General features: G+C 63.4%; 106 protein-coding genes (2 of these 106 cut by a window edge). 38 read left to right on the plus strand and 68 right to left on the minus strand.

The genetic code is table 11. The annotated features are described in order from the left end of the window. Positions 1 to 689, minus strand: the 5' end (the start) of a protein-coding gene (smc, locus tag VC352_RS03415; protein ID WP_322978183.1) for a chromosome segregation protein SMC. The gene continues 2800 nt to the left of window position 1, outside the view; 689 of the gene's 3489 nt are visible here — the first part of the coding sequence; it begins with the start codon at positions 687 to 689; the stop codon falls past the left edge of the window. 6 nt (positions 690 to 695) lie between these two features. Then, positions 696 to 1355, minus strand: a complete 660-nt coding sequence (locus tag VC352_RS03420) for a GntR family transcriptional regulator (RefSeq protein ID WP_322978184.1) — start codon at positions 1353 to 1355, stop codon at positions 696 to 698. Between the two features lie 228 nt (positions 1356 to 1583). Between VC352_RS03420 and VC352_RS03425 the strand changes: the two genes are divergently transcribed. From VC352_RS03425 to guaD, 5 genes are all read left to right on the plus strand, one after another. Beyond that, positions 1584 to 2723, plus strand: coding sequence for an alkane 1-monooxygenase (locus VC352_RS03425; RefSeq protein ID WP_322978185.1), 1140 nt, complete (start codon positions 1584 to 1586; stop codon positions 2721 to 2723). Between the two features lie 299 nt (positions 2724 to 3022). Further along, the gene (gene xdhA / locus VC352_RS03430) at positions 3023 to 4462 is read left to right on the plus strand and encodes a xanthine dehydrogenase small subunit (protein ID WP_322978186.1); all 1440 of its coding nucleotides are present in this window, start codon (positions 3023 to 3025) and stop codon (positions 4460 to 4462) included. A 17-nt stretch (positions 4463 to 4479) separates the two neighbouring features. Next, positions 4480 to 6843, plus strand: coding sequence for a xanthine dehydrogenase molybdopterin binding subunit (gene xdhB, locus VC352_RS03435; protein ID WP_322978187.1), 2364 nt, complete (start codon positions 4480 to 4482; stop codon positions 6841 to 6843). Between the two features lie 327 nt (positions 6844 to 7170). Further along, positions 7171 to 8016: a xanthine dehydrogenase accessory protein XdhC gene (xdhC, locus tag VC352_RS03440; RefSeq protein ID WP_322978188.1), complete on the plus strand. Its 846-nt coding sequence runs from the start codon at positions 7171 to 7173 to the stop codon at positions 8014 to 8016. 48 nt (positions 8017 to 8064) lie between these two features. Further along, on the plus strand, positions 8065 to 9369 hold the full coding sequence (gene guaD, locus VC352_RS03445; protein ID WP_322978189.1) for a guanine deaminase: 1305 nt from the start codon (positions 8065 to 8067) through the stop codon (positions 9367 to 9369). A 181-nt stretch (positions 9370 to 9550) separates the two neighbouring features. On the opposite strand, the gene VC352_RS03450 is transcribed toward guaD, so the two are convergent. After that, positions 9551 to 10318, minus strand: a complete 768-nt coding sequence (locus VC352_RS03450) for a GntR family transcriptional regulator (RefSeq protein ID WP_322978190.1) — start codon at positions 10316 to 10318, stop codon at positions 9551 to 9553. 561 nt (positions 10319 to 10879) lie between these two features. On the opposite strand from VC352_RS03450, the gene VC352_RS03455 reads away from it, so the two are divergent. After that, positions 10880 to 12229 carry an NCS2 family permease gene (locus VC352_RS03455; protein WP_322978191.1) on the plus strand — a complete coding sequence of 450 codons (1350 nt, stop codon included), beginning with the start codon at positions 10880 to 10882 and terminating at the stop codon, positions 12227 to 12229. Positions 12230 to 12382: 153 nt separating this feature from the next. On the opposite strand, the gene uraH is transcribed toward VC352_RS03455, so the two are convergent. Continuing rightward, entirely contained in the window at positions 12383 to 12736 is a 354-nt protein-coding gene (gene uraH / locus VC352_RS03460) for a hydroxyisourate hydrolase (RefSeq protein WP_322978192.1), read from the minus strand. Positions 12737 to 13118: 382 nt separating this feature from the next. Between uraH and puuE the strand changes: the two genes are divergently transcribed. The 6 genes from puuE (at position 13119) to VC352_RS03490 (ending at position 19091) form a co-directional block, all read left to right on the plus strand. Continuing rightward, positions 13119 to 14045 (plus strand): allantoinase PuuE, encoded by a 927-nt coding sequence (gene puuE, locus VC352_RS03465; protein WP_322978193.1) that lies wholly within the window; start codon positions 13119 to 13121, stop codon positions 14043 to 14045. 11 nt (positions 14046 to 14056) lie between these two features. Continuing rightward, a complete protein-coding gene (gene uraD, locus VC352_RS03470; RefSeq protein ID WP_322978194.1) occupies positions 14057 to 14572 on the plus strand; it encodes a 2-oxo-4-hydroxy-4-carboxy-5-ureidoimidazoline decarboxylase in 516 nt (171 codons plus the stop codon). Positions 14573 to 14613: 41 nt separating this feature from the next. Then, entirely contained in the window at positions 14614 to 15117 is a 504-nt protein-coding gene (locus tag VC352_RS03475; protein ID WP_322978195.1) for an ureidoglycolate lyase, read from the plus strand. 45 nt (positions 15118 to 15162) lie between these two features. Further along, positions 15163 to 16452 carry a urate hydroxylase PuuD gene (locus tag VC352_RS03480; protein WP_322978196.1) on the plus strand — a complete coding sequence of 430 codons (1290 nt, stop codon included), beginning with the start codon at positions 15163 to 15165 and terminating at the stop codon, positions 16450 to 16452. Positions 16453 to 16690: 238 nt separating this feature from the next. After that, on the plus strand, positions 16691 to 18157 hold the full coding sequence (locus VC352_RS03485) for a nucleobase:cation symporter-2 family protein (RefSeq protein WP_322978197.1): 1467 nt from the start codon (positions 16691 to 16693) through the stop codon (positions 18155 to 18157). Positions 18158 to 18230: 73 nt separating this feature from the next. Then, positions 18231 to 19091 (plus strand): outer membrane protein OmpK, encoded by an 861-nt coding sequence (locus tag VC352_RS03490; RefSeq protein ID WP_322978198.1) that lies wholly within the window; start codon positions 18231 to 18233, stop codon positions 19089 to 19091. Positions 19092 to 19147: 56 nt separating this feature from the next. On the opposite strand, the gene VC352_RS03495 is transcribed toward VC352_RS03490, so the two are convergent. From VC352_RS03495 to VC352_RS03515, 5 genes are all read right to left on the minus strand, one after another. Next, positions 19148 to 23989, minus strand: coding sequence for an NAD-glutamate dehydrogenase (locus VC352_RS03495; RefSeq protein WP_322978199.1), 4842 nt, complete (start codon positions 23987 to 23989; stop codon positions 19148 to 19150). A 320-nt stretch (positions 23990 to 24309) separates the two neighbouring features. Further along, positions 24310 to 25614 (minus strand): TRAP transporter large permease subunit, encoded by a 1305-nt coding sequence (locus tag VC352_RS03500; protein WP_322978685.1) that lies wholly within the window; start codon positions 25612 to 25614, stop codon positions 24310 to 24312. 58 nt (positions 25615 to 25672) lie between these two features. Beyond that, complete coding sequence (locus tag VC352_RS03505; RefSeq protein WP_322978200.1) at positions 25673 to 26179, minus strand: TRAP transporter small permease; 507 nt, start codon at positions 26177 to 26179, stop codon at positions 25673 to 25675. Positions 26180 to 26249: 70 nt separating this feature from the next. Continuing rightward, complete coding sequence (locus tag VC352_RS03510) at positions 26250 to 27227, minus strand: TRAP transporter substrate-binding protein (RefSeq protein ID WP_322978201.1); 978 nt, start codon at positions 27225 to 27227, stop codon at positions 26250 to 26252. 207 nt (positions 27228 to 27434) lie between these two features. After that, on the minus strand, positions 27435 to 28379 hold the full coding sequence (locus VC352_RS03515; RefSeq protein ID WP_322978202.1) for a LysR family transcriptional regulator: 945 nt from the start codon (positions 28377 to 28379) through the stop codon (positions 27435 to 27437). Between the two features lie 271 nt (positions 28380 to 28650). On the opposite strand from VC352_RS03515, the gene VC352_RS03520 reads away from it, so the two are divergent. From VC352_RS03520 to VC352_RS03575, 12 genes are all read left to right on the plus strand, one after another. Then, a complete protein-coding gene (locus VC352_RS03520) occupies positions 28651 to 29874 on the plus strand; it encodes an OprD family porin (protein ID WP_322978203.1) in 1224 nt (407 codons plus the stop codon). Positions 29875 to 30012: 138 nt separating this feature from the next. Beyond that, positions 30013 to 31896, plus strand: a complete 1884-nt coding sequence (locus VC352_RS03525; RefSeq protein ID WP_322978204.1) for a methyl-accepting chemotaxis protein — start codon at positions 30013 to 30015, stop codon at positions 31894 to 31896. A gap of 213 nt (positions 31897 to 32109) precedes the next feature. Further along, positions 32110 to 32862, plus strand: a complete 753-nt coding sequence (locus VC352_RS03530) for a 5-oxoprolinase subunit PxpA (protein WP_322978205.1) — start codon at positions 32110 to 32112, stop codon at positions 32860 to 32862. Continuing rightward, positions 32859 to 33572, plus strand: a complete 714-nt coding sequence (locus VC352_RS03535) for an allophanate hydrolase subunit 1 (protein WP_322978206.1) — start codon at positions 32859 to 32861, stop codon at positions 33570 to 33572. The genes VC352_RS03530 and VC352_RS03535 overlap by 4 nt, the downstream gene beginning before the upstream one ends. Beyond that, positions 33569 to 34501, plus strand: coding sequence for a biotin-dependent carboxyltransferase family protein (locus VC352_RS03540; RefSeq protein ID WP_322978207.1), 933 nt, complete (start codon positions 33569 to 33571; stop codon positions 34499 to 34501). The genes VC352_RS03535 and VC352_RS03540 overlap by 4 nt, the downstream gene beginning before the upstream one ends. 189 nt (positions 34502 to 34690) lie before the next feature. Then, positions 34691 to 35650: a MoxR family ATPase gene (locus VC352_RS03545; protein ID WP_322978208.1), complete on the plus strand. Its 960-nt coding sequence runs from the start codon at positions 34691 to 34693 to the stop codon at positions 35648 to 35650. After that, on the plus strand, positions 35651 to 36610 hold the full coding sequence (locus VC352_RS03550; RefSeq protein WP_322978209.1) for a DUF58 domain-containing protein: 960 nt from the start codon (positions 35651 to 35653) through the stop codon (positions 36608 to 36610). It abuts the gene before it with no gap. Continuing rightward, on the plus strand, positions 36607 to 37101 hold the full coding sequence (locus VC352_RS03555) for a DUF4381 domain-containing protein (RefSeq protein ID WP_322978210.1): 495 nt from the start codon (positions 36607 to 36609) through the stop codon (positions 37099 to 37101). The genes VC352_RS03550 and VC352_RS03555 overlap by 4 nt, the downstream gene beginning before the upstream one ends. Beyond that, on the plus strand, positions 37094 to 38101 hold the full coding sequence (locus VC352_RS03560) for a VWA domain-containing protein (RefSeq protein ID WP_322978211.1): 1008 nt from the start codon (positions 37094 to 37096) through the stop codon (positions 38099 to 38101). The genes VC352_RS03555 and VC352_RS03560 overlap by 8 nt, the downstream gene beginning before the upstream one ends. Then, entirely contained in the window at positions 38098 to 39852 is a 1755-nt protein-coding gene (locus tag VC352_RS03565; protein WP_322978212.1) for a VWA domain-containing protein, read from the plus strand. The genes VC352_RS03560 and VC352_RS03565 overlap by 4 nt, the downstream gene beginning before the upstream one ends. Positions 39853 to 39926: 74 nt before the next feature. After that, entirely contained in the window at positions 39927 to 41540 is a 1614-nt protein-coding gene (locus tag VC352_RS03570; protein WP_322978686.1) for a BatD family protein, read from the plus strand. A gap of 387 nt (positions 41541 to 41927) precedes the next feature. Beyond that, positions 41928 to 43394: an NCS1 family nucleobase:cation symporter-1 gene (locus VC352_RS03575; protein ID WP_322978213.1), complete on the plus strand. Its 1467-nt coding sequence runs from the start codon at positions 41928 to 41930 to the stop codon at positions 43392 to 43394. A gap of 35 nt (positions 43395 to 43429) precedes the next feature. On the opposite strand, the gene moaA is transcribed toward VC352_RS03575, so the two are convergent. Then, positions 43430 to 44425, minus strand: coding sequence for a GTP 3',8-cyclase MoaA (moaA, locus tag VC352_RS03580; protein WP_322978214.1), 996 nt, complete (start codon positions 44423 to 44425; stop codon positions 43430 to 43432). A gap of 210 nt (positions 44426 to 44635) precedes the next feature. On the opposite strand from moaA, the gene VC352_RS03585 reads away from it, so the two are divergent. Further along, positions 44636 to 45280 carry a TetR/AcrR family transcriptional regulator gene (locus tag VC352_RS03585; RefSeq protein WP_322978215.1) on the plus strand — a complete coding sequence of 215 codons (645 nt, stop codon included), beginning with the start codon at positions 44636 to 44638 and terminating at the stop codon, positions 45278 to 45280. Here VC352_RS03585 and VC352_RS03590 read toward each other — a convergent pair. Continuing rightward, complete coding sequence (locus VC352_RS03590; RefSeq protein ID WP_322978216.1) at positions 45277 to 45711, minus strand: heme-binding protein; 435 nt, start codon at positions 45709 to 45711, stop codon at positions 45277 to 45279. The two genes, VC352_RS03585 and VC352_RS03590, sit on opposite strands and share 4 nt — an antisense overlap. A 161-nt stretch (positions 45712 to 45872) precedes the next feature. Beyond that, positions 45873 to 46808 (minus strand): LysR family transcriptional regulator, encoded by a 936-nt coding sequence (locus tag VC352_RS03595; protein WP_322978217.1) that lies wholly within the window; start codon positions 46806 to 46808, stop codon positions 45873 to 45875. A 109-nt stretch (positions 46809 to 46917) separates the two neighbouring features. Between VC352_RS03595 and gcl the strand changes: the two genes are divergently transcribed. The 7 genes from gcl to VC352_RS03630 all read left to right on the plus strand — a co-directional run bounded on the left by gcl (position 46918) and on the right by VC352_RS03630 (position 55369). Then, positions 46918 to 48693, plus strand: coding sequence for a glyoxylate carboligase (gene gcl / locus VC352_RS03600; protein WP_322978218.1), 1776 nt, complete (start codon positions 46918 to 46920; stop codon positions 48691 to 48693). Positions 48694 to 48791: 98 nt separating this feature from the next. Continuing rightward, positions 48792 to 49574: a hydroxypyruvate isomerase gene (gene hyi, locus VC352_RS03605; RefSeq protein ID WP_322978219.1), complete on the plus strand. Its 783-nt coding sequence runs from the start codon at positions 48792 to 48794 to the stop codon at positions 49572 to 49574. A 141-nt stretch (positions 49575 to 49715) separates the two neighbouring features. Beyond that, on the plus strand, positions 49716 to 50606 hold the full coding sequence (locus VC352_RS03610; protein ID WP_322978220.1) for a 2-hydroxy-3-oxopropionate reductase: 891 nt from the start codon (positions 49716 to 49718) through the stop codon (positions 50604 to 50606). Between the two features lie 215 nt (positions 50607 to 50821). Continuing rightward, positions 50822 to 52126, plus strand: coding sequence for a glycerate kinase (locus VC352_RS03615; RefSeq protein ID WP_322978221.1), 1305 nt, complete (start codon positions 50822 to 50824; stop codon positions 52124 to 52126). A gap of 194 nt (positions 52127 to 52320) precedes the next feature. Then, a complete protein-coding gene (gene pyk / locus VC352_RS03620; RefSeq protein ID WP_322978222.1) occupies positions 52321 to 53736 on the plus strand; it encodes a pyruvate kinase in 1416 nt (471 codons plus the stop codon). 252 nt (positions 53737 to 53988) lie between these two features. Beyond that, positions 53989 to 54966, plus strand: coding sequence for an urea transporter (locus VC352_RS03625; protein ID WP_322978223.1), 978 nt, complete (start codon positions 53989 to 53991; stop codon positions 54964 to 54966). A gap of 40 nt (positions 54967 to 55006) precedes the next feature. Next, complete coding sequence (locus tag VC352_RS03630; RefSeq protein ID WP_322978224.1) at positions 55007 to 55369, plus strand: cupin domain-containing protein; 363 nt, start codon at positions 55007 to 55009, stop codon at positions 55367 to 55369. Between the two features lie 275 nt (positions 55370 to 55644). Here the strand turns inward: VC352_RS03630 and rbsD are convergent, their stop codons facing one another. The 6 genes from rbsD to VC352_RS03660 are packed head-to-tail and all read right to left on the minus strand — an operon-like array spanning position 55645 to position 61507. Continuing rightward, the gene (rbsD, locus tag VC352_RS03635; RefSeq protein WP_322978225.1) at positions 55645 to 56049 is read right to left on the minus strand and encodes a D-ribose pyranase; all 405 of its coding nucleotides are present in this window, start codon (positions 56047 to 56049) and stop codon (positions 55645 to 55647) included. After that, a complete protein-coding gene (gene rbsK, locus VC352_RS03640; RefSeq protein WP_322978226.1) occupies positions 56046 to 56954 on the minus strand; it encodes a ribokinase in 909 nt (302 codons plus the stop codon). The genes rbsD and rbsK overlap by 4 nt, the downstream gene beginning before the upstream one ends. 49 nt (positions 56955 to 57003) lie before the next feature. Beyond that, on the minus strand, positions 57004 to 58002 hold the full coding sequence (locus VC352_RS03645) for a LacI family DNA-binding transcriptional regulator (RefSeq protein WP_322978227.1): 999 nt from the start codon (positions 58000 to 58002) through the stop codon (positions 57004 to 57006). Positions 58003 to 58008: 6 nt separating this feature from the next. Then, positions 58009 to 58989 carry an ABC transporter permease gene (locus VC352_RS03650; RefSeq protein WP_322978228.1) on the minus strand — a complete coding sequence of 327 codons (981 nt, stop codon included), beginning with the start codon at positions 58987 to 58989 and terminating at the stop codon, positions 58009 to 58011. Continuing rightward, complete coding sequence (locus VC352_RS03655) at positions 58986 to 60554, minus strand: sugar ABC transporter ATP-binding protein (RefSeq protein WP_322978229.1); 1569 nt, start codon at positions 60552 to 60554, stop codon at positions 58986 to 58988. Before VC352_RS03655 ends, VC352_RS03650 begins: the two co-directional genes overlap by 4 nt. Continuing rightward, positions 60551 to 61507, minus strand: a complete 957-nt coding sequence (locus VC352_RS03660) for a sugar ABC transporter substrate-binding protein (RefSeq protein WP_322978230.1) — start codon at positions 61505 to 61507, stop codon at positions 60551 to 60553. Before VC352_RS03660 ends, VC352_RS03655 begins: the two co-directional genes overlap by 4 nt. Positions 61508 to 61753: 246 nt before the next feature. Here VC352_RS03660 and VC352_RS03665 point away from each other — a divergent pair, with 246 nt between their 5' ends. Both VC352_RS03665 and VC352_RS03670 read left to right on the plus strand, forming a co-directional pair. Continuing rightward, positions 61754 to 62593: an ion transporter gene (locus VC352_RS03665; protein ID WP_322978231.1), complete on the plus strand. Its 840-nt coding sequence runs from the start codon at positions 61754 to 61756 to the stop codon at positions 62591 to 62593. A 109-nt stretch (positions 62594 to 62702) separates the two neighbouring features. Next, positions 62703 to 64151, plus strand: coding sequence for a DASS family sodium-coupled anion symporter (locus tag VC352_RS03670; RefSeq protein WP_322978232.1), 1449 nt, complete (start codon positions 62703 to 62705; stop codon positions 64149 to 64151). A gap of 97 nt (positions 64152 to 64248) precedes the next feature. Here VC352_RS03670 and VC352_RS03675 read toward each other — a convergent pair whose 3' ends face one another. The 10 genes from VC352_RS03675 to ccmA all read right to left on the minus strand — a co-directional run bounded on the left by VC352_RS03675 (position 64249) and on the right by ccmA (position 71584). Next, complete coding sequence (locus VC352_RS03675; protein WP_322978233.1) at positions 64249 to 64575, minus strand: hypothetical protein; 327 nt, start codon at positions 64573 to 64575, stop codon at positions 64249 to 64251. Beyond that, a complete protein-coding gene (gene ccmI, locus VC352_RS03680) occupies positions 64572 to 65783 on the minus strand; it encodes a c-type cytochrome biogenesis protein CcmI (protein WP_322978234.1) in 1212 nt (403 codons plus the stop codon). The genes VC352_RS03675 and ccmI overlap by 4 nt, the downstream gene beginning before the upstream one ends. Further along, entirely contained in the window at positions 65780 to 66265 is a 486-nt protein-coding gene (locus VC352_RS03685) for a cytochrome c-type biogenesis protein (protein WP_322978235.1), read from the minus strand. Before VC352_RS03685 ends, ccmI begins: the two co-directional genes overlap by 4 nt. Further along, entirely contained in the window at positions 66262 to 66801 is a 540-nt protein-coding gene (locus VC352_RS03690; RefSeq protein ID WP_322978236.1) for a DsbE family thiol:disulfide interchange protein, read from the minus strand. Before VC352_RS03690 ends, VC352_RS03685 begins: the two co-directional genes overlap by 4 nt. Then, positions 66798 to 68768 (minus strand): heme lyase CcmF/NrfE family subunit, encoded by a 1971-nt coding sequence (locus tag VC352_RS03695; RefSeq protein WP_322978237.1) that lies wholly within the window; start codon positions 68766 to 68768, stop codon positions 66798 to 66800. Before VC352_RS03695 ends, VC352_RS03690 begins: the two co-directional genes overlap by 4 nt. Next, positions 68765 to 69253 (minus strand): cytochrome c maturation protein CcmE, encoded by a 489-nt coding sequence (ccmE, locus tag VC352_RS03700; protein WP_322978238.1) that lies wholly within the window; start codon positions 69251 to 69253, stop codon positions 68765 to 68767. Before ccmE ends, VC352_RS03695 begins: the two co-directional genes overlap by 4 nt. Next, positions 69250 to 69426 (minus strand): heme exporter protein CcmD, encoded by a 177-nt coding sequence (gene ccmD, locus VC352_RS03705; RefSeq protein WP_322978239.1) that lies wholly within the window; start codon positions 69424 to 69426, stop codon positions 69250 to 69252. Before ccmD ends, ccmE begins: the two co-directional genes overlap by 4 nt. Beyond that, entirely contained in the window at positions 69423 to 70178 is a 756-nt protein-coding gene (locus tag VC352_RS03710; RefSeq protein WP_322978240.1) for a heme ABC transporter permease, read from the minus strand. The genes ccmD and VC352_RS03710 overlap by 4 nt, the downstream gene beginning before the upstream one ends. Positions 70179 to 70271: 93 nt before the next feature. Beyond that, positions 70272 to 70943 carry a heme exporter protein CcmB gene (ccmB, locus tag VC352_RS03715; protein ID WP_268178220.1) on the minus strand — a complete coding sequence of 224 codons (672 nt, stop codon included), beginning with the start codon at positions 70941 to 70943 and terminating at the stop codon, positions 70272 to 70274. Further along, entirely contained in the window at positions 70940 to 71584 is a 645-nt protein-coding gene (gene ccmA, locus VC352_RS03720) for a cytochrome c biogenesis heme-transporting ATPase CcmA (RefSeq protein WP_322978241.1), read from the minus strand. Before ccmA ends, ccmB begins: the two co-directional genes overlap by 4 nt. Before the next feature lie 189 nt (positions 71585 to 71773). Here ccmA and VC352_RS03725 point away from each other — a divergent pair, with 189 nt between their 5' ends. Together VC352_RS03725 and VC352_RS03730 are read left to right on the plus strand one after the other, a co-directional pair. Beyond that, positions 71774 to 73312, plus strand: a complete 1539-nt coding sequence (locus tag VC352_RS03725) for a flagellar hook-length control protein FliK (RefSeq protein WP_322978242.1) — start codon at positions 71774 to 71776, stop codon at positions 73310 to 73312. Beyond that, a complete protein-coding gene (locus tag VC352_RS03730; protein ID WP_322978243.1) occupies positions 73309 to 73650 on the plus strand; it encodes an EscU/YscU/HrcU family type III secretion system export apparatus switch protein in 342 nt (113 codons plus the stop codon). Before VC352_RS03725 ends, VC352_RS03730 begins: the two co-directional genes overlap by 4 nt. Before the next feature lie 72 nt (positions 73651 to 73722). On the opposite strand, the gene VC352_RS03735 is transcribed toward VC352_RS03730, so the two are convergent. The 40 genes from VC352_RS03735 to VC352_RS03930 form a co-directional block, all read right to left on the minus strand. Next, positions 73723 to 74145 carry a DUF2802 domain-containing protein gene (locus VC352_RS03735; protein WP_322978244.1) on the minus strand — a complete coding sequence of 141 codons (423 nt, stop codon included), beginning with the start codon at positions 74143 to 74145 and terminating at the stop codon, positions 73723 to 73725. 3 nt (positions 74146 to 74148) lie between these two features. Further along, positions 74149 to 74628, minus strand: a complete 480-nt coding sequence (locus VC352_RS03740) for a chemotaxis protein CheW (protein ID WP_322978245.1) — start codon at positions 74626 to 74628, stop codon at positions 74149 to 74151. Between the two features lie 96 nt (positions 74629 to 74724). Beyond that, positions 74725 to 75516 (minus strand): CheW domain-containing protein, encoded by a 792-nt coding sequence (locus VC352_RS03745; protein ID WP_322978246.1) that lies wholly within the window; start codon positions 75514 to 75516, stop codon positions 74725 to 74727. An 84-nt stretch (positions 75517 to 75600) separates the two neighbouring features. Beyond that, the gene (locus VC352_RS03750) at positions 75601 to 76389 is read right to left on the minus strand and encodes a ParA family protein (protein ID WP_322978247.1); all 789 of its coding nucleotides are present in this window, start codon (positions 76387 to 76389) and stop codon (positions 75601 to 75603) included. Positions 76390 to 76471: 82 nt separating this feature from the next. Beyond that, positions 76472 to 77290, minus strand: a complete 819-nt coding sequence (gene motD / locus VC352_RS03755) for a flagellar motor protein MotD (RefSeq protein WP_322978248.1) — start codon at positions 77288 to 77290, stop codon at positions 76472 to 76474. Positions 77291 to 77300: 10 nt separating this feature from the next. After that, the gene (locus VC352_RS03760; RefSeq protein WP_322978249.1) at positions 77301 to 78041 is read right to left on the minus strand and encodes a flagellar motor protein; all 741 of its coding nucleotides are present in this window, start codon (positions 78039 to 78041) and stop codon (positions 77301 to 77303) included. A 25-nt stretch (positions 78042 to 78066) separates the two neighbouring features. Then, complete coding sequence (locus VC352_RS03765) at positions 78067 to 79203, minus strand: chemotaxis response regulator protein-glutamate methylesterase (protein ID WP_322978250.1); 1137 nt, start codon at positions 79201 to 79203, stop codon at positions 78067 to 78069. A 45-nt stretch (positions 79204 to 79248) separates the two neighbouring features. Then, positions 79249 to 81498 carry a chemotaxis protein CheA gene (locus VC352_RS03770; RefSeq protein WP_322978251.1) on the minus strand — a complete coding sequence of 750 codons (2250 nt, stop codon included), beginning with the start codon at positions 81496 to 81498 and terminating at the stop codon, positions 79249 to 79251. A gap of 12 nt (positions 81499 to 81510) precedes the next feature. Further along, entirely contained in the window at positions 81511 to 82299 is a 789-nt protein-coding gene (locus VC352_RS03775; protein ID WP_322978252.1) for a protein phosphatase CheZ, read from the minus strand. A gap of 19 nt (positions 82300 to 82318) precedes the next feature. Next, positions 82319 to 82693, minus strand: a complete 375-nt coding sequence (locus VC352_RS03780) for a chemotaxis response regulator CheY (protein ID WP_169968482.1) — start codon at positions 82691 to 82693, stop codon at positions 82319 to 82321. Positions 82694 to 82793: 100 nt separating this feature from the next. Further along, on the minus strand, positions 82794 to 83540 hold the full coding sequence (gene fliA / locus VC352_RS03785; RefSeq protein ID WP_322978253.1) for an RNA polymerase sigma factor FliA: 747 nt from the start codon (positions 83538 to 83540) through the stop codon (positions 82794 to 82796). Beyond that, positions 83537 to 84367, minus strand: a complete 831-nt coding sequence (fleN, locus tag VC352_RS03790; RefSeq protein ID WP_322978254.1) for a flagellar synthesis regulator FleN — start codon at positions 84365 to 84367, stop codon at positions 83537 to 83539. The genes fliA and fleN overlap by 4 nt, the downstream gene beginning before the upstream one ends. Before the next feature lie 87 nt (positions 84368 to 84454). Beyond that, positions 84455 to 85768 (minus strand): flagellar biosynthesis protein FlhF, encoded by a 1314-nt coding sequence (gene flhF, locus VC352_RS03795; protein WP_322978255.1) that lies wholly within the window; start codon positions 85766 to 85768, stop codon positions 84455 to 84457. 11 nt (positions 85769 to 85779) lie between these two features. Further along, the gene (gene flhA / locus VC352_RS03800) at positions 85780 to 87927 is read right to left on the minus strand and encodes a flagellar biosynthesis protein FlhA (RefSeq protein WP_322978256.1); all 2148 of its coding nucleotides are present in this window, start codon (positions 87925 to 87927) and stop codon (positions 85780 to 85782) included. A gap of 109 nt (positions 87928 to 88036) precedes the next feature. Beyond that, positions 88037 to 89173: a flagellar biosynthesis protein FlhB gene (gene flhB, locus VC352_RS03805; protein ID WP_322978257.1), complete on the minus strand. Its 1137-nt coding sequence runs from the start codon at positions 89171 to 89173 to the stop codon at positions 88037 to 88039. An 8-nt stretch (positions 89174 to 89181) separates the two neighbouring features. Continuing rightward, positions 89182 to 89958, minus strand: a complete 777-nt coding sequence (gene fliR / locus VC352_RS03810) for a flagellar biosynthetic protein FliR (RefSeq protein WP_322978258.1) — start codon at positions 89956 to 89958, stop codon at positions 89182 to 89184. 154 nt (positions 89959 to 90112) lie between these two features. Next, entirely contained in the window at positions 90113 to 90382 is a 270-nt protein-coding gene (gene fliQ / locus VC352_RS03815; RefSeq protein ID WP_322978259.1) for a flagellar biosynthesis protein FliQ, read from the minus strand. Between the two features lie 10 nt (positions 90383 to 90392). After that, positions 90393 to 91178, minus strand: coding sequence for a flagellar type III secretion system pore protein FliP (fliP, locus tag VC352_RS03820; protein ID WP_322978260.1), 786 nt, complete (start codon positions 91176 to 91178; stop codon positions 90393 to 90395). Beyond that, positions 91178 to 91606, minus strand: a complete 429-nt coding sequence (fliO, locus tag VC352_RS03825) for a flagellar biosynthetic protein FliO (protein WP_322978261.1) — start codon at positions 91604 to 91606, stop codon at positions 91178 to 91180. Before fliO ends, fliP begins: the two co-directional genes overlap by 1 nt. Before the next feature lie 2 nt (positions 91607 to 91608). Continuing rightward, entirely contained in the window at positions 91609 to 92079 is a 471-nt protein-coding gene (gene fliN / locus VC352_RS03830; protein WP_322978262.1) for a flagellar motor switch protein FliN, read from the minus strand. Between the two features lie 93 nt (positions 92080 to 92172). Further along, positions 92173 to 93144, minus strand: a complete 972-nt coding sequence (gene fliM / locus VC352_RS03835; protein WP_322978263.1) for a flagellar motor switch protein FliM — start codon at positions 93142 to 93144, stop codon at positions 92173 to 92175. A gap of 12 nt (positions 93145 to 93156) precedes the next feature. Beyond that, positions 93157 to 93675: a flagellar basal body-associated protein FliL gene (gene fliL / locus VC352_RS03840; RefSeq protein WP_322978264.1), complete on the minus strand. Its 519-nt coding sequence runs from the start codon at positions 93673 to 93675 to the stop codon at positions 93157 to 93159. A 208-nt stretch (positions 93676 to 93883) separates the two neighbouring features. Next, entirely contained in the window at positions 93884 to 94612 is a 729-nt protein-coding gene (locus VC352_RS03845; protein WP_322978687.1) for a flagellar hook-length control protein FliK, read from the minus strand. A gap of 652 nt (positions 94613 to 95264) precedes the next feature. Continuing rightward, positions 95265 to 95618, minus strand: a complete 354-nt coding sequence (locus VC352_RS03850) for an Hpt domain-containing protein (RefSeq protein ID WP_322978265.1) — start codon at positions 95616 to 95618, stop codon at positions 95265 to 95267. Between the two features lie 33 nt (positions 95619 to 95651). After that, positions 95652 to 97337, minus strand: coding sequence for a fused response regulator/phosphatase (locus tag VC352_RS03855; RefSeq protein WP_322978266.1), 1686 nt, complete (start codon positions 97335 to 97337; stop codon positions 95652 to 95654). 2 nt (positions 97338 to 97339) lie between these two features. Further along, positions 97340 to 97645, minus strand: coding sequence for an STAS domain-containing protein (locus VC352_RS03860; protein WP_322978267.1), 306 nt, complete (start codon positions 97643 to 97645; stop codon positions 97340 to 97342). A 186-nt stretch (positions 97646 to 97831) separates the two neighbouring features. Then, entirely contained in the window at positions 97832 to 98281 is a 450-nt protein-coding gene (fliJ, locus tag VC352_RS03865) for a flagellar export protein FliJ (protein WP_322978268.1), read from the minus strand. A 46-nt stretch (positions 98282 to 98327) separates the two neighbouring features. Next, positions 98328 to 99674 carry a flagellar protein export ATPase FliI gene (fliI, locus tag VC352_RS03870; RefSeq protein WP_322978269.1) on the minus strand — a complete coding sequence of 449 codons (1347 nt, stop codon included), beginning with the start codon at positions 99672 to 99674 and terminating at the stop codon, positions 98328 to 98330. Further along, positions 99664 to 100461, minus strand: coding sequence for a flagellar assembly protein FliH (gene fliH / locus VC352_RS03875; protein WP_322978270.1), 798 nt, complete (start codon positions 100459 to 100461; stop codon positions 99664 to 99666). The genes fliI and fliH overlap by 11 nt, the downstream gene beginning before the upstream one ends. 3 nt (positions 100462 to 100464) lie before the next feature. Further along, positions 100465 to 101481: a flagellar motor switch protein FliG gene (gene fliG / locus VC352_RS03880; protein WP_322978271.1), complete on the minus strand. Its 1017-nt coding sequence runs from the start codon at positions 101479 to 101481 to the stop codon at positions 100465 to 100467. Then, positions 101474 to 103261 (minus strand): flagellar basal-body MS-ring/collar protein FliF, encoded by a 1788-nt coding sequence (gene fliF, locus VC352_RS03885; protein ID WP_322978272.1) that lies wholly within the window; start codon positions 103259 to 103261, stop codon positions 101474 to 101476. Before fliF ends, fliG begins: the two co-directional genes overlap by 8 nt. A gap of 10 nt (positions 103262 to 103271) precedes the next feature. After that, positions 103272 to 103601, minus strand: coding sequence for a flagellar hook-basal body complex protein FliE (gene fliE / locus VC352_RS03890; protein ID WP_322978273.1), 330 nt, complete (start codon positions 103599 to 103601; stop codon positions 103272 to 103274). A gap of 280 nt (positions 103602 to 103881) precedes the next feature. Beyond that, entirely contained in the window at positions 103882 to 105300 is a 1419-nt protein-coding gene (gene fleR / locus VC352_RS03895; RefSeq protein WP_322978274.1) for a sigma-54-dependent response regulator transcription factor FleR, read from the minus strand. A 4-nt stretch (positions 105301 to 105304) separates the two neighbouring features. Next, positions 105305 to 106519, minus strand: coding sequence for a sensor histidine kinase (locus VC352_RS03900; protein ID WP_322978275.1), 1215 nt, complete (start codon positions 106517 to 106519; stop codon positions 105305 to 105307). A gap of 177 nt (positions 106520 to 106696) precedes the next feature. Then, positions 106697 to 108172 carry a sigma-54 dependent transcriptional regulator gene (locus VC352_RS03905; RefSeq protein WP_322978276.1) on the minus strand — a complete coding sequence of 492 codons (1476 nt, stop codon included), beginning with the start codon at positions 108170 to 108172 and terminating at the stop codon, positions 106697 to 106699. Positions 108173 to 108408: 236 nt separating this feature from the next. Next, on the minus strand, positions 108409 to 108735 hold the full coding sequence (fliT, locus tag VC352_RS03910; RefSeq protein WP_322978277.1) for a flagellar protein FliT: 327 nt from the start codon (positions 108733 to 108735) through the stop codon (positions 108409 to 108411). After that, positions 108719 to 109099, minus strand: a complete 381-nt coding sequence (gene fliS, locus VC352_RS03915; protein WP_322978278.1) for a flagellar export chaperone FliS — start codon at positions 109097 to 109099, stop codon at positions 108719 to 108721. Before fliS ends, fliT begins: the two co-directional genes overlap by 17 nt. A gap of 138 nt (positions 109100 to 109237) precedes the next feature. Then, positions 109238 to 110653, minus strand: a complete 1416-nt coding sequence (gene fliD, locus VC352_RS03920; protein WP_322978279.1) for a flagellar filament capping protein FliD — start codon at positions 110651 to 110653, stop codon at positions 109238 to 109240. Positions 110654 to 110712: 59 nt separating this feature from the next. Next, complete coding sequence (locus tag VC352_RS03925; RefSeq protein ID WP_322978280.1) at positions 110713 to 111099, minus strand: flagellar protein FlaG; 387 nt, start codon at positions 111097 to 111099, stop codon at positions 110713 to 110715. Between the two features lie 72 nt (positions 111100 to 111171). Continuing rightward, positions 111172 to 112611, minus strand: a complete 1440-nt coding sequence (locus VC352_RS03930) for a flagellin (RefSeq protein ID WP_322978281.1) — start codon at positions 112609 to 112611, stop codon at positions 111172 to 111174. A 262-nt stretch (positions 112612 to 112873) separates the two neighbouring features. Here VC352_RS03930 and VC352_RS03935 point away from each other — a divergent pair, with 262 nt between their 5' ends. Together VC352_RS03935 and VC352_RS03940 are read left to right on the plus strand one after the other, a co-directional pair. Beyond that, a complete protein-coding gene (locus tag VC352_RS03935; RefSeq protein WP_322978282.1) occupies positions 112874 to 114499 on the plus strand; it encodes a tetratricopeptide repeat protein in 1626 nt (541 codons plus the stop codon). Between the two features lie 76 nt (positions 114500 to 114575). Further along, positions 114576 to 115343 carry the 5' portion of a methyltransferase domain-containing protein gene (locus VC352_RS03940; protein ID WP_322978283.1) on the plus strand. The gene runs 825 nt beyond the window's last position, so the window shows 768 of its 1593 coding nt (coding positions 1-768); the start codon lies at positions 114576 to 114578; its stop codon lies beyond the right edge, outside the window.

Here is a 115343-nt window from a genome sequence, read left to right on the forward strand (position 1 = left end):
GCCTTGAGCTGGCGCTCCTCGGCCTTGTATTCCTGGTACTTCTCCGCGGCCTGGGCCTGGCGGTGCAGACGCTCGAGCTGACGCTCCAACTCCTCACGCAGGTCGGTCAGGCGTGCCAGATTTTCCTGGGTGCGGCGGATGCGGTTTTCGGTCTCGCGGCGGCGCTCCTTGTACTTGGAGATGCCGGCGGCCTCTTCGATGAAGTTGCGCAGCTCCTCGGGCTTGGCCTCGATCAGCTTGCTGATCATGCCCTGCTCGATGATCGAGTAGCTGCGCGGCCCCAGGCCGGTGCCGAGGAAGATGTCGGTGATATCGCGACGGCGGCACTTGGTGCCGTTGAGGAAATAGGTGTTCTGCCCGTCGCGGGTCACCCGGCGGCGGATGGAAATTTCGGCGAAGGCCGCGTATTCGCCCACCAGCGAGTTGTCACTGTTGTCGAAGATCAGTTCGATGGAGGCTTGGGTCACCGGCTTGCGCGTGTTGGAGCCGTTGAAGATGACGTCGGTCATCGACTCGCCACGGAGGTTCTTCGCCGAGCTTTCGCCCATCACCCAGCGCACGGCATCGATGATGTTGGACTTGCCGCAACCGTTGGGCCCGACCACCGCCGCCATGTTGCTGGGGAAGCTCACCGTCGTCGGGTCGACGAAGGACTTGAAACCGGCCAGTTTGATGCTCTTCAGGCGCATCTGGGCTTACCGCTCGGCCAAAGTCGCCAGCACCAGCTGGCAGTTGTGCTGGCCGTAGGCCTCCAGCACCTGGCGGGCGCGCGCATGATCGCGGGCGATGATCGCCTGCAGCAGGCTGGCGAAGGTGCCGATGAACTGACCCATCTCGCCTTTGCGCCGCTCCAGCGCCAGGTGGTAGGTGCGGCTGATGGCCGGCAACAGGTTCTCCAGGGTTTCCTGCAGATAGGGGTTGTCGGCGAACGGAAAAGCGGCACGCATCACGTCGAAGCTGCTCTCGACGAAGGCGCCGATATCGCCGCGCTGCAGGTTTTCCAGCAGGCGCTGCTGAATGTCGATGAAGGGCGCCAGATCCGCATCCACCTGCCAGCGCTCGATCACCGCGCGCGCCAGCATGATGTACAGCTCGATGCTCAGCGCGTAGAGGCTGGTGACGTGATGCGGGGTCAGTTCGCTGACCTGGGCACCGCGACGCGGCAGGATCACGATCAGGTGACGGCGCTGGAGAATCAGCAGCGCTTCGCGCACCGAACCACGGCTGACATTGAGCGCCTGGGTAACTTTTTGCTCCTGGATGCGCTCACGTTCCTTGAGCTCACCGCGAATGATGCGTTCGGCCAGGTAATGGGCAATTTGCTCGGCGAGGCTGTCCGGGGCCTTGAACGTCATGACATTCCTTATTTGCGTCGATCCAGGGGCAGGCGGTCGAGTCTGGGAGCCCCGCCACGGCTGGGCAGGAGCGGAAAAAACTGGCGGCGAGTGTAACACAGGGTGTTACCGGGCCAAGCGCCGTCACGGGGGGCTTTCCGTCCTAAAGGTCGGGCGGCACGCGCCCCGATCGGCGCCATTCTTGTCTGACAATCTGACATAGATCAGCTCGACGCCACGGAGCCCACCATGTTCGAACGCCTGCCCTCGCATTGGATGATCGCCCTGAAAAAGGTCGGTTACTGGATCTGGTTGATTCCCGTACTCGGCATCCCGCTCAGCCACTACTGGTCGCAGGGCAGTGCCCATGCCGATGCCTGGGCCTGGCTGGTGATCAGCGTGGTCTTCGGCGTCATCCCCCTGCTGGATTTCGTCGTCGGTCGCGACCCGGCCAACCCGGACGAACGCGAGGAGGTTCCCGCCCTCGAGGCCCAGGGTTACTACCGCCTGCTGAGCCTGGCAACCGTGCCACTACTGCTGGCGATGCTGGCCTGGAGCGGCTGGGTATTCGTCAGTTATGAAGGCTGGAGCTGGGTCGGCCAACTCGGCTGGGTGCTATCGGTGGGTACGGTGATGGGCGCCATCGGTATTACCGTCTCGCACGAACTGGTGCACAAGGACTCACGGCTGGAGCAGAACGCCGGCGGCCTGCTGCTGGCGTCGGTGTGCTATGCCGGCTTCAAGGTCGAGCATGTGCGCGGCCACCATGTGCATGTCTCGACGCCGGAGGACGCCTCCTCGTCGCGCTTCGGTCAGAGCCTGTATGCCTTCCTGCCGCATGCCTACAAACACAATTTTCTCAATGCCTGGAAGCTGGAAGCAGAGCGCCTCAAGCGGCGCGGCCTGCCGGCCCTGCATTGGCGCAATGAGCTGATCTGGTGGTACGCCATCAGTGCGCTCATGCTGCTGGGTTTCACCCTCGCCTTCGGCGCGCTCGGTGCGCTGTTCTTCCTGGCTCAGGCGCTGATGGCCTTCACCCTGCTGGAGATCGTCAACTACGTCGAGCATTACGGCCTGCATCGGCGCAAACTGGACAACGGCCGCTACGAACGCACCAATCCGCATCATTCGTGGAACAGCAATTTCCTGCTGACCAACCTGTTTCTCTTCCACCTGCAACGCCACTCCGATCACCACGCCTACGCCAAGCGCCGCTACCAGGTGCTGCGCCATTTCGACGACAGCCCGCAGTTGCCCAATGGCTATGCCGGGATGATCGTGCTCGCCCTCTTCCCGCCGCTGTGGCGCGCCGTGATGGATCCCCGGGTGCGCGCCTACTACGCCGGTGAAGAACATCAACTGAGCGATTCACAGCTGACTCACTCCTGAGCGTCTCCAACCCGCCACCCCGGCAGCGCAAGCTCCCGGGGTTTTGTCATGTGCGGGCGGAACACCCCGGCCAGAGCGCCTGGTGGCACGAAAGCCGCTAGGCTGAGCGGGTGAATCCGAGCGATCTGGCCCGCACCTTCCCCCATCGAGAAGAACTGACCATCAGGTCAAATATTTGTTGACCCAAAAGTCAGAAAATTCTAGATTGCGGCCATGGCAGCCCGCGCCAGGGCCCGACGATGCGTGCAATTCCTGGCCAGCCAACCGATTCATAACAATAAAGTGCCTGGAGGTCGTCCTTGATCCAGTTTTTACTCAACCGGGAGCTGCGCACCGAGCATGTCCTGGATCCCAACGTCACCGTGCTCAACTACTTGCGTGAACACGTCGGCAAAACCGGAACCAAGGAAGGCTGCGCCTCCGGTGACTGCGGTGCCTGCACCGTGGTGGTGGGCGAGCTGATTGGCGAGCGCGTGCGCTATCGCACCCTCAACTCCTGCCTGACCTTCGTCTCCAGCCTGCACGGCAAGCAACTGATCACCGTCGAAGACCTCAAGCACCAGGGCAAGCTGCACAGCGTGCAGCAGGCGATGGTCGACTGCCATGGCTCGCAGTGCGGCTTCTGCACCCCAGGTTTCATCATGTCGCTGTTCGCGCTGCAGAAGAATTGCAACGGCTACGACAAGGGCCAAACCATGGAGGCGCTGGCCGGTAACCTGTGCCGCTGCACCGGCTACCGCCCGATCATCGATGCCGCTGAGCAGGCCTGCTGCCAGAAGCAGCCGGATCAGTTCGATGCCTTCGAAAGTGACACCATCGCCCGACTCAAGGCCATCGCCCCACGTGAAACCGCCGAACTCAACAGCGGCGACAAGCGCTGCCTGGTGCCGCTGACCGTGGCCGATCTGGCCGAACTCTACGCAGCCAACCCGGACGCGCGCCTGCTCGCCGGCGGCACCGACCTGGCCCTGGAAGTCACCCAGTTCCACCGTGAACTGCCGGTGATGATCTACGTCGGCCACATCGAAGACATGAAGCGCATCGAAGTGACCGACAGTGCTATCGAGATCGGCGCAGCGGCCGCGCTATCCGACTGCTACGAAGCGCTGGCCAGTGAATACCCGGACTTCGGCGAACTGCTGCACCGCTTCGCCTCCCTGCAGATCCGCAACCAGGGCACCCTGGGCGGCAATATCGGCAATGCCTCGCCCATAGGCGACGCCCCGCCGCTGCTGATCGCCCTCGGTGCGCAGATCGCCCTGCGTCAGGGCAACACCCTGCGCGTGCTGCCGCTGCAGGACTACTTCCTCGATTACAAGGTAACCGCGCGCCAGGACGCCGAATTCATCGAGAAGATCATCGTGCCGCGCGCCAAGGCCAATCAGACATTCCGCGCCTACAAGGTGTCCAAGCGCCTGGACGACGACATCTCCGCCGTCTGCGCGGCGTTCAACCTGAGCATCGAAGGCGGTGTGGTGCGAGATGCGCGCATCGCCTTCGGCGGCATGGCCGCCATCCCCAAACGCGCCAGTGCGTGCGAAGCGGCGCTGGTCGGCTCGACCTGGAACCTGGATGCGATCGAACGCGCCTGCGCAGCCCTGGCTGAAGACTTCACCCCGCTATCGGATTTCCGCGCCAGCAAGGAGTACCGCCTGCTCACTGCCCAGAACCTGCTGCGCAAGTTCTTCCTGGAACAGCAATCGCCCGAGGTCGAAACCCGGGTCACTGCCTACGCATAAGAGTTGGGGATAGAACCATGTCCAATCACATTCAGCACAAATCCCAGGAAGAGCTGGCCGACCTGTTCCGCGCCGGCATGACCAGTGGCGTCGGTCGCAGCATCAAGCACGAGAGCGCAGACAAGCACGTGTCCGGCGAGGCGATCTATGTCGACGACCGCCTGGAATTTCCCAACCAGCTGCACGTCTATGCGCGCCAGTCCGACCGCGCCCATGCGCGCATCCTGCGCATCGACACCGGCCCCTGCTACGCATTTCCGGGCGTGGCCATTGCCATCACCAAGGATGACGTCCCCGGCCAACTGGATATCGGCGCGGTGTTCGCCGGCGATCCGCTATTGGCCGATGGCAAGGTCGAATACGTGGGCCAGGTGGTGCTGGCGGTGGCCGCCGACAGCCTGGAAACCGCACGCAAGGCAGCCATGGCGGCGATCATCGAGTACGAGGATCTGGAGCCGGTGCTCGACGTGGTCGAGGCCTTGCGCAAGCAACATTTCGTGCTCGCCAGCCACACCCACCGCATCGGCGACTCGGCCCGCCAACTGGCCGGAGCAAAGCATCGCCTGCAGGGCACCCTGCATATCGGTGGCCAGGAACACTTCTACCTGGAAACCCAGATTTCCTCGGTGATGCCCAGCGAAGACGGCGGCATGCTGGTCTACACCTCGACGCAGAACCCTACCGAAGTGCAGAAGCTGGTCGCCGAGGTGCTCGGCGTGCCGATGAACAAGATCGTCATCGACATGCGCCGCATGGGCGGCGGCTTCGGCGGCAAAGAAACCCAGGCCGCCGGCCCGGCCTGCCTGTGCGCGGTGATAGCCCACCTCACCGGTCGCCCGACCAAGATGCGCCTGCCGCGCATGGAAGACATGAGCATGACCGGCAAGCGCCACCCCTTCTACGTCGAGTACGACGTCGGCTTCGATGACGACGGCCTGCTGCAGGGCATCGAGATGGATCTGGCCGGCAACTGCGGCTACTCACCGGATCTGTCCGGCGCCATCGTCGACCGCGCCATGTTCCACTCGGACAACGCCTACTTCCTCGGCAACGCCACCATCAACGGTCATCGCTGCAAGACCAACACCGCCTCGAACACCGCCTACCGCGGCTTCGGCGGCCCGCAAGGCATGGTCGCCATCGAGGAAGTGATGGATGCCATCGCCCGTCACCTGGGCAAGGACCCGCTGGAGGTGCGCAAGCTCAACTACTACGGCAAAACCGAGCGCAACGTTACCCACTATCACCAGACCGTCGAGCACAACGTCATCCACGAGATGACGGCCGAGCTGGAGCAAAGCAGCGATTACGCCAAGCGCCGTGAAGACATCCGCGCCTTCAACGCCAAGAGCCCGGTGCTGAAGAAAGGCCTGGCCATGACCCCGGTAAAATTCGGCATCAGCTTCACCTCCAGCTTCCTCAACCAGGCCGGCGCGCTGATCCACATCTACACCGACGGCTCGATCCACCTGAACCACGGTGGCACCGAGATGGGCCAGGGCCTCAACACCAAGGTCGCGCAGATCGTCGCCGAGGTGTTCCAGGTCGACATCGCGCGCATCCAGATCACCGCCACCAACACCGACAAGGTGCCCAACACCTCGCCGACCGCTGCCAGCAGCGGCACCGACCTCAACGGCATGGCGGCGAAGAACGCGGCCGAAACCATCAAGCAGCGCCTGGTGGATTTCCTCGTGTGCGAATACAAGGTCACCCCGGAAGACGTGGAGTTCAAAGGCAGCCAGGTGCGCGTACGCGACCACTTCCTGTCGTTCGAGGAGATGATCCAGAAGGCTTATGTCGGCCAGGTCTCGCTGTCGTCGACCGGTTTCTACCGCACTCCGAAGATTTATTACGACCGCGACAAGGCGGCTGGCCGCCCCTTCTACTACTACGCCTACGGCGTGGCCTGCGTGGAAGTGCTGGTCGACACCCTGACCGGCGAATACCGCATGCTGCGGGGCGACATCCTGCATGACGTCGGTGACTCGCTGAACCCGGCCATCGACATCGGCCAGGTCGAAGGTGCCTTCGTCCAGGGCATGGGCTGGCTGACCACCGAGGAACTGGTGTGGAACGCCAAGGGCAAACTAGAGACCTGCGGCCCGGCCAGCTACAAGATTCCCGCCATCGCCGACATGCCCATCGACCTGCGCGTGAAGCTGGTAGAGAACCGCAAGAACCCGGAAGACACCGTGTTCCACTCCAAGGCCGTCGGCGAGCCACCGTTCATGCTCGGTATCGCCGCCTGGTGCGCGATCAAGGATGCCGTGGCCAGCCTGGCCGACTACAAGGTGCAACCGCAGATCGATGCCCCGGCCACGCCCGAACGTGTGCTCTGGGGTGTGGAGCAGATGCGCAAGTTGCGACAACGAACGTAGGGTGGGCTTCAGAGCGTAGGGTGGGCTTTAGCCCACCAACTTCAATGGCGTGTATTGGTGGGCTAAAGCTCCGCCCGGCCCACCCTACGTCCTGTGCCAGATCCACCTTCTGGGCTCCGTGGGAGGGGCTTCAGCCGCGACTGTCGCCGCTGAAGCGCCTCCCACAGACAGCGAACCAATGATGAATGGGTGTAGAACAATGACAAAACACACCGAACCGAATAGTCCACCCGCTCGCCCGGCAACGGAACCGATTCTGGCCCCGTCGCCGAGCAACTGGCGCCTGCCGCGCCCGGGACAGACCACACCTTCCTGGAGACTGAGCAAATGAGCTGGATCAGCGCCCTCGCCGACCTGCAGCAACAAGGCGAAGCCTGCGTGCTGGTGACCATCATCGAGGAACGTGGCTCGACGCCGCGCAATGCCGGCTCGAAGATGGTGGTTACCGCCGAGCGCATCTTCGAGACCATCGGCGGCGGTCATCTGGAATACAAGGCCATGGAGCTGGCCCGCGAGATGCTCGCCAGCCGCAGCCAGGACACGCGCCTGGAGCGTTTCTCCCTGGGCGCCAGCCTGGGCCAATGTTGCGGCGGCGCCACCGTGCTGCTGTTTGAGCCTATGGGTCAGCCACAGGCGCAGATCGCCGTGTTCGGCGCCGGCCACGTCGGCCGCGCGCTGGTGCCGCTGCTCGCCAGCCTGCCGTGCAAGGTGCGCTGGATCGACTCGCGGGAAAACGAATTCCCCGAACACATCCACGCTGGCGTGGTGAAGATCGTCAATGACGAAGTGGTCGATGAAGTGGATAACATGCCGCCCGGCAGTTACTACATCGTCATGACTCATAATCACCAGCTCGACCTGGAGCTGACCGCAGCGATCCTCAAACGCGGCGACTTCGCCTACTACGGCCTGATCGGTTCGAAGACCAAACGCGTCAAGTTCGAGCACCGCCTGCGCGAGCGCGGCTTCGCGGATACGCTGATGGCCCGCATGCGCTGCCCGATGGGCCTGGCCGAGGTCAAAGGCAAGCTACCGGTGGAAATCGCCGTGTCCATCGCTGGCGAAGTGATCGCCACCTACAACGCCCTGCTTGGTGAAAAAAGAGCCGGCCAGGACGTGAAGAAAGGCGAGTCCAGCATCGCCAGGCTGCTGCCGGCTTCACGCCGCTCCTGATCCCCCTTTTCGCTGCGCAAAGCGCATTACACGCATGAGATTCGAACCATGAGCAACACCCGCCAAGCCTACCGCGCCGCCATCCTGCACAGCCTCGCCGACCCGGCCGTGGTTGGCGTCGAGCAGTCCTATCAGTATTTCGAGGACGGCATCCTGCTGATCGAGAACGGCAAGGTCGCCCAGGTTGGCGCTGCCAGCGATCTGCTGCCGAAGCTCACTGGCATCGACGTCCAGCACTACCCTGACGCGCTGATCACGCCCGGTTTCATCGATACCCACATCCACTACCCGCAGACCGGCATGATCGCCTCCTACGGCGAGCAACTGCTGGACTGGCTCAACACCTACACCTTCCCCACCGAAAAACAGTTCGAAGACAAGGCGCACGCCAGCGACGTGGCAGCGATCTTCCTCAAGGAGCTGCTGCGCAACGGCACCACCACCGCCCTGGTGTTTGGCAGCGTGCATCCGCAGTCGGTGGACGCCTTCTTCGAGCAGGCCGACAAGCTCAACCTGCGCATGATCGCCGGCAAGGTGCTGATGGATCGCAACGCTCCGGATTACCTCACCGACACCGCCGAATCCGGCTATGCGCAGAGCAAGGCGCTGATCGAGCGCTGGCATGGCAAGGGTCGTCTGCACTATGCCGTCACCCCGCGCTTCGCCCCGACCAGCACACCGGAGCAACTGGATCTGGCCGGCAAGCTGTTCGGCGAATATCCGGATCTGTACATGCACACCCACATCTCGGAGAACAAGGCCGAGGTCGCCTGGGTTCAGGAACTGTTCCCGGCACGCAAGGGCTATCTGGACGTCTACGACCACCACAAGCTGATCGGCCCGCGCGCGATCTTCGCCCATGGTGTGCACCTGTGCGACGAGGAATGCGCGCGCCTGGCCGAGACCGGCTCGGCGGTCGCCTTCTGCCCCACCTCCAACCTGTTCCTGGGCAGCGGCCTGTTCGACCTGAACAAGCTGGAACAGCACGGCGTGCGCGTCGGCCTGGGCACCGATGTCGGCGCCGGCACCAGCTTCAGCCAACTGCAATCGCTGAACGAGGCGTACAAGGTGATGCAGTTGCAGGGCAAGAAGCTCGATCCGTTCAAGTCGCTGTACCTGGCCACCCTTGGCGGTGCCCACGCCCTGTACCTGGACGACAAGCTGGGCAACTTCCTGCCCGGCAAGGACGCCGACTTCCTGGTGCTCGATTACAACGCCACGCCATTGATGAGCTACCGCATGCAGCAGGCACGCAGCCTGGATGAAAAGCTGTTCGCCCTGACCATGCTCGGCGATGACCGCGCCGTGAAAGAGACCTTCGCCGCCGGGGTATCGGTGCACCGGCGCGAATGAAGCCGATGATCGGCGCGCCCACGTAAGAGCGGATTTATCCGCGATCAGGCTGTAGGCGCGCCTGACAGCTTCGCGGCTAAAGCCGCTCCTACACAAACGCGCCCTGCCTCACCCACATCGTCTCCACAACGAAAAAACCCCGCTGCGCGAGCAGCGGGGCTTTCCTGTGCCACGCAGACTGTCAGCGATTGGCGCCGTTGCGGCCGGGCTTCTTCCTGGTCTGCAGCAGGTGCGAGAACACCGCGTGCAGATCGTCCGAGGCGCTGTCCTCATCGAGGTTGAGCTTGCTGTCGATGTGATCCATGTGGTGCATCATCAGCTCCACCGCTTTGGCCGCATCGCGCGCCTCGATGGCGTCGATCAACTGATTGTGTTCGTCATAGGAGCAGTGCGAGCGGCTGCCGCTTTCGTACTGGGCGATGATCAGCGAGGTCTGTGATACCAGGCTGCGCTGGAAGCTTACCAGCGGCGCATTGCGCGCGGCCTCGGCCAGCTTCAGGTGGAACTCGCCGGACAGGCGGATGCCCGCACCACGATCACCCCGGGAGAAGCTGTCCTGCTCGTCCTTGACCATCTGCCGCAGCTCAGCCAGTTGCTCGGCGGTGGCGTGCTCGACGGCCAACTCGGTGATGGCGCGCTCGACCAGGCGGCGTGCGTAGAAGATCTGCCGGGCTTCCTCGACGCTCGGGCTGGCTACCACCGCGCCGCGATTGGGCCGCAGCAGCACCACACCCTCATGGGCCAGGCGCGACAGGGCGCGACGGATGATGGTGCGGCTGACGCCGAAGATCTCACCCAGCGCCTCTTCGCTCAGCTTGGTGCCTGGCGCCAGACGCTGCTCGAGAATGGCATCGAAGATATGGGCATATACGACGTCGTCCTGAGTCCCACTGCGGCTGGTCTTGCCCGCGCGTGGCTGCTTCTTGAGGGGCTGCAATTGATCGTTCATTCTGGCTCGCATGAATGAGAGGCGGCGATACGGCGACTCTACTGTGTTCTATCGGGTGAGTGACACGCCTGGCATGCACATTTCCGAAAAAAGATGGGGTTGATTGTACACAAGTCATACAACCCCAACATCCACAGGCTCATGCCTGGCCCGCAGGCGCCCGAAGCAACCAGCCGCACAAGGCGACCAACTCTTTGAGCATATGCCGGGCATTTCTCAGTGCCGTTTGCCGGATTCGGCAGGTGTGCTTGCGCCTTCTTCATACACGCCCAGCCAAGCGAGAGACTCTACAATCTACTCAACTAATTGATTAATAAAGAATTAATTAATAGTCCAGATAAAAACGACGGCTCGAATACTTCTCTGGATGGCGATTGTTGCAGCAGCGACAACGACCAAAACATTAATTGCATTTTTTGTATACAACCTCATAATCGCAGCGGGCAATTTATTGACCTTTAGGTCAACAAATTGCCTGAACAGCCCTCGCACACCGCCAGCCTCGTCGAGATCGGGGCCATGTCCGGCGGTACACAACAAGAGAGATGAGGAGTACCTGCTGTGGAAAGCGTCAAACAACAACGACACGCGACACCCATCCCGGATAAGGCCCCCACCGGCCTGCTCGACCGTTTCTTCAAGCTCACCGAGCACGGCACCAGCATCAGAACCGAACTGCTGGCCGGCCTGACCACCTTCGTCACCATGGCTTACATCATCTTCGTCAATCCCAACATCATGGCCACGGCGGGCGTCGACCACGGCGCGGCCTTCGTCGCGACCTGCATCGGCGCCGCGCTGGGCTGCTTTCTCATGGGGCTGTACGCCAACTGGCCGGTGGGCCTGGCCCCTGGCATGGGCCTGAACGCCTTCTTCACCTACACGGTGGTCGGCGAAATGGGTTACAGCTGGCAAGTGGCGCTGGGCGCAGTGTTCATCTCCGGCGTGCTGTTCATGATCATGAGCCTGTCGAAGATCCGCGAATGGCTGCTCAACAGTATCCCCATGAGCCTGCGTTTCGCCATGGGTGCCGGCGTCGGCCTGTTCCTCGGCCTGATCGGCCTGAAAACCGCCGGCATCGTCGTCGACAGCCCGGCGACCCTGCTGACCCTGGGCTCGTTCGGCGATCCCTCGGCGCTGCTGGCGGCGGTGTGCTTTCTGCTGATCGCCGTACTCAGCCACCGCAACGTGTTCGGCGCCATCCTGCTCAGCATGCTCGGCGTCACCGCGCTGGGCTGGGCATTCGGCCTGGTGCAGTACCAGGGCCTGGTGTCGATGCCGCCCAGCCTGGCACCGACCTTCATGGCCATGGACATCGCCGGGGCGCTGAACCTGGCGATGGTCAGCGTGATCCTCGCCTTCCTCTTCGTGAACATGTTCGATACCGCCGGCACGCTGATGGGCGTGGCTCACCGCGCCCGCCTGGTGGACGAGGATGGCAAGATCCAGAACCTGTCGCGCGCCCTTAAGGCCGACAGCACCTCCAGCGTGGTTGGCGCCGTGGTCGGCTGCCCGCCGGTGACCAGCTACGTGGAAAGTGCATCGGGCGTCGCCGCTGGTGGGCGCACCGGCCTCACGGCCATCACCGTCGGCATCCTGTTTCTCGCAGCGATGTTCTTCGCCCCGTTGGCCGGCATGATCCCCGCCTACGCCACCGCGGGTGCGCTGATCTACGTGGCCATGCTGATGATGAGCGGCATGGCGCATATCGACTGGGAGGATCACACCGACACCATCCCCGCCATCGTCACCGTGGTGATGATGCCGCTGACCTTCTCCATCGCCAACGGCATTGCCCTGGGCTTTCTCACCTACGCCACGCTCAAGCTGCTGACCGGCCAGCGCGAGAAGGTATCCCTGAGCCTCTACGTGCTCTGCGCGATATTCATCGCCAAGTTCGCCTTCCTCTGAGGTTCGCCAGCCCCAGCCAGGTGCCGGGGCATTCGCCTGCCCCAATCCGGGGCGATTCGGGCACAACGGAACACGCATAAAAAAGCCCGCAGCGTGTGCGGGCAGAGGACGTGGGACAACAAGCATTCGTCTGAAGGACAGCGCCGCCGTCGCTCAGCTACCGCGGTAGGTGGAGTAGCTGTATGGGGAGATCAGCAGCGGTACGTGATAGTGCTCCTGCGCGGCATCAATGCCAAAGCGCAGTACCACCACGTCGAGAAAGGCCGGTTCGGCCAGCGCGAAACCCCGTGCGCGGTAATAATCGCCAGCATGGAAGTGCAACTGATAGGTGCCGGAACGGTAGTCATCACCTTGCAGCACCGGCGCGTCGCAGCGGCCGTCATGATTGGTTCTGACCCGAGTGATCAGCTCCAGGTGCGTGCCATCGACGCGATACAGCTCGACCTCGATATTGCTTCCGGGACAACCGTGAGCGGCGTCCAGTACGTGGGTGGTCAAACGTCCCATGAATACCTCGTCTGTTGAGTTCGCGTGGCCCTCGTGGCTGCCGTGCCTGGCAAGCCAGATCAGCACTCGGGGGCGTGCCGGCAGGATAGCACGACACGCAATAAATAAAACAATATCAACTAAAATTGTACACAATAATCCTTGCAGACTTTCCAGCAGCGCACATCCCTTCACGTTCCGTTTTTAGCATAAAGCCCGCCAGCAGGCTTTTATCAGCGGATCACCTGACCGAATGGGCAGGTTTCTTGCTTGAGATTGGCAGAGGATTTTCAGTGAAAAGTCGATTTACAAAGAGATCACTACTTTGTATACAATCACTCATCCGGTCGCGCCTAAAGCAACGAGGCGCCATGACCGCCACGATCCAGACAGGAAGACTGCAGTGAACGCTGATTACCCACGCGACCTGATCGGCTACGGCGCCAACCCTCCTCATCCGCACTGGCCGGGTGACGCGCGCATCGCGCTGTCCTTCGTGCTCAACTACGAGGAAGGCGGCGAGCGCAACATCCTGCACGGCGACAAGGAATCCGAGGCCTTTCTCTCCGAGATGGTCGCTGCGCAACCGCTGCAGGGCCAACGCAACCTGTGCATGGAGTCGCTCTACGAGTACGGCAGCCGCGCCGGCGTCTGGCGCTTGCTCAAGCTGTTCAGCAAGCACGATATCCCGCTGACCATCTTCGCCGTGGCCATGGCCGCCCAGCGTCACCCGCAGGTGATCCGTGAGATGGTCGCTGCGGGTCACGAAATCTGCAGCCATGGCCTGCGCTGGATCGACTACCAGAACGTCGACGAGGCCACCGAGCGCGAGCACCTGCTCGAGGCCATCCGCATCTTCACCGAGCTGACCGGCGAACGCCCGCTGGGCTGGTACACCGGCCGCCTCGGCCCGAACACCCGGCGCATCGTGCGAGAGGAAGGCGGCTTCCTCTACGACTCCGACACCTACGACGATGACCTGCCCTACTGGGACCCAGCCAGCACACCGGAAAAACCGCACCTGGTGATTCCCTATACCCTGGACACCAACGACATGCGCTTCACCCAGGTGCAGGGTTTCAACAAGGGCGACGACTTCTTCGAGTACCTCAAGGACGCCTTCGACGTGCTCTACGCCGAAGGTGCAGCCGGCGCACCGAAGATGCTGTCGATCGGCATGCATTGCCGCCTGCTCGGGCGCCCTGCCCGCCTGGCCTCGCTGGCACGCTTCCTCGAGTACGTGCAGGGTCACGAAAAGGTCTGGTGCGCCCGCCGTGTCGACATCGCCCGGCACTGGCATGCGACCCATCCCTTCCGTGCGACCGAATGAGAGAACCGTGCATGAGCCGTTTCCAGACCCTGACGCCTTCCCAGCTCAGCCGCGAGGCCTTCATCGAGGCCTTCGCCGACATCTACGAACACTCGCCCTGGGTGGCCGAGAAAGCCTACGACCTCGGCCTGGACGAAAACGTCGACGCTATCGACGGCCTGCAGCAGCGCATGGCCGGCATTCTTCTGTCCGCCAGCCATGAGGCGCAGCTGGCGCTGATCAACGCCCACCCGGATCTGGCCGGCAAGGCGGCGGTGCGCGGCGAGCTGACCGCCTCCAGCACCGCCGAACAATCCGGTGCCGGCATCCACGAATGCAGCGCCGAGGAGTTCGCCCGCTTCACCGAACTCAACGACGCCTACAAGGCCAAGTTCGGCTTCCCCTTCATCAAGGCGGTCAAGGGCAGCAATCGCCATCAGATTCTGGCCGCCTTCGAAGAACGTATTCACAACACGCCGGAGCAGGAGTTCCAGACCGCCCTGGCCGAGATCAACAAGATCGCCCTCTTTCGCCTGCAGCAGCTGTAAGGTTGCCGCTCCATTCCCCGAACAGAACAAGTAGAACAGCCATGCGTAGCCTGACCATCGAGCCCCTGAGCAAAGAAGCCTTCGCCCCTTTCGGTGACGTGATCGAAACCGAGGGCAGTGACTTCTTCATGATCAACAACGGCTCCACCCGCCGCTATCACAAGCTGGCCACCGTGGAGACCGCGCAGCCGGAGGATCAGGCCATCATCAGCATCTTCAGCGCCGAGGCGCTGCAGATGCCGCTGACCATCCGCATGCTGGAACGCCATCCGCTGGGCAGCCAGGCTTTCATTCCGCTGCTCGGCAACCCCTTTCTGATCGTGGTCGCGCCACTTGGCGATGTACCTGTATCAGGGTCCGTCCGTGCCTTCCTCAGCAATGGCAGGCAGGGCGTCAATTACCATCGCGGCGTCTGGCACCACCCGGTGCTGACGATCGAAAAGCGGGATGACTTCCTGGTGGTTGATCGCAGTGGTTCCGGTAACAACTGCGATGAGCATTTCTTCGCAGAGGACGAATTCCTTCTCCTCGCCCCCCACCAATAAGAGAAGCCCGGAGCCGGGTGCCGACTCCGGGGAGAGGTACGAATCGTGGAAGCACACTTCACCGAATGGCTAAACCTGGGCATCCGCTGGATCCACATGATCGTCGGCATCGCCTGGATCGGCGCATCCTTCTATTTCGTCTGGCTGGAGAACAACCTCAACCGCAGCAACCCACGCGAGGGCCTGTCGGGCGACCTCTGGGCGATTCACGGCGGCGGCATCTACCACCTGGAAAAGTACAAGCTGGCGCCGCCGAAAATGCCGGAGAACCTGCACTGGTTCAAATGGGAGGCCTACTTCACCTGGCTGTCGGGTGTCGCCCTTCTGCTGGTGGTGTATTACCTCAACCCCAGCCTGTACCTGGTCAAACCGGGTGTCGATCTGGCGCCAGCCGCTGCCATCGCCATCGGCCTCGGCTCCATGGCCGTCAGCTACCTGATCTATCACGTTCTCTGCGACTCGCCACTGGGCAAGCACCCGGCCCTGCTCGGCGCCGTGCTGTTCGTGCTGATCATCGCCGCCGCCTACGGCTTCAGCCATATTTTCAGCGGTCGCGCCGCCTACATTCACGTTGGCGCCATCATCGGCACAATCATGGTCGGCAACGTGTTCTTCACCATCATGCCGGCGCAGCGTGCCCTGGTTAAGGCCATCGAAACCAACACCACGCCCGACCCGCTGCTGCCAGCCAAAGGCCTGCTGCGTTCGCGGCACAACAACTACTTCACCCTGCCGGTGCTGTTCATCATGATCAGCAACCACTTCCCGAGCACCTACGGCAGCCAGTACAACTGGCTGATCCTCGCCGGCATCGCCGTATTGGCAGTTCTGGTGCGCCACTACTTCAACACCCGCCACGCCAGCCAGCGCTTCGCCTGGACGCTGCCGGCCGCCGCCCTGGGTATGCTCTGCCTGGCCTACGTCACGGCCCCGGTACAGCGTGCTCCGGCCACCGCAGCGCAGGCTCAGGCCGAGCAGCCGACTGCGGCAAACGCAGCCAAGATCGAGCAAGCCCCCAGCGCAGCATCGAGTGAACAGCCCTCCGCCCCGGCAGCCACTGCGTCAGCCGCTGACGCCGGCTTCGCCCGGGTCGAGCAGGTCATCCATGAGCGCTGCACCGTGTGCCACTCGGCCAACCCGACCAGCCCGATGTTCAGCGCCGCGCCGGCCGGCTTCATGCTCGACACGCCGGAGCAGATGAAGGCGCAGGCGGCGAAGATCCAGGCTCAAGCGGTGGCTGCGCAGATCATGCCTCTTGGCAATATCACGCAGATGACCCAGGACGAGCGTGACCTGATCGGCCGCTGGATCGCCGCAGGCGCCCAGCTCAACTGATCATCCGCACCGTCATCGACGGTGCAGTGGAATCGTCAAAAGCCGCCGGCAGTGTGAACTGACCGGCGGCTTACTTTTTGTACACAATCCAAACAAAAACTGTATTTACCTTCGCGCACATCTTGTTATAGTCGGCACATCCTGACCGATTGGACAACTTTACTCTCGATCAGGCCAGAGGTGCCGTGAACCCTCGTGCAAGCCCATGACCGTATAAAAACAACTGGCAGGCTACGACATGACTCCTGATCGCAACGCTCCCGCTGCGCCCACCGGCAACAGCGACCTGATCTATCAGCTCGACGACACTCCCGCCTTCGCGCCCGCGCTGTTCGCCGCACTGCAGCATGTGCTGGCCAGCTTCGTCGGCATCATCACCCCGACTCTGATCGTCGGCAGCGCGCTGGGCCTGGGCGCCCACGTGCCTTACCTGGTGAGCATGGCGCTGTTCGTCTCCGGCCTGGGCACCTTCGTCCAGGCCAAACGCATAGGCCCGATCGGCTCCGGCCTGTTGTGCCTGCAAGGCACCAGCTTCGGCTTTCTCAGCGTGGTGCTGAGCGCCGGTTTCATCGTCAAGGGACGCGGCGCCAGCGAGGAGGAAATCCTCGCCACGCTGTTCGGCATCTGCTTCTGCGCCGCCTTCGTCGAGATCGCCTTCAGCCAGTTCATCAACCGCCTGCGCACGGTCATCACCCCGGTGGTCACCGGCACCATCATCTGCCTGATGGGCCTGTCGTTGATCAAGGTCGGCATGACCGACCTCGCTGGCGGCTACGGCGCGGCGGATCTTGGCGCACTGCACCACCTGGCCCTGGGCGGCCTGGTGCTGGGCACCATCGTCGTGCTCAACCGCGCCTCATCGCAGGTGCTGCGTCTGTCGGCGGTGATCATCGGTCTGACCCTCGGCTTCGCCGTCGCCTGGTTCACCGGCCAGGTGGACTTCGCCAACATGGCCGACGTGCCGCTGCTCAGCGTGCCGCAGCCGTTCAAGTACGGCTTCGGTTTCGACTGGATCGCCTTCGTGCCCATCGCCGTGATCTTTCTGATCACACCGCTGGAAACCGCCGGTGACCTGACCGCCAACTCGATCATTTCCAAACAGCCGGTGAAAGGCCCGCTGTACATGCGCCGGATCAAGTCCGGGGTGCTGGCCGACGGTTGCAACTCGGCAGTCGCCGCGCTGTTCAACAGCCTGCCAATGACCACCTTCAGCCAGAACAACGGGGTGATCCAGCTCACCGGCGTGGCCAGCCGCCACGTGGCCTTCTACATCGCCGCGATTCTGGTGCTGCTCGGCCTGTTCCCGGTGGTCGGCGCCGTGCTGCAACTGATGCCCAAGCCCGTACTCGGCGGCGCCACCCTGATCATGTTCGGCACCGTCGCCGTGGCCGGCATCAAGATTCTCAGCGAAGCCGGCCTGCACCGCCGCAACGTGCTGATCGTCGCCATCTCCCTGGGCCTCGGGCTGGGCGTCGCCGGTGTGCCGGAGGTGCTGTCGCAGATGCCCGACGTGCTGAAGAACATCTTTGGCTCGCCCATCACCATCGGCGCCTTCAGTGCCATCGCCCTCAACCTGTTCCTGCCGGACGATCCGCAACCCTGCGAGCAGGAGAGCGCCTACGAGCCCGAAGCGCACCTGCACACCGTCCTGCAACGCCACGACGATGCCGCCGCTGAGCTGAAGCCGCTGACTCGCAGCCTCTGACCCCGCACCTTTGCCCCTCCCGGCAGCACCTGCCGGGAGGTGCCTGCCTGCACCTCGAAAACAAGGAAACCCCATGAAGCTCAAGCCTCTGCCCCGTGCGATCGGCCTCGCTGCCGCTCTGTGCCTGGCCCATACCGCACACGCCGCCGACCTGCTGCTCTGGCAGGACAACAGCCTTTCCTACCTCTATGGCGAAAACTTCCAGCGGATGAATTTCAACGCCGAGGAGCAACGAACCCAGACCACCTTCACCTTCGAGCACGCCAGCGGCTGGGCCTGGGGCGACCTCTTCTACTTCCTCGACTATGTACGAGCCGACAACCTGCAATCGCGCGGCAATTTCGACAACGGCAACTTCCGCCAGCACGAGAAGGAGGCCTTCTACTACATGGAGTTCTCCCCCCGCCTGAGCCTCAGCTGGCTCAGCGGACGCCAACTCGCTGCCGGGCCGATCAAGGATGTCTTCGCCGCCTTCACCTACGAAAAAGGCACCGGCGGGCCTGGCCCGGAGAACTACCTCTACGGCCTCGGTCTGGACTGGGACATCCCCGGTTTCACCTACTTCAAGAGCAACCTCTATCGGGTGAAGATCAACAACCATGTGTTCTTCAATGAGCGTGATCGCAACGGCTACGCCACCCAACTCACCCTCACCGCTGCCTACCCGCTGAGCATCGGTCGCCAGGACTTCGTCATCGACGGCTTCGTCGATTGGCGCTCCCCCTCCCGCGAGGCCGGCACCCAGACTTCGCTGGGCTCGTCCATCCAGATCAAGTGGGACGCCGGCAAGGCGCTGTTCGGCGAAGGGCGGCGACTGTACGTCGGTACCGAGCTGAACCTGTGGCACAACAAGTACGGAGTCATTCCGGTGGACGGCTCCACCGACGGCTTCGACCAGACGGCCGTACAGGCGCTGGTCAAATACCACTTCTGAAGGCTGAAACGACCGGGCCCCGCATGTGCGGGGCCCGGGGATTGCTTCAGATCAGGTCAGGCGCTTTGCGCCAGATCCATCAGCTCGCGGTTGGCCACGGCGTACATGGCGTAGTCGCTGCCGGTAGCGGCACGCAGCTCGGTGAGCATCGCCTTCCAGCGATCCACCAGGCGTTGATGCTGCTCCAGCCACAACGCCAGGCGCGCCTCGATCTCCTGCGGGCCGTCGGCCATCTGCAACACCGACACGGTGATCGCGCGCTGCTGCCAGTCCAGGTCATCGCGGAAAGCTTCACGGGCCAGCGCCTGCCAGTTGCTTTCCACCGCCAGGCCGGTGATCTGCTGCAGGTACCAGGACAGATCCAGCGCGCCACCGACGGCGAAGTAGGCCGTGGCCACTTCGCTGGCATCCTTGCCGGTAACGTCCGCCGCCTCGATGATCGGCAGCAGCGTATACAGGTGGCTGGTGCCGGCGACCACACGCGCCAGTTCTTCCGGCGCGCCCGCTTCGACATAGCTCTGGTAGCGCGCCAGCCATTGCTCGCGGGCCGGACCTTCGAGCAGTTCGTCCAAGCGACCGACCAGGGCCTCGATACGCGGCGCGAAGTGCGCCACGTCACGCGCGGCGTCCAGCTCGTTGCGGCGGCTGCGCAGGAACCAGCGGGTGGCACGGCGGCCCAGGCGCATCAGCTCGTCCATCAGCTGCAGTTGCAGCTCAGCCGGCACCTTGTAGTCCAGCGCCTCGATCTGCGCCCACCAATGCGGCAGGCGGAACAGGTCACGCACGATCACGTAGGCACCGGCGACGTTGGCCGCGCTCATGCCGGTGGACTCCTTCAGGCGCTGCACGAAGGTGATGCCCATGTGGTTGACCAGATCGTTGGCGATCTGCGTGCTGACGATCTCGCGCTTGAGACGATGGCGGCGCATGGCGTCGCCGAACTTCTCGGTAAGGATCGCCGGGAAGGCGGTTTCCATCTCGCGTGCCAGGTAGTCGTCATCCGGCACCTGGGATTTGAGCAAGGATTCCTTGAGGTCGATCTTGCTGTAGGAGATCAGCACCGACAGCTCCGGCCGGGTCAGGCCCTGGCCGCTGGAGACACGTTCGTTGAGCGCTTCGTCGGTCGGCAGGAACTCCAGGGCGCGGTCGAGCTTGCCAGCGCTTTCCAGGGCGTTCATCAGGCGCTTGTACTCGCCGATGCGCTCACGCGCGCGGCGTTCGGCCAGCGACAGCGCCTGGGTCTGCTTGTAGTTGTTGCCGAGCACCAGCTCGGACACGTCATCGGTCATCTCGGCCAAGAGCTTGTTGCGCTGCTTCTCGGTCATATCGCCAGCCGCAACGATTTCACCGAGCAGGATCTTGATGTTCACCTCGTGGTCGGAGCAGTCCACGCCGCCAGCGTTGTCGATGAAGTCGGTGTTGCTGGCGCCGCCACCCAGGCCGAATTCAACACGGCCGAGCTGGGTCATGCCCAGGTTGCCGCCCTCGCCCACCACCTTGGCGCGCAGTTCGCAACCATCCACGCGCAGGGCGTCATTGGCCTTATCACCGACGTCGGCGTGGCTTTCCTTGCTCGACTTCACGTAGGTGCCGATGCCGCCGTTCCACAGCAGGTCGACCGGTGCCTTGAGCAGCGCATTGAGCAGCTCGGTGGGCGCCAGCTTGTCGGCGGCGATGTCGAAGCGCGCCTTCATCTGAGGGCTGATGGCGATGCTCTTGGCGCTGCGCAGGAAGATGCCGCCACCTTCGGAGATCAGCTTGCTGTCGTAATCGGCCCAGCTCGAACGCGGTAGCTCGAACAGGCGCTTGCGCTCGATGAAGCTCTTGGCCGCATCCGGGTTCGGGTCGATGAAGATATGCATATGGTTGAAGGCTGCGACCAGTTGCAGGCTCTCCGACAGCAGCAGGCCGTTGCCGAATACGTCGCCAGCCATGTCGCCGATGCCGATCACGGTGACGTTGTCCTTCTGCACATCGATGCCGCGCTCGCGGAAGTGGCGCTGCACGCTGACCCAGCCGCCCTTGGCGGTGATGCCCATGCCCTTGTGGTCGTAACCGGCCGAACCACCGGAGGCGAAGGCGTCACCGAGCCAGAAACCGTACTCGGCAGCGATGCCGTTGGCGATGTCGGAGAAAGTCGCGGTGCCCTTGTCCGCCGCCACCACCAGGTAGGGGTCGTCGGCATCGTGACGCACCACGCCCACCGGCGGCACCACCTCGCCTTCCTTGAGGTTGTCGGTGATGTCGAGCAGGCCGCTGATGAAGATGCGGTAGCAGGCGATGCCCTCGGCCATCACCTCGTCACGCGAGCCGCCCAGCGGCATCTTGCGCGGCACGAAGCCGCCCTTGGCGCCCATCGGCACGATCACCGCGTTCTTCACCTGCTGCGCCTTGACCAGGCCGAGCACTTCGGTACGGAAGTCCTCTTCGCGATCCGACCAGCGCAGGCCGCCACGGGCGACGTCGCCGAAGCGCAGGTGCACGCCTTCGACACGCGGGCTGTAGACAAATATTTCGAACTTCGGCACCGGACGCGGAATGTCCGGGATCAGCCGTGGGCTGAGCTTGAAGCTGAAGTAGCTCTTGCTCTGGCCGTTCTCGCCCGGCTGGAAGAAGTTGGTGCGCAGGGTCGCCTTGATCAGGTCGAGGTAGCGCCGCAGGATGCGGTCTTCGTTGAGCACCGCCACGTCGTCGAGAGCGGCGAGAATCGCCTGCTCGAGCTTCTGCTGCTTGTCTTCCAGATCCTCGGCGGTGAGTTTGCGCGCCAGGTAGAAACGGGTGCGGAACAGACGCACCAGTTCCTTGGCGATATCGGCGTGGTTGACCAGGGTGGCGGCGATGTAGCTCAGCGAGAAGCCCAGGCGAATCTGCTTGAGGTAGCGCGCATAGGCACGCAGCAGCGCCACATCGCGCCAGGGCATGGCAGCGGTCAGCACCAGGCGGTTGAAGGCGTCGTTCTCGGCATCACCACCGACGATATGGATGAAGGCATCCTGCAGGGTGTCATTGAGCTGCTGGATGTCGACATCCAGGCCTTCGGCATAGGTGAAGGCGAAGTCGTGAATCCAGAACTCGCGGCCGTCGTTGCGGCGCAGCTTGTAGGGGAACTCGCCGAGCACGCGCAGGCCGAGGTTCTCCAGAATCGGCAGCACATCGGACAGCGGCAGCGGCGTGTCGGCGTGGTACAGCTTGCAGTGCAACTGCTGCTCGTTCTGCGCCAACGGCTGATAGAAGCTCATTACCAGCGGCTTGTCCGCGCTCAGGCTGAGCAGGTGCTGCATGTCGACCACCGCCGAATGGGCGGCGAAACGCTCGCGATAGCCGGCCGGGAAACCTTCCGGGAACTCGGCCAGCACGTTGGTGCCCTGGGCTTCACCGAGGCTCTCGACCATCAGCCCGACGTAGTCGTCCTTCCACGAGCGGCAGGCCTGGATGACTTCCTTCTCCAGACGCAGCGGATCGATCTGCACCTTGTTCTTCGGGTCGACGCGCAGGATGAACTGCACCCGCGCCAGCACCGACTCGGAGAAGAAGGTCCAGAACTCGCAATCGGTGGCCTGCAGGCGCTCCATCAGCACCTGCTGGATCTTCACCCGGGTTTCCGTGGAATACACGTCGCGGGGCACATAGGCCAGGCAGTAGCAGAAGCGGCCATAGGGATCGCGGCGCAGGAACACGCGGATCTTGTTGCGCTCCTGGATCTGCACGATGGAGATGGCGGTGCTGAGCAGGTCGTCGACCGGCGTCTGGAACAGGTCATCGCGCGGCAGCACCTCCAGCACCTGCGCCAACTCCTTGCCCAGGTGCGCGCTGCTCTCGAAGCCGGAGCGCTGCTTGATCACCTCGACCTTGCGGCGGATGTAGGGGATGTTCCACACGCTCTCGGCGTACACCGCCGAGGTGTACAGGCCCATGAAGCGGCATTCCTTGATTACCTTGCCCTTGGCGTCCAGCTCGCGGATCGAAACGAAATCCGGGTAGGCCGGGCGGTGCACGCGGCTCGGCACGGCGGCCTTGGCGAACGACAGCAGTTGCGGTTCACGCAGGTAGGCTACGGCCTCCGGCTCGATCTGCAGCTCTTCAGCGCTGAGGCCTGCGCGCAGACGCTTGGACAGGCCCAGCAGCGACTTTTCGTCGTACAGCAGATGACCACCGTCGGCGTTGTCGGCCACGGTGAACTCCTCGTAGCCGAGGAAGGTAAAGTGGTTGTCCAAGAGCCAGCCGAGGAACACCTTGATCTCGTCCAGCTCGGCCTTGTCCACCTTGAGCTTGGCCCGGTCCAGCCAGGCCAGCAGTTCACGGGCCTTGGCCTTCATCGGCTGGAAGTCGGTGACCGCCAGGCGCACATCGCTGAACACCTCCTCGATGGCCTTCTCCAGCGTCTTCAGCTCGCTGGCGCTGGAGCAGCGGTCGATTTCCAGGAACATCAGCGCTTCCTGCAGCACGCCCTCGCCCTGGGTACCCTTGGCCAGGATTTCCTGGAGGTCGCCGTTCTTGTCACGGCGCACGCTGAATACGCTGTTCTGCAGGGTGTGAATGCTGAAGCCACGGCGGTTCAGCTCCATGCGTACCGAGTCGACCAGAAACGGAATGTCACCGTGGAGGATTTCCACTGCGGTGTGGGTCGATTGCCAGCCGTGCTTCTCGTAATCCGGGTTGAATGCACGCACCTGCGGCTTGGCCTGGTCGAAGCGCTCGAGCATGCGCCAGGCCGACAGGGTGCAGCCGACCAGGTCGGAGAGGCGTCGTTGGGTGAGTTCTTCGAGGGCGACGATGCCGAAGAATTGTTCGGCGAACGAGGTCACTTGTGGCAACGCCTGTTCGCTCACGTGCTGCGCCAGGGCCGCTTGCAGTTGGTGCTGGAAGTCGGCTTTGCTGGCCGCCGTAAAGAACGCCATGGTTATAGCTCCATTGGGCTGGTGGTTCGTCAGAAGGCGCCTGCAAGAAGACTGGTTTTTTACAGGCGGCTTGGGCAATCGCTGGTCTTGATCACGTCATCAACGCGTTAGTTCAACGTTAGCCCATTAAGCGACAATGACACCGGCTGGCTGCGGGAGAACCGTGGCGAAGACTGGCGACCGATCGGTCACGTATGGCGGGCCAGCTTAACGAGGGTTGCCATGCCGCCGCTTGCGGTGCTGCGACATTTTCTTTCACGGCTGCACCGATAAGGTGCAGCCGTCCGGTTGAAAGGCGAGATTCCCTCTGTCACGCCACCTCAGGCACCACGCATGGCCTGCGGCAGCGCCAGGACGATCTGCGGGAAAACGGTGATGAGGATCGCCGCCAGCACCAGCAGGAGAAAGAACGGGAAGCTGGCGCGCGCCACTGCGCCGAGGTTACGCCCGGTGAGGTTCTGGATGACGAACAGGTTGAAGCCCACCGGCGGAGTGATCTGCGCCATCTCCACCACCAGGATGACGAAGATGCCGAACCACAGCAGGTCGATCCCGGCGGCCTGCACCGCTGGCAGGATCACCGCCGTGGTCAGCAGGATGATCGAGATGCCGTCGAGGAAGCAGCCCAGGGCGATGAAGAACAGCGTCAGCGCCAGCAACAGCACGTAGGGCGACAACTGCTGGGCGATGATCCAGTCGGCCAGCGCCGCCGGTAGGCCGGTGAAGCTCATGGCCGAGGTCAGGTACGCCGCACCGAGCAGGATGAAGAAGATCATGCACGAGGTGCACACCGCGCCCATCAGGCTGGCCATGAAGGTTTCCCGGGTCAGCGCTCCCGAACACAGCGCGATCAGCAGCGCGCCGACCACGCCGACGGCAGCCGCTTCGGTGGCTGTGGCGATGCCGCCATAGATCGAACCGATCACCGCGACGATCAGGCCCAGCACTGGAATCAGCAGCTTGGCGCGGCGCAGCTTGTCCATGAACGGCAGACGCTCGCCCTCCTCCGGCAGCTTGCTGCGATTGCAGGCGGCCCAGAGCATCAGGTAGCCGCTGAAGATCGCCAGCAGCAACAGGCCCGGCAGGATGCCGGCGATGAACAGACGCGAGATGGACACCTGCGCCGCCACGCCATAGACAATCATCATGATCGACGGCGGAATCAGCAGGCCGAGCGTGCCGGCACCGGCCAGCGAGCCCATGGCGATGGATTCGGGGTAGCCACGCGATTTCAGCTCTGGCAGGGAGATGCGGCCGATGGTGGCTGCAGTGGCGGCAGAAGAGCCGCTGACGGCAGCGAACAGGCCGCAACCGAATACGTTGACGTGCAGCAGGCGCCCCGGCAGGCCACGCATCCAAGGCGCCAGACCGTTGAACATGTCTTCGGACAGGCGCGTGCGATAGAGGATCTCGCCCATCCAGATGAACAGCGGCAGCGCCGTCAACGTCCAACTGGCGCTGGAAGCCCAACTGGTGGACGCGAGAATCGAGCCGGCCGGCGCACCGCCAAACAGCTCCATGCCAATGATGCCGACGCCGAGCAGCGACAAGGCGACCCAGACGCCGCCGCCAAGCAGCATGAATAGCGCCAGCAGCAGGGTTACGGTAATGAGGGTGTAGTCCACGGGTTCACTCACGAATGCAGTGCGGCGCTGGCCGCATTTAAGGGTCGAGCCCGCAGGCTCACTCGCTCATCGCCGTGCCGGCTTCGGCGGCTTCGAAGGGTTTGCCCAGACAGGTCAACACCAGGCGCTCAGCCATCGCCACCACCAAAATCAGGGTGCCGAGCAGCATCGGCAGTTGCGGCAACCACATGGGAATCGGCAACAGGCCAGACGACACTTCCTTGAATTCGTAGGATTCCAGCACGAACGACGCGCAATACCAGGCCATGTATGCCGCGATACCCAGGCCAACCAGCGTGGCCAGCACATCGGCCACGCGCCGACCACCAGCGGGCAGCAGTCGCAGCAGCAGTTCCACACGAATATGCGCACCGCGCTGCAGCGCATAGGGCAGGGCGAGAAAACCCGACGCCGCCATCGCATAAGCGGCGAACTCATCGGCAGCAGGCACCATGGTGCCCAACTGACGAGCGACGATCTGCGCCACGACGAGCAGACAGATCAGGATGAGAAACAGGCCGGACAGCCATCCGGACAAGGTGTAGAGCTTGTGCAGTGGGGTCATGAACTACGGGCTCTCTGGGCAAGCCTTGAAGAATAGCCCGCGGTCGCTGGGGCGACGGCGGGCGACCGGATTAGCGCTGGTAGGCGTCGAGGATCGCCTGGCCATCGGCGCCGGCGCGCTTGAGCCACTCCTCGGTCATGGTCTGACCGATCTGCTCGAAGCCGGTTTCTACCGCCGCCGGTGCCTGCTCGGACACCTGCATGCCGTTGTCGGCCAGGGTCTTGACCAGCTCACCGGTCTTCTCCTGGGCAATCGCCCAGCCACGCTCCTCGGCACGCTTGGCCGCCTCCAGCACGGCGGTCTGGGTCGCCTGTGGCAGGCGGGCGAAGGCGCGGGCGTTGACGATGACGAAGTTCTTCGGAATGAAGGCCTTGACGTCGTAGTAATAGGAAGAGAAGTCCCAGGCCTGGGAATCCACGCCCGTAGTCGGCGAGGTGAGCATGCCGTTGATCATGCCGGTGCTGAAGGCCTGGGCGATCTCGCCGGTCTGGATCACCGTCGGCACCGCGCCCATCAGTTCGGTCATGCGCGAGGTGGCCGGGTTGTAGGCACGGAATTTCATGCCCTTGAAGTCGTCCATGCTGGTCACCGGCGTCTTGGTGAAGATGCTCTGCGGCGACCAGGGCATGGCGTACAGCAACTTGATGCCCTGCTTGGCCAGACGCTCCTCCACGGCTGGACGGCTGGCGGCCCACAGGGCCTGAGCCTGCTCGTAGTTGCGCACCAGGAACGGCACGCTGTCGATCTCGAAGATCGGGTCCTCGTTGCCCAGTACCGACATCAGCACGTCACCCACCTGCACCTGGCCAGTCTGCACCGCACGCTTGACCTCAGGACGTTTGAACAGCACCGAGTTGGCGTGCACGCGGATCTGCAACTCGCCGTTGCTGGACTTTTCCACGTCCTGGGCGAACTCCTTGGCCACGGTGGTGATGAAGTTGCCGTCGGGGTTCTCGGCGGTCATGTTCCAGCGTTCGCCGGCCTGGACGCCGAAGCCCAGGGCACAAGCCAAAGCGGTCATGGCGAAACGCGTTGCGATGCTGTTCATGGTGCTCTCCTGTTCATTGTTCTGAGTGCGCCGCAGAGCGCGGCTGGAAGACGATTTCGAGTCTCAGCGCATCGCCCTACCCTGTCCAACTAGAAAAACCGGCAGCGCATGATCGGAATTCGTTATGAGAGCAAAGGGGGCATTCGCCCGGGCCACGCACCAACAGCGAGCATCCGTCGCCGGGCCCGCCCTGGCTGAGCGTCAGGTTCAGGCGCTCTTTTGTTCCGAGGCGGGGGCGACCCGCACCATGCAGGTTTCACCCATTTCCTCGGCGTAGGCATCCAGTGCCTCACTGGCCAGGGCGATGATGTCTTCGCTCAGCTCCAGGCCGACGCCGGTACGCCAGGTCGCCACCACGGGCAGCGGCGGCGGCTCGGGCACCTCATCGAGGATGGTCAGCAGCCCCTGCTTGAGTTCGTCCCGCACCAGCGCCGGCGGCAACGCGCCGATGCCGAAGCCGTCACGGATCAGCCGCGTCATCGCGGCGATGGAGTTGACGCAGTTGATGCGCGGCGCGCTGACGCTACCGGCATGCAGCAGGTTGAGGATGTCCTGATGCGGCCGTGAATTCTTCGAGAAGGTGATGATGCGCTCCTTCGCCAGTTCGTCCATCGAGGCATAGCCACGGTGGTAGAGCGAACCGGTCGGCACGATCCAGCGCACCGGGAAGGCCGCCAGTTCCAGGTTGCGCACGCTGTCGCCGTTGACCATGTCGGTCTGGAAGACGATGTCCAGGTACCCCTTGAGCAACTGCTCGTTGAGGTTGCGCGCGGTGTCGGCGGTCAGCTCGATCTCCACCGCCGGGTAGCGCTCCATCACCCGTGTTACGAACGGACTCAGCCAGGTGTGAATGACGGTATCCATCGCGCCGACACGGATACGTCCCTGGATGTTGCCGGTGTCGCTGATCGACTGTTTCAGCGCCTGCATGGTATCGATCATGCGTTCGGCGTACTCGAGCACCTTCTGCCCCTCCGGCGTCAGGGAAACCCCCTTCGAATCGCGCAGGAACAGACGCGTGCCCAACTCGTCCTCGAGCGCCGCGATACGGCTGGAGATGGAGGCCTGGGTGCTGAACAGCTTTTCCGCCGTGAGGCGAAAACTCTTCAGCCGCGCCACCCAAACGAAAGTCTCGAGAAATCTCAGGTTCATGCCACAACGCCTCTCTACCGTGTCGTCATCAAGACCCGTCCACCGGGCCTCATGCAGCCCCGGGCGTAGCAGGTTGCATGCCAGGCATTTTTTCTTCTGCCGATGAATTTTCTTATCGCCAGCCCCCGGTTTTTCTCGTTGGACGCCAGCGAACTCGGCTTTGAAGAATGGCGCCGCGCTCTGCGCAGACCACAACAACATCATTCCAAAAACGCGCTCTGCCAAGCAGCCATCCTCGCCGCTGCGCGCTCCCGACAGGAGACATTGCATCATGAAACCTCATTTCCCCCTAGCATCCGCCCTGCTGCTCGGCAGCGGCCTGCCGGCCCTGGCCCAGGCCGATTTCATCGCAGACAGCAAGGCCAACCTGGAAATGCGCAACTTCTATTTCAACCGCGATTTCCGCCAGAGCGGCGCGCGCGACAAAGCCGAAGAGTGGGCGCAGGGCTTCCTGCTGCGCATGGAATCCGGTTACACCGAGGGCACCGTCGGTTTCGGTGTCGATGCGCTGGGCATGCTCGGCCTCAAGCTCGACTCAGGCGACGGCACCGCCGGCAGCGGTCTGCTGCCAGCCGATCGTTCCGGCGGCTCGCAGGACGAATATTCCAAGCTGGCACTGACCGGCAAGGTGAAGGTCTCCAACAGCACGCTGAAGGTCGGCGCCCTGAGTTTTCGCAGCCCGATCGTTTCAGCCAATGACTCGCGCCTGCTGCCGCAGACCTTCCAGGGCGCGCTGCTCAACGTGCAGGAGGTCGACAACCTGACCCTGCAGGGCGGCAAGATCAATCGCATCAAGGCCAACAACTCCAGCGACTACACCGAGATGAGCGGCAACCGCATCGGCGGCGGCAGCGACTCGTTCACCTTCGGCGGCGGCGAATACAAACTCACCCCGCAGCTCACCGCCGGCCTGCATTACGGTGAGCTGGAGAACATCTACCAGCAGTACTACGGCACGCTGCTGCATGTGCTGCCGCTGGGTGATGGCCAGTCGTTCAAGAGCGACCTGCGCTACTCGCAAAGCCGCGAGGACGGCAATTTCCGCGACCTCGACAACAAGGCCTTCGGCGCCATGTTCACCTACAGCCTGGGCGGCCATGCCTTGGGCGCCGGCTACCAGCGCATGAGCGGCGACGATCCCTTCCCATACATCGCCAGCAGCGACCCGTTCCTGGTCAACTTCGTGCAGATCAACGACTTCGCCAACACCCAGGAACGTTCCTGGCAAGTACGCTACGACTATAACTTTGCCAGCCTTGGCATTCCCGGTCTGACCTTCATGACCCGCTACATTTCCGGCGACAACGTCGAGGTGGCCGGGCGCAGCGATGAAGGCAAGGAATGGGAGCGCAACATGGACATCGCTTACGTGATCCAGGAAGGCCCGCTGAAAAACCTCGGGCTGAAATGGCGCAACGCCACCGTTCGCTCCAACTTCGGTAATGATCTCGACGAAAACCGCCTGATTCTCAGCTATAGCCTGCCGCTCTGGTAAGCGGCTACACGACAACGGGGCCTTCACGGCCCCGTTTGCGTTTCTCGAACGACAAGATGGCCATAGACTTTTAATCAAGTTGTATGACAACTTGCCGATTCCTGAGAATCATCCTTCAGAAGATGGCGAGGCGTTAACGTGAACCTTCAACTGTCCTGGCAACACAAATTCCGCGCCCTCATCGCGCTCACCCTGATCAGCCTGGCGCTGATGGCTGCGGCCTCGCTGTGGGCCAGTCATAGCGTCAGCACTGCGCTGCAGGCGCGAGAAAGCGCCGCTGGCTATGCCAGTACGAGTACCCAGCTGATGAATCACTGGTGGCGACAGAACACCCTGCGCCAGGGCCTGAGCCCGGATCGACTCGACAGCTACAAGGCCGGCCTGGACGAACTGGAAAATCTTGTCGGACAACTGCTAACACAGGCACGCACCCTGGATGATGCCAGCACCGTGCAACATGCCGAGCGCATCCAGAGCGTGCTGCTCGAGGAAATCGCCCAGCAGCGCCAATGGCTGGTGCTGAATCAGGCCCTCGGCCTCACGCCCTTCGAAGGCCAGCGCAAGAACCTCAGCGAAAAGAGCAAGGCGCTGGAAGCCATCAGTTTCGACCTGATCAAGCCCTTCATCAGCGCTGCCCTGAGTGGCCAGCGTGACTACCTGTCATCCTTCGATGCCGGCTTCGCCCAGATCACCCAGGCCGCCATCGTCAAGCTGCAGGCGCAGATCGCCGACCTCGAGTGGCAGGACACGCCGATCGGCAAGAACGTCAGCGGCTTCGCCCAGGCATTTGCCGACGCGCATGCCAGCATCGAGCAGATCAGCGCCGTGAACCTACGCCTGAACCAGCTCGGCGAACAACTGCAGGCCAGCGTCGAAGCCCAGGCGCAGGCGCTGCAGAATGGCCTGCTGCTGCGCCGCAGCCAGGAGGCGCAGCAGGCGCAGGAGTCGGCACGCTACGCCATGGGGCTGAGCTTCCTGGCCGTCGCCGCCCTGCTCTCGCTGACCTTGCTGCAGGCCTCGCGCACCCTGGTCACGCGCCTGCGCAACGTCACCCAGTTGCTCAGCCGCGTGGCGTCTGGCGATCTGTCCGGCAGATTGCCGGTGGGCAACAACCCGCGCGACGAATTCAACCAGCTCGCCGACGCGGCCAACCGCATGATCCAGGGCATCGGCGGCATCGTCACCCAGGTGCTGCACGCCAACGATGAGCTGAACCGCCTGCACCATCATCTCGGCGACGCCATGCGCCAGTTGGGCGACAACAGCCTGCAAGTAGAGATGCAGACCGAACAGGCCGCCTCGGCCTCGCACCAGATCAGCGCCACCCTCAACGACATGGCACAACGCACCGCCGAAGTCGGTACCGCCACCACCAGTGCCTACGATGCTGCACGTGATGGCGGCCAGGTGATCGCCGCCAGCGTCGCCAGCATGAGCCGCCTGGCGCAACTGATCCAGGCCACCCACAGCCAGGTCGATGCGCTCGGCCAGAGCAGTGCGCGGGTCAACGGTATCGTCGACGTGATCAACAGCCTGGCCGACCAGACCAACCTGCTCGCCCTCAACGCGGCCATCGAAGCGGCACGCGCCGGCGAGGCCGGACGCGGCTTCTCGGTGGTGGCCGACGAGGTGCGCTCGCTGGCGCAGAAGACCGTCGCCGCCACCACCGACATCAGCGCCATCGTCGGTGAATTCCAGCAGCAGACGCGGCAGATGCATGAGCTGATGAACAACGGCATCGGCCTGGCCGCCGAAGGTGAGCGCCATTCCGCGCAGGTCGCCAGCGCCATCGAGTCGATCACCACGGCCATGGAGCGCCTCACCGGCGAGATGAACCAGGTGGTGGTCGCCATCGAAGAGGTGTCCACCACCACCGAGGACATCGCCGACAAAATGGAAACCATCAACCTGCACACCGGCCAGAGCAAGGATCTGCGCCATGCCCTAGGCGATCACACTGCGGGGCTGTCCTCGCAGGTCGATGCCCTGGGGCGCAGCGCCAGCCAGTTCCGCCTGGCCTGAGTCCGCACCTGCCAGCCCCGTATCACACCGCTCCGGCAGGCCTCGTCGAGTGCCTGCCCGAGACCATCAGCCTTTCCTATCTCTGGCGACTGCATTAATTAGTTGGACGCTCACCCTTGCCGCCGGAACAATGCGTGACAGCCTCTCGCGATGCCCGGCCAGGGCATCGCGGAGCGACATAACCTGCATGCACGCCATGAATAGGATGGTCACGTGAACAGCCTGCTTCTGAACTGCGACATCGGCGAAAGCTTCGGCGCCTGGACCATGGGCCTGGACGCCGAGGTCATGCCCTTCATCGACTGCGCCAACATTGCCTGCGGTTTCCATGCCTCGGATCCCAGCGTGATGCGCAAGACCTTAGCCCTGGCCGTGCAACACGGCGTACACATCGGCGCGCACACTGCCTACCAGGATCTGGTCGGTTTCGGCCGCCGCTCGATGGACTGCACGCCGCAGGAAGTCGAAGACCTGATGCTCTACCAGATCGGCGCCCTCGAAGGCCTCTGCCGCAGCCAGGGTGCCCGCGTCAGCTACGTCAAACCGCATGGTGCGCTGTACCAGGACATGATGCGCAAACCCGCCACCCTGCGTGCGGTGATGAGCGCCGTGGCCAAGTACGACCGCCAGTTGCCTCTGATGCTGATGAGCACCCGCGACAACAGCGCAGCACAGGCGCTGGGCGACGAATTCGGTCTGACCCTGTGGTTCGAAGCCTTCGCCGATCGCGCCTATGACGCTGCCGGCTACCTGGTCAGCCGCAACCAGCCTGGCGCGGTGCACCATGACAGCGAGGTGATCGTCGCCCAGGCCGTTACCCTGGCGCGCGGCGAAGCCCTGCAGGCCAGCGACGGCAGCGCCCTGCACCTGGCCGCGCAGACGCTCTGCGTGCATGGCGACAACGCCAGCTCGGTGGCCGCGGTCAAGCGTATCCGCGAAGCCTTCGACGCCCTGGCACGCACATGAAGGCGCCCCGCGTGCGACTGGAAGTCGCCGGCATCGACAGCCTGATCCTGCGCCTGTTCGAGCACATCGACGAAGCCAACATGCCCTGGATGCTGGCGGCCCGTCTGCGTCTGCAAGCCGCATTCGGCGACGCCCTGCTCGACCTGGTGCCCTCCTACACCACCCTGCTGCTGCACTACGACCTGAACCAGCTAGACAGCGCCCAGGCGCGCGCCAAGATCGCCGAGGCACTCGATGACCTGCAGCCTGCCGATACGCAAGGCGGGCGCGAACACCTGCTGCCCACCTGGTACGACCGCAGCGTCGGCCCGGAACTGCCCTTGCTGGCTCGCCGCAGCGGGCTCAGCGAAGCCGAGGTGATCGCTCGCCATAGCGGCCATGCCTACCAGGTGTTCGCCCTGGGTTTCGCCCCCGGTTTCGCCTTCATGGGTCTGGTCGAGGAGATTCTCGCCACGCCGCGTCTGAGCACCCCACGCAAGCGCATCGCGCCTGGCAGCGTCGGCATCGCCGAACGTCAGACCGCCGTCTACCCGGTGGTCTCGCCGGGCGGCTGGAACCTGCTCGGGCGCACGCCGGCGCGGTTGTTCGGCAGCGACCTCGACGGCTACAGCCTGCTGCAGCCTGGCGACCGCGTGCGCTTCGTGCCCATCGAGCGTGCGGAGTTCCTGCGTCTGGGCGGTGACGACAGCCCGCTGGAGATCAGCCAATGACTGCTGTCCAGCCTTCACTGCGCGTAATCCGCAGCAGCCCCTTCGTGCAATTGCAGGACGGCGGGCGCTTCGGCGTGCGTCACCTCGGCGTGACCCAGAGCGGCGCGCTGGACTGGATCGCCCACCGCTGGGCCAACTGCCTGCTGGGTAATCCACTCACCGCCGCCGTGGTGGAGATCACCCTCGGCAACGTCGAATTCGAATGCACAGGCGCCGCCACTCTGGCGCTGGCAGGCGCCGACCTCGGCGCCCGTCTGGATGACCAGCCGCTGACGCCCTGGCGGCATTTTGCGGTGCGCGCCGGGCAGCGTCTGAGCTTCGCCCAGCCACGCCAGGGCGCTCGCGCGTATCTGGCTGCGCCCGGTGGCTTCCAGGCGCCGCAGGTGCTCGGCAGTTGCGCCAGCATGCTGCGCGAGGGCCTGGGCGGGCTGCATGGCGATGGCCAGGCGCTGCAGGTCGACGATCTGCTGGGCTGGCAGGCAACCGCGCCGACGTGTCTGCGCGAGATGCCCACGGCGCATATTCCGTCCTTCGAGCCATCACCACGCCTGCACCTGGTGATGGGCGCGCAGATCGGCGACTTCAGTGGGCAGAGCCTGTTCGATGCATTCAACAGCCCATGGCTGATCGACCCGCGCGCCGACCGCATGGGCGTGCGCCTCGATGGCCCGCCACTGCAGTGCCAACGCGGCTCGATGATCTCCGAGGGCATCCCGCTGGGCGCGGTGCAGGTACCGCCCGATGGTCAGCCGATCATCCTGCTCAATGATCGCCAAACCATCGGCGGCTACCCACGTCTCGGCGCGCTGACGCCACAGGCCGTGGCCCGCCTGGCGCAATGTCTGCCCGGTCAGACGCTGTACCTGGCGCCCGTCACCCAGGAGCGTGCACAGCAGCAGCATCGCCAGTTGCTGACACAGTGGCAGTAACCACTGCCGTCACGGCGAAAGCCCCTCCCACTCAGCACATGACCGTGGGAGGGGCTTCAGCCGCGACAATCGTGCATCCCAGACTGCAAGACAGCGCCATGCATAGCGGCTGACGCGGCAAATGGATTAAAGTCGTCGGCCTGCCTGCAAGATGGCAACCGCCCTTGCCCCTCCCACAAGAGCCCGACGATGGAACACCGTGAAGCGCTGGTCGCGTTACGCCAATTTCTCTCCACTCAGATTCTCGGCCAGGATCGCCTGATCGATCGCCTGCTGGTGGCCCTGCTCGCCGACGGCCATCTGCTCGTCGAAGGAGCACCCGGCCTGGCCAAGACCAAGGCGATCAAGGAGCTGGCCGAGGGCATTGAGGCCGAGTTCCACCGCATCCAGTTCACCCCGGATCTGCTCCCGGCGGACATCACCGGTACCGAGATCTACCGCCCGGAAACCGGCAGCTTCGTGTTCCAGCAGGGGCCGATCTTCCACAACCTGGTGCTGGCCGACGAAATCAACCGCGCCCCGGCCAAGGTGCAATCGGCGCTGCTCGAAGCCATGGCCGAGCGTCAGGTCTCGGTGGGCCGCTCGACTTACGATTTGTCACCACTGTTCCTGGTCATGGCCACGCAGAACCCCATCGAGCAGGAAGGCACCTACCCGCTGCCCGAGGCGCAGCTCGACCGCTTCCTGATGCACGTGAAGATCGGTTTCCCCGATGCTGCCGTGGAGCGCAAGATCCTCGCCCAGGCCCGTGGCGATGCGCTCAACGGTGAAGCCAAGCCCGAGCACCGGGTCAGCCAGCAGGCGATCTTCGCCGCGCGCAAGGAAATACTCGGCCTGTACATGGCCGATGCGGTGGAGGAATACCTGGTGCAACTGGTGATGGCCAGCCGCACCCCGGCCAAGTTCGACGCCGAGCTGGCCGAATGGATCGCCTATGGCGCCAGCCCGCGCGGCTCCATCTCGCTGGATCGTTGCGCGCGCGCACACGCCTGGCTGGCCGGGCGTGATTTCGTCAGCCCCGAGGACATCCAGGCGGTGCTGTTCGACGTGCTGCGCCACCGCATCATCCTCTCGTTCGAGGCCGAAGCCTCGGGCGTCGACCAGGATCGCGTGATCCAGCGCATCCTCGATGTGGTAGCGGTGGCATAAATGCAGCCGCACGCGGCAAGCCAAACGCTGCAAGCTGGCATCCATATCGCCCTTGGCGAACTGATCGACATGCGCCACAAGGTGCATGAGGTGCCGCTGTTCTCCACGCCGGCACGGCGCAGCCCGCTGATCGGCCTGCATCACTCCAAGCTGCGCGGACGTGGCGTGGACTTCGACCAGGTGCGTGTCTACCAACCTGGCGACGACGTGCGCACCATCGACTGGCGCGTCACCGCGCGCACCCAGGAGCCGCACACCAAGCTGTTCCACGAGGAGCGCGAGCGGCCCATCTTCATCATCGCCGAACAGAGCCAGCGCCTGTTCTTCGGTTCCGGCCAATGCTTCAAGTCGGTGCTGGCGGCCCGCGCTGCCGCGCTGGTAGGCTGGGCCGCGCTGGGCCACAACGACCGCATCGGCGGCCTGGTGTTCGCTGACAACGAGCACCACGAGGTCAAGCCACGCCGCAGCAAGCAGAGCCTATTGCAGTTGCTCAACCTGCTGGCACGCGCCAATCACGCGCTGACGCCGGATGGTATCGCCGCAACGGCTCGCGACACCTTTGGCCTGGCCCTGCGCCGCGCCCGCGAAGTGCTGCGCCCCGGCAGCCTGGTGATCGTGCTGTGCGACGAGCGCGCGCTGAACGATAACGCCGAACAGCAACTGACCCTGCTCGCTCGCCACACCGACCTGCTGCTGCTACCGCTGTCCGACCCGCTCGACCACGCGCTGCCCGCCGCCGGCCTGCTGCGTTTCACCCAGGGCGGCGCGCGGCTGGAACTCGACAGCCACAACGACAGCCTGCGCCAGACCTACCGCAGTCAGGCCCAGGCCCGCGAGGCACGCTGGCAGCGCCTGGCGCAGAAACTCGGCGTGCCCTTGCTGCCGTTGAGCACCCAGTTCGAACTGATCGATCAGTTGCAGGAGCAACTGAGCGCCCTGCATCCGAGAAAGGCGCCATGAATCCACTCGACCAGTTGCAGCCGTTGATCGATCCGGCGCCGGTGCCCTGGTGGCCGCCAGCGCCGGGCTGGTGGCTGCTGGCGACACTGCTGCCGGTGCTCGCCTGGGGCGTCTGGCGCCTGCTGCGCCGCCTGCGCGCACGGCCAGCGAGTGCGGCCACGCAACAACCGCTGGACAGCCTGCGCCAGGCCGCCCTGCAGGAGCTGCAGCAACTGCGCAAACCCTATGACGGCGCGCCGGCCGGGCTCTGGCTGCAGCAGCTCAACGCCCTGCTCAAGCGCCTGTGCCGCGAACGCTACCCGGATGCCGCCAGCCACGTGCTGAGCAGTCGCGCCTGGCTGGCCTTCCTCGACAACCGCTGCCCAGCCGCCGGCCTGACGCGCTGGATGATCCTCGTCGAGGGCGCCTACAAGCCGCAGTGCACCCTGAGCGACAAGGCCGTCGATGAGCTCGACCAGGCCATCGCCACCTGGATTCGCAAGCATGTTTGAGTTCGCCTGGTGGTGGGTCTTCCTGCTCGCACCGCTGCCGTGGCTGCTGCGTTACCTGTTGCCGGCCGCCGACAACGGTGATGCGGCGCTGCGTGTCGGCTTTCTCGACGAGTTGCAAGCCTTGAGCGGGCGTCGCGCCCGCGCCGCCCTGCCCGGCTGGCGCCAGCAGGCGCCGCTGGTGGCGATCTGGCTGCTGTTGCTGTGCGCCGCTGCACGCCCGCAGTGGGTCGGCGAACCGCTACCACTGCCGGCCAGCGGCCGCGACCTGCTGCTGGCGGTGGATGTCTCCGGCTCCATGGATTACGCCGACATGCAGTGGGACGACGAACCCATCAGCCGCCTGGAGCTGGTCAAGCGCCTGCTCGGCGACTTCATCGAAGGCCGTCGGGGCGACCGCGTCGGCCTTATCCTGTTCGGCAGCCAAGCCTATCTGCAGGCGCCGCTGACCTTCGACCGCCACACCGTACGCACCTGGCTGGACGAAGCCCTGATCGGCATTGCCGGCAAGAACACCGCCATCGGCGATGCCATCGGCCTGGCCGTCAAGCGCCTGCGCCAGCGTCCCGCCGACAGTCGCGTGCTGGTGCTGGTCACCGACGGCGCCAGCAATGGCGGCGCGCTGGAACCGATGACTGCTGCGCGCCTGGCCGCCGAGGAAGGCGTGCGCATCTACACCATCGGCATTGGCGCCGATCCGCAGCAGGACGGCGTGCTCGGTGTATTCGGCTTCAGCAGCAGCCTCGACCTCGACGAGCCGACCTTGCGCGGTATCGCCGATGCCACCGGCGGCGAGTATTTCCGCGCGCGCAGCCAGAACGAGCTGCAACAGATCGAAGCGACCCTCGACCGCCTCGAGCCCGTGGCCCAGCAACCCATCCTCGCCCGCCCGGCCCTGGCTCTGTATCCCTGGCCGCTGGTACTGGCCCTGCTCGGCAGCCTGCTGCTGACCTGCCACACGCTCTGGCCCGAGTGGCCACAACGCCTGAGGTGGCGCCGATGAGCCTGCTCTGGCCCGAATGGCTGCGCCCCCTGTGGCTGCTCGCTCTGCCCCTGCTCGCCTGGCTGCTGTGGCGCCTGTGGCACCGCGAGCGGCAGAGCGGGCGCTGGCAGCAACTGCTGCCGGTGGCCTTCCACGCCGTGCTGCTCAAGGGTGGCAACGGACGTGGCAGCCGCCTGCCCTGGGTGCTGCTTGGCTTGGCCTGGCTGCTCGCCGTGCTGGCCTTGCTGGGCCCCAGTTGGCAGCAGGCGCAACAGAGCAATCAGAAACCTGCCGACCCGCTGGTGGTGATACTGGAGCTGACGCCGCGCATGCTGGCTGGTGATACCCCGCCAACCCGCCTGGAACAGGCGCGTCGCAAGCTGCTCGACCTGCTGGAGGCGCGGCGCGATGCGCAGACCGCCATCGTCGTCTACGCCGGCAGCGCCCACGGCCTGGTGCCGCTGTCCGACGACCTGGCCACCAGCCGCAACCTCCTCGAATCGCTCAAGCCCTCACTGATGCCCGAGGCGGGGCAACGCGCCGACCTGGCGGTCGAACGTGCCCTGCAACTGCTGGAGCAGGCGCAACTGGGCAAGGGTCGCCTGCTGCTGATCACCAGCAGCCTGGATGAACAGGAACGCAGCGGCATTGCCGAGGCCCTTGGCCGGCGCGCCACGCCGCTGCTGATTCTCGGTGTCGGCACCCGCGAAGGCGGGCCCGTGGTGCAGGAAGATGGCAGCTTCCTCAAGGACGAGCGCGGCGGCATTGTCATTCCGCGTCTGGATGCCCGTGGCCTGCGCCAGTTTGCCGAAGCCAATGGCGGCCGCTACGCCCAGATCCGCCTGGACGACGACGACCTGCAGCGCCTCGGCCTGCTCGACGGCCCGCAGACGATGCAGGCGGCGGGCGAGCCGACACAGCTCGACGCCCGCATCGATCAGGGCTACTGGCTGCTGCTGCCGCTGTTGCTGCTGGCCGCCTGTGCCAGCCGCCGTGGCTGGCTGCTGGTGCTGCCACTGGTGTTCATGCTGCCGCCGCAGACGAGCTATGCCTTCGACTTCGACGACCTCTGGCTGCGCCCGGATCAACAGGGCATGCGTCTGCTCGACGCGCAGCGCCCAGCCGAAGCCGCGCAGCATTTCGAGGATCCACAGTGGCAAGGCAAAGCACTGTTCGAGGCTGGCGACTACACCGCCGCCGCCGAGCGCTTCGCCCAGGGCGATGCCGCCCGCGATCACTACAACCGTGGCAACGCCTTGGCCAAGGCCGGTGAACTGGAAGCGGCGCTCGACGCCTACGACCAAGCCCTGGAGCGCCAGCCGGATCTCGCCGCCGCCCAGCACAACAAGGCGCTGGTCGAAGAGGCCCTGCGCCAACGCCAGGCATCCCAGGCGAACGACCAACAAGGCCAGCAGAACGCGCAACAGTCGCCCTCTCAGGAACAATCGACCCCGACGCCAGGCAGCCAGGACGAGTCCAAAGCGGATACGCAGCCCCAGCCTGCCGACGCCGATGCCAAGGGTGATGACGGTGACGCCGACGACAAGCAAGACGCCAATCAGCAGCCGGGCCAGGCCGATCAGCCCGGCCAGAACGAGCCCGACGAGGCACAAGGCCCGGCGCGGCAACTGAGCGAAGCAGAACTGGGCACGGCGCAGGAGCGCCGCCAGGCAACGGAACAATGGCTGCGGCAGATTCCGGATGATCCGGGCGAGCTGCTGCGGCGCAAATTCTGGTACGAACAGCAACAGCGTCAGGAGCGACCCCGATGAAGGGCTCTGCCAACACCCTCAGCGCAGCCATCGTCAGAGGCGCCCTGCAGCCGATCTTCGCGCTGCTGGTGCTTATGCTGCTGGCCACTCAGGCCCACGCCGATGCCTTTTTCGCCAGCGTCGACCGTACCCACCTGAGCGAGGGCGAAACGGTGGTACTGACCCTGGAGTCCACCGACCCGACCCGTTTCGGCCGCCCCGACTTCACCCCGCTGGAGACCGACTTCGAGATCCTCGGCAGCCGCCAGGTCAACCGCCTGACCACCCTCGGCGATACGCCACGCGCCGCCACCCGCTGGATTCTTACCCTGCAGCCCAAACGCAGCGGCCAGGTGCAGATCCCGTCGATCCGCCTGGAAGACGCCGAAACCCTGCCCATCACCCTGCAGATCGCAGCAGCGGGCAAACCCGGCAAGGGCGAAAAACTGGCCCCTGTGTTCATCGACGCCAGCCTCGACCAGGAAAGCGTCTACGTGCAGGCGCAAGCCGTGCTCACCCTGCGCATCTACCACTCCGTCTCGCTGTATGACGACAGCAGCCTGACCCCGTTGCAGATCGACGACGCCCGCGTCGAACGCCTGGGCGAGCCACGCACCTACGAGAAGGAAATCGGCGGCGTGCGCCATGGCGTGATCGAAGTGCGCTATGCCATCTACCCGCAGCGCAGCGGCCAGTTGACCATCCCCGGCCAGGTGTTCAGCGCCACCCTGGTCGAGCGCGGCAACGCCAATGACTTCAACCCATTCGGCCCACGCCCTGGGCGTGTCTCGCGGGTCAAGTCGCCGGACATCCCATTGCAGGTGCGCCCCAAACCGGCCGACTACCCGGCCGATGCACCCTGGCTGCCCGCGCGCGCCCTGGGCCTGGCGGAAAGCTGGAATCCGCAGCCGGAGCAAGCCGAGGTCGGCGACTCGCTGACCCGCCGCCTGATCCTCAAGGTCGACGGCCTGTCCAGTGCCCAGTTGCCGCCGCTGCCGGCCACTCAGGTCGACGGCCTGCGCCGCTACCCCGATCAGCCACAACTCAGCGACCAACCCAGCGACAGCGGCATGCTCGGCAGCCGCGAAGATCGCGAGGCGCTGGTACCGAGCCGCAGCGGCACCTTCGAGCTGCCGGCGCTGCAAGTGGTGTGGTGGAACACCCAGACCGACAGCCTGGAGCGCACCACCCTTGCCGCCCGCACCCTGCAGGTCAAGGACAACCCGGCGCTACAGGCAGACGAGCCGGTCAGCCCGATCCCCACCGAGCGCCAGCGTAGTGACGACCCGCTGCTGTGGCCCTGGCAACTGGCCTGCACCCTGCTCACGCTGACCACCCTGCTCGGCTTCGGCCTGTGGTGGCATGCGCGGCGCCAGCCGGCGATTCAGCGCGCCGCGCAGACGGGCCCGAGCCCGCGCACCCTGCTCGACGATCTCAAGCGCGCCTGCCTGGCCGGTGATGCCCAGGCCACCCGCCACGCCCTCGACGCCTGGGCGCGCCAGCAGCCGGAAACCCTGGCCGATATGGCTGCCCGCTACGTGCCGTTGTCCGACGCCCTCGACGGCCTCAACGGTGCGCTGTACAGCGAAACCAGCCAGCAATGGCAAGGCGAGGAACTGTGGAAGGCGATCCGCAGCCTGCCCACGCCTCAGGAACCCAGCAGCACGCCGCAGGAAGCCAGCCCCCTGCCCCCGCTCTACCCTCGCTGATAGCCCCGCGCCCGTGCCAATCTGCGCGGGCTCCTCCCTCTCACCTCTCGCCATCGCGCGTGCTGCACGCCCTCGCCCCGCACCAGCACGAGGCAAACAGCCCGTGGGCGCCCCGCAAGAGGGCGAGAGAACCTCGATTCGGCACCTGACTCCTGACCCAGATGTCAAGTTTTTGCGTTCAAAAAAATCATTTTTTGTACACAAATTACAAAACAAGCATGGTCACCAATCGCATTTATGTGTACAAATCGCAGCAGGTTGGGCCGATTAGCTTGCGCAACAAAGCTGTATACAACACTTGATGCAGCAGCCAATGCAAAACGGAACGAAACCTGCAGACAAATCTCCTCAACGCCCTCGCGGCACAAGAACAATCAGGGAGCTGCCATGTCCACCGTCGAAGAGTTTCGCATCAAGCACATCGACCCCACGCTACACAACGAGGATCTCGCCCCCCTGCCGCCGGAAAAGCGCACCTGGGGCTGGTTCGAGATCTTCAACGTCTGGTCCAACGATATCCAGAGCCTGTTCGGCTACACCCTGGCTGCGACCCTGTTCATTTCCTACGGCCTCAACGGCTGGGCGGTGCTGGCAGGCATCGTTCTCGCTGGTTTCATCGTCATGGGGCTGGTGCAACTGACCGGCAGACCCAGCGTCAAGTACGGCATCCCCTTCCCGGTGTTCGCCCGGGCCAGCATGGGCGTGCGTGGCGCCAACTTCCCTGCGCTGGTGCGCGGCATCGTCGCCATCTTCTGGTACGGCGTGCAGACTTACTTCGCGTCCACCGCCGTGGCACTGCTGCTCAACTCGCTGCTGCAACCGCAAGACCCTGCCGTATACATGGGCCTGACCGCCATCGGCTGGCTGTCCTACGTGCTCGTCTGCCTGTTCCAGGTGGCGCTGTTCGTCTGCGGCATGAGCTGGATCACCCGCTTCCTCAACTGGGCCGGGCCGCTGGTGTACGTGGTGATGATCGCGCTGATGGGCCTGATCTGGTACAAGGCCGGCCCGAGCCTGCTCAGCGAGCTGGGCAACATTTTCAGTGGCAGCGGTGAATACAAGGCCGGGCCGGTGGCCGCCTTCTTCGCCGTGGTTGGTACCATGGTCGCCTACTTCGCGGCAGTGGTGATCAACTACGGCGACTTCGCCCGCTTCGTCAAAAGCGAAAAGCAGATGACCATCGGCAACTTCCTCGGCCTGCCGGTGAGCCTGGCGTTCTTCTCGCTGATCGCCCTTGTGATCACCGCTGGCACCGTGGTGGTGTTCGGTGAAACGCTGACCAACCCCACCGACATCGTCGCGCGGGTCGACAACCTGAGCCTGACCATCATCGCCGCGCTGACCTTCTTCGCCGCGACCGTGGGCATCAACCTGGTGGCCAACTTCATCCCTCCAGCCTATGACCTGGCCAACCTGGCTCCAGCCCATATCAGCGCGCGCACCGGCGGCTTCATCACGGCGGCCATCGCCTTCTTCATCGGTGCGCTGTGGGTGGCCTTCATCAGCAACGTCGGCATCGCGGCCTTCGTCGACACCCTGGGCGCGGTGCTCGCGCCGCTGTACGGCATCATCGTCGCCGACTACTACCTGGTGCGTCGCCGCCAGCTCGATCTGCAGCAGTTGTTCAGCGCCGAGGTCGGCAGCGCCTACTACTTCGATGGTGGCTGGAACCGCAAGGCCCTGCTGGCCTTCGGCTCGGCCTCGGTGTTCTCCGTGGCCACCGTCTGGGTACCGGCGCTCGCTCAACTGTCCGGTTATGCCTGGCTGCTTGGCGCCCTGCTCGGCGCGCTGCTGCACTATGGCCTGATGCATGGCCAGGCCAAGGCGCTCAAGCGCGCCAGCAGCGCAGCCTGAAATGATCCGCCGGTGCCCACTGGCACCGGCTACTTTCAACCGCCCGTCACGCTCATGAAGCGCACCACCTGCACCTGTTCATCAGTGGCGAAGTGATGCTGTTGCGGCTTGAGGCGCAGCGCATCGATCAGGGCTTGGCGCAGGCGCTCGCTATCGCCCGGATGAGCACGCAGCAGACGCTTGAGATCCAGCGCGTCGTCATGCCCCAGGCACAGCACCAGCTTGCCTTCGGCGGTGACCCGCACCCGGTTGCAGTCGCCGCAGAAGTTGTGGCTATGCGGTGAGATGAAGCCGATGCGCGTGTCGCTGCCGACTACCTGCCAGTAGCGCGACGGCCCGCCCGTGGTAGCGCTGCTGCGCACCAGCGCATGGCGCTGCTCGATGCGCTGGCGCACCTCGTCACTGCTGCAGAAGGTCTGCTCGCGACGATGGCTGACCACGCTGCCCAGCGGCATCTCCTCGATGAAACTGATGTCCAGGCCGCGAGCCATGGCGAACTCGACCATGTCCAGTACCTCGTCATCGTTGCGCCCGCTCTGCACCACGCAGTTGAGCTTGATCCGCGCAAAGCCGGCAGCGCGTGCCGCCTCGATGCCGGCCAGCACCTGATCCAGGCGATCGCGACGCGTGAAGGCGGCGAAGCGCTCGCGCTGCAGCGAATCCAGGCTGATGTTCAGACGCCTGACCCCGGCAGCGTGCAACTGCGGCGCCAGCTCGGCCAGTTGCGAGCCGTTGGTGGTGATGGCCAGATCCTCCAGCTCCGCGCGCCGCCCCAGGCGCTGCAGCAGGCTGAGCAGGTTCTTGCGCACCAACGGCTCGCCGCCAGTGACACGGATGCGCTTCACACCCAGGCCGATGAAGGCATCGGCCACCGTGTACAACTCCTCCAGGTTGAGGATCTGCGCACGCGGGGCGAAGACCATGTCCTCACTCATGCAGTAGGTGCAGCGAAAGTCGCAGCGGTCGGTCACCGACAGGCGCAGGTAGGTGATGTGGCGGCCGAACGGATCGACGAGTTGAGGGGTGTTCATGGTGAATCTCCGTTCGGGGCAGGAAGGCGTTGCGGCGCGATAACGGCAGGGAGTGCGATGGAAACAGAAACGCGTTTTTCTGTACACAGGCATTTGACCCGATGGTCAAAGAAGCCACGCAACCCGCATGGCCGCTCGCTTGAGCCGCCGTCGAGGGCGGTGCTACCATGCCGCCCGCCAACCGGCGGACGTATCGACACGCAAGGGCTTATGACCAGTATTCGCGAGCGCAACAAAGAGCTGATTCTACGCGCAGCCAGCGAGGAATTCGCCGACAAGGGCTTCGCTGCCAGCAAGACCAGCGATATCGCCGCCAAGGCCGGCCTGCCCAAGCCCAACGTCTACTACTACTTCAAGTCCAAGGAAAACCTCTACCGCGAGGTGCTGGAAAGCATCATCGAGCCGCTGCTCGCCGCCTCCGCGCCGTTCAATTCGCCCGGTCATCCGGCTGACGTGCTGACCGCCTACATCCGCTCGAAGATCCGCATTTCCCGCGACCTGCCGCATGCCTCCAAGGTCTTCGCCAGCGAGATCATGCATGGCGCACCGCACCTGTCGACGCAGCAGACCGAGCAACTGAACGCGCAGGCCAGTCACAACGTCGCCTGCATCCAGCGCTGGATCGACCAGGGCCTGATGGCCAGAGTCGATCCGCACCACCTGCTGTTCAGCATCTGGGCCGCGACTCAGACCTACGCCGACTTCGACTGGCAGATTTCCGTGGTCACCGGCAAGGCCAAGCTGGACGATGCCGACTACGAGGCCGCCACGCAGACCATCCTGCGCCTGGTACTCAAGGGCTGCGAAGTGAGCCTGGCGCCAGCGACGGATGGCCAACGAGTGACCAGCGCCTAAAGCCCCGCGTCCGCCTTCAGCCCCAACGATTCCAGTGCACTGACGGCGCACAACTCGTCGATGTCCGAGGTGTCGCCGGTAATACCCACCGCGCCGATCACCTCGCCTTGCTCACCGCGAATCAGTACACCGCCCGGAGCGGGCACCAGGCTGCCTTGTGCCAGAGTATTGACCGCGCCGATGAACGCCGGGCGCTGCTGTGCATCACTGGCGATCGAGCGCGAACCCTTGCCCAGTGCCAATGCGCCCCAGGCCTTGCCGATGGCGATCTGCGGGCGCAGCAGGCTGGCACCATCCTCGCGCTGCAGGCTGACCACATGGCCGCCAGCATCCAGCACCGCCACCGTCAATGGGGCTGCGGCGCGATCCCGCCCGGCCGCCAAGGCACGCTGAGTGATGTCCAGCGCGGTGCGCAGGTTGAGGGTATTCATGAGCGATCTTCCTCGAATGGAAAACGGGATCATCCACACAGGCGAACGCCGTGGTGGCGTGAGAAAACGCCCTATGCAATAGCTCAACGAGAAGCCAGCCGCAAGTATTGAATACAATTTCAATCGAAAAAGAATACAAAAACCAACAACCAGAAATTCAATCAAAGTATCGAATCAACCTCTTCATCCGCTTGCCCCTCCCAATAGCCTGGCCGGTTGTAGATAGCCTTCAGGTAGTCGACGAAGAAACGCACCTTGGCTGGCAGGTAACGCTGCTGCGGATACACCGCCTGGATGTCGTAGGCCGGTATTTCGTAATCGTCGAGCACCGTCACCAGTTCGCCCGCCTTGAGTTCGGTCTGGATCTCCCAGGTCGAGCGCCAGCCGATGCCCAGGCCCTGCTTGACCCAGTCGTAGAGCAGCTCGCCGTCATTGCAATCGAGGTTGCCGGCCACCTTCACCGCCACCTGGCGCCCGTCATGCAGGAAGGTCCAGCCGCGCTGCTGGCCGCCCTGCAGGTTGAACGCCAGGCAGTTGTGCCGCGCCAGATCTTCGAGGCTGCGTGGCACGCCATGGCGCTCGAAGTAGGCGGGTGAGCCACAGACCACGCGACGATTGGGGTAGAGCTTGACCGCCACGTAGTTGGGATCGGTGACCTCACCGATGCGAATGCCCATGTCGTAGCCCTGGCGCACCAGATCCACCAGGCTGTCGGTGAAGTTGAACGACAGCTTGAGATCCGGGTAGCGCTTGAGAAATGCCGGCGCATGCGGCGCGACATGCCGCCTGCCGAACGCCGCCGGCGCCGACACCACCAGGTGCCCGCGCACCGATTTGCCGCCACGCGCGACGCTGGCGTCGACCTCGTCGAAATCCCTCAGCAGGCCACGGGCACGCTCCAGGTATTGCTCGCCCAGATCAGTCAGTTGCAGGCCACGGGTGGAGCGATGCATGAGCTTGACGCCGAGGTGACGCTCCAGCGCATCCAGGCGCCGCCCCATGACCACGGGCGTCACGCCTTCGCTGAGGGCAGCCGAGGCGAAGCTGCCGTTATCGGCCACCAGGACGAAGCTGCGGATAAGGGTATGGCGATCCATTCGATACTCCAGATATCGACAGAACTGAAGTATCGACCAATTCCGCCCCTGCGGTACAGCCGGCATCCTTGCCTCAACGAGCTAAACAACGACTCCAAGAGGAACGGCCATGGCCAGAATGAGAGCAATCGAGGCAGCCGTACTGGTGATGCGTCGCGAAGGCGTTGATAGCGCATTCGGCGTCCCCGGCGCAGCCATCAACCCGCTGTATGCCGCACTGAAGAAACTCGGTGGCATCGATCACGTCCTGGCCCGTCACGTCGAAGGCGCTTCGCACATGGCCGAGGGCTACACCCGCACCAATGCCGGCAACATTGGCGTATGCATCGGCACCTCCGGCCCTGCCGGCACCGATATGGTCACCGGCCTGTACTCGGCCTCAGCCGACTCCATCCCGATTCTGTGCATCACCGGCCAGGCGCCGCGTGCCCGTATGCACAAGGAAGATTTCCAGGCGGTCGACATCACCAGCATCGTCGGCCCGGTGACCAAGTGGGCGACCACCGTGATGGAGCCCGGCCAGGTGCCGCGCGCCTTCCAACGTGCCTTCCACGAAATGCGCAGCGGCCGTCCCGGGCCGGTGCTGATCGACCTGCCCTTCGACGTGCAGATGGCCGAGATCGAATTCGACATCGACGCCTACGAGCCGCTGCCGGTGGCCAAGCCGACCACCTCCCGCGTCCAGGCCGAGAAAGCCATCGCCCTGCTCAACGACGCCGAGCGCCCGCTGCTGGTCGCTGGTGGCGGCATTTTCAATGCCGATGCAGCGGACAAATTGGTCGAATTCGCCGAGCTGACCGGCGTACCGGTGGTGCCGACCCTGATGGGTTGGGGCGCGATACCGGACGATCACAAACTGATGGTCGGCATGGTCGGCCTGCAGACTTCGCACCGCTACGGCAACGCCACCCTGCTCGCTTCCGACCTGGTGTTCGGCATCGGCAACCGCTGGGCCAACCGCCACACCGGCTCGGTCGAGGTGTACACCGAAGGCCGCAGGTTCATCCACGTCGACATCGAACCGACGCAGATCGGTCGCGTGTTCAACCCGGATCTGGGCATCGTTTCCGATGCGGGTAGCGCACTGAATGCGTTCCTTCAGGTCGCCCGCGAATGGAAGGCTGCCGGCAAGCTGAAGGATCGCAGCGCCTGGGTCGAAGCCTGCCGTGAGCGCAAGCGCACCCTGCAACGCAAGACCCACTTCGACAATGTGCCGGCCAAGCCACAGCGCGTGTACGAGGAGATGAACGAAGCCTTCGGCAAGGACACCTGCTACGTCAGCACCATCGGTTTGTCGCAGATCGCCGGCGCGCAGTTCCTGCACGTGTACAAGCCGCGTCACTGGATCAACTGCGGCCAGGCCGGCCCGCTGGGCTGGACCATTCCGGCGGCTCTCGGCGTGGTCAAGGCCGACCCGCAGCGCCAGGTCGTGGCGCTGTCCGGCGACTACGACTTCCAGTTCATGATCGAGGAGCTGGCCGTCGGTGCGCAGTTCAACCTGCCGTACATCCACGTGCTGGTGAACAACGCCTACCTGGGCCTGATCCGCCAGGCGCAGCGTGGCTTCGACATCGATTACTGCGTGCAACTGGCGTTCGAGAACATCAACGCAGCGGAGCTGGGCGGTTATGGCGTCGACCACGTTGCGGTGGTCGAGGGCCTGGGCTGCAAGGCGATTCGCGTGTTCGACCCGAACGAGTTGCAGAACGCCTTCGCCGAAGCCAAGCGCCTGATGGCCGAGCACCGCGTGCCGGTGGTGGTCGAGGTGATTCTGGAGCGCGTCACCAATATCGCCATGGGCACCGAGATCAACGCCATCAACGAGTTCGAGGAACTGGCCGAGCGCGGCGTCGATGCGCCGACCGCCATTTCGCTGCTGGATTAATCGGCAGGAACCCTGCCCTGGCCATGTAGCCCGGATGCAATCCGGGAAGACCGCAACACCGCCCCGGATTGCATCCGGGCTACGACAAGGAGCACACCATGCCCCGTTTTGCCGCCAACCTGTCCATGCTGTTCACCGAAGTGGACTTCCTGGAGCGTTTCGCCGCTGCCGCCGACGCCGGTTTCAGCGGTGTGGAATACCTCTTCCCCTATGACTTTGCGGCGGAAGAGATCAAGGCCTGCCTGGACGCCAACGCGCTTACGCAGGTGCTGTTCAACCTGCCCGCTGGCGACTGGAGCAAGGGCGAACGCGGCATCGCCTGCCACCCGGATCGCATCGAGGAGTTCCGTGCCGGTGTCGACCAGGCCATCGCCTACGCCAAGGTGCTGGGCAACCAGCAGATCAACTGCCTGGCCGGCATCCGCCCGCAGGGCCTGGACTGCGCCATCGTCGAAAAGACCTTCGTCGACAACCTGCGCCATGCCGCCGACAAGCTGGCCGGCGCCGGTATTCGCCTGGTCATGGAAGCGATCAACACCCGCGACATCCCCGGCTTCTACCTGAACAACACCAAGCAGGCGCTGGACATTCGCAACAAGGTCGGCAGCACCAACCTGTACCTGCAGTACGACATCTACCACATGCAGATCATGGAAGGTGACCTGGCCCACACCATGGAAAACAACCTGGCCGCCATCAACCACGTGCAACTGGCCGACAACCCGGGCCGACACGAGCCGGGCAGTGGCGAGATCAACTACCGCTTCCTCTTCGACCACCTGGATCGCATCGGCTACCAGGGCTGGATCGGCTGTGAATACAAGCCGGCCACCACCACCGCTGCCGGACTCGGCTGGATGAAAGCGCATAACGTGATCTGACGGCCGCACCTGTAGGAGCGGATTCATCCGCGAACAGCGGCGCAGCCGGTGCCAATCACTGCGGTGTCCGCTTCGCGGGTAAACCCGCTCCTACAGGGCTCTGCGGCATCTGATTCAACACTTAAGACGAGGTTATCTCTCATGGCAAAAATCGGATTCATCGGCACCGGCATCATGGGCAAACCCATGGCGCAGAACCTGCAGAAAGCCGGCCACACCCTGTTCCTCTCCGAGCATCACGACCCGGCCCCGGCCGACCTCATCGCGGCCGGGGCTGTCGCGCTGGCCAACCCGCAGGAAGTTGCCCAGGAAGCCGAATTCATCATCGTCATGGTGCCGGACACCCCGCAGGTCGACGACGTGCTGTTCCGCGCGGACGGCGTCGCCTCGGGCGTGGGCACCGGCAAGGTGGTGATCGACATGAGCTCGATCTCGCCCTCCGCCACCAAGGCCTTCGCCGAGAAGATCAAGGCCACCGGCGCCGCCTACCTGGACGCCCCGGTGTCCGGCGGTGAAGTCGGTGCCAAGGCCGCGACCCTGTCGATCATGGTCGGCGGCTGCCCGAACGCCTTCGAACGCGCCCTGCCGCTGTTCCAGGCCATGGGCAAGAACATCACCCTGGTCGGCGGCAATGGCGACGGCCAAACCGCCAAGGTGGCCAACCAGATCATCGTCGCGCTGAACATCCAGGCCGTGGCGGAAGCCCTGCTTTTCGCCGCCCGCAACGGCGCCGATCCAGCCAAGGTACGTGAAGCGCTGATGGGTGGTTTCGCCGGCTCGAAGATCCTCGAAGTGCACGGCGAGCGCATGATCAAGGGCACCTTCGATCCAGGCTTTCGTATCAGCCTGCACCAGAAAGACCTCAACCTAGCGCTGTCCGGCGCGCGCGAACTGGGCCTGAACCTGCCCAACACCGCCAACGCTCAGCAGGTCTTCAGCACCTGCGCGGCACTCGGCGGCAGCGGCTGGGATCACTCCGCTCTGATCAAGGGACTGGAGCATATGGCCAACTTCACTATTCGCGGCGAGTAACAGAGCGCCCTCTCAAGGGTTCTGTGGGAGGGGCTTTAGCCGCGACCGTCGCCGCTGAGGCGCCTCCCACGGCTCCCGAAGGCCGCGTTTCGCCCACCCTTTCGACCTTCCTGGCAGGAGGTGTCACGGCCCGATTGCCAGGTTGGTCGATTCCAATCCACAGCTGCTGCGCGCGGCATCTGCGGACTGGAATCGATCTGCAAGAGACCATCACCATGACCTTCGACCCGCAACGCCTGCTGCGCGACCTGTTCGCCACCGCCATCGCTGCCGCGCATCCGCGCCAGGTACTGGCCGATCATCTGCCCGCCGACCGCAGTGGCCGCGTCATCGTCATCGGTGCCGGCAAAGCCGCAGCAGCCATGGCCGAGGTGATCGAGCAACAGTGGCAAGGTGAAGTCAACGGCCTGGTGGTGACCCGCTACGAGCACGGCGCCGACTGCAGGAAGATCGAAGTGGTGGAAGCCGCGCACCCGGTGCCGGACGATGCTGGCGAGCGCGTCGCCCGCCGCGTGCTGGAGCTGGTGTCGAACCTCAGCGAAGACGACCGGGTGATCTTCCTCCTCTCCGGCGGCGGCTCCTCGCTGCTGGCGCTGCCGGCCGAGGGCATCAGTCTCCAGGACAAGCAGGCGATCAACAAGGCGCTGCTCAAATCCGGCGCCACCATCGGCGAGATGAACTGCGTACGCAAGCACCTCTCGGCGATCAAGGGCGGTCGCCTGGCCAAGGCGTGCTGGCCGGCCACGGTCTATACCTACGCCATCTCCGACGTGCCCGGCGACGAGGCCACGGTGATAGCCTCCGGCCCCACCGTGGGCGACCCGACCACCTCGGCCGACGCCCTGGCGATTCTTGCCCGCTATGACATCGACATCCCAGCCAACGTGCGCGCCTGGCTGCAAGATCCGCGCTCGGAAACGGTCAAGCCGGGCGATCCGGTGCTGTCGCGCAGCCATTTCCAATTGATCGCCACGCCGCAGCAATCACTCGACGCAGCCGCGACCAAGGCCGCAGCGGCCGGTTTCCCGGTGCTGATTCTCGGCGACCTGGAAGGCGAGGCACGCGAGGTGGCCAAGGTGCATGCTGGAATTGCCCGCCAGGTGCAACTGCATGGCCAGCCGATCAAGCCGCCCTGCGTGATCCTCTCCGGCGGCGAAACCACCGTCACCGTGCGCGGCAATGGCCGTGGCGGGCGCAACGCCGAATTTCTGCTGAGCCTCACCGACAGCCTCAAGGGCCTGCCCGGCGTCTACGCGCTGGCCGGCGACACCGACGGCATCGACGGCTCCGAGGACAACGCCGGCGCCATCATGACGCCCTACAGCTACGCCCGTGCCGGCATCAAGGGACTGTCCGCCCGTGACGAGCTGGACAACAACAACGGCTATGGCTACTTCGCCGCCCTCGACGAGTTGATCGTCACCGGCCCGACCCGCACCAACGTCAACGACTTCCGCGCCATTCTGATTCTGGGAGCCTCGCAGACTGCAGGTGAAGAACCGCCAGGCTCCTCCCTGTAGGGCGGGTGCAACCCGCCAAAACGTTGGTGACGGGTTGCACCCGCCCTACGCCACTGATCGTCACCGACCCGCACCAACGTCTACGACTTCCGCGTCATTCTGATCCTCGGCACATCGGAAACTGTAGGTGAACAACCGCCGGGCGCCCTACGACCACAACGCCATCGACAAAACTCCTGCCCAAGGCCTGCCAGATGACTCCCGACAAGAAAGTGAAGATCCTCGCCACCCTCGGCCCGGCGATCCGCGACGCCGCGCATATCCGCCAACTGGTGGAAGCCGGGGTCAACCTGTTCCGCCTCAATTTCAGCCACGGCGAGCACGCCGACCACGCCCAGCGCTACCAGTGGGTGCGCGAGGTGGAGCGCGAGCTGAACCAGCCCATCGGCATCCTCATGGATCTCCAGGGGCCGAAACTGCGCGTCGGCCGCTTCGCAGGCGGCAAGGTGCAACTGGTCAACGGCCAAAGCCTGCGCCTGGATCTGGACGCAACGCCCGGCGACGCCAGCCGGGTCAACCTGCCTCACCCGGAAATCATCGAAGCCCTGCAACCGGGCATGAGCCTGCTGCTGGACGATGGCCGCCTGCGCCTGAAAGTGACCGCCAAGCAGGCCGATGCCGTGGACACCTGCGTCATCGCTGGCGGCGAGCTGTCCGACCGCAAGGGCGTCAACGTGCCCGAGGCGGTGCTACAGCTGTCGCCGCTGACCGAAAAGGATCGCCGCGACCTGGCGTTCGGCCTGGAGCTGGGCGTGGACTGGTTGGCGCTGTCGTTCGTGCAACGCCCGGAAGACATCATCGAAGCCCGTGAGCTGATCGGCGGCAAGGCCTTCCTGATGGCCAAGATCGAAAAGCCATCGGCGGTGCAGCATCTCGAAGAAATCGCCCTCCTGTGCGACGCCATCATGGTCGCGCGCGGTGACCTGGGCGTGGAAGTACCGGCCGAGAACGTACCGCGTATCCAGAAGGACATCGTGCACACCTGCCGCCAACTGGGCCGCCCGGTGGTCGTTGCGACACAGATGCTCGAATCGATGCGCTTCTCCCCCGCACCGACCCGCGCCGAAGTCACCGACGTGGCCAACGCCGTGGCCGAAGGCGCCGATGCGGTAATGCTGTCGGCCGAAACCGCCTCTGGCGACTACCCGCTGGAAACCGTGCAGATGATGAGCAAGATCATCCGCCAGGTGGAGAACGGCCCGGACTACCAGAGCCAGCTCGACGTCGGCCGCCCACAGGCCGAAGCCACCGCCAGCGACGCCATCAGCTGCGCCATCCGCCGTATCAGCGCGATCTTGCCGGTGGCGGCATTGGTCAACTACACGGAATCCGGCAGCTCCAGCCTGCGCGCCTCACGTGAACGACCGAAGGCGCCAATCCTCAGCCTCACCCCGAGCCTAACCACCGCCCGCCGTCTGACCGTGGCCTGGGGCATCTACTCGGTGGTCAACGAACGCCTGCGCAGGGTCGAGGAAGTCACCAGCACCGCGCTGGAAATCGCCCAGGCCCAAGGCATGGCCAAGCGCGGCGAAACCGTGGTGATCACCGCCGGCGAACCCTTCGGCCAACCCGGCAGCACCAACAGCCTAAGGATCGAAACGCTGCATTGAGCCGGCGATCCTCAACGCAATAAAGAACCGTAGCCCAGATGAAATCCGGGGAATGCTCGACTCCTGATTCCCGGATTTCATCCGGGCTACACATAAAGCCAACGTAGGATTTCGCGGGGCCGCCCAGGCCTTGCGCACCTGCTATGGCAAGTCGGTTGTGGTGCGCAAGGCGCACCCTACACGGCTCCTCCAGCCGACACGGACAGCTCCCCTCTCCCGCGTGTGGGGGAGAGGGCTCTTGGCACAGACATCATGCCTCCACTACCCACCTCACACCCTGCCCTGCAAAACCTGCGCGCCCTGCTCTGCGGCTTCGCCCAGATATTCCTGCAACAGCACCCCGGCTGCGGCCTGCTGGTGCTGATCGCCATCCTGATCAGCGCCCCTGACCTCCTACCCGGCGCCCTGCTCGGCGGTCTGACCTCGATGCTGCTCGCACAACGTTGCGGCTACCCGTCAACGGACATCACCACCGGCCTGTACGGTTACAACGGCATCCTGCTCGGCCTGCTGCTCAGCCTGAAACTGCCGTGGACGCCGCTGCTACCGGTGCTGATCATCGCCAGCGCAGCCTTGTCCAGCCTGCTGCTGTCGCTCTGGATGCGGCGTATGCGCCAGCATGATTGGCTGCCCGCCTTCACCTTTCCCTTCGTGCTGCTGGGTTGGCTGCTGACCTTGATCATCCCGCTCGAGCTGCCCGCTGTGTCGCCCAGCCATACCGCCGAGGTGCCGGAGCTGAACCTCCTGCAAGTGATGCTCGCCGTGCTGCGCGGCATCGGCCAGGTGATCTTTCTCGACTCCGCATGGGCTGGCCTGTGCCTGCTGATCGGTTTGCGCCTGGCCGACAGCCGCACGGCGCTCTGGGCATTGCTCGGTTCCAGCAGCGGCCTGGCCCTGACACTGGTAAACGGCTGGCCCAGCGACGCCGCCTTGGCCGGCCTCTACAGCTACAACGCCACCCTCGCCGCCATAGCCCTGGCCCAGATCCATCGCTGCCCATGGGTTCCCGCAGCGGGAATCCTGCTTGCCCTGATCCTGCAACCCGGCTTCAGCGCATTGGGCCTACCCGCGCTGACCATGCCCTTCATCCTCGCCTGCTGGCTGATCGAGGCTGGCACCTCGCGCTGGCGGGCTGCGGCCAAAGCCTGCGCACCGGTCAGGCGTTTAGAAGACGTTTCCCTGGCAACCGATGTCGCTGCCACGACTGGCTCACGCCTTCGACCCTGCTAGCGTGCAGGATCTCTTCAGCCCCTTATCGAGCGAGAACGACATGCTGCACAGCATCAAGCAAGGCATCACCCTGGACGAACTGGAACTGGCCGGCACCCTCGAAGACATCGGTGTCGAAATGCTCGACGGCGACAACGCAATGTTCGCCCTGACCACCTTCGCCACCGAGGACGAGTCGGTCAGCGCCGGCTACTTTGGCGTGCGCCGCAGCCGCTTCCGCCTGCCCTACACCTTCCACGAACAGGCCGTGGTAACCCTCGGCGAAGTGAAGATCACCAACGAGGCCACCGGCGAAACCGCGCACTACAAGGCCGGTGACTCCTTCTTCGTCGCCAGCGGCACCAACACACTCTGGGAAGTCGTGAGCGACAGCTTCACCAAGCACTACCTGGCCGTCGACTGAAGGGCACCTCTAAAAACTACCTGCGTTGCCATCGCTGCGTTAAAAACAGGCTCACAGCCGAAGGCTGAACGTGCTTTAGCGCGGGCGAAGCGAATCAAGTGCTCATTTACAGCTCGTAAACCCGAATGCGGGCTCAGTGCTTTTTCGCCTGTTTTTGCGGGGCCGCCATCGGTATTGCGCTGGCTGCCTCGGCTTGGGCTTCCTGCTTCGCTCTACCTCCTGCATCCATGCAGTCGTCGCCTACGTTTTTAGAGGTGCCCTGAAACGACAGATGTTCAGAAGGTGACGCCGGCCACCAGCGCGATATTGCTGTAGGGCCGGCACTCGCCGGTGCGGATCTGCACCCGCGCCGTGCGGCAGGCAGCCTTGAGTTCGTCATGGCTGACCAGTTGCCGCTCCCCCAGCTCGCCCGCTGCAGTCAGCGCCTCGATGGCCTCCAGGGCCAGTGGCGCGACTTCCAGGGTTTCGCGGGCCAGCAGATGGCCTTGCACCTGCATTTCGCTGAGCACCACCTTGAGCGTGGTGACGAAATCCGGCACGCCAGCGGTCAGCGCCAGGTCGATGCAGGGAGTGCCAGGCGGGATCGGCATGCCGGCATCGCCGATGACGATGACATCGCCATGACCGAGCCGAGCGATGGCGGCGGAGAGTTCGGCGTTGAGCAGCGGTGTCTTCTTCATGCGGGCAACTCGTGACGATGGGGAATCGAGGGCTGTGCGCCAGGCCGGGTAACGGCCAGCGCGGCGGCCTGTTGGCCAAGAGCGATGGCCGCTTCCAGGCGCATGCCTTCGGCCAGGCCGGCGGCGAAACCACCGACGAAGGTGTCGCCGGCGGCCGTGGTGTCCACGGCGACCACCGGCGCCACCGGTACGTGCAGATGGCGAGTGGCATCGGCATACAACACGCCCTGGCGACCCAGGGTGATCAGCACGCGCCGGGCGCCGGCCTCGAGCAAGCACTGAGCCGCACGCAAGGCCGTTTCCGGGGAGTCCACCGGCAGGCCGGTCAACAGCGCGGCCTCGCTTTCATTGGGGATCAGGTAATCGACCAGGCCGTACCAGTGCGCTGGTAGCGGGCCGACGGCCGGTGCCGGATTGAGGATTACCGTGCGCCCCAGCGCATGAGCGCGGGACAAGGTGGCCTCGACGGTCGCCGCCGGCACCTCCAGTTGCGCGATCACCACCTCGGCATTGGCCAGCAGCGCTTCGTGGCGCTCGACGCGCGCAGGGCTCATCTCGCCGTTACCACCGGCGACGATGACGATGGCGTTCTGTCCGGCGTCATCCACCAGGATCGAGGCAATGCCGGTCGGCACCCCGGCGGCCACTTCAACCGCACTGCAGTCGATCCCCTCGGCCAGCAAACCGTCACGCAGCTCGCTGCCGTAGGCGTCGTCGCCCACGCAGCCCATCATCGCCACGCGCGCACCGAGGCGCGCTGCCGCCACCGCCTGGTTGGCACCCTTGCCACCGGCAGCTGTGAAGAAGCCGTGCCCGGCCAGCGTTTCCCCGCCAACCGGCAGGCGCGGCGCGCGCACGATCAGATCCATGTTCAGGCTGCCGACTACCACTACGTTCGCTTGCATTGCAGGTGTTCCTCTCCGTCGAGCACCAGGCGGCGGGCCTGGCGCTCGATCATGCGTCAGGCGCTGCGCTGGACTCGCGCAGCACCAGAATGGGTTCGATCAGTTGCTGGCTGACGGCCAAGCCCGGGGTACGGATGCGCTCCAGCAGACGCGCGGCGACCTGTTCACCCAACTGGCCGATGCACTGGCCGACCGTGGTCAGCGCCGGATGCAGGTAGCGGCTGACTTCGATGTCGTCGAAGCCCACCACCGACAGTTGCTGCGGCACCTGCAACTCGCGTTCGGCGGCGGCGCGCAGCACGCCCAAGGCGATCATGTCGTTGCCGGCGAAGATCGCCGTGGGCCGCAGCTCGGCACTCAGCAGCGTCTGCGCGGCAGCGTGACCGGCCGGGCTGGTAAACGGGCAGTCGACCACCGCCTGGGCCTCGATGCCGGCCTCGGCCAACGCGCGCTGATAACCCGCTGCGCGCAGCTGAGCCACCTGAGTGCTGGCCGGGCCGCCGATGCAGACGATGCGCCGATGCCCCAGCTCCAGCAAATGACGGGTCGCGAGATAAGCGCCCTGTTCGTGATCGACGCGCAACTGATCGGCATCGACGCCGTCCAGCGAGCGGTCGACCAGCACCAGCGGCACGCGCAGGTTGGCCAGCGCCTCGGCGAAGGCCGCGTCGCTGGCCACGGTGGCGACGATCAGGCCGTCGATGCGCCGCTCCAGCAACACGCGCAGGTAGCGCAGCTGCTTGTCGATGTCATCGTCGGAATTGCACAGGATCACGCTGTAGCCATTACGCTCGGCGTGATCCTCGATGCCGCGGGCCAGCTCGGCGAAATACGGGTTGCTGGCATTGGGCAGCAGCAGGCCGAGGGTGCCGGTGGCGCGCACCCGCAGTGAACGGGCCACGCCGCTGGGCACGTAACCCAGCTCGGCGATGGCCGCCTCCACCTTGCTGCGCACCGGGTCGCTGACCGGGCGGGTTCCATTCACCACGTGGGACACCGTGGTGTAGGAAATGCCCGCCCGGGCGGCGACGTCCTTGATGGTAGCCACGGCGGCTTAGCCCCGGCGCTTGGCGCGGTAGCTGCGGTAGGTGTCGAGAATCACCGCGATGACGATCACCGCACCGGTGATGATGCGTTTGGTCGGCTCGGTGGCGCCGATCTGCGCCAGGCCGGCAGCCAGCACGGAAATGATCAGCACGCCGAAGAAGGTGCTGATCACCGAACCACGCCCGCCCATCAGGCTGGTGCCACCGATCACCACGGCGGCGATCACCTGCAGTTCCAGGCCGGAACCGGCGTTCGGGTCAGCCGCTTCCAGGCGGGAAATCTGGAACAGCGCGGCTAGGCCGGCAAGCAGGCCCATCAGGGCAAACACGGAAATCTTGTACGGCTTGGGGTTGATGCCGGCCAGGCGCACAGCCTCTTCATTGGTACCGATGGCCACCAGGTAACGGCCAAACACGGTGCGGGTCAGCAGCAAGTGGGCAGCAGCGATCACCAGCAGCGCGATGACGAACGACGGAGAGATACCCGCAGCGAACGGCGTCGACAACCAGGCGTACGCGTCGCCGATATAGGCGGTGCGCGAGTCAGTGAGCTGGTAGGCCAGGCCGCGCGCCATCTCCAGTACGCCAAGGGAGACGATGAATGAGGGAATGCCCCAGGCCACGGTGATGACCCCGGTCACGCTGCCGGCTAGCGCCGCGCAGGCCATGCCTAGCAGTGCGGCCGGCAGGATGCCCCAACCGAAGCCGAGGGTGGCGACACTGACCACGGCAGCAGCGAGGGCCAGTACCGAGCCCACCGACAGGTCAATGCCACCGATGATCAGCACCAGGGTCATGCCCACTGCCAGCACCATCAGATCCGGAATCTGGTTGGCCAGGGTGGTAAAGGTGGCGTAAGACAGAAAATGGCTGCTCAGCGAAGAGAACAGCACGATCATCGCCAGCAGTGCACCGGCCAGGCCGAGATAAGTGCCCAGGCCCTGGTGCGTGCCACTGCGCTTGCTGGCGGTGGCGGACGAAGTGGTCATCGGGAAAGCTCCTGTAACGGGGGAACAGCCTCGCCAAGCAAGGCATCACGGCTGCGATAGCCGGCGAAGGCGGCAGCCAGCAGGCGATCCTGGCTCCAGTCATCGCGGTCGAAGGTTTCAATCAGGCGCCCGGCCGACATCACGCCGATGCGGTCGCAGATCAGCATCAGCTCGCGCAAGTCGCTGGACACCACCACCAGGGCCTTGCCCTGGCGTGCCAGCTCACCGAGCAGGCCATAAATTTCGAACTTGGCGCCAACGTCGATGCCGCGAGTCGGCTCGTCGAACAGCAGCACCTGGCAGTCGCGCTCCAGCCAGCGGCCGATCACCACCTTCTGCTGGTTGCCGCCGGACAGCTCGCCCACCGCCTGGTGAGCGCCATTACAGCGAATGCGCATGGCATCGATCTGCCGCTGCGCCAGAGCCTGTTCGGCCGCAGGGCGCATCAGGCCATGCCTGGATACCGTCGGCATATTGCCCAGCGCCAGGTTGGCGGCGATTGGCTGGCCGAGCAGCAAGCCCTCGCTCTTGCGGTCTTCGGTGATCAGCGCGATACCGTTGCGCACCGCTTCGGCGGGCGAACGCACCTGCACCGGCACCAGCGGATTGCCGATGGCCACTTCGCCACTGTCAGCGCGGTCGGCGCCGTAGATCAGGCGCAATAGCTCGGTACGGCCGGCGCCGATCAGCCCGGAAATGCCGTAGATCTCGCCAGCGCGCACGCTGAATGACACCTCGTCGACCTTGCCGCGGCGGCTGAGATTCTTGACCTGCAACAGCGGCGCGCCGATCTGCCGTTCGCCCAGATCGATGGCCTCACCGACCTCGCGGCCGACCATCAGGGTGACCAGCTCGTCGCTCGAGTAGCGGCCGATGGGCTCCACCGCCACCAGTTGGCCATCGCGCAGCACGGCAACGCGCTGCGCCACCTTGGCCAGCTCTTCCAGGCGATGGGAGATGTAGACGATGGCCACACCGGCGTCACGCAGGCGCTGGATCTGCTCGAACAGCAGATCGACCTCGCGGGCGGTGAGCATGGCTGTCGGTTCGTCGAGCACCAGCACGCGGCACTCGCCGATCAGGTTGCGGGCGATCTCGACCATCTGCTGGTGGCCGACGCCCAGCGCCGCCACCGGCGTATCCGGGTCGATGGCTTCCAGGCCGACCCGCGCCATGGCCTCGCGCGCCATCTCGCGCAGGCGGCCACGGGCAATCCAGCCAGCGCGGCTGGGCAGGTTGTCGAGAAACAGGTTCTCGGCCACGGTCAGCGTCGGCAGCAGGTTGAGTTCCTGCAGCACCATGCGCACGCCGAGGCGCTCGGCCTCGCGGCGGCTGGCTGGTGCATAGGGCTGGCCGAGGAAGCTCAGTGAGCCGGTAGTCGGTTGCTCCAGCCCGCAGAAAATCTTCGAGAGGGTGCTTTTGCCGGCGCCGTTCTCGCCGGTCAGCGCCAGCACTTCACCGGCGCGCAGCTCCAGCTCGACCCCGCCCAGCACAGGCTGGACGTAGGTCTTGCCGATATTGCGAGCGACGAGAACGGCCTCGCCACTGGTTACCGCGTGGGTCACGGTTTGGTCACGAGTTCGACGGGGGTTTCGATCACGCCGTCTTTGGCATCGGTGGGCTCACCCTTGACCAGCTTCAGCGCCGCCTCGATGCCGAACACCGCCTGGCGCGCCGCGAACTGGTCGGCGGTGGCGAGTACGCGACCGTCCTTGAGCATCGGCTTGATGGCGTTGATGTTGTCGTAGCCGACCACCTGCACCTGATCCTTCTTGCCGGCGGCACGCACCGCCGATACGGCGCCGAGGGCCATGCTGTCGTTGCCGGCCAGCAGTGCTTTCAGATCCGGGTACTCGTTGAGCATGGCCGAGGCCACGGCGTTGCCACGGTCGATTTCCCAGTTGCCGGACTGCACGCCGACGATCTTCATGCCGGCCGCTTCCATCGCATCCTTGAAGCCTGCGGTGCGCTGCTGGGCATTGGTGGTGGTGGATACGCCTTCGATGATGCCGACTTCGTCACCGGCCTTGAGCTTTTCCTCGGCCAGGTATTCACCGACCAGGCGCGCGCCCTTGCGGTTGTCCGGGCCTACGAAGGGCACGTCCAGGCCTTTGCTCTTGACCACGTCCGGGTCGAGGCGGTTGTCGATGTTGACCACCTTGATGCCGGCATCGCTGGCCTTCTTGATCACCGGCACCAGCGCTTTGGAATCGGCGGGCGCGATCACCAGGGCATCGACCTTGGCGACGATCATCTGCTCGACGATGCGAATCTGCGCCGAGGTATCGGTCTCATCCTTGATGCCGTTGGCGACCAGTTCGAACTGGTCAGGATGTTCTTTCTGGTAGGCCTTGGCGCCGTCTTCCATGGTGCGGAAGAACTCATTGGCCAGGGACTTCATCACCAGCGCGACGCGAGGCGGCTCGCCTTCGGCGGCATGGGCACTGGAGAAACTGACAAGGGCAGCGGCGCCAAGGGCAATGGCGGCGCAGAGACGGGCAGGACGGAAACCGGACATGAGGGAGCACTCCGTGGTTATTGTCGTTTTTATCGTCACGCAAACGTTTGCGAGGCGCTGAAATTATGAAACGGCTGGGAGATTGTCAAATTTTCGCAATGCCGGAACGCATTTCCTGCCCTGAAGGGCATCGTCATACAGGGATCAACCCGTATCGCCACCTCCCCCTCTTCCGGCTCCGATCACTTGCCCTCGCGGCGGCGTCCTGCCTAGGCTTGCCCCTCGCACCATCAGGAGAAGCATGCCGTGGACAAGGGCCAGACCTGGCGCCAGCGCCTGTACATCATCATTTTCGAGACCAGCACCCGTGCCGGGCAGCGCTTCGACAACTGGCTGCTGCTGGCCATTCTCGCCAGTCTGGTGGTGGTGATGCTCGACAGCATCGAGCGCTTTCACACTCAGCATGCCGGTTTGTTCAGCGCACTGGAGTGGGGGTTCACCGCGCTGTTCGCCATCGAATACGGCCTGCGCCTGTATTGCTCGCCCAAACCACTGCGCTACGCCTTCAGCTTTTTCGGCCTGGTCGATCTGCTCGCCGTATTACCGGCCTTCCTGGCGTTGATATTCGTCGATGCGCAATACCTGATGATCGTCCGGGTCATTCGCATGGTGCGTATCTTCCGCATCCTCAAGCTGCGCCAGTACCTGACTCAGGCCAATTTCCTGCTGGTGGCGCTGCGCGGCAGCAAGCAGAAGATCATCGTATTCCTGGTCACGGTCTCGACCCTGGTGACGGTGTTTGGCGCCCTGATGTACGTGGTCGAAGGCCCGGCCAATGGCTTCACCAGCATCCCCATCAGCATCTACTGGGCAGTGGTAACACTGACCACCGTGGGCTTTGGCGACATCACTCCGCAGACGCCCGTGGGGCAGATGCTGGCCACGATGGTGATGATCACAGGTTATTCGATCATCGCCGTGCCTACCGGTATTTTCACCGCCGAACTGGCCACGGCGATGCGCCAGGAGGAGCAGATGGTTCACGACTGCCCGCACTGCCACAAACCACGCCACGAGCACAGTGCGGCCTTCTGCAACCGCTGCGGTAGCCCGCTGTTCAAGCGCCATGGCGAGGACAACGTCTGAGTCCGGCTCGGCCGCACGACACAGAATGAAGCAAAACCGATGGGCCATGGCGTGGTCTTAAAGGCGCTCAACGAGCTATAAAACCGCCTTTTTGACTGGAACGGAGCCCATGGCCGAAACCTCCACTGCCCCCGCCAAAGCCGCCTGGACAGGCCTCATTCTCGGCCCAGCGCTATTGCTGCTGTGCCTGCTCACCGAGCCGCCGGGCGGCCTGTCCGAGGCCGCCTGGGCCACCGTCGGGCTGACCTTGCTGATGGCCACCTGGTGGTCGACCGAAGCCATCCCGATTCCCGCCACCTCGCTGCTGCCGATTCTGCTGATCCCGGCGCTGGGCATCGACAGCCTCAACGCGGCGACCGCACCTTATGCCAACCCGACCATCTACCTGTTCCTCGGCGGCTTCGTCATCGGCCTGGCGATGGAACGCTGGAACCTGCACAAGCGCATCGCCCTGATGACATTGCTCGCGGTGGGTAGCAAACCCACTCGCCAGGTAGCCGGCTTCATGTTGGCCACGGCCTTTCTCAGCATGTGGGTGAGCAACACGGCCACCACCATCATGATGCTGCCCATCGGCCTCTCGGTCGTCGGCCTGCTGGCCGGCGAGCAAGGCACCAGCTCGGTGGCGCGGGAACGCTTCGCCACCGCGCTGCTGCTGGCCATCGCCTATGCCGCCAGCATCGGTGGCATCGCCACGCTGATCGGCACACCGCCCAATGCCCTGCTCGCAGCGTTCCTGGCGGAGAACTACGACGTGGAAATCGGCTTCGGCCAGTGGATGCTGATCGGCCTGCCGGTGGCGAGCCTGATGCTGGTGTTCACCTGGTGGTGGCTGACCCGTGGCGGCTTCGCCCTCAACGGCCACGATAGCCATGCGCTGATTCGCCAGGAACTGGCCGAACTCGGCCCGCTCAGCCGTGGCGAAAAACTGGTGGCGCTGGTGTTCGTGACCACCGCCCTGGCCTGGGTCTTCCAGCCGCTGATCGCCGACCAAGTGCCGGGGGTGAACGACACCAGCATCGCCATTGCCGCCGCGCTGGCCCTGTTCATCATCCCCGTGGACGCCGGCAAACGTGTATTCCTGATGGACTGGGAAAGCGCCGGCAAACTGCCCTGGGGCGTACTGCTGTTATTCGGGGGTGGCCTGGCACTGGCCGCGGTGATCCGCAGCACCGGGCTGGCCGAGTGGATCGCCCAAGGCCTCGGCAGCCTCGGCGCGCTGCCCATCCTGGCGATGATCGGGCTGGTGGTGCTGGTGATCATCTTCCTCACCGAAGTGACCTCCAACACCGCCACTGCTGCTGCCTTCCTGCCGCTGCTCGGCGCGCTCGCAGTGTCGCAGGGCATGCCCGCCGAGCTGCTGGCGATTCCTGCTGCCATCGCCGCCAGTTGCGCCTTCATGATGCCGGTGGCGACGCCGCCGAACGCCATCGTGTTCGGCACAGGGCATATGAAGATTCAGTCGATGATCAAGGCCGGCTTCGCCCTCAATCTGTTCGGCGTGCTGCTGGTAACGCTGCTCAGCTATCTGCTGGTAGGGCTGATCTGGGCGCATTGACCCCTCCACGAAAAACGGCGCCCGTGGGCGCCGTTTTTCATGTAGGGCGGGTGAAACCCGCCAGAACCGAGGCGGCGAGTTGTACCCGCCCTACCCCTCAACGGTTCTGGTAGTGCCGGAACAAGCCCGGTGGGATGCCGCTGCTATCGGTTTCACGCCACGGCCCACCGGCCTGTGGCGACCAACCCCAGCCACCCTCGAAGCGATAGAAGATGCGTTCGCGGTAGTACAGATCACGCGCGCCTTCAACTACATAAACGCCCAGCGCCGGGTTCCAGTGGCTCTTCACGCCAGGCGGCGGCGCGTAGCGCGGGTGCGCAGGTTGCTGCACCGGCGGCAGTTCAGCGACTGACGAAGCCGGCTGCGGCAGGACGCAGCCACTGAGGCCGAAGCCGAGCACACAGAGCAGCGCCAGGCGCTTCATTGCGCCTGGCCGTCGCGGCTGTCGATCACCACTGCCTGAACCTCACGCGCGGTGTTCGACACCGGGCCAAGCCTGCCGATCCATTCGCCCTGGGTGGCATTGCCGGCACGCGAGACGCGCGCCACCAGTTGCACCTGCTCGAAGCGCGACAGCTTCAGCTCGGGCATCATCGCATCGACATCGGACAGGCTGACCTGCGCCGGCAGCTCGGACACCTTCAGGCGCTTGACCGCCAGCGGCATCGGCGGGCCGCTGAGGGCGCGGGCGAAGATGAACACGGCATCGTCCGGCTGCACCTGCGCCTGCACCTCCGGCGTCAGCGAGACGCTGACCTCCAGCGCATGCACCTTGGCCGCTGGCTCGTCGGCGGCGCTGGCCTGCTCACCCTCGCCCATCTGCTGACGGGCACGCTCGATGCCACCAGCGATGGCGGCACGCGACGGATCCTGCTCGGGCAATACGGCAACCAGACGTTCCCAGTAACGCACCGCATCGGCATAACGCTGGCTTTCGTAGGCAGCGATGCCAAGCAGGCCGAGGCTGGTGACCTCCTGAGCATCGGCTTTCAGGGCCTCGTCGGTCAGTGCCTGCAACTGCGCATTCCACTGCTTGCCGTTGGCGAAGTACAGCGCCTGGGCCCACTGCCCGAGCAGCTCGGGCGCACGGCCCGCCAGGCCCACCGCTTTCTCGAAGGCGTTGGCGGCGTCGGTTGCGCGATCCTGAGCCATGTAGGTACGGCCGAGGAAGTACCAGGCTTCGGCGGACTCCGGCTGCTCCTGCACCGCACGCTCCAGGCGGGCGGTCATTTCGCCGATGCTCTGCGGCTGTTGCGCGGCCATCTCGCGCGCCTGCTGCAATGGCTCCAGCGCGCCCCAGTGCATGTACAGCCCCACACCGAGCACCGGCACCAGGATCGCCGCCAGCAGCGGAATCTTGCCGCCCAGCACGCTGCTACGGCGCTGCACGCCTTCAGTATCGGTCAGCAGCTCACGCGCAGCCTCGGCGCGGCCGGCCTCCAACTGCGCATCGTCGAGCACGCCGCGCTGGTGCTGCGTTTGCAGCTCCTGCAGGCGTTCCTGATAGAGGGTGACGTTGAGGGCCGTACGGTCTTCCTCGGCCTGCAGCTTGCGCACGCGCAGCACGGGGATCAGCAGGAATGCCAGGGCAGTGAGCAACAGCAGCCCGGCGGGCAACCAGAAATCGATCATCGGTCTTTCTTGTCCTGAGAGGCTTGTTCGAGCAGTGCGGCAAGGCGCTGCTGTTCGTCGCTACTGAGTCCGTTGTCAGGGCGTACCTTCTGGCCACGGCGGCGCAGGACGATCACCCCGAGCACACCAAAGCCGATCAGCAGCAGCCCAGCCGGGCCATACCAGAGCAGCAGGGTGCGGCTGGTCACGGGCGGGTTGTAGAGGACGAAGTCACCGTAGCGGGCGACGAGAAAATCGATGATTTGCGCGTCGGTCTTGCCCGCTTCGACCATCTGGTAGACCTCGTTGCGCAGATCCATGGCGATCGGCGCATTGGAATCGGCGATGTTCTGGTTCTGGCACTTGGGACAGCGCAGCTCCTCGACCAGCGTGCGATAGCGCTCACGCTCGGCCTCGTTGGCGAACTCGTAGGTGTCGATGGCGGCGTGGGCGCTGGCCAGCAGACCCAGCGCCAAGCCGGTGGCGATCAGCAGGCGCTTCATGGCTGGGCCTCGTCGACCAGTTGCTGGTAGACCGGGGCCAACTGTTCGCGCCAGATGCGCTCGTCGATAGCACCGACGTACTTGTGGCGGATGATGCCCTTGGCGTCGATGAAGAAGGTTTCCGGTGCGCCGTACACACCCAGATCCAGCCCCAGCGTGCCCTTGGCGTCCTCGATGTTGAGCTGGTAGGGGTTGTGAAGATCGCGCAGCCATTTTTGCGCGGGCTCACGCTCGTCCTTGTAGTTGATGCCATGGATCACCACGCCGGCTTCGGCCAGCTTGTTCAGCACCGGATGCTCATGGCGACAGGCAGGGCACCAGGTGCCCCAGACGTTGACCAGGGCTGGCTTGCCCTTGAGGTCGTCCTGGGTCAGGGTGCGCGATGGTTCGGTCACCGACGGCAGACTGAACGCAGGGAACGGCTTGCCGATCAATGCCGAAGGCAACTCGGACGGATCGAGGAACAGCCCGCGATAGAGGAACACGGCGACCGCCAGGAACGCCAGCAGCGGTAACAGCAATAACAGACGTCTCATGCGGTAGCCTCCATGCCCAACGCTTCGCGTACGCGGGTTCTGACCTTGATGCGGTAGCGCTTGTCGGCAGCGGCGAGCAAACCACCGAAGGCCATCAGCAAGCCACCGAGCCAGATCCAGCGTACGAAGGGCTTGATATGCACGCGCACGGCCCAGGCGCCCTGCTCCAACGGCTCGCCGAGGGCGACGAAGAGGTCACGGGTGAAGCCGGCATCGATGCCCGCCTCGGTCATGGTCGCCTGCTGCACGGTGTACAGGCGTTTTTCCGGGTGCAGTACCTTGATCTGCCGCTCGCCGTCGAAGACGCGCACCGTGCCCTTGTCGGAAATGAAGTTGGGGCCTTCGAAATGCTCGGCACCGTCGAACTGGAAGCGATAGCCACCCAGTTCCACCGAGTCGCCTGGCGCCATGCGCAGGTCACGCTCGTAGCTGCCCAGACTGGTCAGCACCACGCCGAGGGCGCAGAAGGCGAAGCCGAAGTGCGCCAACTGCATGCCCCAGTAGCTGCGGCCCAGGCTTGGCAGGCCTTTGAGCAAGCCTTTATGCCGGGTCTTGTCGAGCACGTCGCGCACGCCGGCCAGAACCACCCAGAAGGCCAGCAGGCAGACGGCCAGCACCGCCCAATGGAAGTCGCCATGCAGGAATGTGGCGATCAGCGCCAGCACCACGCTGGCCACCAGTACCGGGGTCAGCATGCCGCCCAGCCATTTCAGCGGAGTGTCCTTCCAGCGCACCAGCACACCGACGGCGATCACCGCCATCAGCAGCGCCATCAACGGCAGGAACAGGGCGTTGAAGTAAGGCGGGCCGACCGACAGCTTGGCGCCGGTCAGGGCATCGAGCACCAGCGGATAGAGCGTGCCGAGCAGGATCATCGAAGCCGCCACCACCAACACGATGTTATTCACCAGCAGCAGCGTCTCGCGCGACCACAGACCGAAGCCGACCTGGCTGCGCACCACCGGCGCACGCAGGGCGAACAGCGCCAGCGAGCCGCCAACCACCACCAGCAGGAAGGCGAGAATGAACACGCCACGCTCCGGGTCGGTGGCGAAGGCATGCACCGAGGTCAGTACGCCGGAGCGAACCAGGAAGGTGCCGAGCAGACTGAGGGAGAAGGCAGCGATGGCCAGCAGCACCGTCCAGCTCTTGAACACACCGCGCTTCTCGGTGACAGCCAGCGAGTGGATCAGCGCGGTGCCCACCAGCCAGGGCATGAACGAGGCGTTCTCCACCGGATCCCAGAACCACCAGCCGCCCCAGCCCAGCTCGTAGTAGGCCCACCAGGAGCCGAGCGCAATACCGATACCGAGGAAGGCCCAGGCTACGATGGTCCAGGGCCGCGACCAGCGCGCCCATGCAGCGTCCAGCTTGCCGCCGAGCAGCGCGGCGATGGCGAAGGCGAAGGCCACGGAGAAGCCGACATAGCCCATATACAGCATCGGCGGATGAACGATCAGGCCGAAGTCCTGCAGCAGCGGGTTGAGGTCACGGCCGTCGACCGGCACGTTGGGCAGCAGGCGCGCGAAGGGGTTGGAGGTGATGATCAGAAACAGCAGGAAGCCGACGCTGATCATGCCCATCACCGCCAGCACACGGGCGAGCATCTCTTCCGGCAGATGACGGGAGAAGATCGCCACAGCGAAGGTCCAGCCGCCGAGGATCAGCGCCCAGAGCAGCAAGGAACCTTCGTGCGCGCCCCACACGGCACTGAACTTGTAGTACCAGGGCAGTGCGGTGTTGGAGTTGCTGGCCACGTAGGCGACGGAGAAATCGTCGACCATGAAGGCGTAAGTCAGGCAGGCGAAGGAGAACGCCAGGAATGCGAACTGCCCCCAGGCCGCCGGCTGCGCCAGGCTCATCCACTGGTGATCGCCCCGCCAGGCGCCGATCAACGGCAGCGTGGCCTGCACGGCGGCCAGGCACAGGGCCAGAATCATCGCCAAGTGGCCAAGTTCGGGAATCATTGCGCGCTCTCCTGCTGGTAACCCTGCTTGCCGGCAGTCGCGGCATCGTGTTGCTGCTTCATTCCGCTCTTTTCCAGCGCCTGCATCACTTCCGGCGGCATGTAGTTTTCGTCATGCTTGGCCAGCACCTCGTCGGCCACCAGCACGCCCTGCTCGTTGACCCGGCCGAGGGCGACGATGCCCTGCCCTTCGCGGAACAGATCCGGGAGGATGCCGTGGTAACGGATGGTCACCTCATGGGCGCCGTCGGTCACCACGAAGTCCACCTCCAGCGAATCGGCCGAGCGCTTCACCGAGCCCTCCTCCACCAGACCGCCAGCGCGAATACGGGTGCCTTCCGGCGCCTCGCCATTGGCGATCTGCGTGGGCGTGTAGAACAGGTTGATGTTCTGCTGCAGCGCACTGAGCGCCAGCGCCACGGCGACACCCACGCCACAGAGAATGGCGAGGACGATGTACAGGCGTTTCTTGCGAACCGGATTCACTTGGACTTCTCCCGGCGCAAGCGACGCGCCTCGTCTTGCAGGTAACGGCGGCGCGCCAGAATCGGCAGCACCACGTTCAGCAGCAGAACCACCAGGCTGATGCCATAGGCGCTCCACACATAGACCCCGTGGGTGCCCATGGCGAGAAACTCGGCGAACGAGGAAAAACTCATGCCCGGCCCTCCACCAGTTTCTCCACTTCGGTCTTCACCCAACTGCTGCGCGCTTCGCGCTTGAGCACTTCCAGGCGCATGCGATAGAGCAGCACGGCGCCGAAGAAGCAGTAGAAGCCCACGACTCCGAGCAGCAGCGGCAGCCACATTTCAACGGGCATGGCGGGCTTCTCGGTGAGTTTGAAAGTGGCGCTCTGGTGCAGCGAATTCCACCACTCCACCGAGTACTTGATGATCGGAATGTTGACCACACCGACGATGGCCAGCACGGCGCAGGCCTTGGCGGCGCTGTCGCGGTTGCTGATGGCGTTGCCCAAGGCGATGACGCCGAAATAGAGGAACAGCAGGATCAGCATGGAGGTCAGGCGCGCGTCCCACACCCAGTAAGTGCCCCAGGTCGGCTTGCCCCAGATGGCGCCGGTGATCAGCGCGATGAAGGTCATCCAGGCACCGATGGGCGCGGCCTGCTGCAGGGCGACATCGGCCAGCTTCATCTTCCACACCAGGCCAACCAGGCCGGCGACGGCAAGCATGACGTAGATCGATTGCGCCAGGAAGGCAGCCGGCACGTGGATGTAGATGATGCGAAAGCTGTTGCCCTGCTGGTAGTCCGGCGGTGCGAAGGCCAGACCCCAGACCAGGCCGGCGACGATCAGCAGCACGGCGGCGATGCTGAGCCAGGGCAGCCAGCGGCCACTCATCTCATAGAACCACTTGGGCGAACCCCACTTGTGAAACCACGTCCAGTTCATTCAGATCGCTCATCATCTACACGTAGCCCGGATGCAATCCGGGAGGCTATCGAGAACTCCCGGATTGCATCCGGGCTACATCACGGTTCGTTCTTATTCGCCGACGCTGATGGTCAGGCCGGCGGCAATCGCAAAAGGTGTCAGGGTCACTGCCAGGGCAGTGAGGCTCGCCAGCCACAACAGGTGGCCGCTCGCCGGCAATCCTTGCAGGGCCGCCTGCAATGCTCCGCTGCCGAGAATCAGCACCGGGATGTACAGCGGCAGAATCAGCAGCGCCAGCAGCAGGCCGCCGCGCTTGAGACCGACGGTGAGCGCCGCGCCCACCGCGCCGAGCAGGCTCAGCACCGGGGTGCCGAGCAGCAGGGAGATCAGCAGCACCGGCAGGCAACGCCCGGGCAAACCGAGCATCAGAGCCAGCAAGGGCGCCAGCAAGACCAGCGCCAGGCCGCTGAACAGCCAGTGTGCCAGCACCTTGGCCAACACCAGAAGAGGCAGGGGGTGCGACGAAAGGACCCACTGTTCCAGCGAGCCGTCCTCGAAATCACTGCGGAAAAGCCCGTCCAGCGAGAGCAGCACGGCCAACAACGCAGCGACCCAGACCAGACCGGGAGAAAGGGTTTGCAACAATTGCGTCTCCGGCCCGACCGCCAGGGGGAACAGAGCGATGACGATGGCGAAGAACACCAGCGGGTTGGCCAGATCCGACGGGCGCCGGGCCAGCAGGCGCATTTCGCGGCTGAGCAATTGAGTGAAGACGTTGCTCATGCGGCGTGCTGCCCCAGATCGAGTTCGCGGTAGGTGGCCGGTTTGTGCTGCAGGCTGTGGTGAGTGGTCAGCACCACCACACCGCCACGTTCGCAATGGCTGGCCAGGTGGGCTTCGAGCTGCGCCACGCCGTGCTTGTCCAATGCGGTGAAGGGCTCGTCGAGCACCCACAGCGGCGGCGTGTCGGCGAGATACAGACGCGCCAGGGCGACACGGCGCTGCTGGCCAGCGGACAGGGTGTGACAGGGCACATCCTCGAAACCACGCAGGCCGACGGCTTCCAGCGCCTGCCAGATCGCCTCACGGCTGGCCGGACGATGCAGGGCACAGAGCCAGGCGAGATTCTCCTCGGCCGTCAGCAAGCTCTTGATGCCGGCCGCATGGCCAATCCACAGCAGATTGCGCGCCAGCTCGCCGCGTTGTTCGGCCAGTGCCCGCCCCTGCAACAGGATGTCCCCGGCGGTCGGCTGACGCAGCCCGGCGATCAGCCGCAGCAGGCTGGTCTTGCCGCTGCCGTTGGGGCCGCTGATCTGCAGCATGTCACCGCTGTCGAGACGGAACGCCAGATGCTCGAAAAGCATGCGCCAGTCCCGCTCACAAGAGAGCGCCACGGCTTCGAGAAGAGGAACGGAACGGGTCATCGATACCTGGCAGGGTTCAAGTCGGCGATGGTTCGGCCGCTATACTGACGCGTGCCGGAAGCGCGATGCGCAACGGGGCGGCATTATACATGTCAGAGAACGACACCCGCAGTCGGCATTTTCGACAGGGTGTGAATCTGCCGCAGGGTGTACTGGCGAAGCCGTACACCGTCAGCTAAATGAGAGCCCATGAGCGAGATCAGCAGCCCACGCCCACTTCCCCCCGCCACTCCGGTGAGCCGTAGCACGGCGACGGCGGCGGATCTGGCCGTACGCCTGCTGCAGCCACTGGAGGGCATGCTGGCCGCCGGGGAAAGCGCCAAGGCCGAAGTGGTGGCCGTACGCGAGCAGGCGCAGACGTTCCAACTGCTACTGAAACTGACGCTCGAAGGCGGCAAGCAGACCACCCTGCAGGCCGAGAGCCCACGCCCGCTGGCGCAGGGCAGCACCCTGGTGGTCACGGCGCTGTCCGACACACGCCTGGCTCTGGCGCTGCAAGCCGGAGGCGATAAGGCGCTGACGAGCCTCGATCTGCAGCAACTCCCTCCAGGCACACTGGTGCAAGGCAAGGTGATCAGTCGCGATGCCCTGCCGATGCAAGCGACGCAACAGCTCTACCGCCTGGTGGTCAACCTGCTCAATACGCCGCTGGCCGGCAGCAAGCTGGCGATCGACAGCGCCATGCCACTGCCGGTCGGCAGCCTGCTCAGCGCTCAGGTACAGGGCAGCCAGAGCCTGGCCTTCCTGCCACTGAGCGGCCGCCTCGATCAACTGGTGCTGGGTCAGCAACTGGCCGCACAACAGAATCGTCAGGCGTCGCTGGAAGGGCTGTTCAAGGGCCTGCAAGGCCTTGCAGGCGGTGACGATGCGGTGCAAGACAGCATCGACAAACTCCTGGGCGCCTTGCCTGACAGCGGCCAGCTCAGCACAGCCAAAGGTCTGGCCAAAGCGATGGAGAGCAGTGGCCTGCTATTCGAAGCCAAGCTGCTGCACGGGCAAACCAGTGGCCTGCCACAGGATCTGAAAGCCAACCTGCTGCGGCTGGTTGCACAATTGCTGCCGCAATTGCCGGGTGGCACCGGAACACTGGCCGGGCTGCAAGGGGCGATCAGCCAGAACCTGCCTGCCCTGGCCCGCCAGATGCTGGGCATCAACAGCACAGGCAGCTCGGCACGTCAGCAAGCCCTCAGTTTCCCCCTGCCCTCGCGCCTGCTGCAGAACATGGAAGAAGGCGAGGTCGATCTGGAGGCCCTGCTCAAGCTCGCTGCTGCCGCCATCTCACGGCTGCAGACGCATCAGCTGTCGAGCCTGGCGCAAACCCAGGTCGACGCCAATGGCAACCTGGTGACCACCTGGCAACTGGAACTGCCGATGCGCCACCAGCAGGAAATCCTGCCCCTGCAGATCAAGCTGCAGCACGAGGAACAGAATGCCAAGTCGGACAAGCACGAGCAGAAGGAGCCACTGTGGCGCATCGACCTGGCCTTCGATCTGCCCCACCTGGGCCCACTGCAGGTTCGCGCGCAATTGCTGCGCGGCAGCCTGTCCAGCCAGCTATGGGCCGAACGCGCCGATACCACCGCGCTGATCAATACCGAACTGGGTCACCTGCGCGAACGTCTGCAAGCCGCCGGGCTCGAAGTCGGCGAACTGGCCTGCAGCCAGGGCATGCCGCCGCAAGGACCGAAGACCTCACTGGAACAACGCTGGGTGGATGAAACCGCATGAGCCGCAAGTCACAGCCCGAAGCACGCCAGGCCATTGCCCTCACCTATGACGGGCAGAGCGCGCCAGTGCTCAGCGCCAAGGGCGATGACGAGCTGGCCGAGGCGATCCTGGCCATCGCCCGCGAATACGAAGTACCGATCTACGAAAACGCCGAGCTGGTGCGTTTACTGGCCCGGCTGGAGCTGGGCGATGCCATTCCCGAAGCGCTGTATCGCTGTATCGCCGAGATCATCGCCTTCGCCTGGTACCTGCAGGGCAAGCGGCCACCGGGATTCAAGGAAGACGGCGAGCGTGACGTGACGCCAAGCCTTCCTCTTCTTCGCGGGCCGAGCCACTGAGCGAAGCAAACCGGGCGCAATAGGCTGCGGAACTGACTGTCGGCAAGGACATCGAAGCGCCTGCAGGCAGCTTCAATTCGATTGACTGGCGCGAGGTTGATGCAGGCGGCTGATCAGTTCAGCTTCGGCCTTGCTCAGGCCACAGGACTGGGTCAGGTCATCGACACTGGCCCCCATGCCCACCAGGCGCGCAGCCTGGGTGAAGGACAGGCTGTTGGGATCGCGCTGCTCGATCTGACTGACCTTGTCCGGTAACGGCGCCACGATACGACGCAGTTCGTGCAACTCCTCGCCCATGCGAATGCTACCGGTCAGGTAGGCATCGAGGCGTTTGCCCAGCTCGCGAATCCGCGCATCGCGCGCGGCGTCACGCCTGGCCTGCTCCGCCAACAGCCGCTGCTGATTGCGGTACAGGCCGTTGCAGACGATGCCCAATGCCACGCACAGCAGCGCCACGAAGGCCAGGGCCGCAGCAAGCATGGCAAACTCGGACATGGCTCAGATGCTCTCCAGCTCCGACCACTCTTCCTCGGACATCATCTTGTCGAGCTCGACCAGGATCAGCAGTTCGCCGTTCTTGTTGCAAACGCCCTGGATGAACTTGGCCGTCTCGTCGTTACCGACGTTCGGCGCCGTTTCGATCTCGGATTGGCGCAGGTAAACGACCTCGGCGACGCTGTCGACCAGGATGCCGACCACTTGCTTGTCCGCCTCGATGATGACGATACGGGTGTTGTCGGTCACCGGCGCGGAGCCCAGGCCGAAACGCTGGCGCGTATCGATCACCGTGACCACGTTGCCGCGCAGGTTGATGATGCCCAGCACATAGCTCGGAGCCCCCGGAACCGGTGCGATTTCGGTGTAGCGCAGGACTTCCTGTACCTGCATCACGTTGATGCCATAGGTCTCGTTGTCCAGGCGAAAGGTCACCCACTGCAGAATCGGATCTTCGGCACCTTGTGCAGAACTTTTCTTCATGTCCCTAGCCTCGTCAAAAACCGCTCAGTGCGGCACGCGCGGATTACACCCGCTTGTCATCAACTATAGAGCCCGTTGGCACGAGCCCACCAATTCTTAATGCAGTTTTCCGCCATTGAGGTGCTTGGCACCCCCACTGGCAATCAGTTCGGCAAGCGCCGCCACATCGAGCAGCGCACACATGTGTTCGATTACCGTACCCGCCAGCCAGGGGCGTTGCGTGCGCTGGCTGCGCCACTTGACCTCACTGGGGTCAAGGCGGATGGAGCGACTGACCTGATGCACTGCCAGCCCCCACTCGTAGCCCTGCACGGAAATCACGTACTGCAGGCCTTCACGGAAGTCGTCGCGGTAACGATCAGGCATGACCCAGCGCGCGGTATCCAGCACCTTGAGGTTACCGGCCTGGCTGGGCAGGATGCCGAGGAACCAGTCGGGCTGGCCGAACAGCGGCGTCAGCTCCTGCCCTTCCAGCGGGTAGATGGAACCGAGGCAGATCAACGGAACCGCCAGCGTCAGCCCGGCAACGTCGAACAACAGGCATTCGAACGGCTCCTCAGCCCAGCCGGGACGCCCGTCGGCATCGAGGGCGGTCTGCAGCGGCGTGATCTCGGCAACCGGTGCCACCAGCGGCGGCGCCTCTTCGATCACCGGAGTCGGCACGATCACTTCAGGGGCAGTGACCTGCACCTGCGGCGCGGCCACCACCGGCATCGCAACCGGCTGAACCAGGCGCGCATCACGCACCTGCTCCTCGAGTACGGCAGCCTCGAACTCATCGATATCGACGGACTGTTCGAGCTCGGCAGCCGCTTCCTGCAGCAGGCCGTCCAGATAGGACTGCAGGGCCAGTTGGGAGCGCGTGGCAGTAGCGAGGTTACGACTCATGGGTGAACACCGTGATCAAGGCCTGTACAGCCTATCGGCAGGAATGTGGCTCGACTTGAGTGCAGTTCAACACAGACGCGCATATCAGGCTACCTGCGCGGCGGGCTGATGGCTCAGCAGATGCTTGAGCAAGGCACGATAGGCGATCACGCCACGGCTACCCGCGTCGAACTGCGAAGGCGTGCGCCCTGCCCGACTGGCATCGCGCAAGCGCGTATCGACCGGAATATAGGCCGGCCAGAGATGATCGGGGTAAGTATTGCGCAAGACTTTCAGCGTGCTCATCGAGGCCTGGGTACGGCGGTCGAACAGCGTCGGCACGATGGTGTATGGCAGCGCCTGCTTGCGCGAACGATTGATCATGGTCAGCGTGGTGATCATGCGCTCCAGCCCCTTGACCGCAAGGAACTCGGTTTGCACCGGGATCACCAGTTGCTGACTCGCCGCCAGGGCATTGACCATGAGCACGCCGAGCAGCGGCGGACTGTCGATGACCGCGTGATCGAAATCCTCCCACAGCTGCGCCAGGCTTTTGGCAATCACCAGCCCCAGGCCGCTCTGCCCCGGCGACTGACGCTCCAGCGTCGCCAGTGCGGTACTCGAGGGCAACAGGGAAATGTTCTCGTGGCTGGTGCCATGCAGCAATTGCTTCGGCAGCCCCTGCGGCACGTTGCCCTGATGCAGGAACAGGTCGAAACAGCTGTGCTCCAGCGTATCCGGGTCATGGCCGAAATAGCTGGTCATGGATCCGTGCGGATCGAGGTCGACGACGACGACACGCTTGCCGGCATCCGCCAGCAGACCCGCCAGTGCGATGGACGTGGTGGTCTTGCCGACACCACCTTTCTGATTGGCTACTGCCCAGACTTTCATCTTTTCTCATCCTCCCGGCGTGACGCATGCAGACCGAGAATGGCTGTCGACCGCCGCGACGGCGCGACTGGGATTTGACGGTTCACGGTTGTGCGGCCCCCTGCTCTGGCGCTTTTGCAGGTTGCGTGCCAGCTCCGCCTTGGCTTGCAGCGGTACTACCGCTGTTACGGCGATTGTCCAGGTCACGCGAGATCACCAACACCACCCGACGATTACGGGCACGCCCTTCGGCCGTCGAATTGTCCGCAACCGGCTGAAATTCACCATAGCCCACCGCAGACAGACGGACAGGATTGACCCCGTCCATGGCGAGCATGCGCACGATGCTTGCCGCTCGCGCCGAGGACAGCTCCCAGTTGGTCGGATACTGGGGCGTCTGGATCGGCAGGTTGTCGGTGAACCCTTCCACCTTCACCGGATTTTCATAGGGTGCCAGAATCTTGGCGACCTTCTCGATGATGTCGAATGCCTGATTGTTCGGCAAGGCATCGCCGCTGGGGAACAGCAGGCTGGAACTGAGTTCGAGCTCGATCCACATTTCGTTGCCGCGAATATTCAACTGATCGCTCTGGATCAGGTCACCGAAGGCGTCACGCACGCTGGAGGCAATGCTGCGCAGCGTACTGTCGGTCACATCCTTGTCGTCCTCGTTCATCGTCGCCCGTTCGGGATCGCCGGTACGCGGGCGTTCCTCACCGATAGGAATGGGTTTGATCGAACGATCCGGCTGGTTGAATACACCGGTCAGGGTGTCCGAGAGAATCTTGTACTTGCCCTCGTTGATCGAGGAGATGGAGTACATCACCACGAAGAAGGCGAACAACAGCGTGATGAAATCCGCGTAGGACACCAGCCAGCGCTCGTGATTCTCGTGTTCTTCCTGATGCCGTCTGCGGGCCATAGTGCCTCCATCAGTCCATGAAGCCTTGCAGCTTCAATTCGATGGAACGCGGGTTCTCACCCTCGGCGATGGAGAGAATGCCCTCGAGCAGCATTTCCCGGTAGCGCGACTGGCGCAGCGCAATGGACTTGAGTTTGTTGCCAGCCGGCAGCAGCAACAGGTTGGCGAACCCCACACCGTAGATGGTGGCGACGAAGGCCACGGCGATGCCACTGCCAAGCATGCTGGGGTCGGCCAGATTGCCCATCACGTGGATCAGGCCCATCACCGCGCCGATGATGCCGATGGTCGGCGCATAGCCGCCCATGCTCTCGAACACCTTGGCGGCCTGAATATCACGGGCCTCCTGGGTATAGAGATCGACCTCGAGGATGCTACGGATGGATTCCGGCTCAGCACCATCGACCAGCAACTGCAGCCCCTTGCGCGCATAGGCGTCCGGCTCGGCGTCAGCCACCGACTCCAGACCGAGCAAGCCCTCCTTGCGCGCCACCATGCTCCAGCCGACGACCCGGTTGATACCACCGACCAGATCGATGCGCGGCGGGAAGAAGATCCAGCGCAACACGCCCACGGAACGCTTGAACGTGCTGATCGGCGTCTGCAGGAAAGCCGCGCCGAGCGTACCGCCGAGCACGATCAGCGCCGCCGGACCATTGAGCAGTGCCGAGGCTTGTCCGCCTTCGAGATAGTTGCCCCCGAGGATGGCGACGAACGCCAGAATGACGCCGATTAGACTCAGGACATCCATGCATGACCGCCCGGCTCAGGTTTCATCACTGACAGGCCTCGGCCAGGTGTCGGCCGATGTCGTCGAGCGAATAGACCGCATCGGCCAGATCGGCCTTCACCACCGCCATAGGCATGCCATAGATCACGCAGCTGGCTTCGTCCTGGGCCCATACCTGGCTACCGTTCTGCTTGAGCAGGCGCGCACCCTCACGGCCATCGGCGCCCATGCCGGTGAGCACCACGGCCAGCACCTTGTCGTTGAACGATTTGGCGGCAGAGCCGAAGGTGATGTCGACACAGGGCTTGTAGTTGAGACGCTCGTCACCGGGCAGGATCTTCACCGCACCGCGACCGTCAACCATCATCTGCTTGCCGCCAGGGGCCAGCAAAGCCAGGCCAGGGCGCAGGATGTCACCGTCTTCGGCTTCCTTGACCTGGATGCGGCAAAGCTTGTCCAGGCGCTCGGCGAAAGCCTTGGTGAAGGCAGCCGGCATGTGCTGGATCAGCACGATCGGCGCCGGAAAGTTGGCCGGCAGTTGGGTCAGAACTCGTTGCAGGGCGACCGGACCACCAGTGGAGGTGCCGATGGCGACCAGCTTGTAGGCCTTGCGGCGCGGTGCCGGCGAATTACTACTGGCACTGGAGGCAACGCCTGCAGCCGACACAGTACGCGCAGGAGTCGCGGGCGCCGGCGTGCGAACGGGGGTAGCGCTGCGACTTGGCGCAGGCGTCGGGCTGGTGACAGCCGGTGCCGGTGTGGCAAGCGCAGAACTGAAGCGACGGTTGCTGCGTGCAATGGAATGCACCTTTTCACACAGCAGTTGCTTGACCTTCTCCGGGTTACGCGAGATGTCCTCGAAATTCTTCGGCAGGAAATCCACCGCCCCGGCATCCAGCGCATCCAGGGTGACACGTGCGCCTTCATGGGTGAGTGAGGAGAACATCAGCACAGGCGTCGGACAACGCTGCATGATGTTACGTACAGCCGTGATGCCATCCATCATCGGCATCTCGTAATCCATGGTGATCACGTCTGGCTTGAGCGCCAGCGCCTGATCGATGGCTTCCCGTCCGTTGGTGGCCGTCCCGACCACCTGAATGCTGGAATCGGCAGACAGAATTTCCGAAACACGCCGGCGAAAGAAGCCGGAGTCGTCTACTACCAAGACCTTGACTGCCATAAACACTCCTAGACGGCACGGGCATCGGCCCGTGCCGCAAAACCATCAGAAACGTCGAGCGTAGCGCTTGAGCATGCTCGGTACGTCGAGAATCAGCGCGATGCGACCGTCGCCGGTGATGGTCGCCCCGGACATCCCCGGGGTGCCCTGCAACATCTTGCCAAGTGGCTTGATTACCACTTCTTCCTGACCGACCAATTGATCGACGACAAAACCGATGCGTTGACTGCCTACGGTGAGGATCACCACATGCCCTTCACGCTGCTCCTCCATGAACGCCTGCGGCACCAACCAACGCTTGAGATAGAACAGCGGCAGCGCCTTGTCGCGCACGATCACCACTTCCTGGCCATCGACCACGTTGGTGCGCGACAGATCGAGGTGGAAGATCTCGTTGACGTTGACCAGCGGGAACGCGAAGGCCTGATTCTCTAGCATGACCATCAGCGTCGGCATGATCGCCAAGGTCAGCGGGACCTTGATGACGATCTTCGAGCCCTGGCCCTTCTGCGAGAACACGTTGACCGTGCCGTTGAGCTGGGAAATCTTGGTCTTGACCACGTCCATGCCGACACCGCGACCGGACACGTCGGAAATTTCGGTCTTGGTCGAGAAGCCCGGGGCGAAGATCAGGTTGTAGCATTCGAACTCATTCAGACGTTCGGCTGCATCCTTGTCCAGCAAGCCCTTCTCCACCGCCTTGGCGCGCAGGATGTCGGCATCCATGCCCTTGCCGTCATCGGTGATGGACAAGAGGATGTGGTCACCTTCCTGCTCGGCGGACAGCACCACCCTACCTGCGCGAGCCTTACCGGCCTTCTCGCGTTCTTCCGGGGTCTCCACGCCGTGGTCGACCGCGTTGCGCACCAAGTGCACCAGCGGGTCGGCCAGCGCCTCGACCAGGTTCTTGTCGAGGTCGGTTTCTTCGCCCACCAGCTCGAGGTTGATCTCTTTCTTCAGATTGCGCGCCAGGTCGCGAACCAGGCGCGGGAAACGGCCGAAGACCTTCTTGATCGGCTGCATGCGGGTCTTCATCACCGAAGTCTGCAGATCCGCCGTGACCACGTCGAGGTTCGACACCGCCTTGGACATGGCCTCGTCGCCGCTGTTGAGCCCCAGGCGCACCAGGCGGTTACGCACCAGTACCAGCTCGCCGACCATGTTCATGATCTCGTCGAGGCGTGCGGTATCGACCCGTACGGTGGTTTCGGCTTCGCTGGCAGGCGCCTTCTCCGCCGCCGCAGGAGCTGGCGCAGCAGCACGCGGCGCAGCGGGTTCGGGCTTGGCCGCCGGCTTGGCCGCCGGCGCAGCAGCTGGCTGAGGCGTAGGCTTGGCCGCCGCAGGAGCCGGTGCTGCCGCTGCGGCCGGAGCGGCAGCTGGAGCCGGCGCTACGAATTTGCCCTTGCCGTGCAACTCATCGAGCAGCGATTCGAACTCGTCATCCGTGATGTCGTCACCGGCCGGGGCACTCGGGGCGGCGGCTGGCGCGGCCGCTACAGGCGCGGCAGGCGAAGCCGGCGCGGCGAACTGGCCCTTGCCGTGCAACTGATCGAGCAAGGCTTCGAATTCGTCGTCGGTGATATCGTCACCGGCAGGTGCGGCGGGCGCGGCAGCAGCAGGAGCTGCAGGGGCCGGTGCCGATGCGGCTGGCGCGGCGAACTGACCTTTGCCATGCAGTTGATCGAGCAGCGCTTCGAATTCATCGTCGGTGATATCGTCACTGCCGGCGCTGGCTTCGGGCGCAGCCGGCGGCGTATCCCCCAGTGCATCGAGCAGTTGCTCGAACTCGCTATCGGTGATGTCGGAGGACGCAGCACTTGCAGCAGGCGTGGCAACAGGTTCGGGCTCCGGCTCCGGCGCGGCCTGAACCGCTACAGGCTCGGCAACCGGCTCGGGCTGCGCACCTGCTGGCTCGGCCAGGCGTGCCAGGGCCGCCAGCAGCTCGGGCGATGCTGGCGTAGGCTCGGAGCGTTCCCGAACTTGGCCAAACATGCTGTTGACCGCATCCAGCGCCTCGAGCACAACGTCCATCAGTTCAGCGTCAACGCGACGCTCGCCCTTGCGAAGGATGTCGAACACGTTCTCGGCAATATGACAGCACTCCACCAGCTCGTTGAGCTGAAGGAAGCCTGCTCCGCCCTTGACGGTGTGGAAACCGCGAAAGATGGCGTTCAGCAGGTTCATGTCGTCCGGTCGGCTTTCCAGCTCGACCAACTGCTCGGACAACTGTTCGAGAATCTCGCCGGCCTCTACCAGGAAATCCTGGAGGATCTCTTCATCGGCGCCGAAGCTCATGTGGGGTGCTCCTTAGAATCCAAGACTGGATAGCAGGTCGTCGACATCGTCCTGATTGGAGGCGACGTCATCACGCTTATCGGCATGAATCTGCGGACCTTCACCCGTCGACGGCGATTTTTGCTGCTGTTGTTCGGCACGCAATGCATCGTGGTCATGTTCGATACCCGCGAAGCGGTCTACCGAACTGGCCATTAGGACTAATTTAAGCAGGTTGCTTTCCACCTCGGTGACCAGCTGCGTCACCCGCTTGATCACCTGACCGGTCAGATCCTGGTAATCCTGCGCCAGCAGAATGTCGTTGAGGTGGTTGGACAGCTTGCTGCTGTCACGCTCGCTACGCGCAAGGAACAGCTCGATGCGTTTGGCCAGCTCACGGAAACCCTCTGCGCCGATTTCCCGGCGCATGAAACGACCCCACTCGGCGCTGAGGCTCTGCGCCTCATCGGCCAGGTCATTGACCAGTGGTGCACTCTGCTCCACCAGATCCATGGTGCGGTTAGCCGCTTTCTCGGTCTGGGTGACGACGTAGTTCAGACGCTCGGTGGCGTCGGATATCTGCGACAGCTCCTTGGCATGAGGCATGCGCGGGTCGAGCTGAAAATTGACAATAGCGTTGTGCAGCTCACGGGTCAGCTTGCCGACCTCGTGATACAAACCACGATCACGAACCTTGTTGAGCTCATTGATCAGTTGCACCGCGTTGCCGAAGTTACCTTTTTCGAGGCTATCGACCAGTTCGCGGGCATTGGTTTTCAGGGACGTTTCAAGATCGCCCAATGTGGAATCATCGTGTTCCATAGCACCCTCGCGGCCGACATCAGCCGTTGACCCGCTCGAAGATCTTCTCGATCTTTTCCTTCAGCACCTGCGCAGTGAAGGGCTTGACCACATAGCCATTCACGCCGGCCTGAGCCGCTTCGATGATCTGGTCACGCTTGGCTTCGGCGGTGACCATCAGCACCGGCAGGTGCTTGAGGCGCTCATCCGCACGTACCGCACGCAGCAGGTCGATGCCGGTCATACCGGGCATGTTCCAGTCGGTGACCAGAAAGTCGAAGCTGCCGCTCTGCAGCATCGGCAACGCTGAAGTGCCGTCATCGGCCTCGGCGGTATTGGTGAAACCCAAGTCTCGCAAGAGGTTCTTGATGATCCGTCGCATCGTCGAAAAATCGTCAACGATGAGGATTTTCATGTTCTTGTCCAAGTCGACCTCCGTACAGTCCCAAACGTATTGCGTTTGCAACTACGTCCTTTAATCGTGAAACCGTTTCTGCCTGCGAGTGCGCTGCGACTCAGCCAGCGCGCCATTCACTCAGCCGCGAACGCAGACGCGCCGCGCACTGACTGTGCAACTGACTGACGCGCGATTCGCTGACCCCCAGTACTTCACCGATTTCCTTCAGGTTCAGTTCTTCATCGTAATACAGCGCCAGCACCAGACGCTCGCGCTCCGGCAGGCCGGCAATGGCCTCGGCCAATGCCGCTTGAAAGCGTTCATCTTCGAGATCCCGCGAAGGTTCGAGGTGGGTGTGCCCGGCGTCTTCGTGCAGTCCGCCATGTTCACCGTCCTGCAATAGGTCGTCGAAACTGAACAGGCGGCTGCCCAAAGTGTCGCCAAGAATGCCGTAGTAATCTTCCAGACTCAATTGGAGTTCGGCAGCAACCTCGTGATCTTTAGCGTCACGCCCCGTTCTCGCTTCAACGGTACGTATCGCATCGCTGACCATCCGGCTGTTGCGGTGCACCGAACGCGGTGCCCAATCGCCCTTGCGTACCTCGTCGAGCATGGCACCGCGGATGCGAATACCGGCGAATGTTTCGAAGCTTGCACCCTTGCTGGAGTCGTATTTGCGCGAGGCTTCGAGCAGGCCGATCATCCCGGCCTGAATCAGATCGTCCACCTGCACGCTGGCTGGCAGACGCGCCAGCAAGTGATAGGCAATGCGCTTGACCAGCGGCGCATAGCGCTCGATCAACTGGTGCTGGGAGTCCTGCGCACGAGCCTTGTTGTACATACGAAGTCCAGAGGCTGCTGTCATACGGCCGAGTCTGCTGTCGGTTGCTTCACCAGGCGCTCGACGAAGAACTCCAGATGGCCGCGCGGGTTGGCCGGCAGCGGCCAGGTATCGACCTTCTGAGCGATTGCCTTGAACGCCAGTGCGCATTTGGAGCGCGGGAAGGCTTCATAGACGGCGCGCTGCTTCTGCACCGCCTTGCGTACGCATTCGTCGTAGGGCACCGCGCCGACGTACTGCAGGGCGACATCGAGAAAACGATCCGTCACCTTGGTCAGCTTAGCAAAGAGATTGCGACCTTCCTGCGGGCTGTGCGCCATGTTGGCCAGCACGCGGAAGCGGCTGATGCCATGGTCGCGGTTGAGCAGCTTGATCAGCGCGTAGGCGTCGGTGATCGAGGTCGGCTCGTCGCAGACCACAACGAGAATTTCCTGCGCCGCCCGCACGAAGCTGACGACCGCATCGCCGATGCCGGCTGCAGTGTCGATCACCAATACGTCGAGGTTTTCGCTGATATCGCTGAATGCCTGGATCAGGCCGGCGTGCTGCATGGGCGAAAGGTTGACCATGCTCTGCGTGCCCGATGCGGCCGGCACGATGCGGATACCGCCCGGCCCCTGCAGCAGGACGTCACGCAGGTCGCACTCACCAGCGATCACGTCGGCCAGGGTGCGCTTGGGGCTCAGCCCCAGCAGCACATCGACGTTGGCGAGCCCAAGGTCGGCGTCCATCAACATCACCCGGCGCCCCAGATCGGCGAGGGCCATGGACAGATTCACCGACACGTTGGTCTTACCGACACCGCCCTTGCCGCCGGTTACCGCGATCACCTGTACGGGATGCATACCCATGTTCTCTCAATACCTTGTCTAACTTCGACTTGGCCAACCGGCCGTTCGCCCCTGCAAAAAACGCAGGGTTTGCAACACTTTAGCGCTTCAGCCGACGCGCCGCGCGGTTCCTTGATAGAGACCGGCGAACAATTGCGCCATGGCGTCCTCGCTCGGCTCCTCCGGCGCCTGCAATCCCACCGCGCGGCTGACCAGTTGGTGGCTACGCGGAACGTGCAGATCATCCGGAATCCGCGGCCCGTCCGTGACATAGGCTACCGGCAGATGCTGGCCTATAGCCAGACCCAAAACCTCACCCAGGCTCACGGCCTCGTCCAGCTTGGTCAGTATGCAGCCGGAAAGGCCGCAACGCTTGTAACTATGGTAGGCCGCCTTGAGCACCTGTCTCTGACTGGTAGCGGCCAGCACCAGATAATTCTTGGCTTTCAGGCCGCGCGCAGACAGGCTTTCGAGCTGCAGACGCAGGGCCGGATCGTTGGCGGGCAACCCCGCCGTATCGATCAGTACGACACGTTTCTTGGCCAGGGGCGCCAGGGCTTGCAGCAGCGACTGCCCCGGATCGATCTGAGTCACCGAGACGCCGAGGATGCGCCCCAGGGTCTTGAGCTGTTCCTGGGCGCCGATACGGAAGCTGTCCATACTCACCAGAGCGACCTGCTGAGCACCGTACTTAAGCACGTAACGCGCGGCCAGCTTGGCCAGCGTGGTGGTCTTGCCCATGCCGGCGGGGCCGACCAGGGCAATCACCCCGCCCTCTTCCAACGGCTCGACCTTGGGCGTCTTGATCGCATGGGCCAGGTGCGCCAGGAGCATGCGCCAGGCCTGACGCGGCTCGGCGACACCTGCCACGCGGTCGAGCAACGCCTGCGACAGCTCGGCCGACAGGCCCATACGCTGCAAGCGGCGCCACAGGTTGGCCTGCTGCGGGCGACGGCTCTGCATTTGCCCCCAGGCGATGGAGCCCAGTTGTACTTCGATCAGCTCACGCAGGCCGTGCAGCTCGAAGCGCATGGCATCGAGCGCACGCGGATCGACACTGGGCGCGGCAGCCACCGGCTTCTCGACGGGGCGCTGCGGCTTGACCGGGGTCGCCGGCAATTCCGGCGCCACCAGCGAGTCATTGGCGAAAAGTTGACGGTCTTTCGACGAGTCCTGTTCGGCACGGGTCGCCAGCTCCGCCTGAGCATTGGCGATGCGCGCCTGAGTCTTGCGCAGCTCGGCCTCCAGAGCCGGATTCGGTCGAACCGGCGCCGGCGCCACCTGATAGTCGAGCGCGGCGGTCAGCTCGACACCGCCGGCCACGCGACGATTGCCGATGATGGCCGCGTCGGCGCCCAGTTCGTCACGCACCAGTTTCATGGCGGTCCGCATATCAGCAGCGAAGAAACGTTTGACCTGCATGACCCTTTACCTCAGTTCTGGCCCACAGTGGCGACTATGGTGACCTGCTTGTTGTCCGGAATTTCCTGGTAGGCCAGCACGTACATGCTGGGTACCGCCAGCCGCGCGAAGCGCGACAACATCGCCCGGATCGGACCGGCCACCAGCAGGATCACCGGTTTGCCGAGCATTTCCTGGCGCTGCGCCGCTTCCACCAGGGAACGTTGCAGCTTCTCGGCCATACCTGGTTCGAGGAGGATGCCATCCTCGCTACCCTGACCGGCCTTCTGCAGACTGTTCAGCAATATCTGTTCCAACCTTGGTTCAAGGGTGATCACAGGCAGCTCCGGCTCTAGTCCCACGATGCTTTGCACGATGGCGCGAGCCAGCGACACGCGAACGGCTGCGACCATGGCGGCGGGATCTTGACTCTTTGGCGCGACGTTGGCGATGGCCTCGGCGATGGTACGGATGTCGCGCACCGGCACCTGCTCCTGCAGCAGCGCCTGCAATACCTTGAGCAGGGTCGACAGCGACACGAGCCCAGGCACCAGCTCTTCGGCCAGCTTCGGCGAACTCTTGGCCAGCAATTGCATGAGCTGCTGCACCTCCTCGTGCCCAAGCAGCTCATGAGCGTGCTTGTGCAGGATCTGATTCAGGTGGGTGGCGACCACGGTGCTGGCATCGACCACGGTGTAACCGAGCGATTGCGCCTGGTCACGCTGACTGGGATCGATCCACACCGCCTCCAGGCCGAACGCCGGATCCTTGGCGGCAATGCCATTGAGCGGGCCGAACACCTGACCGGGGTTGATCGCCAACTCGCGATCCGGGTAGACCTCGGCCTCGGCCACGCTGACGCCCATGAGCGTCAAACGGTAGGCATTGGGTGCCAGGTCGAGGTTGTCGCGGATATGCACCGACGGCATGAGAAAGCCCATCTCCTGCGACAGCTTCTTGCGTACACCCTTGATCCGCGCCAGCAACTGACCACCCTGGTTGCGGTCGACCAGCGGAATCAGGCGGTAGCCCACTTCCAGACCCACCATGTCCACTGGCGTCACATCGTCCCAACCCAGTTCCTTCACCTCCTGGGCCTTCTGCGCCGGCAGCAGCTCCTGCTGGCGCTGCACTTCCTTGACTTCCTCTTCCTTGACCTTGCGGTTCTTGTGTGCGATCCAGTAGGCGCCACCCGCAGCCACCAGGCCCAGACTGATGAAGGAGAAGTGCGGCATGCCCGGCACCAACCCCATGGCAATGAGGATGGCCGCAGCCACCGCCAACGCCTTGGGCGAAGCAAACATCTGCCGGTTGACCTGCGCACCCATGTCCTCGGCACTGGAAACCCGGGTAACCATCACCGCCGCCGCCGTCGATAGCAGCAGGGATGGGATCTGCGCCACCAGACCGTCACCAATGGTCAACAGGGTGTAAACCTTGCCAGCCTCGGCGAACGGCAGCGCATGCTGCAGCACGCCAATGGCGATACCGCCGATAAGGTTGATGAACAGAATCAGCAGGCCGGCGATGGCGTCGCCGCGTACGAACTTGCTGGCACCGTCCATGGAGCCATAGAAGTCGGCCTCCTGGGCCACCTCGCTGCGGCGTTTCTTGGCCTCGACCTGGTCGATCAGACCGGCGTTGAGGTCGGCGTCGATCGCCATCTGCTTGCCGGGCATCGCGTCGAGGGTGAAGCGAGCGCTCACCTCGGAGATACGCCCGGCGCCCTTGGTGACCACCACGAAGTTGATGATCATGAGGATGGCGAAGACCACGATACCGACCACGTAGTTGCCGCCGATCACCACCTCACCGAAGGCCTGGATCACCTGCCCCGCCGCACCATGGCCGTCATGACCATTGAGCAGCACCACACGAGTCGAGGCCACGTTCAGCGCCAGACGCAGCAGCGTGGCAGCCAGCAGGATCGTGGGGAACACCGCGAAATCCAGGGGACGCAGGGCGTAGATACTGACCAGCAGCACCACGATCGACAACGCGATACTGAAGGTGAACAGCACGTCGAGCAAAAACGGCGGCACCGGCAGCATCACCATGCCGAGCATCACCAGCAGCAACAGGGGAATCCCCAAATTGCCGTGGCGCAACCCGGCCAAGTTACTGCGTACGTCACCGATCAACTGTGCGCGATCTACTGCCACGGCCTTACCCCAAGTCATCAATCTTTTGACGCGGAAACGCGTCCTGATGGGGTAATGGCAAGAAGCGTTCCAGAAAGAGGATTACAGACTGCAATCGCAAAAAATACGCGACTGCTCGCCGACTCCATCACTCGTCGCGGCGTAGATCCGGCGGGATCGGCAGATCCGGCAGAGGCCCCGGCCGTTTGCCCTTGCCAGCCTGGAACTGGCGAATCTGATAGACGTAAGCAAGTACCTGAGCCACAGCCAGGTAGAGACCTGCTGGGATTTCCTGATCCAGCTCAGTGGAGTAATAAACCGCCCGCGCCAGGGCTGGCGATTCGAGCACCATGACCTTGTGCTCCTGGGCGATCTCACGGATCTTCAGGGCGGTGAAATCATTGCCCTTGGCCAGCAACATCGGCGCGCCGCCCTTGTCCTGATCGTATTTCAAGGCCACGGCGAAGTGGGTCGGGTTGGTGATCACCACATCGGCCTGCGGCACCGACTGCATCATCCGCCGCTGCGCCATTTCACGCTGCAGCTGACGAATGCGTCCCTTGACCTCAGGCTTGCCTTCGGAGTCCTTGTACTCGTCCTTGACCTCCTGCTTGGTCATCATCAGCTTCTGCTTGTGACTCCAGAGCTGAAACGGCACATCCACGGCAGCGATCAAAATCAACCCGCACGATAGCCAGAACGCACTCCAGCCGACTACCGTCAAACTGTGCAGGATGGCCGACTCGACCGGCTCATTGGCGATGGCCAGCAAGTCGTCCTGATCAGACGACAAGACCAGCAAGGCCACGGCCAGGATGACCAGGAACTTGGCCAGCGCCTTGAGCAGCTCCGCCAGAGACTGCATGGAGAACATGCGCTTGAGCCCTGCCAGCGGATTCATCCGGCTACCCTTGGGCAGTAACGCCTCGGATGAGAACAACCAGCCACCCAGTGCGATAGGACCAACCACGGAAGCGATCAGCAGAACGATGAAAAATGGCTGAACAGCCAGCAATGCATGCTTGCCGTACGCAAGCAGGTACAGCCCCATATTGCCTTCGTTCATCAGCACTTCACGCGGCAGGCTGAAACTGCCGCGCATCAGATCCAGCAGGGCGTCGCCCATTTGCGCGCCGAAGCCCAGCAGAGCAACCGTGCCGCTCATGGTGACCGCCAGGGTATTGAGCTCCTTGGAACGAGCGATCTGACCTTTTTTCCGCGACTCTTCGAGCCGCTTACTAGTGGGTTCCTCGCTCTTGTCGGCGCCGCTCTCGCTCTCAGCCATGCTGCCTCCTAACGCACCTTGGCGAGCTCGCCCAACTGCTGCAATGCTTCAGTGGCCAACGCCTGAAACAGATTGCCGAAGTCGGACAGGCTAATCCAGAAGATCACCAGCCCAAGGGCCAGAGTCAGCGGGAAACCGATGGAGAAGATGTTCAGTTGCGGCGCCGCACGCGTCATCACGCCGAACGCCAGGTTGATCACCAGTAGCGCCGTAACCGCCGGCAGGGTCAGCAGCAGACCGGCGCCGATCACCCAGCCCAACTTGCCGGCCAGTTCCCAGTAGTGCTGCACCATCAGCCCTTGCCCGGGCGGCAAACTGACGAAGCTCTCGGCCAGTACTTCCAACGCGACCAAATGACCATTGATGGACAGGAACAACAGCGTCACAAGCATCAGCATGAGTTGCCCCAGAACGGGCACCGACACGCCGCTGGTGGGGTCGACCATGGAGGCGAAACCCAGGCCCATCTGCATGGCGATGATCTGTCCGGCCACTGTAAAGATATGGAAGAACAGCTGCAGGAGAAAACCGAACATCGCCCCGATCAGCACCTGCTCACCAATCAGCAACAGGCTGCGCAGGCTCAATGCATCGACCTGCGGCATGGGGGGCAAGACAGGCACCAACGCCACACTGATGGCCAGCGCCAGATAGAGGCGAACGCGCGTCGGTACCAGTTGCGTACCGATGATCGGCATGACCATCAGCATGGCGGCAATGCGGAACAACGGCAGCAGGAACTGGGCGACCCAGCCACTGATCTGCACGCTACTCAACTCAAGCATCGCCCTTGCCTCAGTGCCGGTGAAGAACGAGTTGCGAGCGAAGATCGATCGCGTTTCGCCTGCGCGTAGCCGGCGCAATGCCTTGAACTACGTGCCCGCTGCGAATGCAGCCGAAGCACGAGATGTCGAGCACAGTAGAGTGATTCATGAGCGCTCAACCGATCAGGTACGGGATGTTCTGGATCAGCGTCTGGGTATATTCCATCAGCTCGCGCACCAGCCAGGGGCCGGACCAGATCAGCGTGACCAGCATGACGATCAGCCGCGGCAGAAAGCTCAGGGTCTGCTCGTTGATCTGCGTGGCGGCCTGGAACATCGCCACGATGAGCCCCACTACCAGGCTGGGCACCACCGCCAGACCGACGATCAGCACGATCAGCCAGAGCGCTTCGCGAAACAGGTCAACCGCTACCTCGGGAGTCATGCGAGCCTCGCTATATCGTGCCGAAACTGGCCGCCAGGGTGCCCATGATCAGCGCCCAGCCATCGACCAGAACGAACAGCATGATCTTGAACGGCAGGGAGATGATCAGCGGCGAGAGCATCATCATGCCCATCGCCATGAGGATACTGGCCACCACCATGTCGATGATCAAAAACGGGATGAAGATCATGAAGCCGATCTGGAACGCGGTCTTCAGCTCCGAGGTGACGAAGGCCGGCACCAAGATGGTCAGCGGCACGTCTTCGACACCATTGAGGTCGGTACGCTTGGACAGCCGCACGAATAGCGCCAGATCGCTCTCCCGCGTCTGCGCCAGCATGAAGTCACGTATCGGTACCTCGGCGCGCTTGATCGCCTCCTGGGCAATGATCTCTTCGTTCAGGTAGGGCTGCAGGGCGGTGCTGTTGATCCGGTCGAACACCGGCGCCATGATGAACAGCGTCAGGAACAGCGCCAGCCCCACCAGAATCTGGTTCGACGGTGTGCTCTGCAGCCCCAGCGCCTGACGCAGGATGGAGAAGACGATGATGATGCGGGTGAAGCTGGTCATCAGCATGACGAACGCGGGGATGAAGCTCAGCGCCGTCATGATCAGCAGTATCTGCAGGCTGACCGAGTACTCCTGCTGGCCCTGCGCGTCCGTGGACAGCGTGATGGCCGGAATCGACAACGGGCCATCGCCCTGCTGAATCAAGGTACCGCCGCTGGGCGGATCGGCGGCGAGCGCCAGCGAAGCGGACACGCTGAGCAGCAATACCAGCAACAAACGCAGCATCAGGACTTGTCCTTCTGATCCTTGCCCAGCAACTCCATCAGGCGCTGGGCAAATTCCGGCGTGGCCGGCTCGGCATCGGCAAGATGCACCGGTTCCTTGAGGACGTGCAGCGGGGCGATGCGCCCGGCAGAAAGGCCCAGCAGGATTTGCTCGTTGCCGACCTGCACCAGTACCAGACGATCACGCGGCCCCAACGGCTGGGTCGCCAGCAACTTGATCACCTGCCCGGTTCGCGGCGTCAATTGCTGCACACGACGCAGCAACCAGGCGAGTGCGAAAATCAGGCCGATCACCAACAACAAGCCCAGAAGCATCTGGCCAAGCTGCCCGGCCAAGTTACTGCCCGCCATGGGCGTCGGGCTGGCCGTCGTTTCCGCAGCCAAGGCAGACAATGGCAGACTCAGCAGGAGAAAAAGATATCGAGTCATGATCAGCGCAGTTTCTTGATGCGTTCGCTGGGGCTGATGACGTCGGTCAGGCGAATGCCGAACTTCTCGTTGACCACCACCACCTCACCATGGGCGATCAGCGTGCCGTTGACCAGCACGTCGAGCGGCTCACCAGCCAGGCGATCGAGTTCGATCACCGAGCCCTGGTTGAGCTGCAGCAGGTTGCGGATGGTGATATCGGTGTTGCCAACCTCCATGGAGATGGACACCGGGATGTCGAGAATCACATCCAGGTTCGGCCCCTCCAGGCCGGCCGGCAAGCCGGTGCTTGGAGGTGGCGCATTGCCGAACTCCTCCATCGGCGCGCGCGGAGCGGCGGGTTTGGGCTGCTCCTGCGCAGCGAGCATGGCATCGATGTCATCCTGGTCGGCATCACCGGCCTCGGCCAGCGCTGCAGCCCACTCGTCGGCCAGCGCCTGCTCTTCGGGGGAAGTATTTTCTTCGTCTGCCATGGTAGTTCCTCGCCTGGCTCCTGTTACCTGTTCGAAATCTGTGATGAATCAGGCCTGTCGCGTCGAGCGCAGGCCAAGCAATCCAATGGTGCTTCAGCGTTGACGTTCGATCGGCTCGAGCACCTGCAATGCCAGGTTGCCCTTGTGTGCCCCCAGCTTGACCTTGAAGGTGGGCACGCCATTGGCACGCATCACCACGTTTTCCGGTAGATCGACCGGAATCACGTCACCGGGCTGCATATGCAGGATGTCACGCAGCCGCAACTGCCGCCGCGCCACGGTCGCTGCCAGCGGCACGCTGACATCGAGGATGTCTTCACGCAGCGCCTTGACCCAGCGTTCGTCCTGATCGTCGACATCGGACTGGAAACCGGCATCGAGCATCTCGCGGATCGGCTCGATCATCGAATACGGCATGGTGATGTGCAGGTCGCCACCACCGCCGTCCAGTTCGATATGGAAGGTGGACACCACCACCACTTCGCTGGGGCTGACGATATTGGCCAGCGCCGGGTTGACCTCGGAGTTGACGTATTCGAAGTGGATGTCCATGACCGCATGCCAGGCCTCGCACATGTCGACGAAGGCCTGATCGAGCACCATGCGCACCACGCGCAGTTCGGTCGGCGTAAATTCACGCCCTTCGATCTTGGCGTGACGGCCGTCACCGCCGAAGAAGTTGTCCACCAGCTTGAACACCAGCTTGGCATCCAAGATGAACAGGCCGGTACCACGCAGCGGCTTCATCTTCACCAGGTTGAGGCTGGTGGGCACGTACAGCGAATGCACGTACTCGCCGAACTTCATCACCTGCACACCACCCACGGCGACGTCCGCCGAGCGGCGCAACAGGTTGAACATGCTGATGCGGGTATAGCGCGCGAAGCGTTCGTTGATCATCTCCAGGGTCGGCATGCGCCCCCGGACGATGCGATCCTGGCTGGTCAGGTCATACTGTTTGACGCTGCCCGGCTCGGCGGCCTCTTCGGGCTCGACCAGGCCATCGTCCACGCCATGGAGTAGCGCGTCGATCTCGTCCTGGGAAAGCAGATCCTGAACGGCCATGATGACTCCCGCCTACTGCAATACGAAATTGGTGAACAGCACCTGCTCAACCACGGTGCTGCCGGTTTCCTTCTGCGCCAGTTCCTGCACGCTGGCCAGGGCCTGCTGCAGGAGCATTTCCTTGCCCAGCGGCGTTTGCAGGGCGGTGAAATCCTGGCCCGAGAGCAACATCACCAGACGGTTGCGCAGTACCGGGACATGCACCTTAAGTTTTTCCATGCCGGCCGCATCGCGCCCCATCAGCGCCATGCTCACCTGCAGGTAGCGTGTGCGCCCCTGAACGTTGAAGTTGACCACGAAGGCCGGCAGCAAGTCCTGATAGACCGCCGCCTTGTGCACTGGCGCTGCATCGGCAGCCTCCTCGTGCTTGGGCTCTTCGGTCTTGTCGCTCTTGCTGAGAATGAACCAGGTGCCGCCGATGGACAGACCGACGGCCAGCAGCAGACCGACGACGATGAGAATGATGAGCTTGAGCTTGCTCTTGCCGGCAGGTTGCCCCTCTGCCGCCGGTGCTGCTTCTTTCTTAGCCATGCCAATAATCCGTCAGTGCCTAGGTTCTTTCCGCGATCAAAGGGTTAGGAGCAAGTGTTATGCCAGTCTATCAACGGCATTGTCCAACCTTGGGCTGCGGATTTAACAGTGCCAGCCCGTCTCTGTCACCCAAAAAGCATTCGCCCGAGCGTTCTGGCGAACACTCGGGCGAATCTCAGTCTAGCGGAGCCAGGCCCGACAGCGGCAATCAAGCGTAGTAATCGACCAGACCACGCCCCATGCTCAGGCGCTCGCTGCGAACCTCCTGCACACTCGAAACGAGGTCATCGCCCCCCAACAAGCTGTCGCCACGCGAGGAGCCGCCACGCCCTTCGTTCTGCCCCTGCCCCTGCCATCCCCGATTGAGCGACTGATCGGATACATTGGCGTCAGCCAGGTTCATCCCCTGCTGGGCAAACAGGTCACGCAGCCGGTTCATCTGCCCCTCCAGCGCATCGCGCACGCCGGCATTAGGGCTGGCGAACGTTACCTGGGCCGAGTCCTGAGACAGGTGCACACGCACCTCCAGGCGCCCAAGTTCGGCCGGATCAAGCTGGATTTCCGCCGACTTGAGATTCTGGCTAGACATCCACATCACCTTGTCGACCACGGCGTCGGTCCAACCACTCTGCTGCACGGCAACCGGCTGGCCCGGAACCAGAGGCACGCGTTGAACGCCGCCACTCTGCTGATTGATCGCCTGGGTCAGAGCATTGAGTTTGCTGACGAACTGATCGGCACGATCGGGCTGGGTGCTCTCCTTGAGGCTCTGCAACGCCTCCGTGGAAGCATCCTCGACTACCAGCTCAGCGGAAAGCTTGTCACCCTTGTCTGCCTCACTCATCTGGTCGAATGCCGAGACCAGATCGGCAGCGAAATCCTTGCCCTTGGCAGGTTGCTGCTGAGGTTTTCCGTCGACAGCCTGCGGTAGCTGCATGCTCACGGCATCCTCTGTCACGAGCGCTGGGCTCGCCTGCTCAGCCGAGAGTTCAGCCACAGGGGATACCTCCTGCTCAGCCACGACAGGCGCCGTCACCGGCATACCTGTAATCAGCAAGGGTTCCGGCTCTGTAGTGGACTCGGGTAGCGGCGCAGTCTCCGACTGCGGCTGCGGCACCTGCAGCCCTCCCAATGCCATCGCCAGCAAAGGATCCAGGGTGTCTTGAGCATCACTGACAGGCAGAGCAGGTTCAAGCGTCTCGGATGTCGATTCGGCCGGCAAGGAATTGCCGTTGGTGGCAACCGCAGGCTCCTTGTCTGAGGTATCGCCACTGGCAGCCGATGCATCTCGACCTTCATCGGTACGCTGCTCGGCTGGCTTTTTGGCCGCACTGGTACGCTCGCCGGACTGAGTCTGACGCTCCCTGGCATACACCTTATCGAAGCTGGAGGCCTCATTACTGCTGGCCTGCGGCGTTTTTGCCGGTGGCTTCGCATTACTCTTTACCTCAGGCGCGGGCTTGAGGAGTAGATCGGGCATCGCGGACATGGACGCTCTCCGTCTGATGGGTCGTGACGGTACCAGAGCAAAGGACGGGCCAACTTGGTGGCACAAAGGAAGACCGACTTAAATCGCCCTGCATGGAGGATCAGATGCGATAGCGCTGACGTTCGGTCTTGAGCAGGATGCGCACGATGGCAAATTCGCGCTCGATCTGTTCGATCAGTTCGGGCGCCAGCTCCAGCGCCTCACGACGCCCGGCGTCTTCCAACTGCTTGCACAGGCTGGCCAGCAGGGTCGCCCCCATGTTGCTGCAACTGCCCTTGAAGCTGTGCGCAGCCAGGCGCAGGGCCTGGGCGTCGGCCTCTCGCTCGGCTTGCTGGATGAGGCGCAGGCGCTCTTCGGAGTCTGCCACGAAGGTATCGAGCAAGACCGGATATTCATCTTCCATGACGTCCTGCAAGGCGGCCAGGACGGCATCATCGAGGTGGATGTCGGGCACTACTGGGTCACTCCCTGAACAACAGCCGAGGGATTATGCCTCAGTAGACCAGCAAAACTCCACGCTTACGCCCGGCTGCTCACCCTCGCAGTGGCAGGCATCGCTCAACTCCCGCACCAGTGCCAGGCCACGCCCACTGAAGTCAGCAGGCGTGCTGGTCAACGCCTGAGCATCGAAACCCGGCCCGCTATCCTCGACCCGAATCATGAGGCGTCCGCCTCGCTCCTGGGGGCACAACTGGAGGTGAAAACGCACATAGCCGTCCTGCAGCTGCGCCAGACGCAAGCGGCGCTCACGGTAATACTCGGAGAACCCCTTGGCATCACGCTTAAGTGCCGAGTCTAGACCGATCACACCGTGCTCCAGCGCGTTGGAGTACAGCTCGGCCAGGACGGTATAGATCTCTCCGCCACGCGGCCGCAGAGCCTTGATATCCATCAGCAACTGCAACAGGTAGGGCAAAGGGTTGAAATGCCGCAGGCTGTGCGCGCGAAACTCGAAGCTCGCCGACCAGTCCTGCGGATTGCTGTGCCCGGCGTCGGCGAAGGCCAGCGGATGCAGCACCTCGCCCTCGTCCTCGAAGCCGACCTGGAGCATGCTGACATCGTCTTCCTGCTCACCGCGAAAGGCGACCAGAGCCTGCTGGATCTGCTCGAACAGCACACGTGGCTGCTGGTTGCAATCCAGCACCTCGAGCAGTCGATTTTCGCCGAACAGATGGCCCTGGGCGTTGCGCGCCTCCAGTACACCGTCGCTGAGCAGCAGGATGCGATCGCCACGCTGCAACGGGTAGACCTCGCAGCGATCGCTGAACGCAGCAGGCTCGAGGATTCCCAGCGGCAAGTGGCGCGACACCAGTGCCTGACGAGGGCGGCCATCCTCGTGCAACAGATAGCCGTCCGGCAGACCACCATTCCAGACCTCGAGCAGGCCACGTTTGCTGCTGATGTTGAGCAGCGTGGCGCAGCAGAACACACCCACTGGCAGAATGCGTTTGAGCTTGGCGTTGATCTCGCGAAGAATTTCCGTCAGCGCATGGCCCTTGGCCGTCATGCCGTAGAACACCTCGGCAAGCGGCATCGCACCGATGGCCGCCGGCAGACCATGGCCGGTGAAGTCGCCGAGCATCACGTGCATGCCACCGGACGGCGTGTAGGCAGCCAGCAGCAAGTCACCATTGAACAACGCGTAGGGCGATTGCAGGTAGCGGATGTTCGATGCGTTGAGACAGCCAGAATGGGCGACACGGTCGAACACCTCCTTGGCCACGCGTTGCTCGCGCAGTAGATGCTCGTTGTGCTGGGCAATCACGTCACGCTGATGCAGCACGGTCGCCTGCAGGCGCCGCAGGCGATCCATGGCCTTGATCTTGGCTTCGAGTATCACCCGGTTGTAAGGCTTGGCCAGAAAGTCGTCACCACCCGCCTCGAGGCAGCGTACCAACGCCTCGTTCTCGCTGAGCGAGGTGAGAAAGATGATCGGCACCAGCGCATCACCGGCCTGCAGCTTGATTCGCCGCGCGGCCTCGAAACCATCCATCACCGGCATCAGAGCATCCATCAGCACCAACTGCGGACGCTCCTGCTCGAACAACGCCACGGCTTCCAGGCCATTGCTGGCAGTCAGCACTCGATGCCCCTGGCGACTGACGATGGTCGACAGGAGCATGCGGTCGGCCGAGTTGTCCTCGGCGATCAGGATCGACAGCCTGTCGGCCATATTCAACTGATCTGGAACAGTTGCTCGAAGTTGGAGATCGCCAGGATCTTGCGCACGTCGCTGCTGCAGTTGATCAGACGGATCTGCGCCGAATCCCCGCCGGCATGATCGCGCAGAAGCAGAAGCATGCCGAGCGCCGAGCTGTCGAGGTAGCTGGTGTCCTGCAGGTCGACCAGATAACGTCGCGGGGTGATGGCGACGCGCTCGTAGGCGTCACGAAATTCCTGATGCGAAGCGAAGTCGAAACGCCCGCGAATCACGATGGTCAGCTCTTGCCCGTCGGCGGATGCCTGCGAGGTGATGGCCATGCCTTGCTCCTTTGTCGATATGCTCCCAGCTTAGCTGCTTTGCCCGGCGAAGAGCGAATGCAGCATGAAAAGGTGTAGCACTCGATACCGCCCGTCGGCAACTGCAATCTAACGCAGGGACTTGAGCGCTTCCCGCTCGCACAGCCGGCCAGCTCGGGAAGCCAGGAAAAAGCGCGAATGGTCTGTCTAGGGCTCTCCACGATCGATCAGACGCTGAGCGAGTTCGTCGAGCAGCTTCTGCTCGCGCTTGTCCTCAGCCTGGCGCGCCTCGTCACGGTAACGCTGCACGAGCTTGCGTAGGCCCTCCAGACGCGCGTATTGCTGCTGCCATAGCGCTCTCGCCTTCTCCAGGTTGGCTCTATGCCAATCCAGGCTCTTGCTTTGCTGGCCGACGGCACCTTCAAGCTGCGACAGAAAGCGCTGGTAGTTCATCAGCCATTGCCCGGAGACGCCCTTACTACCCTCGCTGATCCACTGCTGCTGGTAATCGCCGCGAAAGCGCTCCAGCTCGCCCAGCTTGGCTTCGGCCTGGCTGACCAGCCCCTGATGATGACCGAGCTGCCGGGCAGCCTCTCGCTCGGCCTTCTCGGCCATTTCAACCACTGGCTGCAAGCGCTTGGCGCGACTCAGACTCATCGAACGGGCGCTCCATCATGCGCAAAAGCGGTGTCGCAACAACGCATCACTGCCCCAGCACTGCAGCCAGTTGCTCGCGGCTCTGCGCCAGGCTCATGCTCTCCCCCAACCCCTGCCGCAGGTATTGCGCCATTTTCGGCTGACGAGCGATGGCCAGATCGGTATCGGCATCGCCCCCCGGCACGTAGGCGCCAACACTAATCAGGTCACGACTCTGCTGATAACGCGACCACAACTGCTTGAAGCGCTGCGCCTGCTTGAGTTGCTCGGGCGACACCACCTGCGGCATCACCCGGCTGATCGACGCCTCGATGTCGATGGCCGGGTAATGGCCCTCCTCCGCAAGGCGGCGCGACAGCACGAAGTGACCATCGAGCACACCGCGTGCGGCGTCAGCGATGGGGTCTTGCTGATCGTCACCTTCGGAGAGAACGGTGTAGAAAGCCGTGATCGAACCGCCACCGGCCTCGGCGTTACCGGCACGCTCGACCAGCTTGGGCAGCCTGGCGAACACCGAAGGCGGATAGCCCTTGGTCGCCGGCGGTTCACCGATGGCCAGGGCGATCTCGCGCTGCGCCTGGGCATAGCGCGTCAGCGAGTCCATCAGCAGCAGGACGTTCTTGCCCTTGTCACGGAAGTATTCGGCGATGCGTGTGCAATACTGCGCGGCGCGCAAGCGCATCAGCGGCGCATCGTCCGCCGGCGAGGCTACCACCACGGAACGTTTGAGACCTTCTTCGCCGAGGATCTCGTCGATGAACTCCTTCACCTCGCGGCCCCGTTCGCCGATCAGACCGACCACGATGATTTCGGCCTCGGTGAAGCGGGTCATCATGCCCAGCAGCACCGACTTGCCGACGCCGGTGCCGGCAAACAGCCCCAGGCGTTGGCCACGGCCGACGGTGAGCAGGCCATTGATGCAGCGGATGCCAACATCCAGCGGCTGACTGATTGGATCCCGGTTGAGCGGGTTGATCGAGGGGCCGTCCATCGGCACCCAATCCTCGGCTTTCATGCCGCCCTTGCCATCGAGCGCACGGCCGGCGCCATCGAGCACGCGCCCGAGCATCGACATGCCCATCGGCAGGCGCCCGGTGTCCGGCAGCGGCACAACACGCGCACCGGGCGCAATCCCGGCCAGGCTACCGACCGGCATCAGATAGATCTTGCCACCGGAAAAGCCCATCACCTCGGCTTCGACCTGCACCGGGTGATAGCTGTCGCTGTTGATCACCAGGCAGCGGCTGCCGATGGCGGCACGCAGGCCTTCGGCCTCCAGGGTCAGGCCGACCATGCGCAACAGGCGCCCCTCCACCACTGGCTGGCTGGGCAGGTTGATTGCATCGACGTAGCCCGCCAGGCGCCTGGCGAAACTGATCCGCTCAAGGCGCATCGACGGCATCCAGATCCAGGCCGATATCCGCATCCGGTGGCTGAGAGACTTGCGCGTGCTGCTGCTCGAACAGTTGCTTGAGCGACTGCGCCAGACGGGTCTCGACGGTCGCGTCGATCAGGCTGTGTTCGGACTCGATGCGGCAGCCACCGGGCAACAGGCTGTCGTCCTCAAGGATTTTCCAGCTTTCCTCGTGACGCTCACGCAAGGCCTTGATGGTCTCGAAATCCTGCGGATTAACCTGAATACGCACGCTCTCGGCACCCATCGGTAGCAACTTGAGCGCTTCGCGCAGCACCTGGCGAATCTGGCTGGAGTCGATGTTCAGCTCACGCTGCACCACTTCACGCACCATGTGACTGACCAGGCGCACCAGCGCCACTTCCAGTTGCTGATCCTGTTCGGCAATGGGCTCAAGCAATTGCTGCATGAGTTTTTCCAGGCTGCCGACCTTGACCGCCAGGGCCGCGTCGGCTTCCTGCTTGGCCTTGATCTGGCCAGCATGGAAACCGTCTTTCTCGCCGGTGGCGAAGCCTTCGTTGTAAGCATCCTGGCGGATCGCCTCGAGCTCATCGAGTGTCAGCGGCTTGACGTCCTCCAGCGCAACCTCTTCCGACTGCAGCGGCTCTGCGTCCGGCACAGGTTCGCTGGGTCGCTCGGCGACCACCTCCTCGACCGGCTCACTGCCAGGCTCACCGGGCTCATCGAAGCTGGGCAAGGCCCAACGGTCGAACACGGCCAGATCCTTGGCACGGATCAATTCACTTTCCGGCTCCTTGGCCACCATGGCTTACACCATTTCCTCGCCGCCTTTGCCGCCGAGCACGATCTCGCCGGCTTCGGCCATACGGCGGGCAATGGTGAGGATTTCCTTCTGCGCCCCCTCGACGTCGCTGACACGCACCGGCCCCTTAGCCTCCAAATCGTCGCGCAGCAGTTCGGCGGCACGTTTGGACATGTTCTTGAACACCTTGTCCTTGATCGCATCGTCGGCGCCCTTGAGCGCCAGCACCAGCACCTCGGACGACACCTCGCGCATCAGTGCCTGGATGCCACGGTCGTCGACGTCGGCCAGGTTGTCGAAGACGAACATCAGATCCTCGATCTGCGTCGAGAGGTCTTCGTCCACTTCGCGGATCGAGTCCATCAACTGGCCTTCGACCGAGCTGTCGAGGAAGTTCATGATATCTGCCGCGCGCTTGACGCCGCCCATGGTAGCGCGAGACGTGTTGGCGCTACCGGAGAACTGCTTCTCGAGAATCTGGTTGAGTTCCTTGAGCGCCGAAGGCTGCACGGTGTTGAGCGAAGACACGCGCAGGATGATGTCCAGGCGCACCTTGTGATCGAAATGGCTGAGCACCTCGCCGGCCTGATCAGGGTCGAGGTACGCCACCACGATGGCCTGGATCTGCGGGTGCTCGTAGCGGATCACGTCAGCCACGGCACGCGGCTCCATCCACTTGAGGCTGTCCAGACCGCTGGTGCTGCCACCGAGCAGGATGCGGTCGATCAGGTTGCCGGCCTTGTCCTCACCCAGCGCCGCAGTGAGCATCTTGCGGATGTAGCCGTCGGAGCCGACGCCCAGGCTGGTCTGGTCGCCGACGATATCGACGAACTCGGCCATCACCTGCTCGACCTGCTCGCGATGGATGTTGCGCATGCCGGCCATGGCCAGACCGACCTTCTGCACTTCCTTGGGCCCGAGATGACGCAGGACCTGCGCCGCGTCGGTCTCGCCCAGCGAGAGCAGAAGGATGGCGGCCTTGTCGACCTTGGTCAGCTTGGTAGCGGTACGATTGTCACTCATCGGCGTTGATCCACTCTTTCACCACCTGGGCGACCCGACCCGGGTCTTCGGCGACCAGGCCCTTGATGGCGTTCAGTTGTGCATCATACCCCTCGGTGGGGCTGGGCAACATGATGCTTTGCGGCCCGCCGAGGCTGACGCGATCATCCGACAGCTCGCCATCCAGGCCGGCCATGCGGCCAAGCTCGACATCGCCGCCCTCGCCCAGGCCTTTGCCTTTACCGGCGCCGGTGATGTTGTTGAGCACCGGACGCAGCACGCCGAACACCAGCACCAGGATGAACAGCACGCCGAGCACCTGCTTGACGATGTCCCAGAACCAGGGCTGGGTGTAGAACGGGATATCCGGAATCTCTTCGCCCTGCAGCGCGCTGAAGGCCGTGTTGATCACGCTGACACTGTCGCCACGGCTGGCGTCGAAACCGACCGAATCCTGCACGAGGCGGGTGAAGCGCGCCAGATCGTCGGCGCTCCAGGGTACACGGGTGGTTTCGCCGGTAGCCGGGTCGACACGCACCTGGTCGTCCACCACCACTGCTACCGACAGGCGACGCAGGCGACCCTGTTGCTGCTTGGTGTAGCTGACCGAGCGATCCAGCTCGAAGTTGCGCGTCGACTGCTCGCGCTTGTCCGCCGGATACGGTGCCAGCATCGGCTGACCGGTGGCCGGATCCATGATCTGCTGACCGTTGGCATCGACCAGCGGCTGGCCTGCAGCAATCGGGCCTGCCGGTGCGGCAGCGCCACCGCCGGCCTGTTGTGGCGCAGCGGCCGGAGCTGGCGGCTGGTTGGACAGCGCGCCGGGCACTCCCTGCGGTGGCAAGCTGCTCTGACGCTGCTCGTTGACCTGCTGCTCGCTGCGCAGCGCCGGCTGATCCGGGTTGAACATCTCGGAGGTGGATTCCACCGCGCTGAAATCGACGTCTGCCGACACCTCGGCCTTGTAGCGGCCGGAGCCCAGCACCGGTTGCAGGATGTTGTGCACGCGCTGGGTGAACAGGCTTTCCATGCGACGGGTGTAGTCGAACTGCTTGCCGGCCATGGTCAGCTCGGAAAGCTCCTGCTGATCGGACAGCAGGTTGCCCTTCTGATCGACGACCGTAACCTGGCTCTTGTCCAGTTCCGGCACGCTGGTGGCGATCAGGTTGACGATGGCCATGACCTGGCTCGGCTCCAGCGCACGCCCCGGATAGAGTTCGACCAGCACCGAGGCGCTGGGCTTGCGTTCGTCACGGACGAATACCGATGCCTTGGGCATGGCCAGGTGCACGCGCGCGCCCTTGACGTTGTTGAGGCTGGAAATGGTTCGCGCCAACTCGCCTTCCAGACCGCGGCGATAACGGGTGGCCTCCATGAACTGGCTGGTACCCAGCCCCTGCTCACGGTCAAGGATCTCGAAGCCGACATTGCTGTCGGTTGGCGCCACGCCGGCAGCAGCCAGGCGCATACGGGCATTGGCCATGTCTTCGGCCTTGACCAGCAGCGCACCGGAGCTGGGTTCGACGGTGTAGTTGATGCCGGCGTTGCTCAGCACATCGACCACCTGGCTCGCATCCATGCCATTGAGGCTGCCATAGAGCGGGCGATAGTCAGGCTGCTGCGACCACAGCACCACGGCGAAACCGATGGCCACGCTGGCAGCCAGGCCAACCAACAGGCCGAGCTGACGCAACACCGACATTTCGGAGAGGTTTTCCAGAAAGCTCAAGCCGAGTAACGGCTTCTTCGCTTCTGCCGTCTCGGTCTTGGCCGGTACGTTTGCTACTGCGGCTTCAGCCATGGATCAATCCTCAGACCGGCATCTGCATGATGTCTTGATACGCCTGAACCAGCTTGTTACGCACCTGGGTCACGGCTTGAAAGGATACGCTGGCTTTCTGCGACGCGATCATCACATCAGTCAAGTCAACGCCGCTCTTGCCCATCTCGAAGGCAGTTGCCAACTGGTTGGAGGCCTGCTGAGTCTCGTTGACCTTGTTCACCGCCTGGCCAAGCATGTCCGAGAAACTCGGAGCGCCTTGCACCGGCTCGCTGGCGACCGGCTTTTGCCGGGCCATGGCCTCGGCCTGCATGGAACGCATTTCCAGCATCAAGCGATTGAATTGGACACCTTGACTCATGACTTCCTCCACTGCCCGCTTTTTGACGCTAGCGGTGCTTTGTAGGGGTATCTGCAACAAGGGTGCCAAGAGAGCGACTGTAGGTTTCGCGCGACAAGCTGCAGGCAACAGCATGCCCGCAGCGAACGCCTAGATACCTCGTCGGCAGGAGCGGCTTCAGCCGCGATGAGGCCTGGCACAGTGCTCGCAAGCAACGCCAAGGAATTCGCCCATGCACGACGAACCAGGCGCCGACAAGCCGCCTGGTCTGCCGGCGAAGATGAGGTTTACTCGGGCTGGATCAACTGGCGTAGAGGTAAGCCTCCACATCCATGCCGGCATCACGCATCTGCGCAAGCTTGTAACGCAGGGTGCGCGGGCTGATCCCCAGGCGCTCGGCAGCCTCCTTGCGGCGACCACGCTCGGATCGCAGCGTATCGATGATCACCTGGAACTCCCGTCGACGCAGATCCTCTCCCAGGGCACCTGCCTCATTCGCCTGCGCAATCGATTCCGGCATCGGCATCGCCGCAGCGGGCTGGCTCGACACGCTCGCCAGGCGCGTTACGGGCATCTGCACAGCCTGCCCGAGAAGGGCACTCAGACACAGATCCTCTGGCTGGATGATGCCTCCCTGCTGCAGGATCAAAGCACGCTGCACAGCGTTGTCCAACTCCCGCACATTGCCTGGCCAAGCATGACCGACCAAAGCCCGAACGGCCTCTTCGGAAAAACGCACGGCTGCATGATTCATTTTTTTGACGTGCCGAGCCAGCAGCCGCTCAGCCAGCGGCAGAATATCGGCAGGCCGCTCACGCAGCGGACGCCAAGCCAGGGGGAACACCGACAAACGGTAATAGAGATCCTCTCGGAAGCGTCCGGCCGCCACTTCACCAGCCAGATCACGGTTGCTGGTCGCCAGCACGCGGATATCCAGGGCAACAGGCCTGCGCGCGCCTACACGCTCCACTTCGCGCTCCTGCAAGACCCTGAGCAGTTTGGCCTGCAGGCCAAGAGGCATTTCCGAGATTTCATCGAGCAGAATGGTACCGCCATCAGCCAACTCGAACTTGCCGGGCTGTGAGTTGACCGCACCAGTGAAAGCGCCCTTCTCATGACCAAACAGCGTGGCCTCGAGCATGTTGTCCGGAATGGCGGCACAGTTGATGGCGATGAACGGGCCGTCAGCACGCGGCGATTGCTGGTGAATGTAGCGTGCCAACACTTCCTTGCCGGTTCCCGACTCCCCAGTGATCATCACCGTCGAATCACTCTGTGCCACTCGTGCGGCCAGTTCCAGCAACTGCCGGCTGGCCGGCTCCAGTGCCACTGGGCCATCCTGCTCGCTGACCCCAAGCCGCCCGAGCGCGTGACGCGCGACCAGATCGAGAAGGGTACGCGGCTCGAAAGGCTTGACCAGATAATCGGCAGCCCCCTGACGGATCGCGTCCACGGCACGCTCGACAGCGCCGAAAGCAGTCATCAGCAGCACCGGCAACTGGGGATGGCGATTGCGAATCTGCGCCAGCAGCTGATGGCCATCCATGCCAGGCATGTTGACGTCGCTCACCACCAGACTGAAAGGCTCCTCTGCAAGCGCAGACAAAGCCGCCTCGGCACAATCCACGGCGCGATAGGCATGGCCTCCCAGGCAAAGGGTATCGGCCAAGGCCTCGCGCAGCGCACGATCATCTTCAACAAGCAGGACTTTGGCTGCCATGACATTACTCCCTGTGGGCCAGCGGTGCCGCGATAAGCAGCGGCAGAGAAACGATGGCGCAAGTTCCGCGCCCCGGATGCGAACGCAAGGTAAGCCGTCCATGATGAGCCTTGGCAACCGCCTTGACGACCGCAAGCCCCAGACCGGTACCCGTGGTCTTGGTAGTAAAGAACGGCTCGCCCAGGCGCACCAGCGTTGCCTCATCCATGCCTGGCCCGTTGTCACTGATACACAGACGAATCTCACTGGCACGCGAGTAAAGATGAACCTTCAGACGCACCTGGCGACCACTGGCCTGGATGGCGTTATCGATCAGGTTGAGGATCGCGCCGACCAAGGTATCGCGATTGCAGAGCAGCTCTCCGCCGCGCACATCGCACTGCCAGCGTACGGCAAGGCCAGCAAGGTGAGGCTCGGCAGCAGCACGTAGCGCATCGAACAAGGCCTGCGGAGCCAACCGATCAGGTAACGGCAACTCACCACGCGCAAAGATCAGCATGTCACGCACCTGATTCTCCAGCTCGTGCAAGCGCTCCTTGAGACGACTGGCGAAACGCTGCTGCTGCTCCTGCGGCAATACATGCTCGCTGAGATGGCTAGCATAGAGCATGGCAGCAGAGAGCGGCGTACGAATCTGATGAGCCAGTGAGGCGACCATGCGCCCCAGCGCAGAAAGGCGCTCGTGGCGTGCTAGTTGCCCCTGCAGGCGTCGAGTTTCCGTCAGGTCATTGAGCAGGATCAGTTGGCCGGGCTCACCGTGCAGCGAACGGGTCGAGATGGAAAGACGACGCCCATCCTTGAGAGAAATCTCATGGCCATCATCTTCACGGGGCGAGAAATTACGGGCAATGACCTCGCGCCAAAGCATGCCGACCAGAGGCTTGCCCAGCAACGCACAGGCGACCGGGTTGGCCTCGCGCACCACACCCTGACCATCGATCACCACCACCCCGCCAGGAAGCAAGTCCAGCAGACTCTGCAGTCGATGAGCCAGACGTTCCTTTTCGGCCAGCTCCTGCATACGCTGGGCGCTGACCAGCGCCAACTCACCTTTGAGTTCGCTGACGCGGGCCTCGAGAAGACCGTAGGACTCATTGAGCTGATTGGACATCTGACTGAACAGGGCGAAAGCCTGCTCCAAGCCGGCTCGACTGGCTTGTTCGAGCGGAGCGGAGGACACCAGATCGGTCGTATCCACGTTGCTGACGGGTAAATTCATCGCTGCTTCTCGCACTGCGCCGTCAGAAGACGGTCGTTTGCAAGACAACTAGCAATAGGCGTGCCTATTTTTTTATCTTTATTTATCAGTCACTTAAAAAATAAAGCCGGCAGCTGTGTCAAGGCTCCGGCTTTATCGAGATCAACGACGCCACGATCATGGCGCTGAAAACAGCGCTCAGTCCTCGTCGCCCTCTTCCTCACGACGACTCATGCCGTACTTGCGCATTTTCTCCACGAGCGTGGTACGGCGAATGCGCAAGCGCTCGGCTGCACGCGCCACCACACCACCCGCATCATCCAGCGCCTGCTGAATCAGCCCCTGCTCCAGGTTGCCTAGGTAGTCCTTCAGGTCGAGCCCTTCAGGCGGCAACATCGCCGGCGTATCCAGGCCCGGCAGGCCGGCCATGATGGCTGCACGCTCCTCCATTTCGTCACGCAGGCTCGCCGCGAGGTGCTCGTCCTCATCGTCGACATGACGGAATTTCTTCGGCAACTCGCCTACACCGATCACGCCATAGGGATGCATGATCGCCATGCGCTCCACCAGGTTGGCCAGCTCACGCACGTTACCTGCCCAGTCATGACGACAGAGCGACATGATGGCAGCCGAATTGAAACGAATGGAGCCGCGCTTCTCGTGCTCCATGCGCGAAATCAGCTCGTTCATCAGCAGCGGGATATCTTCGATGCGCTCACGTAGCGGCGCCATCTCGATCGGGAAGACGTTGAGGCGGTAGTACAGATCCTCACGGAAACTGCCATCCTCGATCATCTTCTCCAGATTCTTGTGCGTGGCGGCGATGATGCGCACGTCGGCGGTCTGCGTCTTGTTGCTGCCGACGCGCTCGAAGGTGCGCTCCTGCAGCACACGCAGCAACTTGACCTGCATCGGCAGCGGCATGTCGCCGATTTCATCCAGGAACAGCGTGCCGCCGTTGGCTAGCTCGAAGCGCCCTGCCCGGCTGGTGATGGCACCGGTGAAGGCGCCCTTCTCGTGACCGAACAGCTCGCTTTCCAGCAGTTCAGCAGGAATGGCACCGCAGTTGACCGGCACGAAAGGAGCTTCACGGCGCTTGGAGTGGTAGTGCAGGTTGCGCGCCACCACCTCCTTACCGGTGCCCGACTCACCCAGAATCAGCACGCTGGCTTCGGTATCGGCCACCTGTTGCATCATCTGCCGAACCTGCCCAATGGCGCGGCTGGTACCGACCAGACTGCGGAACAGGTTGGGCTCGCGCTGACGACCACGATCACGCGCTTGGTCGTACATCTCTCGGTAGACCTGGGCACGGTGCAGTGAATCGAGCAGTTTGTTGTAGCTCAGCGGCATTTCCAGGCCGGCCAGCACACGACGCCGCAGGTCTTCCGGCCACTCGGCGGCCGCAGCAGAATCGCCGATGGTCAACAGCGGCAAAAACTCGTCCCAGGCTGCGATCTGCTTGGTCAGCTCAAGTGCGCCGCCCTTGCTCTGCACTTCCCCCAGCAGAACGCTGAGTACGTCGCGGCTGGATTCGAGCGAGGCGACGGCCTGCTTCCACTCCTCGCTGCTGCAACTGAGGTGTTCTTCCCCGAGAAAATTCAGAATGATCGCCAGCTCATGGCGGCGCGCGGCATTGTCGTCAATCAGGAGAATCTTGGTTTCACGCCACATCTTGTGTATGTCTGACCCGAGGAGAGAAGAGAATGACACGCCAGGGAGCTGGCACACGACAGCAAGTGGCCACTAGTAAAGTCAATATTTTGGACGCAGTCAATTTTATGGCGTGATTTTTTATTTATTGCTCGCCTAGCAGCAAGGTAAGGCAGGAGGGAAACCCAAGAAAGCCAGAAGAGCGAAAAACCTGCCGACGCAGAGACACGAGGCAGGTTACAGCCGGGCGACAGGCGTCACGTGAACAGCTGGTAGACCTTGGCGCCCTTGTGGGCACCATTGACCTGCCGGAGCTCCGCAGCAATACGCTGCTTTTCATCCTGGCAGGCACCGATCAGCTCTCGGTAGAGCGCCAGCAGGGACTCAAGGCTGCTGCGCAGAGCAGCCTCATCCCCAGTGTCATGCAGTGCTCCCTCGACGGCCACCCGACACTGCTGATCCAGCTCACCAATAGTCGACCAATCCTGGCGCTTGAGCGCATCACGCAAGGCCGAGCCGGCTGATTCGAGACGCAAAACCGCAGCCCCCTTGCCAAGAGTTGCGTTATCAGTGAGCGATGCCATCCCAGCCCTCCTTGAGGCGACGAAGCACCATAGCGGCCTCATTGAGCCCGTTCAGGTCATTTTTCAGATTCGCCTGGGTCAGGCGCTGAATAGCAAATTCGTAGAGCGCATCGTAATTACGGGCGAGCTCTGCGCCGCGCTCCATATCGAGGGCCGCGCGCAGGCCACCGACTATACGGACGGTCTTACCGATCAACAGCCCTTTCTCGGCGATTTGTCCTCGCTGCATAGCGCCCTGCGCCTGGGCGATACGATCCAGTGCACCTTCGAACAGCATCTGAATGAGACGATGAGGACTGGCATCACCGACCTGCGCCTGGGTGTTGACCTGTTGATAATGCTTGAGGGCTGCATAGGCGTGCATGACGAGATTCCTATTCCTTGTAAGCCGGATTCGAACTGCTTACTTGGTATATCGGCACTGACTACCCAGGCTTTAGGCGCATTTACGAAAAATCGACACGTAGGACAGAGATCCTCTGCCCCTTTCCGAATAAGCAGGTCAGTCGTTCGAGTTGTTGTTCAGCGCATTCAGCGTGGACAGCACGCTTTCCGAAGTCGCATTCAACTGGGCGACCAGATTATCCATATTGTTGTATTTCGTATACATGGCAGTGGTCAACGTATCGATGCGCCGATCCAGCGCTTCTTGCTGCTCAGTCAGCGAGGCCTTTGCAGACTGAAGGCTGTTCATCTTGCTCTCGAGCAGCCCGCCAGAGGACGTGTAGACGGACGTGACATTGCCAATACGGTTGATCAGGCCATTATCGCCACTAAAAAACTCCTGAATATCCTCGGCATAGGTTGTGATGCCAGAGGAAAGTGCATCCTCATCGATCTCTAGGGAGCCATCCTTCTTGGTGGAGACACCAAGCTGGGCGAGAATACTCAACGAGCCGCTCTCACCAGACGAAGACGTCAGGGCATTACGCAATGAGGACATCAGATTACGGGTCATCGAATCGCCGACCAACGCACCGGCCGAAGAACTGGTGGTTCCGTCTTCGGCAGTCGTCGTCGTCACGCCAGTCAGAGCACCGGTCACGCTAAGCAGCGTGTTGTAGGCATTGACGAACGAGGTGATCGAGTCCTTCAGACCTTCCGTGTTGGCAGAGACGGAGATGGTCGTCGACCCCGTTCCCGCTAGCTTGATGGAAACCCCACTCAGCGATGTGATGGTGTTGCTGGCGCTGGTCAGCGCCAACCCATCGAGCGAATAGCTGGCATCGGCAGACTCGGTGATATAACCAGCTGCGCTGCCGCTTTGTGCGGTGAGGCTGTGATTACCCTGGTCGTCGATATTGATGTTGAGCGCGGAGAGATCTCCAGTACCGCTGACGAACAGATCGGTTCCGGCCCCGGTAGTTTCCGAGGATAGAACCAGGCGCGCGCCACTGGAATCGGTGACGATGTTGGCGCTTATGCCTGCCGATGCCGACAGCTGATCGTTGATCGCTGTGCGAATGTCGGAAAGGCTGGCGCCGGCACTGATCGACACGTTGTAGCTGGTGTTGTTGCCGACATCGATGCTGAGAGTGCCGCCCGATGCGAACTTCGTAGAGGCACCACCACTCAAGCTTGCAGAGGACACCTTCGAAGCTGCCGCCAGACTGTCAACGGTCAACTTGTAGCTGCCACTGACCGCACCGCTGCCCAGACTGGCAGTAGCCACGGTCGAGGTGGAGGACGCTGCGCTGAGACCGGCAAACGACTTGCCAGTCTTGAGACCGGTGAGCGCAGCCTCGAAGTTCTCCAGGGCGCTCTGCAAGGAGCCCACGGCCGAGATATTCAGCGTGTTCTTCGACTGCAGACTGGTGATCTGTGTCTGCTTGGCGGACGTATCCGCCTTGACTACAGCGGACACGAGATCGTCGATATTCAGCCCGGTTCCGAGCCCTGTAATGCTACTGGTAGCCATGGCAGCTCCCCTGCGATGGTTTATTGGCACATGGCCCTTTCATGCAGAAACCAGGCCATTCAGGCCTGTTCGCTGAACAAAAGGCTTCGAGCCTCCTCCAGGCGCGCCGCGAGCTGCAACGCCTCCTCGGATGGAATCTGCCGCACCACATCACCAGACCCCCCATCGAGCACCTTCACCACCACTCGACCACTGCTGTCGTCGATATGGAAGTTCAGATCCCTTTTGATGGCCTGAACGAAACTCTGCATGCTCGCCACCGCCGAATCGACTTCGGCGCGCTGACTTTCCGAATCACCAGAGCTGGCGTTACTGGCTACCTGGTTATCCGCCTGGGAAGTGCTTCCGCTTTCCACCACACGCGAGTATGTCGCTGTGGCGTTGCTGCTGGAGACACTACTGACAGGAGTCGCTACAGGTACCGCACTGACTGTCGAGACATTCATTCAAGTATCCTCCCAAACGGGAAAAGGGGAAGCGCCAAGCGCCCCCCCTCATAGGCCCCTCAGATCACCTGCTTACTGCAGGAGACTCAGTACAGCGGAGGGCAACTGGTTAGCCTGAGCCAGGATAGCAGTGGAAGCCTGTTGCAGGGTCTGCTGCTTGGTCAGTTCGGCAGTTTCCGAAGCGAAGTCGGCATCCTGAACCCGGCTACGAGCCGCGGTGCTGTTCTCGGAGATGCTGGCCAGGTTCGATACGGTGCTGTCGAAGCGGTTCTGCACAGCACCGAGGTCGGCACGCTGGCTATCGATGTTGGAGATCGCCTTGTCGATCACCGCGATTGCACTTTGTGCGCCCTCGGCCGAGGTGATGTCGGTATCACTGATGCTGGTCAGCGCCGAAGTCACGGAAGTTCCAGTGGCCGCGAACAACCCAGTCACACCTGCGCCGGTCACCGAGTAGGCCTTGGCCGAGTTCAGCTCGACAGAGCCAGTGGCGATCAGGCCATCGGCCAGAGCAGTACCGGTTCCGGAGAATTCGCCCGCACCATCCTTAACATCGATGGTTACACCGGTATAGTCACTGGTCACCGCAGTATTGGCAGCATCAGCGAACTCGATGTTCTCACCGGTCTCCGAGGTGATGATCAGCTCTTTGCTGTCCTCGTTGAAGTTGACACTGATGCCGAGAGCAGAGGCGTTGGAGCTCAGTTGTTCTGCCAGGCTGGCGTTATCGACCACACCGATCATGTCGACCGATTTCGAGCCTACGGTAATGCTGAAGTTGGCACCACCAGTGGCAGTGGTACCAACTGCCAGCTTGGCGACGGTACTGGCGCTGGCACTCAGGCCAGTGATCAGGCCATCGAGTTGCTTGGCGATGTCCTTGGCCGAGGCGCCGGCGGCGACAGTAACGGTCTGAACCTCGCCACTACCGGTTACCGTGACCGCACCACCTGCCACACCCGTGGTATCCGGAGTGATGGCCGTGCTTTGCACCTGCTGCGAACCGATTTTGGTAGCGGCCACGTTGCCCAGGGTAATGTTGATAGTTTCGTTGGCGTTGGCGCCGACCTGGAAGCTGGTAGTGCCGAAAGAGCCATCGAGCAGGTTGCGACCGCCGAAGGTGGTGGTGTTGGCGATACGGGTCAGCTCGGTGGTGAGCTGCGAGTATTCGGCCTGCAGCGAGGTACGGTCTTCATCGCTGTTGGAGCCGTTGGCCGACTGCAGGGCCAGTTCGCGCATACGCTGCAGGATGTTGGTGGACTCCTGCATGGCGCCTTCTGCCGTTTGCGCGATGGAGATACCATCGTTGGCGTTCTTGGTCGCGACGCCCAGGCCGTTGATCTGGCTGGTCAGACGGTTGGAGATCTGCAGGCCGGCGGCATCGTCCTTGGCACTGTTGATTTTCAGGCCGCTGGACAGACGCTGCATGGTGGTGGACAGGGCATCGGATGCCTTGTTCAGGTTTTTCTGAGTGTTGAGCGATGCAACGTTGGTATTGACGGTAAGAGCCATGACGAGAACCTCGCGATTTGGGCTTGTACGACTCCCGGCCTTGGCATCCGCCGGGGATGGCCTAGAGAGCTTTCGTTATGCTTATCGTCGTCCCGCGCCAATCCTTTAGTCTTTTTTTGCATTTTTTCGAGCCAAAATCATGGCGCTCACTCAACCAAAGAAAAATCCTTTTAAAACAGTGCGTTGTACGTAGCGCCAAAATAATATGAAGCCGGCCTGTTTCTTGCTGGTCGACTCAGCGACGCTCCAGACGGAACCCATCATGCTCACGCCCCACCAGCAACATGAAGCCCAGGCCATTCTACAGGCCCTGCACAAGGCGGAAGCCAGGGACGATAAGCAGCAGCAGATCGCCCTCTATCGCCAATTGCTCAAGCTGATTCCCGACATGCACCTCGGGCATGCCCAACTGGCCAACGTTCTTCTGCGCACAGATGCCGACGAAGAGGCGCTTCCTCATATAGATCAGGCACTGGCGGGCCCTGCCAACGAAGATATCGACCGACTCCTCTTCGACCTTATGTGTGATCGCCCCCTCTTTCTGAACGAAGTGGCGCGAGCCCGATCCTGGTATGAGGCATCCCCAACGCGGCTGCGCTTCAAGCTCTATGCCAAAGCGCTAATCCAGAATGAAGTGCTCGACGAGGCCGAAGCCCTGCTCGCCAAGGAACTGCAAAGCCCTCACGAGCCCACGCAGCAGGCTCTTCTTCTGAGCCTGCTGGGCTGGGTCTACTACGGCATGGGCCGCTTTCACGAAAGCATCGCCTGCAGCCAATTGGCTCTGGAGGGTACGCCCAACGATGTGCAGCTGCATCTCAACCTGGCCCTGACCCTCGAACAGGTCAAGCGCTATGCGGAAGCCATGCGTCATTATCAGCAGGCTCTGGCACAGGAGCCGAAGAATGCCGATGCGCACAACAACCTGTCGCAGCTGATGCTCAAGCTCGGTCAATTCGACGTCGGCTGGCAGCACTATGAATGGCGCTGGGCGTTGGTCTTGCGCGATCAACTGCAGAACTTCCCGCAGCCACGCTGGAATGGCGAGCCCCTGCATGGGCGCACCCTCCTGATCTGGGCCGAACAGGGCATGGGCGATCAGATCATGTTCGCCAGCATGCTCCCCGACCTGCAGAACCTGGACGGCCCCCTGCTCTTCGAAGCCGGCGAGAGGCTGATTCCGTTATTCACGCGAAGCTTTCCAAACGTACGCTTCTTCAAGCGCGAGGAAATCGGCCGTGAGCTACGCGACGGTGTGCCACTGGTGCATTACGGCTGGCCCGCATGCGACCTGCAGATTCCCATGGGTAGCCTTGGCAGCCTGCTTCGCCGCAGACGTGAAGACTTCCAGCCGCATGCCGGTTATCTGAAGGCCGATCCGCAGGAGACTGCAAAACTGCGCGACGCCTATCGCCAGCAATTTCCGGGCAAACGCCTGGTCGGCATTTCCTGGCGAGGCGGCACGTCGGTGGCCAACTTCAAGCAGAGCCGACGTATCGAGATGTCGCAGTTGGCACACCTGACCTGCCTGGCCGACGTGCAACTGATCAACCTGCAATACGGGGAGGTGGAGAAGGATCTCGAACTGGCCCATCAGCATGGTCTGTCGATATTCAATGACAGCTCGGTCGATCCGCTGCTCGACATCGACCGCCAGGCCTCGCAGATCGCCGCGCTCGACGCCGTCATCAGCATCGACAACACCACCATCCACCTGGCTGGAGCGCTCGGTGTCCCGACACTGGCACTGCTGCCGATGAACCCGAACTGGCGCTGGGGGCTGGAGGAAGGACAGAGCTTCTGGTATCCCAGCGTTCAACTGCTGCATAACGCCCGGCATGACGACTGGGGCGACATCGTAAAACGCAGTGCCGCTATCCTGGCAGCCTGAGGCTGAATCGACCGGCCTGCCCGGTTCAAACCGAACATCGGCGCTATGCCTAGAGCCATCATCATTCGAGGTCAACATGAGCACTCCCCTCTCCAAACAGGACGGCCAATTGCTCGACGCCGCCCGCCAGGCGCATGCTGCCGGTAATCTGGCGCAAGCGCAGAGTCTCTACCAAGCATTGCTCGAGCGTTATCCGCAGCAGGCGGAACTGCACCTGGCCCTAGGCAATCTGCTGCTCGACAGCCAGCAGGAACAAGCCGCCCGCCCGCATCTGGAGCTTGCTCTGCAGGCCCTGCCCGAGGATGCCAACGTGCGGTTCTGCTGGGCGCAGTTGCTCAGCCGGGAAGGTCGATTCGAAGACGCCAAACCCTATCTGCTCACCCTCCTCGCCGATCAGCCACGCCACCTGGGCGCGCGCCTGTCACTGGCGACCCAAAGCATGTACTGCGGACAACTGGACGAGGCTTACCACTGGCTGGGTAGCCTGGCCACTTATCATCCCAATGGCGACGCCCAGATCATCTGCAACCAACTGGAGCTGCTGTCCGGAAAACGGCAGGATGCCCAGCCCTTCTTCTGCGCCAAGGCGCGAGTCTTTTCGCGCTCCTCGACCCAGGCAGGAGGGCCGCCCGGCGAACGCGAGCTGCTCGAACTCAACCCGGACAGGCATGCCGGCATACTCAATATCACTGGCTGGCCGACGCTCTATGCGGGCACACTCAACCTGCAGATCCGCTTCAACTTCGAGGAAGTCGCCAAGAACATCGCACCGCTGTTCTACGAGAACGGCTCGGATGTCATTTATCCGCAGGAATACGCGCATATCCCCGCCCTGAGGATCGGC

Origin of the sequence: Pseudomonas sp. C11 (assembly GCF_034683865.1) — a bacterium.
Classification (GTDB): domain Bacteria; phylum Pseudomonadota; class Gammaproteobacteria; order Pseudomonadales; family Pseudomonadaceae; genus Aquipseudomonas.

Bases quoted from the DNA above. Each gene is read 5' to 3' on its own strand.
- VC352_RS03765 (WP_322978250.1), bottom strand. From the start codon at position 79,203: ATGGCAGTCAAGGTCTTGGTAGTAGACGACTCCGGCTTCTTTCGCCGG.
- fliH (WP_322978270.1), bottom strand. From the start codon at position 100,461: ATGGTGGCCAAGGAGCCGGAAAGTGAATTGATCCGTGCCAAGGATCTG.
- motD (WP_322978248.1), bottom strand. From the start codon at position 77,290: ATGGCCCGCAGACGGCATCAGGAAGAACACGAGAATCACGAGCGCTGG.
- VC352_RS03540 (WP_322978207.1), top strand. From the start codon at position 33,569: ATGACTGCTGTCCAGCCTTCACTGCGCGTAATCCGCAGCAGCCCCTTC.
- guaD (WP_322978189.1), top strand. From the start codon at position 8,065: ATGAGCAACACCCGCCAAGCCTACCGCGCCGCCATCCTGCACAGCCTC.
- VC352_RS03550 (WP_322978209.1), top strand. From the start codon at position 35,651: ATGCAGCCGCACGCGGCAAGCCAAACGCTGCAAGCTGGCATCCATATC.
- VC352_RS03845 (WP_322978687.1), bottom strand. From the start codon at position 94,612: ATGCAGCTACCGCAGGCTGTCGACGGAAAACCTCAGCAGCAACCTGCC.
- VC352_RS03535 (WP_322978206.1), top strand. From the start codon at position 32,859: ATGAAGGCGCCCCGCGTGCGACTGGAAGTCGCCGGCATCGACAGCCTG.
- VC352_RS03695 (WP_322978237.1), bottom strand. From the start codon at position 68,768: ATGATTCCCGAACTTGGCCACTTGGCGATGATTCTGGCCCTGTGCCTG.
- ccmD (WP_322978239.1), bottom strand. From the start codon at position 69,426: ATGAGTTTTTCCTCGTTCGCCGAGTTTCTCGCCATGGGCACCCACGGG.
- VC352_RS03900 (WP_322978275.1), bottom strand. From the start codon at position 106,519: ATGAATTTACCCGTCAGCAACGTGGATACGACCGATCTGGTGTCCTCC.
- VC352_RS03935 (WP_322978282.1), top strand. From the start codon at position 112,874: ATGCTCACGCCCCACCAGCAACATGAAGCCCAGGCCATTCTACAGGCC.
- VC352_RS03450 (WP_322978190.1), bottom strand. From the start codon at position 10,318: ATGAACGATCAATTGCAGCCCCTCAAGAAGCAGCCACGCGCGGGCAAG.
- pyk (WP_322978222.1), top strand. From the start codon at position 52,321: ATGACTCCCGACAAGAAAGTGAAGATCCTCGCCACCCTCGGCCCGGCG.
- VC352_RS03660 (WP_322978230.1), bottom strand. From the start codon at position 61,507: ATGTCCGGTTTCCGTCCTGCCCGTCTCTGCGCCGCCATTGCCCTTGGC.
- VC352_RS03770 (WP_322978251.1), bottom strand. From the start codon at position 81,498: ATGAGCTTCGGCGCCGATGAAGAGATCCTCCAGGATTTCCTGGTAGAG.
- fliS (WP_322978278.1), bottom strand. From the start codon at position 109,099: ATGCACGCCTATGCAGCCCTCAAGCATTATCAACAGGTCAACACCCAG.
- fliA (WP_322978253.1), bottom strand. From the start codon at position 83,540: ATGACAGCAGCCTCTGGACTTCGTATGTACAACAAGGCTCGTGCGCAG.
- VC352_RS03690 (WP_322978236.1), bottom strand. From the start codon at position 66,801: ATGAGACGTCTGTTATTGCTGTTACCGCTGCTGGCGTTCCTGGCGGTC.
- fliQ (WP_322978259.1), bottom strand. From the start codon at position 90,382: ATGACTCCCGAGGTAGCGGTTGACCTGTTTCGCGAAGCGCTCTGGCTG.
- VC352_RS03685 (WP_322978235.1), bottom strand. From the start codon at position 66,265: ATGAAGCGCCTGCTGATCGCCACCGGCTTGGCGCTGGGTCTGCTGGCC.
- moaA (WP_322978214.1), bottom strand. From the start codon at position 44,425: ATGAACACCCCTCAACTCGTCGATCCGTTCGGCCGCCACATCACCTAC.
- fliO (WP_322978261.1), bottom strand. From the start codon at position 91,606: ATGACTCGATATCTTTTTCTCCTGCTGAGTCTGCCATTGTCTGCCTTG.
- VC352_RS03670 (WP_322978232.1), top strand. From the start codon at position 62,703: ATGGCCGAAACCTCCACTGCCCCCGCCAAAGCCGCCTGGACAGGCCTC.
- flhB (WP_322978257.1), bottom strand. From the start codon at position 89,173: ATGGCTGAGAGCGAGAGCGGCGCCGACAAGAGCGAGGAACCCACTAGT.
- VC352_RS03725 (WP_322978242.1), top strand. From the start codon at position 71,774: ATGAGCGAGATCAGCAGCCCACGCCCACTTCCCCCCGCCACTCCGGTG.
- VC352_RS03740 (WP_322978245.1), bottom strand. From the start codon at position 74,628: ATGAAGAAAAGTTCTGCACAAGGTGCCGAAGATCCGATTCTGCAGTGG.
- fliM (WP_322978263.1), bottom strand. From the start codon at position 93,144: ATGGCCGTTCAGGATCTGCTTTCCCAGGACGAGATCGACGCGCTACTC.
- VC352_RS03520 (WP_322978203.1), top strand. From the start codon at position 28,651: ATGAAACCTCATTTCCCCCTAGCATCCGCCCTGCTGCTCGGCAGCGGC.
- gcl (WP_322978218.1), top strand. From the start codon at position 46,918: ATGGCCAGAATGAGAGCAATCGAGGCAGCCGTACTGGTGATGCGTCGC.
- VC352_RS03760 (WP_322978249.1), bottom strand. From the start codon at position 78,041: ATGGATGTCCTGAGTCTAATCGGCGTCATTCTGGCGTTCGTCGCCATC.
- VC352_RS03710 (WP_322978240.1), bottom strand. From the start codon at position 70,178: ATGAACTGGACGTGGTTTCACAAGTGGGGTTCGCCCAAGTGGTTCTAT.
- ccmA (WP_322978241.1), bottom strand. From the start codon at position 71,584: ATGACCCGTTCCGTTCCTCTTCTCGAAGCCGTGGCGCTCTCTTGTGAG.
- VC352_RS03625 (WP_322978223.1), top strand. From the start codon at position 53,989: ATGCCTCCACTACCCACCTCACACCCTGCCCTGCAAAACCTGCGCGCC.
- fliI (WP_322978269.1), bottom strand. From the start codon at position 99,674: ATGCGCCTTGAGCGGATCAGTTTCGCCAGGCGCCTGGCGGGCTACGTC.
- VC352_RS03555 (WP_322978210.1), top strand. From the start codon at position 36,607: ATGAATCCACTCGACCAGTTGCAGCCGTTGATCGATCCGGCGCCGGTG.
- fliP (WP_322978260.1), bottom strand. From the start codon at position 91,178: ATGCTGCGTTTGTTGCTGGTATTGCTGCTCAGCGTGTCCGCTTCGCTG.
- VC352_RS03585 (WP_322978215.1), top strand. From the start codon at position 44,636: ATGACCAGTATTCGCGAGCGCAACAAAGAGCTGATTCTACGCGCAGCC.
- VC352_RS03475 (WP_322978195.1), top strand. From the start codon at position 14,614: ATGCGTAGCCTGACCATCGAGCCCCTGAGCAAAGAAGCCTTCGCCCCT.
- flhA (WP_322978256.1), bottom strand. From the start codon at position 87,927: ATGACTTGGGGTAAGGCCGTGGCAGTAGATCGCGCACAGTTGATCGGT.
- fliG (WP_322978271.1), bottom strand. From the start codon at position 101,481: ATGAGTGACAATCGTACCGCTACCAAGCTGACCAAGGTCGACAAGGCC.
- VC352_RS03615 (WP_322978221.1), top strand. From the start codon at position 50,822: ATGACCTTCGACCCGCAACGCCTGCTGCGCGACCTGTTCGCCACCGCC.
- uraH (WP_322978192.1), bottom strand. From the start codon at position 12,736: ATGGGACGTTTGACCACCCACGTACTGGACGCCGCTCACGGTTGTCCC.
- fleR (WP_322978274.1), bottom strand. From the start codon at position 105,300: ATGGCAGCCAAAGTCCTGCTTGTTGAAGATGATCGTGCGCTGCGCGAG.
- VC352_RS03775 (WP_322978252.1), bottom strand. From the start codon at position 82,299: ATGGAACACGATGATTCCACATTGGGCGATCTTGAAACGTCCCTGAAA.
- ccmB (WP_268178220.1), bottom strand. From the start codon at position 70,943: ATGAGCAACGTCTTCACTCAATTGCTCAGCCGCGAAATGCGCCTGCTG.
- VC352_RS03510 (WP_322978201.1), bottom strand. From the start codon at position 27,227: ATGAACAGCATCGCAACGCGTTTCGCCATGACCGCTTTGGCTTGTGCC.
- VC352_RS03485 (WP_322978197.1), top strand. From the start codon at position 16,691: ATGACTCCTGATCGCAACGCTCCCGCTGCGCCCACCGGCAACAGCGAC.
- VC352_RS03590 (WP_322978216.1), bottom strand. From the start codon at position 45,711: ATGAATACCCTCAACCTGCGCACCGCGCTGGACATCACTCAGCGTGCC.
- fliR (WP_322978258.1), bottom strand. From the start codon at position 89,958: ATGCTTGAGTTGAGTAGCGTGCAGATCAGTGGCTGGGTCGCCCAGTTC.
- fliT (WP_322978277.1), bottom strand. From the start codon at position 108,735: ATGGCATCGCTCACTGATAACGCAACTCTTGGCAAGGGGGCTGCGGTT.
- fleN (WP_322978254.1), bottom strand. From the start codon at position 84,367: ATGGGTATGCATCCCGTACAGGTGATCGCGGTAACCGGCGGCAAGGGC.
- VC352_RS03905 (WP_322978276.1), bottom strand. From the start codon at position 108,172: ATGTGGCGTGAAACCAAGATTCTCCTGATTGACGACAATGCCGCGCGC.
- fliJ (WP_322978268.1), bottom strand. From the start codon at position 98,281: ATGAGTCTGAGTCGCGCCAAGCGCTTGCAGCCAGTGGTTGAAATGGCC.
- VC352_RS03925 (WP_322978280.1), bottom strand. From the start codon at position 111,099: ATGAATGTCTCGACAGTCAGTGCGGTACCTGTAGCGACTCCTGTCAGT.
- VC352_RS03750 (WP_322978247.1), bottom strand. From the start codon at position 76,389: ATGAAAGTCTGGGCAGTAGCCAATCAGAAAGGTGGTGTCGGCAAGACC.
- VC352_RS03570 (WP_322978686.1), top strand. From the start codon at position 39,927: ATGCTGCTGGCCACTCAGGCCCACGCCGATGCCTTTTTCGCCAGCGTC.
- uraD (WP_322978194.1), top strand. From the start codon at position 14,057: ATGAGCCGTTTCCAGACCCTGACGCCTTCCCAGCTCAGCCGCGAGGCC.
- VC352_RS03745 (WP_322978246.1), bottom strand. From the start codon at position 75,516: ATGAGTCGTAACCTCGCTACTGCCACGCGCTCCCAACTGGCCCTGCAG.
- VC352_RS03650 (WP_322978228.1), bottom strand. From the start codon at position 58,989: ATGACCACTTCGTCCGCCACCGCCAGCAAGCGCAGTGGCACGCACCAG.
- VC352_RS03420 (WP_322978184.1), bottom strand. From the start codon at position 1,355: ATGACGTTCAAGGCCCCGGACAGCCTCGCCGAGCAAATTGCCCATTAC.
- VC352_RS03515 (WP_322978202.1), bottom strand. From the start codon at position 28,379: ATGAACCTGAGATTTCTCGAGACTTTCGTTTGGGTGGCGCGGCTGAAG.
- xdhB (WP_322978187.1), top strand. From the start codon at position 4,480: ATGTCCAATCACATTCAGCACAAATCCCAGGAAGAGCTGGCCGACCTG.
- hyi (WP_322978219.1), top strand. From the start codon at position 48,792: ATGCCCCGTTTTGCCGCCAACCTGTCCATGCTGTTCACCGAAGTGGAC.
- VC352_RS03630 (WP_322978224.1), top strand. From the start codon at position 55,007: ATGCTGCACAGCATCAAGCAAGGCATCACCCTGGACGAACTGGAACTG.
- VC352_RS03575 (WP_322978213.1), top strand. From the start codon at position 41,928: ATGTCCACCGTCGAAGAGTTTCGCATCAAGCACATCGACCCCACGCTA.
- rbsD (WP_322978225.1), bottom strand. From the start codon at position 56,049: ATGAAGAAGACACCGCTGCTCAACGCCGAACTCTCCGCCGCCATCGCT.
- xdhC (WP_322978188.1), top strand. From the start codon at position 7,171: ATGAGCTGGATCAGCGCCCTCGCCGACCTGCAGCAACAAGGCGAAGCC.
- ccmI (WP_322978234.1), bottom strand. From the start codon at position 65,783: ATGATCGATTTCTGGTTGCCCGCCGGGCTGCTGTTGCTCACTGCCCTG.
- VC352_RS03425 (WP_322978185.1), top strand. From the start codon at position 1,584: ATGTTCGAACGCCTGCCCTCGCATTGGATGATCGCCCTGAAAAAGGTC.
- fliF (WP_322978272.1), bottom strand. From the start codon at position 103,261: ATGGCTGAAGCCGCAGTAGCAAACGTACCGGCCAAGACCGAGACGGCA.
- VC352_RS03505 (WP_322978200.1), bottom strand. From the start codon at position 26,179: ATGACCCCACTGCACAAGCTCTACACCTTGTCCGGATGGCTGTCCGGC.
- VC352_RS03490 (WP_322978198.1), top strand. From the start codon at position 18,231: ATGAAGCTCAAGCCTCTGCCCCGTGCGATCGGCCTCGCTGCCGCTCTG.
- VC352_RS03495 (WP_322978199.1), bottom strand. From the start codon at position 23,989: ATGGCGTTCTTTACGGCGGCCAGCAAAGCCGACTTCCAGCACCAACTG.
- VC352_RS03565 (WP_322978212.1), top strand. From the start codon at position 38,098: ATGAGCCTGCTCTGGCCCGAATGGCTGCGCCCCCTGTGGCTGCTCGCT.
- fliD (WP_322978279.1), bottom strand. From the start codon at position 110,653: ATGGCTACCAGTAGCATTACAGGGCTCGGAACCGGGCTGAATATCGAC.
- VC352_RS03930 (WP_322978281.1), bottom strand. From the start codon at position 112,611: ATGGCTCTTACCGTCAATACCAACGTTGCATCGCTCAACACTCAGAAA.
- VC352_RS03610 (WP_322978220.1), top strand. From the start codon at position 49,716: ATGGCAAAAATCGGATTCATCGGCACCGGCATCATGGGCAAACCCATG.
- VC352_RS03560 (WP_322978211.1), top strand. From the start codon at position 37,094: ATGTTTGAGTTCGCCTGGTGGTGGGTCTTCCTGCTCGCACCGCTGCCG.
- VC352_RS03855 (WP_322978266.1), bottom strand. From the start codon at position 97,337: ATGGCCGACAGGCTGTCGATCCTGATCGCCGAGGACAACTCGGCCGAC.
- VC352_RS03545 (WP_322978208.1), top strand. From the start codon at position 34,691: ATGGAACACCGTGAAGCGCTGGTCGCGTTACGCCAATTTCTCTCCACT.
- VC352_RS03780 (WP_169968482.1), bottom strand. From the start codon at position 82,693: ATGAAAATCCTCATCGTTGACGATTTTTCGACGATGCGACGGATCATC.
- fliE (WP_322978273.1), bottom strand. From the start codon at position 103,601: ATGAGTCAAGGTGTCCAATTCAATCGCTTGATGCTGGAAATGCGTTCC.
- rbsK (WP_322978226.1), bottom strand. From the start codon at position 56,954: ATGCAAGCGAACGTAGTGGTAGTCGGCAGCCTGAACATGGATCTGATC.
- VC352_RS03860 (WP_322978267.1), bottom strand. From the start codon at position 97,645: ATGGCCATCACCTCGCAGGCATCCGCCGACGGGCAAGAGCTGACCATC.
- VC352_RS03595 (WP_322978217.1), bottom strand. From the start codon at position 46,808: ATGGATCGCCATACCCTTATCCGCAGCTTCGTCCTGGTGGCCGATAAC.
- VC352_RS03735 (WP_322978244.1), bottom strand. From the start codon at position 74,145: ATGTCCGAGTTTGCCATGCTTGCTGCGGCCCTGGCCTTCGTGGCGCTG.
- VC352_RS03675 (WP_322978233.1), bottom strand. From the start codon at position 64,575: ATGAAGCGCCTGGCGCTGCTCTGTGTGCTCGGCTTCGGCCTCAGTGGC.
- VC352_RS03730 (WP_322978243.1), top strand. From the start codon at position 73,309: ATGAGCCGCAAGTCACAGCCCGAAGCACGCCAGGCCATTGCCCTCACC.
- fliN (WP_322978262.1), bottom strand. From the start codon at position 92,079: ATGGCAGACGAAGAAAATACTTCCCCCGAAGAGCAGGCGCTGGCCGAC.
- fliL (WP_322978264.1), bottom strand. From the start codon at position 93,675: ATGGCTAAGAAAGAAGCAGCACCGGCGGCAGAGGGGCAACCTGCCGGC.
- flhF (WP_322978255.1), bottom strand. From the start codon at position 85,768: ATGCAGGTCAAACGTTTCTTCGCTGCTGATATGCGGACCGCCATGAAA.